Origin of the sequence: Rhodococcus sp. NPDC057529 (assembly GCF_042802055.1) — a bacterium.
GTDB lineage: Bacteria > Actinomycetota > Actinomycetes > Mycobacteriales > Mycobacteriaceae > Rhodococcus_F.
Genome location: NZ_JBHVEY010000007.1, coordinates 1 through 111,811, shown reverse-complemented (window position 1 = coordinate 111,811; position 111,811 = coordinate 1). Strand labels below are relative to the sequence as shown.

Here is a 111,811-nt window from a genome sequence, read left to right as displayed (position 1 = left end):
GCCGACGAGGTAGAGGTCGTCGTCGGCGAGGTGGTAGATCTCGTCCGCGTGGGCGCCGAGGAACCCGGTTCCCGCCATGATCTCCGGTCGCACCAGCACCGGCGGGATCATCATCTGGAACCCGTTGGCCATCGCCTTCTGCGCGGCCAGCTGCAGCATTCCCAGCTGCAGCATGGCGCCGAAGCCGGTGAGGAAGTAGAAGCGGGCGCCCGAGACCTTCGCGCCGCGCTCCATGTCGATCAGCCCCAGCGACTCACCCAGCTCGAGGTGGTCCTTGGGTTCGAAGTCGAACGCGGGAATCTCCCCGACCGTCTCGAGGGTGACGAAGTCGTCCTCCCCGCCCGCGGGGGCGCCGTCCTGGACGACGTTGGAGATCGCCCGATGCGCGGCGTCGAGCGCGGCCTGCGCCTCGTGCTGCTCGGCCTCGGCCTGCTTCACCTTGGCCGCGAGTTCCTTGGATCCCTCGAGCAGCGCCGGACGCTCCTCCGGGGACGCCTGACCGACCTTCTTGCCGAACGCCTTCTGCTCGGCGCGCAGGTTGTCGCCGGCGAGAACGGCGGCGCGACGGGACGCGTCGGCCTCGAGCAACGCGTCGACCAGGGCGGGATCTTCGCCACGGGTGCGCTGCGACTCGCGGACGGCGTCGGGGTTCTCGCGGAGGAACTTCAGGTCAATCACGGCTTCAAACCCTACCGGGCGCCGAGGAGCGGCTCACTCCGGTTTCGGTTCCAGCAGGGTCAGAAGGTCCTCACGGCCGAACATCCGGGCGGCGTCGACGGCGGTCGGGTGGCCCGCCGTGGCGTCGGCACCACCGGCGACGAGGGCTCGCACGACGGCGTCCTCCCCCTTGAACAGCGCCCCTGCCAGCGGAGACTGCCCCTTGTCGTTGAGCCGGTCGACGTCGGCCCCGCGGTCGATCAGGACCTGAACGGCCTCGGCGTGACCGTGGTAGGAGGCCAGCATCACCAGCGTGTCGCCGTTCTGGTTGGCCAGGTTCACCGGGACGCCCGCGTCGAGGTACGTGGCGAGGGACACGGCGTCGCCGGATCGTGCCGTGTCGAACACGCGCCCGGCGAGTTCCTGCAGTTCGGGATCCACCGGCTCGGCGGGGCGCTGGGAGTCGTAGCTCATGGTGGTCGAAGGTACGCCGGGTTCGAGCCGATTGCGGGAGTTGTTCTGCTTCCTCGATCGGAACGGGCATTATGGAAATCGATGTCCTCAGATCAGTCGAACGGCGCCGACCCCCAGCCGCAGAATGGCGGGCAACCGGAGAAGGCTCGCCGCAGCATGTCCGCGACCACGACGCGTCGCGCGCTCGCGGCCGTCGCGGCAGGCGCCGTGGTGGCGGCCATCGCGACGTTCGCGATCGCCGGCGGTTTCAACCGCAGCGAGAACCTGCCCGCGCACTCGACGGGTGCCGGACCGCAGGCAACGGGTTCGGTGGAGGGTGATGCGTTCTCTTCGGCGACGGCCGGCGACTGCCTCGACTGGACGCCGTCGAACGACCCCCAGGAAGACCGCAAGGACGTCGCGAAGGTCGACTGCGCGGACGAGCACCGGTTCGAGGTGGCGGCGCCGCTGGACCTCAGCGTGTATCCGGGGGCCGAGTTCGGTCCGGGTTCGCGGTACCCGGGTGCGCTGCGGTTCGCCGCGCTGCGGGACGAGCACTGCGTGCCCGCCGTCGACACGTACCTCGGCGCGAAGTTCGATCCGTACGGCAAATTCAGTGTGGGTCTGATGTTCCCCAGCGAGTCCGGTTGGGCGTCGGGAGAACGCACCCTGCGGTGCGGCCTCCAATTCTCCAGCACGGCAGGAACGTTGCTGCCGTTCACCGGGAAGGTGGCCGAGCAGGACCAATCCAACATCTGGGATCCGGGCACGTGCATCGGGATCAATCAGAACGTGCCGACCGATCCCGTCGACTGCGCGCAACCCCATGCCTTCGAAGTGATCTCCGTCGTCGACCTGGCCACCCAGTTCCCGTCGTCGATGCCGTCCGTCGAGGATCAGGACAAGTATCTCGAAGGCGTGTGCACGCAGGCCGCCAACGAATACCTCGGTTCCGCCGACGCGCTGCGGAACAAGACGCTCACGCTGTTCTGGGACAACCTGGAACTCGACAGCTGGCTAGCGGGCAGCAGACGGGTGAACTGCTCGGTGGGTAAGGAGACCGACGCAGGCGGCTTCTCGACCATCACCGGTTCGGCGAAGGGCGAGATCCTCATCAACGGCGCCGCGCCCGTGCCTCCGCCGCCGGTCCCGGAGGGCAGGTCGATGCCGACACCTCTCCCCGGCGCGGCCCCGCCCCCCGGGAACTGATGTGGCGGTGAGCATGACGCCCGGCCGATTCGAGGAATTGGTGGGCGACGCACTCGATCTGATCCCACCCCAGCTCGCGGCCGCGATCGACAACGTCGTCGTCCTGGTCGACGACCGCAACGACGAGGACCCGTATCTGCTGGGCCTGTATCACGGGATCGCGCTGACGGAACGAGACAGTCATTACGGCGGATCGCTGCCCGATACCATTACCGTCTATCGCGACGCCCTCCTCGAAATCTGCAGCTCGGAGGAGGAAGTCGTCCACGAGGTAGCCGTCACCGTGATACACGAGGTTGCGCACTACTTCGGGATAGAAGAAGATCGCTTGCACGAGCTCGGCTGGGGATGAACGGTTTTCCCGGGAAAAGTTTCTCGGGATCGGGGGGAACCGAAGAGCGCGGTGCGGCGTCCAAGTGTGTAGGGACAGCTGCACATGCAGTTCGTTTGCCGGGGGGCAACTGCCTTCCGCCTGCCTAGGTCAAGAAGGAGTTCGACGCACATGCCGGATCTGCACGTCGCACCTGAAGCTCTCGTCGCCGCCGCCGTGGAACTCGACGCGCTCGCCGCGCGGCTCGAGGCGGCCGTCGCCCTCAACTCCGCGGCCATCCGTGTGCTCCCCTCCGGGAGCGAGGAGGTCTCCCTACACGCGGCCGGTTACTTCAACACGGTCGCCAGCACGTTCACCCCCGCTGTCGCGCAGGGCATTCTCGAGATGCGCGAGACCGCGAACACGCTCCGCACCCAGGCCGCGCTGTATGTCGCCGAAGACGTCGCGCTCGGCGCGACCCTCGCTGCGGGCATGTGACGGCCGGCGCCTCGAAACCACCAGGAGATCAGACATGACCATGGGACTGACAGGTGTCATCTGGTTGCCCCGGGGGGCAACCGTCAACTCGACCACCCTCGTCGCGGGCGCGGGACCGGTGCCGCTCAGTGTGGCCAGTGCGGCGTGGACGGCGCTGTCCACCAGCTTCGTCGACGCCAACCTCACGCTGGTCCGCGTGATGGCCGAACTCGCGGCCGGCTGGCAGGGTGTGTCCGCGGTCGCGGCACTCGCGAAGATCACCCCGTTCGCGGTGTGGACGGCCGAATGCGCGGAACTCGCCGCGGACACGGCCGCGAAGGCGGGGCTCGAAGCGGGCGCGTACACCACCGCCGCGCTCATCATGCCGAGCATTCCCGAGATCGTCGCCGTGAAGACCGCGAAGGCCACCGCGTACACGACCGGTGGTGCACTCAACGGCACCGCTGCGGCCGCGGAGGCCGCGGACCGTGCGATGGACATCCGCGCGGGGCTCGTGATGGAGGGCTACGAGGCCGCGTCGAACATCCTCGCGTTGAAGCGCGCGTACCGGCAGCCCCCTCGGATCGTCACCAAGGCCGATTCGAAGGAGGTCGGGAGTTTCGACGAGATTCCGTCCGACGGTGAATTCGACCCGACCCGTGCCGCCGCGGCCGCTGTGATGGCCGCGGGCCAGAACCCGGCCGTGACCACGGCCGCGTCACAGGTCGGCAGCATCGCGGGCACCACCGTCTCCACCGCCACGTCGGCGGCGAGCAACATCGGCGGCGCGGCGTTGTCCGCGGTCACCGGCGGTGGCGCCACCCCGATGACGGGCGGCGCGGGGATGCTGTCGGGTGGCTCGTACGGCGGCGGGTCCGCGTCCACCAGTGCCGCGGCGGCCCGCACCTCCGTCGGCGGTATCGGCGCCGGCGCGGCAGGCGGGGCGACGCTGCCCGAGGGCTGGGGCAAGACGGACGGTGGTCAGGGCGCACGGCCCGGCGCACCGGCAGCCGCACCCGGCGGGGTGATCGGAGACGTTCGCGCCGACGTGAACCCGGCCGCGGCGGCGCGTGGCGGCACCGGCAGCGCACCGATGTCGGTCGGTCGCGGGGCCGGTGCGCCCGGTTCACAGGACGACGACGAGCGGGAGACCCCCGACTACCTGAAGAACTTCGAGCACTTCGCGGACGGGCGCACGGTCATTCCCTCGGTCATCGGCGCGAACCCCGACCACCGGGAGTCCGGACGGTGATCGACCTGGGCACCCGACCGGACGTACCGACCCTGCCGGCGGTGACCCTGAGCCTCGACGAAATGGATTACCTCGTCGACATGCTCGCGCTCGACGTGCTGCCGGTGGTGCTCGACGCCGCCCCGCGGTACGACACGTACGACGCCAGGGACGCCGCGTTCCGCGGCGCCGCCGATACCCTCGCCGCCCGGGACCTGCTCCCGGGCGGCGGGGTCCACCCCGAACTCGCCGACCGACTGCGGGTTCTGGCCCGGCCGCTGTGGGAGATCGCCCTGCGCTGGTACGTCGACGGCAGCATCTCGCGACTGTGTGTCTCCCAGGGCGAGGCACTGTCGGTGCTGGCGCTGCGGGCCGGCGACACGTACGTCGTCCAGGACGCGGGTGCCGACATCTTCGCGCCCGTGATCGGTGCCCTGGGGGTGGTGGAGCCGTTGAGCATCGGCGTCGTCAACGCACCCACGGCCCAGCTCGGCGAGGCCTTCGACCAGGGCGGGGACGGCAAGTCGCTCGCGGCCGCGCTCGCCGCGCTCGGTGTGCCCGCGGTCGACGCGACCGTTCTGGGCAACGCGATGGCCGGTTGCAGCATCTACGCCGAGATCGTCGGAATCGTCTACGGCGACGGGCAATACGATCCGGTGGGCGGGCCCGTGACGGTGTTCGACACAGGAGCCGGGCGGATCGTCGGCACGTCCAGTGTGTCCGCGCACGGGGTGGCGTGGTCGTCGCTCAGCCCCGGCACCCCGCAACGCCTCCGGCAGGCACTGGAATCGCTGGCCGACCGGCTCCGCTGACCTACACCGGTTGCCGCTTCCACCAGGCACCGGTCTCGCGGCGTTCCTTCCAGGTGGTGAATTCGTACCGGTACATGCGCGCCCGCACGTGTTTCGGCGGATTATCCGGGAACGGGTTGTACTGCAACAAGTTCAGGGTGTCCGGATCGTTGCGCAGCAACCGCTCGACGAAACCCCGGAACCACGGTTCGGCGTAGCCGGGCGAGATCGCCGTGAACCAGAGCAACCAGTCCAGCCGCAGGTGATACGGCGCGAACTGGCGCGGCCGCCGGTTGACGTCACCCGGTTTCCCCTTGAAGCCGTACTCCTTCCACTCGGAATGCAGACCGAGATGGGCGTCGGACGTGCCCTCCACGATCACCTCGTACCGCACCCGGGTGATGCTGCCGAACGCGCCGTACGTGTTAACGAAGTGCCACTTGTTGAACGACGCATTCATGCGCTGGCCGTGGGAGATCAGGTTGCGAACGGGCCAGTAGCTCAACACGACGACGAGCGCGGTCACCGCGATCACCGGCACGGCGAACGGGACGGGGGCCGAGTCGCTGCCCGCCGGGATGTCGACGGGCAGCACCGCCTCGTACACGCTGTCGGGGATGACGGACAGACCGAGAACGATGGTCGTCCAGTTCAGCCACGAGAAGTTGCCACTCGCCACCAGCCACAGCTGGGTGACGATCATGATCGTCGCAGCGACGGCGGCGACCGGTTGCGGCGCGAACAGCCCGAACGGCACCACCAGCTGTGCGAAGTGGTTGCCGAGCACCTCGACCCGGTGCAGCGGTTTCGGCAGCCGGTGGAAGTACCAGCTGAACGGCCCGGGCATGGGCTGGGTTTCGTGGTGGTAGTACAGGCAGGTGAGGTTCTTCCAGCATCGGTCGCCGCGCATCTTGATCAGCCCGGCCCCGAATTCGAGCCGGAACAGCAACCACCTCAGCATCAGCAGCACCAGGATCGGCGGCCCGACCGACGCGTTGCCCAGGAAGATCGCCAAGAAACCCGCCTCGAGCAGCAGCGACTCCCAGCCGAAGCTGTACCAGAGCTGGGAGACGTTGACGATCGAGAGATACAGCACCCACAGGGCGAACCACACGAGCATGCACACGGCGAGCGGGACGACCTGCGTCACACCGAGCAGCGCGGCGAGGGACAGTCCGGCGCCCGTCCAGCAGATGCCCTCGAAGAATCGGTCCGAGTAGTGCAGGTGGAAGATGCTCGGCGCACGCGTGAACGGGACGGCACGGAGAAAGTCCGGGATGGGCAGCATCCCGGTGCTGCCGACCAGCGGCCTGAACTGGTTTCTCGCGGCCAGGAACGCGACGAGGTAGATCGCGGCGAGCCCCTCGGTGACGAGCAGCCGACCGAGCGAATAGTTTTCGCCAACGAACCAATCCACCGCCGTCACTCCTCGAGGACGGTTTCCTCCATCGTCGCGCAACCCCTGGGTGCACGCAACGACGTCACCCCATCGGGTCGTCGGCGCCGGGGATCACCCGGTGCTCGAACGGCGGCTCCACGATTCCCCAGCGCACGCACTCCCAGCCGCCGCCCGCGAGCGGGGTCAACTCCACCGACTGGGTGTTGGCCAGGTGGTTGTTGGCGGCGAACAGCCCCGGCACCCCGGCGAGTTGTGCTGCCACGAGCCGGATGGCGGCGCCGTGACTGACCAGCACGACGTCGCCCGAGGCCGCCGGGTCGTCGAGGTACTGCTCGCGCAGGGAGTCCACGACCGGGACGTACCGGTCGAGGATGTCGCTGGCGGATTCCCCGCCGGGAACGCGGGCGTCCAGTTCGCCGGTGTGCCACAGGTGGAACGTCTTCATGAATAGCTTGTGCGACTCCTCGTCGCTGCGGTCCTCGAGTTCACCGGCCTGCGCCTCGTGCAGTCCTTCCCGCACCTGGACGGCGATGCCCGACGCCAGTTCCACGAACCGCGCCGTCTGCCGGGCGCGCAGTGCCTGCGAGGACACGAGTGCGGCCGTCGTCGCGCGTGCGGCGAGGTCGTTTCCGAGCCGCTCCGCCTGGGAGAGCCCTTCGGGTGTCAGCCGTGCGCCGGGCAGCCTCGTGTCGAGTCTGCGCTCGACGTTCGCCTCGGTCTGCCCGTGCCGGACCAGGATCAGCTTGCCGCTCACGTTTCCCTCTCTCCCTGACGGATTCGTTCGATCCAGTCCGCCGCGTCTCCGTCGGACGGCGGGGGCGGGCCGCTCGGGTTGGCGGCGGGCCAGGACCCGAGGAATCGCACGTGCGACTTCCGGTGCAGCGCACGGAACGCCTCGGCGACGAGAGGGTCGTCGATGTGCCCGATGCAGTCGACGAAGAAGCGGTACAGGCCGGGGGTGGTACGCACCGGCCGCGATTCGATGCGGATGAGATCGATTCCGCGCGTCGCGAACTCGGAGAGCACACCGACGAGGGAGCCGGGGGTGTTGTGGGGTTCGAGGACGGCGGAGGTGCGGTCGCCGCCGGTGCGGGCGGGCACCCGGGTGGGCGCGGTGACGAGAACGAATCGGGTGCGGGCGCTCTTCTCGTCGGCGACCCCGTCGGCGAGACTGCGCAGCCCGAGCCGTTCGCCGGCGAGGGCGGTGGACACGGCGGCGTCGGCGAGGCCGTTCGCCACGTCCTCGGCGGCGCCGGCGTTGGAGGATGCCGTCTGGAGCTGGGCGCCGGGGCAGTTCTCCTCCAGCCAGATTCGCACCTGACCCGCCGCCACCGGGTACGCCCGCACGGTACGCACCTGGTCGAGCCGTTCGACGCCCGCCCCGCCGAGGATCGTGAACGCCACGTCGAGTTCGGTCTCGGCGACGATCTGCAGGCGATCGCCCAGCGCGAGCGTGTCGAGGGTGGGCACGACGGCCCCTTCGACGGAGCTCTCGATGGGAACGACGGCACCGTCGACGACGCCGTCCCGCACCATGGCCAGGGTGGCGGGCGGGCTCGTCGCGGGCACCCGCTCGACGGGCCCGTCGAAGGCACCCGCGGCCTCTAGCTGGGCGAGCGCCATCTCCGTGAAGGTTCCCGAGGGTCCGAAATACGCGATCTTTGGCACGCCTACGAGATTACGCACCGAGCCTCGACGGTCCGGCGCATTGACGGTGAATGTTTACCGCAGACCCGCGTCCGCAAGTTCACGGGCGACGAGCACGGGGTCGTCGACCTCGATCCCGAGCAGGACCTCGCGGACGGCCTCCGCGGCCTCCGGGATCAGCGAGGTGAGCCTCGTGAGATCCGGGGTCGTGAGCGCTGCCCGCACGTCGTCGCCGCGGAGTGACGCGACCGTCCCCGACAGCAGCGCGAGCACCTCGGCGGTGTCACGGGCCCGTGCGACGTAGCCGACGTCGGCGTGCGCGAGAACGGCGAGGAAGTCGGCGACCTCGCCGATGGAGTGCCCGCTCGCGAGTCCCGGGATGCGGCCGGCGTCCGCGAGTTGCTGCGCCGTTTCGGCCAGTCCGGAGTCGTCGCTGCCGTCCGCGGTGACGAACACCGCGAGCGGGGACGGCAGCCGCAGCGCGACCGCGTCGCCGAGCTGGCCCGCGGGGCAGTCGAGGTGGAAGCGGACCGCCTCGTAGGAGGCCTGCTCGCGGGTGCGGAGTACGGCCGGGTCGACGTCGAGCCGGACGATGACGCGGCCCGCGTCGGTGCCGACGGCGTCGAGCAGCGCGGACGCCGCGACCACGCGCGGTCCGAGGGCGCCACCGGCGGCCGGGCTCGCGTCCGCGGTCCCGCTGAGCAGATCCGCGAGCAACGACTGCGATCCGCGCGAGCGCGGGACGCCGAGGGAGAGAGGTATGGCCACGGTCCCACCGTATGCCCGCCTCGTGGACCGGAATCTTTTCGGGTCTTGCCCTCGCCGGTTCCGTCACATTAGGTTAGGGTTACCTCAGTATCGCGGAACCCTGAAGGAGGCTCCATGCCCGTCACGACCACCGGTCCGTCCACCGCCGAGCGTGTGCGTAGCTCGTGCGCACGGACCCAGGACGCGGTACTCGCCGTCGAAGGCAGCGCACCGACCGTCACGTCGGTCCACCACCTGCGGTCCAGCGGCGACGTCGTCGTCGCGGTGCCCACCGAGTCGGCGGCCGCCACGCTGTCCTGGCTCGCCGGCGGCGGCGGAATCCCGGCCGTGCTCGAACTGACCGACAACTCACCGCTCGCGCTGCGCGAGCCCGTGCGGTCGCTCGTCTGGCTGCGCGGCACCCTCCACGCGCTGTGCGAGGCACACACCCGCGCCCTCGCCGACGAGGTGGCCTCCGAATACCCGCACCCCGGACTTCTCGACGTCGGGCACGACGCGACGCTGCTGCAACTGCGCCTCGAATCGGCGGTGGTCGCCGATTCGAGTGGCGCCGAACCCGTCGCCCTCGACGATCTGCTCGCCGCCCGGCCCGACCCCTTCTGGGAGATGGAGACCGCCTGGCTCCAGCACCTCGACGAAGACCACCGCGACCTCATCGACATGCTGTCGCGCAAACTTCCACCGCACATGCGGCGCGGACGCGTCCGACCCCTGGGCATCGACCGGTACGGGCTGCGCCTGCGCGTCGAGAACGAGCACGGCGACCGCGACATCTGGATGCCGTTCTCCGCTCCGGTCGACGACACCGTCTCCCTGAGCAGGGCGATCCGGCTGCTGGTGGGATGCCCGTTCGTGAACGGACTCCGCGCGCGCGGCTGACCGGCCTTCCGGTTGCCGCACGCTAGCGTGTGCGGCGTGATCTCGCGCGCAACGCTCACCTCCTGGCTGCAGCCGGCCTCACCCGAACCGGCCGCCCCGGTGGCCACCGGCACCGAGCGCCGGGCCCTGTGGATCGAGATCACGATCGTCCTGCTCGTCACGTTCGGGACGAGCGGGCTGTCGGGACTGCTGTCGCTGACCGAATCGCTGCTGACACCGGGCAACCTGGCCGACCAGGCCGTCGCCCTCAACGTCGCCCGCGCCGAGAACCAGATCATCGACGTCGCCCGGCAACTGCTCGGCGTCGTGAAACTTCTCGCGTGGGGCGCCCTGGGGCTGTATCTCCTGTGGCGCAGCGGCGTCGGCCCGCGCGACGTCGGGCTCGGCCGTTTCCGCTGGCGACCCGACGCGACGCAGGGTGTCGGGCTCGCCGCACTCATCGGTCTGCCCGGGCTCGGCTTCTACCTGCTGGCCCGCGCCGTCGGCGCCAACCTCACCGTCGTCCCCAGCACGATCGGGGACCACTGGTGGCGTCTGCCCGCCCTGATCCTGTGGGCGATCGCGAACTCCGGCGCGGAGGAAGTGCTCGTCGTCGCGTATCTGATCACGCGGCTGCGGCAACTCGGGTGGAGCGAGAATTCTTCGCTGCTCGCGTCGGCGCTGCTGCGGGGGACGTACCACCTCTACCAGGGCTTCGGGGGCGGGCTGGGCAACGTCGCGATGGGTCTGGTGTTCGGCCGGTACTGGCAGAAGACCGGACGGTTGTGGCCTCTCGTGATCGCGCACGCCACCATCGATTCGGTTGCGTTCGTCGGCTACGCCGCCCTGCGGGGGCACGTCGGCTGGATTCCGTAATCCGGCCGGACCAGTAAAGTCGTGCGGGTGACCGGCGACGCCCCCTACCCTCCGCTGCCGCCCCGTCCGCCTCGGCGGACGCAGGGCGGGCAGCAGGTGCCGCCACCCCAGAACCGCCGAGTTCCGCCCCCTGACCAGCGAGTTCTTCCGCCGACGCGGCGGGTACCACCGCAGGGTCCGCCGCAACAGGGGCCTCCTGCGCCCCGCCCGCGACACCCCGCACCCCGCCAGGGTCCGCCGCCGCAGGAGGGCACCCAGGTGATCCGCCGCGACGGCCGGGGCGCCCCGCCGCCGCCCCAGCAGGCGTGGTCGCAGGCCCCGGAACCGCAACTGTCCCGCTCGGCCCCACCGCAGGGTCCGCGCGGCTACGCACCCACCCAGACACCCCAGCCGTACCGCGACGCGCAGCCACCCCCGCCGACGCGGGCGCCCGATCGGCGTCCCCCGCGCACGCCACCACCCCCGCCGCCCGCACCGTCGCGCACCCCGGAGCCGCCGCAGCAGCGCAGGCCCCGGCGGCCACGGCACTGGGGGCGCCGCATCGGCATCCTGTTCCTGGTGCTGATCCTGGCGCTCGCGGGCATGACCTACTACCTCGACAGTTCGCTGAACCGGATCGACGCGCTGGCCGACTACCCCGGCCGGATCGGCGACACCCCCGGCACGAACTGGCTGCTCGTCGGTTCGGACAGCCGCACCGGGCTGACCCCCGAGCAGGAACAGCAGCTGTCGACCGGCGGGAACAGCGGTCCCGACCGCACCGACACCATCATCGTGGTGCACGTCCCCAGCGGCAGCGGCCCGGCGACGATGGTGAGCATTCCGCGCGACTCGTACGTGTCGATCCCCGGCTACGGCGAGGACAAGATCAACGCGTCGTTCGCGTTCGGTGGTCCGCAACTGCTGACCCAGACGGTCGAGGAGGCCTCCGGGCTGCACATCGACCACTACGCGGAGATCGGGTTCGGCGGATTCGCCGGCATCGTCGACGCGATCGGCGGCGTCGACATGTGCCTGGACACCGCCATCGACGACCCGCTCGCGGGGATCAACCTCGCGCCCGGCTGCCAGGAACTGGCGGGTGCGGAGGCGCTCGGCTTCGTCCGCAGCCGCGCGACCGCGCTCGCCGACATCGACCGGATGAACCATCAGCGGATGTTCATGTCGGCACTGATGTCGAAGGCGACCAGCCCCGCGACGTGGCTCAACCCGTTCCGCATCTGGCCGCTCGTCACCGACACCGCGGCATCGTTGCGCGTCGACGAGAGCGACCACATCTGGAATCTCGCCGCACTCGCCTGGGCCGTCCGCGGCGACATGGTCACGACCACCGTCCCCGTCGGCGGTTTCGAGGACGTCGACGGCGCCGGGAACGTGTTGCTCTGGGATCACGACCGGGCGTCGCAGTTCTTCGACGCGCTGGCCGACGACCGTCAGGTTCCGGCCGAACTTGTCACCACCGGTCCGTGACGCTCGGCCGTAAACTGGCACCCATGACGCAACCGGCGCCGAAAGCACCCAGCGAGTTCCATGCCCTCCTGCAGCAGCAGATCCGCAACGAGTTCACCGCATCCCAGCAGTACATCGCGGTGGCCGTGTATTTCGACTCGCACGATCTCCCGCAACTGGCGCGCCGGTTCTATTCGCAGGCCGCCGAGGAGCGCGGCCACGCGATGATGATGATCCAGTACCTGATCGACAACAACCTTCAGGTGAAGGTCCCCGGCATCGACGACGTCGTCACCGATTTCGACTCGGTGCGCGCCCCCGTCGCACTCGCGCTGGAGCGCGAACACGTCGTCACCGAACAGATCACCAAGCTCGCCCGCACGGCCCGCGACAGCGGCGACTACCTCGGCGAGCGGTTCATCCAGTGGTTCCTCGAGGAACAGGTCGAGGAGGTCTCGGACATGCACACGCTCCTCAACATCGTCGAGCGTGCCGGCGACAACCTGTTCGACATCGAGGATTTCGTCGCCCGCGAGATGAGCGGCAACACGCCGGTCCGTCCGGGTGCGCCGAAGAGCGCGGGCGGCGGCGTCTGACCCGCCCGGTCAGCAGCGGGTGGGCGCCGGTTCGCCGCGGAATCGCGCGGCCACGTATTCGTAGGCGTCCGGAAAGCCCACCACTGCCGTCGTCATGTGCTCGGATATCTCGTACGGCACGAACGTCAGCCTGGCGCCGGCCGCGCAGTAGCGGTGCGCGGTCTCCGCGATCGAATCGAACGGCGTCAGCCCGTCGAGGGTGCCGTGCCACAGGTAGAGGGGCGCGGTCGGGACGCCCTCGAAGTACCGCAGGCTGTTCTCGCGCAATACCTGGTGCGCACCCGAACTCGCCATGAGGCTGGTGGACGCGGCCAGCTGTCCGGCGCTGCGGAAGGCGCCGTGGAACAGCAGGAACCGGCGGCATTCGTTCGACATCCACTCGCGCAACCACAACCCGGTCTCGTTCAGCTGCGACGAGATCGGCAGCTGCTCCGGGTATTCGCGTTCCAAACCGATCGCGGCGGCGAACGCGAGCCCGAACCCCGGATGCGGATTGAACCCCAGACCCAGGGCCATCTGCTCGAGGTCCGCGGGAATCCCACCCGCCACCACCGCGTCGAGTTTCAGTTCCGGCGCATACGTCGGGGCCAGCGCCGCCGCCCACGCGCTGGCCATGCCGCCCCCGGAATAGCCGGCCAGCGCCACCGGGCTGTGCGTCAACCCCAGTTCGGCGACCCGTTGCACCGCCCGCACGCTGTCGAGGGTGATCATGCCGCCGAGCTTCGCGGCGCCGTAGGCGCCCGTCGGGCCCAGATGATCGGGCACCGACACCGCCCAGCCGCGCTGCAGACCCAGATACAGGCCGGGCGACTCCTGCAGTTCCAGATTGAACAACGAGCGCGACGGGGCGCATTTGGTGCCCAGCGAATTCACGATCGCCTGATACGACACGAGCGGCGGGTTCGCGACACCACGGGGAAGCAGCACGGTGGTGACGGCCAGGATCGGATGTCCCGTCGAATTCGTCGACCGGAACGCGATCTGCCACCCGTCGGAGTTCGCGTACATCCAGGTGTCGATCCGGCGCTTCCGCACGACGTCGCCGGGGCTCAGGTCCCCGAGGTCGGCGGGGGCCGAATAGAAAGGGTCGGGGTCCGGCCAGGGATACAACGGGTCGGCCTGCACGGGAACCGGAATCGTCGCGCCCAGGAAAAGGGCGCCGAGAATCAACGCTATCCACGTACCGGGTCGTCTCAACATGGGCCTGCCCCTCCGGCCGCGGCGTCAGATCGCTGTGAATTTTATACACGGGCCCGGGCCCGCCGACGCGGATTGCCCGGTTCCCATCCGTGATCCGCCGCCGGCTCAGACAAGGAAATTGTCACCAGAATGGTCCCGAAATTAGGTTGACATTAGTTTGGGAACGCTTGCCAAAATAAGGTTGAACTTGGATGACACGTGCTCTGACCAGCATTATTATCCATTTCATGACTTCCACTGACGCGCACAAGACGAAATTCCACGCTCTGCTTCACGACCAGATTCGCAACGAATTCAACGCGTCACACCAGTACATCGCGACTGCCGTCTATTTCGACAACTCGGACCTGCCGCAGCTGGCCAAGCACTTCTACAAGCAGGCCGTCGAAGAGCGCAACCACGCCATGATGATCGTCCAGTACTTCCTCGACCGCGACATCTCCGTCGAACTGTCGGGTGTCGACGCGGCGAAGGGCCAGTTCGAGAATGCCCGCGAGCCGATCGCACTCGCTCTGACCCAGGAGAAGACGGTCACCGAGCAGATCGTGCAACTGGCGAGCACCGCCCGCGAGGAGGGCGACTACCTCGGCGAGCAGTTCATGCAGTGGTTCCTCAAGGAGCAGGTCGAGGAGGTCGCCAGCATGACGACGCTGCTGACCATCGCCGACCGCGCGGGCAGCAACCTGTTCGACCTCGAGGAGTTCGTCGCACGCGAGATGAGCGGCGTCGCAGACACGTCCGGCGCGCCGCATGCAGCGGGCGGTTCCCTCTAGGCGGCTCCGCCGCCCGTGAGTGGTTGACGAGTCTCTGCACTCGTCAACCACTCACGGGCGCGAAGCGCCTACCGCAGCGTCACCTGCCGGCCGCGCAGGCCGTCGCGGGCGCGTCGCTCCTCGGTGGTGAGGGGCGCGTCGACGGCCAGGGCCTCGGCCAGTCGCTGACCGAGTTCGACGGTGGCGGCGGCCCATTCGTTCGCATGCTTCTCACGGTCCAGGTCGAACACCGGGACCAGCAGACCGTGGGTCCGGAACGACCCGGCGTAGCGCGAACCCTCACCGAGGTGCAGGCCACCGGTCGCGTGCACGCGCGCGAGGGCCAGCATCAGATCGTCCTCGTTCTCGGGGCGCACCCAGCGGATGTGCGCCTTCTCGCCCGCGTCGACCCACCACGCGGCGACGACACCCTCGGCCTCGACCCGCGCGGACGGCATGATCGCCGCATTCGCGTGCTGCACGGTGGTCGCGACCTCGGGTGCCGGCTCCACGCCTTCGGGAATCCACCAGTTGAAATCCTGGTGCACGGTGATGTCGAGCGGGGCGTCCGCGTCGATCACGTCGGCCAGCGCCGGGGTGTCGGATCCCGGGTTGGCGGAGGCCAGCGATTCACCGCCGTCGGCGTCGCGGACCCAGGCGACGGACGCGGCCAGGTCGGCGCCGAGGTCGGCGGAATGCGCCTGGACCTGCACACCGACGAACCCGGTGGCACTGTCCCCCTCGTCGCGGACCAGCGCCGCGACGGCTCCGGGCAGCACGGTCGCCAGGGTCACCGGACGCGACGAATCCTTGACCGGAAGCGGGGCGGTCGCCGACGGGACGAACTCGCGCAGCGCCACCAGATCGCATTCGGCGGCGAGGCCTTCGAACGGCCGGGTCACGGCCGCCGCGGCGCTCTCCCGTTCCGCCTGCCGCTGCGCGAGCTTCTCGGCGCGGGCGCTACCAGGCTTCGGACCACTGTTTCTCTTGCTCTTCTTTGCCACGACGCCAAAACCTACACGCCGACGCCGCTCCGGTCAGGAGGCCAGCCACTTCTTGGTGCGCCCGGGGTGGTTGGTGGCCACCCAGCTGACCCCGAGTTCGCGGCACAGTTCGACGTCGCTGCGGTTGTCGACGGTCCAGCAGTACGTGGCCCGTCCCGCGGCGGCGGCCTTGTCGACGATGTCCGGGTGTTCGTGCAGCGTTTTCACCGACGGGCCGACCGCGGTGGCGCCGACGGTGGTGGCGGCTCCTCCGCCGAGGTACCGGGCGGATTCGCCGAGCAGCACGGTCGGGAGCATCGGCGCCGACCGGCGGATCCGCCACACCGCTCCGGCGGAGAACGACATCACGACGGCGCGGGAGTGGTCGGCGGACGGTGGTGCGGCGATGCCGAAGCGTTGCAGTTCGGCGAGAACCTTGCTTTCGACCAGCCCGCCGAAGCGCACGGGGTGCTTGGTTTCGATGAAGAGTTTCACTGGGCGCGCCGTCCAGTCCAGGGTGAGTGCGATCAGCGCGCTCAGCTCGAGAAGTTCGGCGGGCTCCTCCTCGGTGCCGTAGTTGAACTCCGTCAGTTCGTCGAGCGTCATCTCGCTGACGACGCCGGTGCCGGTGGACGTCCGGTCGACGGTGCGGTCGTGGACGCACACGAGGTGGCCGTCCCGGGTGAGCCGCACGTCGCACTCGAGTCCGTCCGCGCCTTCCTCCAGTGCCAGTTCGTAGGCGGCGAGGGTGTGTTCCGGCATGGCCGCGGATGCGCCTCGGTGGGCCACCACCAGGGGCCCGCGCCGGTCGGGGCTCACGACGCGACGGCTTCCCGGTCGGCGTCACTGGACGTCGTCTCAGTTTTCTCGGCCGACTTCGCGGCGGGCTTGTCCGCATCGGTCTGCGGCAGCGGGTCGGTGGCGATCACCCAGCGGGTGACGGGTTCCTTCGCGCCCTTCAGCGTCCGGCCCTCGAGCCGCCGGAGCACCATCAGCGCGAGGAGGGCGGTCGCGGACGCGACCAGCGCCGTGAACGCGGCCAGCAGGACGCCGTCCGCCATGGCCTGCAGACCCGGCCTGGATCGCCAGAACCAGTTGAAGACGACGAGCACGGCGCCGAAGACCCACAGACTCCACCAGGCGCGGACCAGCAGGACCGCGCGGGGGTCGCGGCGGATCACCTCGAGCAGGAACACTCCCGGCATCACCAGGTTCAGGCCCGGCACCGCGCACCCGACGACGACGTCGGTGGGGGTGCGGGGGTCGGATTTCTTCGCCCGGGCGAACGTGCGGCGACGCATGCGCAGCAGCCAGCACACTCCGGCGATTCCCGACAGCAGCGCGAAGAGCATCCCGCCGGCCTGACCGACGAACACGGCGATGTCGGACACGGCGAGCACGGTGGGGTCGATCAGCCGGGTCCGGTTGCGGAGGAGGACGGCGTACCGGCCCAGTTCGGCGAGCACTCCGAATGCGTACAGCCCCGCGGTAATTGTGAGGAAGCGCGCGGCCTTGCCTGCGAGCAGTTCCGGCCAGTCGCGGCGGGTGGAGGGGGCGTCGACGTGATCGTGGAGTCCCCAGCGGGGGATCTCGGTGTAGTGCGGGGTGGGGCTCGGCGGCGACGGCTCGTCGGCGAGACCGCTGCGTTGCAGCGGAGGTCGCGCGATCCAGCGGAATCCCCGACTCGCGGGCGGCTGGTGGTGATCGGTCCGGACGGGGGCGAGCAGCACACCGTGGCAGCGGGGGCACCACTGCGCCGGGGAGCCGAGGACCGGCCACCGGGCCGCGCACCGCGCGCACACCTGAACGACGACGCTCATGCCCTCCGCACCCACTTCACATTGCCGATTCTGTCACGGCCCGCGAATACGGGCAGCCCACGACCGAATCGTCCTTTTTGGGGAGAATGTGTGAGCTGCACCACCGGAAATGCCGAGTTATCCACAGTTTCCACAGGTTCATACACAGTTATGGACAGTGTGAGTAGTGCTTATACACAGGTCAGAGCGCATGTGAATCCGGGATTGTTGACAGCTTCGGGTGAACGGTCCACAGCGGTGGATGAATTTGACATCGCAGCTCGGTGAACATTCGGACTCGGTGACCGACGGCTCGGCCCGGAATTACCCCTCCAGTTCGGATCGCCCGCGAAGCGACCCGAGAACTCCGGACCGGCCGTCGTCTCCCCCACCTGTGCCGGGCGAAAAGGTCCCGACACTTGATCTGACGCAGCCCGGCGGGGTTTGGTTCCACCCAATCTGTAATCTCGGAAACCGATGACGGAAGACGCCGGATCGCGGTGGCACCTCGGGCCCGCCCGTGTTCTCCGGGTGGCCGCCGCCCTGATCGTGGCGCAACTTCTCGTGCGGACGTGGGTGGCCGCGAACAGCGACTTCTACTGGGACGATCTGATCCTCGCCGGGCGCGGCGGCAGCCTCCCCCTCTTGTCGGGCGACCTCCTGCTCTACGACCACGACGGTCACCTCATGCCGGGGGCCTTCCTGGTGGCGGGTATCGCGACGCGGGTCGCGCCGTATCAGTGGATCCTGCCGATGCTGACGATGGTCGCGCTGCAGGCGGTGGCGTCGTACGCGGTGTTCCGGTTGCTTCGCAAGATCCTCGGCCCGCGGCCCGTGCTGCTGGTTCCGCTGGCGCTGTATCTGTTCTCTCCGCTGACCGTGCCGGCGTTCGCGTGGTGGGCGGCGGCGCTCAACGCGCTGCCCCTGCAGATCGCGCTGGCGTGGGTGGCCGCCGACGCCCTCGAACTGTGCCTGACCGGACGGCGGCGGTACGCGGTGTCCGGCACGCTCGTGCTGATCGCGTCGCTGCTGTTCTTCGAGAAGTCCGTCGTCGTCCCGTTCGCCGCGTTCGCGACCGTCGCGCTGCTCGCGCACGTCGGCGAGCGGGAGCGGCCGGTGCGGTCGACGCTGCGGCGGGGCGCGGCCCTGTGGATCCCGTCGGCGGCGGTGCTCGCGGTGTGGGCCGGGTTCTACTTCTCCACCGTCGCGTCGCAGTGGGAGTGGGCGGGGGCGTCGCGCGCGGTGGAGTTGCTCCATCACGGCACGTCGCTCGGTCTGCTGCCCACGTTCGTGGGTGGGCCGTGGACGTGGGAGCGGTGGATTCCGAGTCCCCCGTGGGCGTCCCCGTCGACGTCGCTGGAGGTGATCGGCTGGATCGCCCTCGTCGTGGCGGTCGTCGTGACGGTCCGGCTGAAACGCCGGATCGGCTGGGTGTGGCTGCTCACCGCCGCGTACTTCCTGCTGTCGGTGACGGCGATGGTCGTCACCCGGTGGGGCGCCGACACCACGTACGAACTCGCGCAGACCCTGCGCTACTTCACCGACACCGCGGTGATCCTCGCGATCGCCGTCGCCGTGATCGCCCGGGCACCCCGGCGCCGAGCCGAACCGGTCCGGCTGCGGCCTCTGGTGGTGGCCGGTACCGTCGTCGCGTTCGTCGCGAGCAGCCTGTGGTCGACGTACACGTTCACCCGCAGTTGGGAGGAGAACCCGACCACCGACTACCTCGCGACCGCGCGGGCGTCGCTCGCCGACCGGGACGACGCGCCGATCCTCCAGCAGCCCACGTCCATCTGGGTGCTGTTGCCGGTGGCGTACCCGAACAACCTGGTGAGCCGCGTCTTCGCCCCGCTCCGCGACCGGCCCGCGTTCTCCGACAGCACCCCGGACCTCCGGATGATCGACGACGCCGGGTCCGTGGTCGACGCCCAGGTGACGTGGGTGCGTGCGATCGAGCCGGGACCCGTCCCGGACTGCGGGCACCTGGTGGACCGGCGCAGTTTCGAACCGCTTCCCCTCGACGGGCCGCTGACCGGCTGGGAGTGGACGGCGCAGCTCAACTACCTCGCGACGGCGGACGGCGAGATCGCTGTCGCGATGGAGGACGGCAGCCCGGTGCGGGTGCCGGTGCACCGCGGCCCGAATTCGGTGTTCGTGCGGCTCACCGGTGGCGGTCAGAGCCTGCGGGTGAGCACCCTGACCCCGGACCTGTCCGTGTGCATCGGGGTGGGCCCGGTCGGGGTGGTCGTGCCGAAGTAGTTACCGCCCGTACCGCGACCAGGCGACGCGGGTGTTCGCCGCACCGACGATCGCGGCGGCCACGTCGTCCCAGCTCGCGGCGGGGAGCCCGAGTTTCGCGAACAGGGAGCGGCGCGGCCCGGTCATCTCGATCGTGGCGTCGGGGAACCGCTTCTCCACCACCTCGCGCAGTGTGCCGATCCCGTCGACGATGCCGAGTTCGACGGCTCGGCGCCCCAGCCAGACGTCGCCGTCGAACAGTTCCGCCTCGGCCGCTTTCAGCTTGTCCCCGCGGCGGCCGACCACCCAGTCGCGGAACTCGTCGTGGATGCCTTCCTGGATCTGTTCGAGCCACTGCACGTCCTCGGACTTCTCCGCGAAGAACGGGTCGAGGCGGGCCTTCGCCTCGCCCGCCGAATGCAGCCGTCGTTCGATGCCCAGGCGGTCGATCAGTTCGGAGAACCCGAAGCCCGCGGAGATGACGCCGACGGAGCCGACCACCGACGTGGCGGTCGCGTAGATCTCGTCGGCCGCGCAGGCCAGCCAGTAGCCGCCGGACGCGACGACGTCCTCACAGAACGCGAGCACCGGCAGTTCGTGTTCGGTGGCGAGCTGACGGATACGGGCGGCGATGTATTCGCTCTGCGTGGGAGACCCGCCGGGACTGTTGATCAGCAGTGCCACCGCTTTCGCGCCGTGCGTGGTGAACGCGCGCCGCAACGGTTCCTCCACGGATTCCGCGCTCAGCACGCGGCCGAAACCCGCTCCGCCGGACGCGATCATCCCCTGCAGCCGCACCACCGGGACCACCCCGGCGCCGGAGCCGCCGAACGCGTCGGGCAGCTTGTCGGCCAGCGGTTTCGGCAGGTTCAGTGGGATCTTCGCCATGAAATCAGCGTACCGATCATGGATCGGGCAGAGTGGTTCACATGGAGTTGCGAATCTTTACCGAACCCCAGCAGGGTGCCACCTACGACGAACTTCTGGCGGTGGCGCAGGCCGCCGAACGTTTCGGGTACGGCGCGTTCTTCCGCTCGGACCACTACCTCGCGATGAACACCGAGGGCCTGCCCGGGCCGACGGATGCGTGGATCTCGCTGGCGGGCATCGCCCGAGAGACGTCCACGATCCGCCTCGGCACCCTCGTCACGTCTGCGACGTTCCGGTACCCGGGGCCGCTGGCGATCTCGGTGGCGCAGGTGGATCAGATGAGCGGCGGTCGCGTCGACCTCGGCATCGGCGCAGGCTGGTACGAGGAGGAGCACCGGGCGTACGGCATCCCGTTCCCGCCGCTGAAGGAGCGGTTCGAGCGGCTCGAGGAGTCCCTCGCCGTGATCACCGGACTGTGGCGCACTCCGCTCGGGGAGACGTTCTCCTACGACGGGACACACTTGACGGTCAAGAATTCGCCGGCACTCCCGAAGCCGCGGCAGCCGCAGGGTCCGCCCGTCCTGATCGGCGGCACCGGCAAGAAGAAGACCCCCGCACTGGCCGCGAAGTACGCGAACGAATTCAACGTCCCGTTCCAGTCGATCGACGACACTCGGGACGTGTTCGAACGGGTCCGGCTCGCGTGCAAGACGATCGACCGCGACCCCGCGGAACTGGTGTACTCCAACGCGCTCGTCCTGTGCTGCGGGCGAACGGAGGAGGAGATCGCCAAGCGCGCCCTCAACATCGGACGCGAGGTGAGCGAACTGCGGGAGAACGGACTCGCCGGGTCGCCCGCCGAACTCGTCGACAAGATCGGCCGCTACGCGGAGGCCGGGTCGCAGCGGATCTACCTGCAGACACTCGACCTCGGCGACCTCGACCACCTGGAATTGGTCGCCAGTGAGGTCGTCCCACAACTGAGCTAGGCGGAGGCGGAACCGTCCGTCACATCGTCCGTTCGAGACCGGCAGGTTCGTTCGACGGGCTCAGCACCGTTCCGTTCCCTCTCCGGCGGTGGAATGCTCGAGGTACGTCCGGACCGGCCGTGCGTCGACTCCACGAGGAGATGAACAGGTGCGATGAAGTACGTGATTACGTGGACGGTGCGTGAGGGCGGTTCCGCCGCCGAGAACGAGGAGGCAGCGCGACGGAGCCTCGAAGTGTTCGCGAGATGGACGCCGGCCGAGGGCGCGAACTTCCATCAGTTCCTCGGCCGCCTGGACGGCACCGGGGGATTCGCGTTCGTCGAAGCGGACGACCCGAACGACATCCTGGACGGTCCGACGAAGTTCGGGCCCTTCTTCGAGTTCCACGTCTACCCGGTCGCCGACATCGCCGTCACCACGCAGGCCGCGCAGCACGCGGTCGAGTTCCGGGGTGCGATCAGCTGATCCCGGCTCAGTGCCGGGTGGTCGAATCCTGATCCCGGCTCAGTGCCGGGTAGTCGAATCCAGGAACTGTCGGAGGTCGCGGTCCCACTGCGCGTCGCGGGCGCGGTTCAGGGAGGCGCGGCAGATGAGGAAACCGGACAGCGCGATCATCATCACCGCGAACCAGGTGAACAGTCCGGCGATCACGCCGGCCACGCGGGCGGCGGACGACGACATCGGTTCGGTGGTGAGGTTGCCGTCGGCGTTGACCCAGATGTCCTGTTTGGTTCCCGAGGGGGTGGCGGGGTCGACGGTGATGTCGGCGTGCCGGGTTTCGTCACCCCAGGTCCACTTGGCGGGGGCGGTGTCGACGCCAGACGGTGCGACGTCGGAGGTGACGGACACTCCGGTGGAGTCGGCGAGCGTGGTGGCGGTGACGGTGCGGTAGTCCGCGACCTGCTTCTCCGCCAGCGTCAGCTGACTGTCGATGGTCCGGGCGCCCACGAGGATGGCGAGGGGCAGCATCGCGAAGGCGAGCACCACGACAGCGAGGGTGAGCATGTTCTCGATCCGGTCCGAGCGCCGGAGAAGCGGGTTGTGCCGCTGACGAGCCGACCGCTTGCGCAGCCCTCGTGGTTGAGAGTTGTTCCACATTCCGGATCCGGTCCTCTCGCCGACAATTCCCTACCATCCAGGGTCGTACGCAAGGCAAACAAGATCAAGTCGATCCGGTGTGTTATTGGGCACTGTGCCGTATTACACTCATCCGCTTCCCGCCATCGCGCGATGCTCCTTGGGGCTCATTCCGCGCACGCGTTTGAACGCCGCACTCAGCGCGAATGCACTCCCGTACCCCACCCGCTGCGCCACCGACGCGACCGTGGCATCGGGTTCGCGGAGCAGATCCGCGGCGAGTGACAGCCGCCAGCCTGCGAGGAAGGTCATAGGCGGTTCGCCGACGAGGTCCGTGAACCGGCGTGCGAGGGCCGCCCGCGACAGTCCGGTTTCCGCGGCGAGCGACTCCACCGTCCATTGGTGTGAGGGGTTGTTCTGCAGGATGCGCATCGCCTTGCCGACCACCGGGTCGCCCTGCGCCCGCACCCAGGACGGCGCTTCGGCCGCCGGCGTCGCGAACCAGGCGCGCAGCACGGCGATCAGCAGCAGGTCGAGGAGACGGTCGAGGACCGCTTCCTGGCCGGGCTCGTCGCGCACCACTTCGTCGTGCATGAGCGTGACGAGCCGGGAGTCCCAGTCGGCGCGGCGCTGCACGACGAGTCCGGGGAGCGCGGACAGCAGACGCCGGCTGATCTCGCCGGGGGTCTGATAGGTGCCCGTCAGCATGACGGTGCGGCCGTTCGCACTGTTGCCCCAGGTGCGCACCCCGAGGTGCATCGCCTCGGCGAGCGGTTCGCCGCGGAGGGTCGTGCAACTCTGGTCGGGGTTGATGATCACGTGCGGCGGGGTGTCCGGGTGGTCGGCGACGACGTACCGCTCGGGTCCGCGAATGATCGCGACGTCGCCCTCGGTGAGCTGCACCGGTTCGCCGGTGTGCGGGAGAATCCAGGCTTCGCCGCGGCCCATCGCGACAAGGCTGAGCGGCGCGTGGTCGTCGATCTGCAGCGACCACGGCGGCTCCATGATCGACCGGAGCACGAACGCTCCGGCGGCGCGGGGACCACTGATGAGACCGGCGAGGGGATCCACACGATCAGCGTAGACGCTCGCGTATGGAACAGCGCTTTTCAACCATGGAAAGTCTCGACGCCGCCGTCTTGACTGGAGACATGACAACCACTCCGTACTCGCTCGTCCTCACCGTCACCGGCAAGGTCGGCAGCCGCGTCCTCGCCCGGCTCACTGCCGCAGGCGCGCCCCGCGACTTCGCCGAGTACGTCCGCGCCGCGGCAGCGGCCGAGGTCTGGAGGATGTGATCATGGAGCGCTATCTGACGATCGTCACGGCGGTCGGCGCCGGCGTGGTGGGCGGCGTGATGTTCGCGTTCTCCACGTTCATCATGACCGGGCTCGGTCGCCTGGATCCGGCGCAGGGCATCTCGGCGATGCAGGCGATCAACCGCGAGGCGCCGAACTTCTGGTTCATGACGGCGCTGTTCGGTACCGCACTGACGTCGATCGCGCTCGCGATCGTCAGCGTGGTGCGGCACGACGGTTCGGCCGTGTACGCGGTGATCGCGTGCGCGCTGTATCTCGTGGGGATCGCCGCGACCATCGTCTACCACGTGCCGCACAACAACGCGCTGGACGCGATCGATCCCGCCGCGGCGGGCTCGGCGGACTTCTGGCGCGACTACGTGTCGGGCTGGACCGGGTGGAACCACGTGCGCACAATCAGCGCCATCGCGGCGTCCGCAGTGCTCACGTGGTCCGCGACCCGTGGTCGATAGTCCGGCGCCTACGAGGGCGGCAGGATGTCGGTCTGCGCCGGGACCTCGTCCTGCTTCAACAGGCCGACCGGGCAGCTGACGCCGGTCGCGTGCACGGGGCAGTATCCGCCGGGGTTCTTCGCGAGGTACTGCTGGTGGTAGTCCTCGGCGTAGTAGAACTGCGTGAGCGGCGCGATCTCCGTTGTGATCGCGCCGTACCCGGCGTCGGCGAGCCGCTTCTCGAAGGCCTCACCGGTGGCCTCGGCGATCTCCACCTGCTGTTCGTCGATGGTGTAGATGGCCGAACGGTACTGCGTTCCCTGATCATTGCCCTGCCGCATGCCCTGCGTGGGATCGTGGTTCTCCCAGAACTCCTTGAGGATCTCGGCGTAGGAGATCACCTTCGGATCGAAGACCACGAGCACCACCTCGGTGTGCCCGGTGCGTCCCGAGCAGGTCTCCTCGTACGTGGGGTTCGGCGTGTAACCGCCGGCGTACCCCACCGCGGTGGTGTAGACGCCGTCGAGTTGCCAGAACTCCTTCTCGGCGCCCCAGAAACATCCCATTCCCACCACCGCGGTCTGCAAGCCCTCGGGGAACGGGGGTTTCAGGGGGTGACCGTTGACGAAGTGCGTCGCCGGAACCGGGATCGGCTGACTACGTCCGGGGAGGGCGTCCTCGGCGGTGACCATCACGGACTTAGCGGCTGCTCGACCCAGAAGCTCGTCGTACCAAGACATGATTCGATGCTACGCGCGGTGCCGGAGTGGTCTCACCGGCGAGCGCCGACTGCATGCGCATCCGTTCGGCGCGGGCGGTGACCCAGCCCGTCGCGGGCACCTCCACCCACCGGTAGAGCGCCTCCGACACCAGCGCCGTCACCACCAGAAACGCGATGACGGCCCCGGTCTCGCCGAACGAACCGACCGTGTGCTCGTACACCCGGTAGAGGATCAGGGTGTGGACGAGGTAGATCGCGTAACTGCGGGTCGCGGTCCACCGCACGACGGCCCAGTGCGCCGCGGGTCCGTCGTACCGGCCCACCAGCACGACGCACGCGGTGACGACGGCGAACGTCCAGAGGTAGTGATCGCCCGCCCAGTACACGCGGAAGTCGGTGGCGAGGCGGATCACCTCGACCTGCGCCAGCCCGGCGACGACGATCCACCGGCAGTCCGCGAGCCGCGCCCAGCCGAGGTAGATGATCTGCCCGAGGAACACGGCGGGCAGCGTCGCGGCGATCTTCGACAGCATCGGGACCGTGTAGGGCTGCGGCGCGTACAGGTTGTAGAGCAGGATCAGGGCGCAGATCGAGGCGCCGGCCATCGGCATCGCGATGGGCAGGGTGCGGAGCACGGGTCGCGCGGCGACGCAGGCGAAGTAGAACAGGATCTGCACGGCGAGGGTCCACGTGACCCCGAGCACCGCGACCTCCGGTTTGAGGAAGAAGCCGCCGAGCACGAAACTCAGCGCGGCATCGACGTTCGACACACCGTCCTGGCCGCTGAACATGCCGTTGATACCCAGACGGACCAGCACGATCGCGGCGAGGACGGCCACCCAGAATGCGGGCAGGATGCGGCCGAGCCGATTGAACAGGAAGTGCCCGGGTTCGTGGCGAATCGCCGAACGGGTGATCAGCAATCCTGTCAGCATCATGAAGACGGCGACCCCGAGAAACGACAGATGCTGGTTGAGTCCGCCCCGCTCGACGAAGATCTGATAGACGACGTCGATGAACCACCATCCGGTTCCGAGGTCGTCGATCAGATAGAACGAGATGTGCGAGTAGATCACGGCCAGAACAGCGAAAAAGCGGAGCAGATTCGCGCCCGTGAGCTCCACACGCGGCGCGGCCGCATGCGAATCTGCAACGGGTGTCAGCGAAGGCATCGCGTCAGCTTAAGGTTCCGTTCACCGCTCGGACGAATTCTCACGACATTCAGTGTCGCCGCGCCAGCCTTTTTTCGGGTGCCCGAACTTTCCGTTCCGGGAATCGCTCCGTGACCCCAACTGTTGCGCAGGGTGTACCAATGAGATTGGGTATATACCCGAGAACGATTCGCCAAAGGCGGGTGTCAGGCGCGTGCCCACGTGTCGTCGACACCCGGAACACAGCAGGGCTCACAGCCCGTTGATGAAGGGACCCTCGTGTCTGTTTACACGCTGCCGGAACTCCCGTACGACTATGCAGCTCTCGAGCCGCACATCTCCGGCAAGATCATGGAACTGCACCACGACAAGCATCACGCCGCGTACGTGACCGGTGCCAACACGGCGCTCGACAAGCTGGCCGAGCTCCGCGAGTCGGACACCCTGCCCGCCGTGGTCAACCTGCACGAGAAGAACCTCGCCTTCCACCTGGGCGGCCACACGAACCACACCGTCTTCTGGAACAACCTCTCCCCGGACGGCGGCGACAAGCCGACCGGTGAGCTCGCGGCCGCGATCGACGACCAGTTCGGCGGCTTCGACGCATTCCGCAACCACTTCTCGGCCAACGCCAACGCCATCCAGGGCTCCGGCTGGTCCATTCTGGCCTGGGATTCCATCGGCCAGCGCCTGCTCATCGTCCAGCTGTACGACCAGCAGGGCAACATCCCGATCGGCCTCACGCCGCTGCTGCTCCTCGACATGTGGGAGCACGCCTTCTACCTCGACTACCAGAACGTCAAGGGCGACTACGTCAAGGCATTCTGGAACATCGTGAACTGGGCGGACGTCGCCGCTCGCTTCGAGAAGGCACGCACCCAGACCGCGGGCCTGATCGTCTAGTTCTCGCTTGTCACGGCCACGGGCGCCCGGAAACACCGTCTTCGGTGGTTCCGGGCGCCCGTGCTCGTTTCGGCTGCGAAATCCCGTCCGAGCAGGCCGAGCGTCCAATAGGCTTTTCGAGTGACCGAGTTCAGCACCCCCGCCAGGGACGACACCGTCGTCCACGCCTTCCGCGACGACGCGCTCGGCGACCTCGACGCCACCGCCCTCGCGGCCCGGATCGCCACCGGGGAGGTGTCGGTCCGTGAGGTGACGGAGGCGGCGATCGCGCGCGCCGAGTCGGTCGGACCGGCGCTGAACGCCCTGGCGTTCGCCGACTTCGACCGAGCGCTGGCGGAGGCGGACCGCCCGCACGAGGGCGTGTTCGCGGGAGTGCCCACCGTCGTCAAGGACAACGTCGACGTCGCGGGCCTGCCCACCCAGCACGGCAGCGTCGCGTTCGCGGCGAAACCCGCCCGGGTGGACAGCGACTTCGTCGCGCAGTACCTGTCCACCGGCGTGCTCTCGCTGGGCAAGAGCAGGCTGCCCGAGTTCGGGTTCAGTGCGTCCACCGAGTTCATGGACGCCGAGGCCGTACACAATCCGTGGAATCCCGCGTTCTCGCCGGGTGCGTCCTCGGGTGGTTCGGCGGCGCTCGTCGCGTCGGGGGTGGTGCCCATTGCGCACGCCAACGACGGTGGCGGATCCATCCGCATCCCCGCCGCCGCCTGTGGGCTCGTCGGCCTGAAACCGTCCCGCGGGCGGACGGTCCCCGACGCCATGGACAAGACCCTGCCGATCCGGATCATCGCGCAGGGCGCCGTCACCCGGTCGGTGCGGGACACGGCGCGGTGGATGGCGGCCGCCGAACGCTACTACCGCAATCCCGCGCTGCCGCCCATCCGGTTGGTCGAGGGGCCGAGCAGCACCCGACTGAAGGTCGGGGTGGTGGTCGATTCGGTCACCGCGTCCCGCACCGACGACGAGACCCGCAAATCGGTCCACGCGACCGCCGATCTTCTCGCGGATCTCGGCCACCACGTCGAGGAGTGCGCGATGCCGGTGGGCACCTCGTTCGTCGAGGACTTCTGCATCTACTGGGGGTTCCTGTCGTTCGTCATCTCCAGCAACGGCAAACGGATGCTCGGACCGGACTTCGACCGCGACGCGACGGACAACCTGACGCGCGGACTCGCCGCGATGTACCGCAAGAACATCGCGAAGACGCCGCGGGTGCTGTACCGGCTGCGGCGCACGTACCGCGAGTACGCGCAGATCTTCCAGAAGTACGACGTGATCCTGTCCCCCACCCTGGCCCACACCACTCCGGAACTCGGATACCTCTCGCCGGCACAGGGTTTCGAGGAACTGTTCGACAAGCTGATCGCCTACACGGCGTTCACACCGCTGAACAACGCGTCGGGCGGGCCCGCCATCTCGCTGCCGATGCACGAGACGTCCCGCGGTCTTCCGCTGGCGTCGCACTTCTCGGCCGACCACGGCGACGAGCGGACCCTGCTCGAGTTGGCGTTCGAACTCGAGCAGGCGACTCCGTGGCGTCGGATCCAGGACGCCGGCTGACGATCAGGCCCTGCGGCGCAGGCCCATCCACACGACGGCGCCGGCGAGCAGCACGGTGGTGATGCCGAAGCCGACGGCGAGGTGCTCGGCGGTGAGGATCGGCGAGGGCCCGGACATCGTGCGTGTCACCGCGACCGGTTCGGCGAGCACCGTCGCCAACTGGTTCTGCTGGGCCGCCGTGCGCACCGGCATCGCCGCGACCCCATTGTTGAGGTCCGTGGACAGCTGCCCGGACAGCGTCTTCAGCTTCGCGAACCCGTCGACGATCTGCGAGGTGGCGCCGTCGAGCATCTCCGGCGCCTGATCGGCGATCGGGACGATGCCGTCGTTCAACTGCCGCGCACCGCTGCTCAGCTGATTGCTGGCGTCGGTGAGCTGCCCCATCGCGACGCGGACGAGTTCGCCGAGGTCGGTGTCCGGGCCCACCTGTCCGCCCAGCAGACCCGGCACCGAACCGAGCTGGGAGGACAGCAGGTCGAGATCGGCACCGACCTGCCGGAGCGACGGGACCACGTCCGGTGCAACGGGAGTGCCGTCGAGGACGCGGATCGCGTCGTCGATCCTGGTGCGCATCCGGGTGGCGCTGTCGTTCGCCTCGCCCAGGGTCAGTCCCAGCGCACTGAGCCGGTCCGCGAGGCCGTTGGCCGTTCCCGACGTCTCACCGACCACGCCCGCCACCCGGTCGGCCACCTCCAGCAGTTGCACCGAACCGGCTCGCGCTGTCTCGAGATACGGGAGCAGGGTGTCGGCGCCCTCGGTGAGCTGTTGCGCTGCATCGTCCGCCGCGGCGGTCCCGGCCGCGAGGAACCCGGCCGTCATTCCCGCCTGCTGGAACCGCGTCCGCGACGAGGACATGTCCGCCAGCAGATCGGTGATGCCGTCCGCACCGATCTGGGACGACACCACCCCGGACAGTTCCTCGGATGCCGCGGAGTCGGAGCCCGCGACGTCGACGTCGAGGGTCGCCTGCCGCGGCTTCGCGCCCCACACCGAGGAGACGGCCTCACTGAAGTCCTCGGGCACGGTCACCGTGGCGAACCAGTCGCCGCCCGCCGCCGCGCCCGCGTCGACCACCTGCCAGTCGAACGCCTCGTTCGCCTCGAGCTTCTCGATCAGGGTGTCGCTCGCCCGCACCGGTTTTCCGTCCACGGTCGCGCCGGCGTCGGTGTTGACGATCGCGACGGTCCGGCTGTCGGCCGGGCCGTCGCCGAGGAACACGTATCCGAGCCCGCCCGCGGATGCCAGGACCAGACCGGCCATGGCGGCCGCGGCGACCCGCCGCAGTGTGAGGACCTTGCGCGTCGACTCGGTTCGGGCGTGATTCGCGGAATTCCGTGTGCGCTCAGAGGTCATTCCGGTGAGGGTAGGCGGCTTTCGTAGCGGCAGATTGTGACGATTCTGAGGATTCTCTGAGACGTCGGGGTGCACCGGACGCAGTTAGCACTCCCATGCTCTTGTGTGCCAGGCATTGTCGGGCGCATCCTTCAAGTACCCAACGAGGTGTGCAGAACGAATCATGTTCGAAGCGTGTCATCACACCGAGGAGGCAGAGATGAACAGGGACGGCTACATCGGCATCTCGCCCTTCCAGGCCGCGGGTACCTTGCGGGGATTCGTCATTTCGGGGCGCTGGCCCGACACCACCAAGGAATGGGCGCAGCTTCTGGCGCTCGCCGTGCGGGTGGCGTGCGTTCCGGGGCTGCTCCACACCACCACGGTCTTCGGCGCGCACGAGGATCTGCCCGAGGAACCCGAACCCGAGACGGTCGGTCTCGTGGTGGCGGAGGGCACCGTCCTCGGGGAGTTCGCGCTCGCCCCCGGCCGCTTCGCGGATCATCAGCCGCCGGCGCTGATGATGCTGCACCCGCCGTCGGAGACCACCCCGTCGCTCCCCGAATGCGCGGGCGCCGCCTCGGGTTGCGTCCTGCTGCCGGGCCTGCCCCATCTCGGGCTCGAACACCGGGCGGCGTGGGTGGAGGCGGAGGCGGACGGGACGGTGACGTCCATGGTCAGCCGGGTCGGCATCGACCCGATCAGCGATCCCGACACCGCCGTTTTGGCCATGCTGCTGGCCTCGTGAGGGCACCCGAAGTTTGAGCCCCCGGGAGCCCAAACTTCTTGTCGCTTTTGCCTTTTCGTTCGACCCTCGCTAACGTGGATCACAACGAAGGGGAGTAGCCCCCAATCGCCTGTGTCGACATACTGGCGCGGCAATCTCGCACTGCGAGGTTCCGGGCCCGGCCTGGCGGACCGGTTTCCACACCGGTGGGCGAGACCTTCGGCCGACAGACGCATCGCCGCGTCTGCCAGGCCGGAGGAATCCATTTCATCCTCCGACCCACTACCGGAGGAGGATGTGCCGTGCTGACCGCCGCGCTGCTGAGTTTCGGCGTGATCTTCGTCGCCGAACTGGGAGACAAGTCCCAGCTGATGGCGATGACGTTCGCCCTGCGCTACCGCTGGTGGGTCGTCATCGCCGGCATCACCGTCGCGACCACCGTGGTCCACCTGGTGTCCGTGGCCGTCGGGCACTACCTCGGCGTCGCGCTGCCGACCGCGGCGATCAGCGTCGTCGGCGGTATCGCGTTCCTGATCTTCGGCGCGTGGACGCTGCGCGGCGACAACCTCAGCGAAGACGAGCAACTCAAGGCGGGCCGCGCCACCCGCTCCGCGTTCCTGGCCGTCACGTCCGCGTTCTTCCTCGCCGAACTCGGCGACAAGACCATGCTCGCCACCATCACCCTCGCCACCGACCACGACACGGTCGGCGTGTGGATCGGCTCGACCGTCGGCATGGTGGCGGCCGACGCCCTCGCCATCGTCGTCGGCGCCGTCCTGGGCAAGCATCTGCCCGAGAGCGTCATCCGAGTCGGCGCGGCCGTGCTGTTCTTCGCGTTCGGTGCCTGGCTGCTGCTCGAGGGCCTGTTCCCCGGCAACATCGCCGGTCCGATCGCCGGGGGCGCCGTCGTCGTTCTGGCGCTGGCCGGTGCGGCCGGACGCACCGCGTGGTCGCGGCGCCGTCGCGCTGCCGCGGCAGAGCCGGAACAGATGCAGCACCAGGACTGAACCCGGTCGACAAAGACGCGCCCCGGGGCAATACTCGGAGTCCTTGGAGTACCTCGCAGTTCTCACGGACGAGAGGGCGTGTGTGAACCATCCCGTAGCGAGCGGCAAGCCTGCGATTCTCACCGTCGACGACGACCCCGGGGTGTCGCGCGCCGTCGCCCGCGATCTGCGGCGCCGATACGGTGAGAAATACCGGATCATCCGCGCCGAATCCGGCGAATCCGCGCTCGACGCGATGAAGCAGATGAAGCTGCGCGGCGATCCCGTCGCGGCCATCCTCGCGGACTACCGCATGCCGGCGATGAGCGGGATCGAGTTCCTCGAGAAGGCCATGGACCTGTACCCGGTCGCGCGCCGGGTGCTGCTCACCGCGTACGCCGACACGAACGCGGCCATCGAGGCGATCAACGTCATCGACCTCGACCATTACCTGCTCAAACCGTGGGATCCGCCCGAAGAGAAGCTGTACCCGGTGGTCGACGCCCTGCTCGAGGCGTGGGCGTCGTCCGATCACCACCCCGCCGAGGAGACGAAGGTCGTGGGGCATCGCTGGGCGCCGCGGTCTTCGGAGGTGCGCGAGTTCCTGGCCCGCAACCAGCTGTCGTACCGCTGGTACATGTCGGACGAGCCGGAGGGCGGGCGGTTGCTCAGCGCCGCCGGCGAGGACGGCCGGCGCCTGCCGGTCGTGATCTGCGCCGACGGCGAATGCCTGGTGGAACCGTCGGACACCGAACTGGGCCGGCATCTCGGACTGCGGACCGACCCGTCGGAGAACTTCTACGACCTCGTCGTCGTCGGCGGAGGCCCGGCCGGACTCGGCGCCGCCGTGTACGGCGCCTCGGAGGGGCTGCGCACCGCGCTGATCGAGCGGACGGCCACCGGTGGGCAGGCGGGGCAGAGTTCGCGCATCGAGAACTACCTCGGGTTCCCCGACGGCGTGTCCGGCGCGCAACTCGCCGAACGGGCCCGCAGGCAGGCCACCCGGTTCGGGGCCGAACTGATCACCACCCGCGACGTCGTGGCGCTCGAAGTCAACGGCTCGGCGCGGACGGTCCGGTTCGCGGACGGCGACACCGTCGACGCGCACACGATCATCCTGGCGACCGGCGTCTCGTACCGGCGACATCCCGCGCCCGGCGTCGACGACCTCACCGGCCGCGGCGTCTACTACGGTTCCGCCGTCACCGAGGCGGCCCGCTGCACCGACCAGGACGTGTACATCGTCGGCGGGGCCAACTCCGCCGGACAGGCCGCCGTCTACCTGTCACGGGGCGCCCGGACGGTCACCATCGTCGTGCGGGCGCAGTCGCTCGAGGATTCGATGTCGTACTACCTCGTCCAGCAGATCGAACGGAACCCGCGCATCCGCGTGCGGCCGTGCACCGAGGTGATCGGCGTCGAGGGCGACGCGCACCTCGAGAAGATCCGGCTGCGCAACAACGCGACCGGCGACGAGCAGACCGTCGACGCCGGATTCCTGTTCCTGTTCATCGGCGCCGCCCCGCGGACCGACTGGCTCGACGGCGTCGTCGCGCGGGACGAGAACGGGTTCGTCGTGTCCGGCCCCGACCTCGTCGTCGACGGCAAGCCACCGCGCGGCTGGCCCCTCGACCGCCTCCCGCACCACCTCGAGACGAGTGTTCCGGGCATCTTCGCCGCCGGGGACGTGCGCTCGGAGTCGGCGAAGCGGGTGGCGTCGGCGGTCGGCGAAGGCGCCATGGCCGTGATGCTCGTCCACCGCTACATCGGCCAACCATGACCAGGGGCAGACCATGAGCCGACTTCCGTGCGATCCCCCCGAGCTGAGGACGCTGTTCCTCTTCGAGAAGCTCACCGACCACCAGCTCGAGCAGCTCTGCGAGAAGGGGCACGTCGAGCTGATCGAACCCGGGCCGGTGTTCGCGGAGGGTGAGGTCGCGACGTGCTTCTACGTGCTGATCGAGGGCGAACTCGTGCTGAGCAAGCTGTCGGGCGGCGAGGACATCGAGTTCAACCGGACGTCGCAGCGGGGCGTGTACTCCGGGGCCTGGCAGTCGTACCTCGGCGACCGCGCACCCCAGACGTACACCGCGTCGATGCGCGTCACCGCGCCGTCGAAGTTCTTCGTCCTCGACGCCGACCGGTTCGGGCAGCTGATGCGCGAATGGTTCCCGATGGCCGTGCACCTGTTGGAGGGGCTGTTCTTCGGCAACCAGAACGCGAAGCAGGTGGTCGATCAGCGGGAGCGCCTCCTGGCGCTGGGGTCGCTGTCGGCGGGGCTCACGCACGAGCTGAACAACCCTGCGGCCGCCGCGGTCCGGGCGACGGCGTCGCTACGCGACCGGGTGTCGCACATGCGGCAGAAACTCGGTGTCATCGCGTCCGGGGTGTACGACCGGCAGGCGCTGGCCACGTTGATCCGGTTGCAGGAGGAAACCGCCGAACTGGTGGCGAAGGCGCCGACGCTCACCCCGCTCGAAGCATCCGACCGCGAGGACGAACTCGGCGACTGGTTCGACGACCACGGCGTCTCCGGGGGCTGGGATCTGGCGCCCACGTTCGTGCAGGCGGGTCTCGACGTGCCGTGGCTGGAGCGGATCGTCGCCAGTGTCGACGACGCAGCGATGGTCGAGAGCGCGATCCGCTGGCTCAACTACACCATCGAGACCGAACTGCTGATGAACGAGATCGCCGACTCCACCGCCCGGGTCTCCACGCTCGTGAACGCCGCGAAGCAGTACTCGCAGATGGACCGTGCCCCCTACCAGCGCATCGACCTGCGGGAACTGCTCGACAGCTCGCTGGTGATGCTCGGCCGCAAGATCGGTGACTCGGTCACGGTGGTCAAGGAATACGATCCCACGCTGCCGCAGATCCCCGCGTACGCCGCCGAACTCAATCAGGTGTGGACGAACCTCATCGACAACGCCGTCGCCGCCATGAACGGCCACGGCACCCTCACCGTCCGCACCCGGCGCGACGGCGACATGGCGCTCATCGAGATCGGCGACACCGGACCGGGTGTGCCCGAAGAGATCCGGTCCCGCATCTTCGAACCGTTCTTCACCACGAAACCCGTGGGCGAGGGAACCGGGCTCGGCCTCGACATCTCCTGGCGCATCGTCGTGAAGAAGCACCGCGGCGACCTGCGTGTGGAATCCGAACCGGGCGACACCCGGTTCCAGGTCCGCATTCCGATCGAACCCGAAGTCGCAGCAGCAGAAGGAGTCACCGATGGGTGAGCTGGACGGAATCGACCCGAGCGTGCCGCCGAGCGGCGACGGCTGCCTCGAATGCGACAGCGCCGGCGGGTGGTGGGTGCACCTGCGCCGCTGCGCGCAGTGCGGGCACATCGGGTGCTGCGACTCGTCGCCGGAACAGCACGCCAGCGCGCACGCCGCGGCCACCGGCCACCCTGTCGTCCAGAGCTTCGAACCGGGCGAGTCGTGGTTCTGGAACTACGCCACCGAGACGGCGTTCGAAGGCCCCGAACTGGTTTCGCCGCACCACCGTCCGGTCGACCAGACGGTTCCCGGTCCCGGCTCGCGCGTTCCGCCGGACTGGCAGGCGCACATTCACTGACTCAGAGTTGCGCGAAACGCCGTGCCGTCGCCGCGTCCTGCTCGTCGTACCGGGTCAGCGCCGCTTCGAACGTCGCCTTCAGGTCCAGGGCGTACCGCTCGTGCGCGGCGAACGTCCCGACCGCCGAATTCTCTTCCGCGACGCCAGGGCCGCCGATCGCCGTCGCCCGGAACCGCGCGGCCAGTTCGGCCGCCGACCGCAGATGGGTTTCGCCGAGGCCGAAGTTCTCCGGCGCGAGTTCGCGGTGCGCCCGCTCCCGCAGGTCCCGCATGTCCGCCGCCAGCACCTCGCACGCGGCGATGCACCGCACCAACGCGTCCCGATCCACTTCGAGCCGATCCTCGGTCATCCGTCCCCCTACGGTCGTCGCTCCACCCGCGAGAGAAACTACCCGTTCCCCCGCCGGCAATGCTTCCCTCGCCTCCCCCGTCACACCGGGCGACCGTTATGGTGCAGGTCACCAGGGTCGGCCAACGGAGGTCGCCGGAAACGAAGGATGCGCACTGTGGAAATTCAGGGAACCGCCGCACTGGTCACCGGAGCCGCCTCGGGCCTCGGTGCCGCCACCGCCAAGCGTCTCGCCGACGCCGGAGCCACCGTGTTCGGACTGGACCTGCAGCAGTCCATCGAACGGGCAGGCGACACCGTCCCCGACGGCGTCACCCTGATCGCCACCGACGTCACCAGCGGCGACGAGGTTCAGGCCGCGATCGAGAAGATCGTCGAATCGGGCCTGCCGCTGCGCATCGTCGTCAACTGCGCCGGCGTCGGCTGGGCCGGCCGCATTCTGTCGAAGAAGGGCCCGCACGACCTCGAACTGTTCCGCACCGTCATCACCGTCAACCTGCTCGGCACGTTCAACGTGATGCGCCTCGCCGCCGACGCCATCTCCAAGACCGACACCGTCGACGAGTCCGGGCAGCGCGGCGTCGTCGTCAACACCGCGTCCGTCGCCGCGTTCGAGGGGCAGATCGGCCAGATCGCGTACTCCGCGTCCAAGGGCGGGGTGCACGGCATGACCGTCCCCGCCGCCCGCGACCTCGCCCAGTTCGGCATCCGCGTCAACACGATCGCCCCCGGCATCATCGACACCCCGATGCTCGCCGGCGTCACCGACGAATACCGCAAGGGCCTCGAAGCCGGCGTCCCGTTCCCCTCCCGCCTCGGGCAGCCCGCCGAGTACGCACAACTGGTCCAGATGATCGTCGAACACGACTACCTCAACGGTGAGACCATTCGTATGGACGGCGCTCTGCGCATGGCGCCGCGGTAGGCGGCTCCGCCGCCCGTGCGCGGTTAACGAGTCTCTGGACTCCTTTCCCACGCACGGGCGCGAAGCGCCCTTCCTGGAGGTGAGCATGGGGTTCTACTCGGACCGGATCGTTCCGCGGCTCGTCGACATCAGTTGCGGGCTGAAGTTCACGGAGCCGTCGCGACGACGCGTCTGTTCTGGGCTACACGGACGGGTGGTGGAGATCGGATTCGGATCGGGTCTGAACATCCCGTTCTATCCGGCGGCCGTCGAGTCGGTGAGCGCCGTCGAACCCGCCGACCTCGGCTGGAAGCTGGCCGGCAAGCGCCTGGCGGCGTCGACGACACCGGTCGAGCGGTCCGGCCTCGACGGTCAGTCACTCCCCTTCCCCGACAACAGTTTCGACACCGCACTGTCCACCTGGACGATGTGCACCATCCCCGACGCCGACGCCGCACTGCGGGAGATCCGGCGGGTCCTGAAACCCGGCGGCACACTGCATTTCGTCGAGCACGGTCTCGCCCCGGACGAGAACGTGCAGCGCTGGCAGCGGCGGCTCGAACCGATCCAGAAAACCGTCGCCGGCGGTTGCCACCTCACCCGCGACATCCCCGCCCTGGTGACGAATGCCGGTTTCGACATCCAGGACCTCGACCGCTTCTACGAGACAGCCGCACCGAAAATCGTCGGCGCCTACTCCCTCGGGGTTGCGGCTTCGCCACCCGTGCGCGCCTGAGGAGTCCGGGGACTCGTCGACCACTCACGGGGCGCTAGGCTGCTGTCGATCCGTGAACAGACGAGGGGGGCTTCGTGGGGACGTTGAAAGCTGATCTGGAGCAGCTCGAAAAGCTGGGGGAAACCTTGCACGGGCTGGCCGACGAGGCGGGTGGTCTGAGAACCGGCCCGGCCGCCGGCCCCTACCTGTCGTCCGCAGGAGGCGTGATGGCCTCGGTCATCGAGGCGTCGGGCATCTCCGCGGATCTCGTGGATGCAGCGCTCGTGCCGGCGATCGAGGAACGACTCGGCGAGACCGGCGACGTGATGATCCATGTCGCGCAGGAGTACCGAAACCAGGACGAATCGTCAGCCGACCGGTTCGTCGCCGCGTACGCGAACGCCACCGGCGAGTGGAGCGGTGAAGCATGAGTCTCACTCGCACCCAGATCGAGTCCTGGAATCCCGCGTCTCTGACCGAGATCGGTGACGCATGGATCGCCCTCGGCACCAAGGTCGAAGATCTCTTCACCCGATACGTCGACGGCGTGACCAAGGTCAACGACGCCTACTGGGAGGGCAAGACCGCCGAAGCCGCCCAGAACCGGGCGAATGCCGACAAGAAGACGGCACTTGTCGTGGTGGATCGACTGGAAGCACTCGCCAACCATGCGAAACAGGGTTTCCACGACGTCGACGCACCGCTGCAGCGTGCGCGGATGGCGATCGTGGCCGCCGAGTCTGCGGGTTTCCGCGTAGCCGACGACCTGACGGTCACCGATCCCGGGACCCCCGATCCCGACAACGATCGCGTGAACGACATGATTGGGTGGCAACGCGACATCGCCGACGCCGCGTCGGCGACGGAAACTGCCGACGCAACCGTCAGGGACGCACTCGCTTCCGCTCGCGACGGGCTGCGGGCAACGTTCACCTCCGCCGCGGCGCTGGGCTCCGACCAGGGTGCGTCCGACGGGACGCAACTCGTCTCCGACCCCGCCGGATTGAATCCCGAGCAGATCCAGAGGCTGACCGAGGCCGGGGAACTGACCCCTGAACAACTCGACGCGGTGAACTCCGGCAACGCCGCGACGATCCCTGCGTCGCAGATGGAGTACCTGAATCAGGTCAGCCGGTCACTGGACGGAAAGAGCCCACAGGAGATCCAGCAGATCATGGACAAGCTGCCTCCGGACTCGGCGCGCGCCCTGGCGAACTCGCTTCAGATCGTGTCGAACGACAAGATCACGGCCACCGTCAAGGGCGACTCGCAGGTGCCGACAACCGGTGGCCTGAACCTGCTACCCGACAAGATGGTCGAATCGCTGACCCGGGACGATCTCGTGACCCGCGATTTCAAGATGGTCGGACCCACCGGTGCGTCCAGCGTCGAACTGAACGGAGTCGCCGACAACCAGGCCATCGCCGACATCGTCCAGGCGGGCGATGCGCAGTACAAGAGCGGCAGCAGCCTCGACCAGCACCTCCTGGAGGTCGGCCGCCAGTACCTCGACGCCCAGGTCGCGCACGAACAGAACCCGAACCACAAATTCGAGTACTTCACGGTCGACGGCCGGGGAACGGAGAACACGGCGATCACCGAAGGCATCTTCACCGCCGTCGGCGACGACAAGATCGCCGTCCAGAACGCAGTCACCCAGCCCGATACCGGCCAGAATCTGGTTCGCGACGTCCTCACTCACAACTGGTCAGACAACGGGCAAGCAGCAGCCTCGATGTTCCGGTTCGACGACGCAGAGGCCACTGTCGAGGACCCCGGCAACCCGGCCGACGTCGAAGCCGCGACACGCAGCGGGCAGATCATGTCAGCCGTCGCCGAGAACATGAGCACCGACTGGGACACGCTCCGAGGGATCCCCGGCACCGACGGGCAATCCGTCGGGCAGGTCAACCCGGATCTCCTTCGGACCATGTCCCACAGCATGAGTCCGTACATCAGCGACCTCGCGGGCGCCGGACGACCGGAGAACCCCGGCTTCGACATCGGCACCTGGGCAGACCCCGCCGACAACAACCACTTCGGCGGCTCGTCGAACGTATTCGCCGTGATGAACACCGATCCCGAGGCCGGAACACACTTCACCCAGTACTCGATGCAGGAAATCCTTGCCGCCGAGGGCCGGTACGCACACGACCCCGCGGCACCCCTGGCCGGTGGCGACCTCTCCACCGCAGGCCGAATCCACGGCCTCATGGACAGGGGACTACTCCTCTCGACAGAGGACAGCTACAGCGACAAGGCCGAACAAGCACAGGCCATCTACGACCGCAAAGCCGCGGCCTACGGCGCTCTCACCAGCATCGGCTCCGTAGGACTGGACCGCCTTCCCGGCGGGGAATTCATCAACACCATGATCGACGCGGGTGGCGACCCCCTGCAGGACGCCGTCATCGGCAAGGCGCCGGGGCCGGCACCCTCCGTCGCCCTGGAAGCTCCGGACTTCTACCGCGACTACTACAACATTCTCCAAGCGACGCCGGAGCTTCCGCCGTCAGCTCGCGTCGATTTCCCCTGGGCATTCGACGGCTCCGGAGAGTTTCGGAGTTGGGAGGAGGTCCAATCCGATCCTGCGACCCGTTCACTCCTGAAAGACGGCTATCAGACGATGTTCAGTCGTCTCGGCAATCCAGCAGACGGCAACGGCGAGCGTATGCGCAATGGGTACGACGATGTGGTTCGCAATGACGGTTGATCGCAGGAGTTCCCAGTGGTTCGTGGCGATCGCGGCTACGACAGCCCTCGTCGCGGGCTGCGCACCCAACGTTGGAGATGGGATCGCCGCCGTCGAACAGTCACCCGCCATCCTCTACACGAACGTGTGGTCCGCCGATCCTGGCGTCGATCTGGTACAGCGCGGACCTGAGTTGGTGCGAGGTGCCTACGAGGCAGCCGATTACACGCGGTTCGTCGGTCAGGCCCAGTCCTTTCCGGGATATCCCGCGGCAGTCGGTGGCCCCACTCGACCGGGTAACCCCGACAAGGAAGAGTTCTTCACCTGGCTCGAGCCCGATGAGGACGAGCAAGTTCCCCTGACCAACTTCCTCCACATCACCGCATACAGGGAGACGGGTCCAGGTATCGGGGCAACCGTGTGCAGCTACAACCTGCATGCGGATCCGGGCCCGAATTTCAGTGTGGAAGGGCTCAATGCGGCGTTCCGCATCGAACTCGAGCGAACCGCTGACGACCCGGGGCAGCCGGGCGTTCCGGACACCGACCCCGCCCAGCAGGACGCTCGTGCGCATCGGGTGCCGACGTGGAATGTGTTCGAGGGCTGGAAGATCACCAAGCTCCACTACCTGCGACGGCTGGACGGTGATGTCATTCCTCAGGGCTGTACGGATTGGTGGCAGCAGCAGTTCCCGGCATTCGCCGCGAATGCGTCCGGCAACCTCGTTCCGCCTCCCGGTTTCGAGCCGCCGACGATGCCTGTCGCCGTCCAGTATCCGGAGTGGATCGGGCCCGCGAATTCGGAGTAGGCGACTTCGCCGCCCGTGCGTGTGTAAGGAGTCCCTGGACTCGTCAACCACTCACGGGACCCGACTCGGTGGCGGCATCGCCGGCGTGAGGGGTAGTGTTCGCCCGCGACGCGACTGTGGGGGTCGTGCGGTCACACCGTGCTGCGGCTGGGTGCGGCGCGAGACGTCAAGGGGGGATTCATGTTCGACCGTGAAGGCCTGCGGGTGCGTGAGCAGGAACTGCAGGGTCAAATCGATTCGATGCTGGCCACACTCGACCGGCAAACGCAGGATCTGCATGCCGCTCAGCAACAGGTGGCACAGCTACGCGTCACGGGTGAGTCCGCCGACGGGCTGGTGCAGGTGGTGGTGAACTCCGTCGGCGGGGTGATCGAGGTGCACCTGGCACCGGACGCGTTCCGGCGCTCGAGCCCCGAATCGCTGGGACGCGCGATGACCGACGCCGCCCGCCGCGCCGGCGTGGCCGCGCACGCGGAGTCGATGCGCATCATGGGATCGATCGTGTCCGCGACCGCGACCCTGCCGGATCTGCCGGACCTCGTTCCCGGCGCGCCGAGCCTGCGGGACTTCCTCCCGCCGCTGGTCCCCGAGGGCGGTGGTACCCCGTCGGATCCGGAACCGGCCCGGGACGATCACGGCGACGGGTCGTGGAATCGGCCGCTGCTGCGGGACGGGTGGCAGTGAGCGCGCAGCTGTGGGTGGACCCGGCGCATCTGCGCGGCGTCGCACCCCGATTCGACGCCCTGTCGCAGCGGATGGCCGAGGTCGCCGCCACCTTGACCGCGACCCTCGACGGTGAGGGTGAGTGCTGGGGCGCCGACGAGACCGGGACGGCGTTCGCGAGCGGGTATCTGCCGTCCGCGGACGCGGCCGAACACTCGCTGGGATTCGCCGTCGCCGCGTTGGCGGCGGTCGGGTCGAAGCTCCGGAGTACCGCCGACTCGTTCGACGACACCGACCGCGGCACCGCGTCCAGCCTCGCCGGGCTGTTCTGATGGGCATCGAGGTTCCGGGCGGGGTCCGCTGGTTGGCGGAGAAGGTGGTCGGGGCGGACTGGCCCGATGCGGACGAGACGGCGATGGAACGGCTCGGGCAGGGGTGGAAGGACGCCGGCACCTCGCTCGACGAGATCATCGACGAGGCCGATGCCGCGATCCGGTCGGCGTTGTCCGGTGTCAGTGGTGACGTCGAGACGGCGATGGCGCAGGAGTGGGCGCGGATCGGTGCGGACGGTGCGTTGCGCGAGTTGTCGGAGTTGTTCCACGAACTCGGGGACATGCTGGACTGGTCGGCCGACGACGTCCGGGTCGCGAAGCTGTCGATCATCGCGGCGCTGGTGGTGCTGGCGGCCGAACTCGTCGCGGTGGCCGTGGCCAGCGCGATGACGTTCGGTGCGGCAAGTCCGGCCGCGTTCGCGGCGGAGACCGCCACGCAGGTCACCGTACGGATGATCATGCGGCAGCTGATCACCTCGATCCTCAGACGCGCCGCCGTCGGCGCTCTGAAGGGCGCGGCACAGGGTGCCGGCCTTCAAGCAATTCTGGAGACTGCAGTCCAGGTGTACGAGAACAAGGAAGGACGACGCGACGGATACGACCTCGGTAACATCGCCGAGGCCGGCGCGAAGGGTGTGGTCAGCGGGACCGTCAAAGGTGCGCTCAACGGTGTCGTCGGCATCGAGAAGATGTACGACCCTCGCGGTGTCGTCACGGGATACGTCGGCGCCGAGGCGCAGAATGCGACGGTCGGAGCCAACCGGGCACCCGGATTTGTCGTGGATGAGGCACTTTCGCGAACAGGGCTCGACGATGCGATCGCCGATCTCAGCGGGCAGCCGGATGGGGACACACGATCGTGAGCGAAGCCTGGACACTCGATGCGCGTGGGCCGGTTCCGGTAGGCCCTGAGCGATACCCGTCGCCTCGCCGACTCCGTCGCACGTTGGCATTCGTGATCGATGCCGGCCTCCATCTCAGCGTCGCCGTTCTCGCCGATAGCGTCGGGGGCGCTGTACTTCCACCCGAGGACTCCATGGTGGCGCTTGCTGTCGCCGTTGGCACGTGGATGCTGTTGTCCTTCATGCACCGCACCGTTGTTCAATCGATCTATCACGTCACTCTGGGCAAGTGGCTTCTCGGTTTGTGCGTCATCCGACCAGCGGACGGTCGATGGCCCACCTTCGGCGCTCTGGTGCGGTGCTGGGTCCTGGGATTCGCGGCATTTCTGTTCCAGGACACACCGACCGAGGGTAAGGACGGGTTTCCGCTCGTGGTACGCCGCAGGGACGTTCACCAGTAGCGGCTTCGCCGCCCGTGCGTGCGTAAGGAGTCCCTGGACTCGTCAACCGCTCACAGGCGGCGGCGCCGCACGTCGTCGACGTAGAACAGGATGAGGGCGACGGCGAGGAGGGCGGCGGGGATCCAGGCGGCGGATCCGCCGAAGTAGCGGGTGGCGAATGCACCGATGACGGCGCCGCCGGCGAAGCTGCTCACGATGGCGGCGTACACCCGGGTGTGCTGGCGCGATTCGGGGACCTTCTCGATGAATCCGGCGTACGCCGCTTCGGTGAAGCGCATGAGGTTGCCGGTGGTGGCGACGGCGATGTAGGACAGCGATCCGATGGTGCGGAACAGGCCGAACTGCATGGCCGCGACGAACGCGATGGGCACGGTGACGAGTGCGTTGGGGACGTCCGGGGGGACGAACGCGACCGCGACGAGGACGACGATCTGCGCGACCATCGCGATCCGGATCGGGTGGTCGAAAACGCTGTGGGCGAGTTCGCCCTTGAGCAGGTGCGCGAATGCGACGCCGACGATGAACGCGAGGATCGGCCACAGGTGTGCGCGTGCGGCGTGGAAGTGCCGCTCGGACAGGTCGATGGCCATGAGGATGACGTTGCCGGTCTGGGCGTTCGCGAAGACGCCGCCGCGGCTGATGTAGGTGTAGGCGTCGAGGAAGCCGCCCGCGGCGGTGAGGAGCAGCGCGAACCGCATCGTCGTGGATGTCTTCGGAACCTCCACCTGACCACCCCTACCGTCTCGGGCCCCTGCTGTGCAGCCTAGAGGTCGGAGGCGAGCGGGATCTCGTTCTCGGCCCGATCCGACATCCATTCGCGTAGGACTTTCGTGGCGATGACGTCGTCCTCGTTGTATTGCAGCAGTCGTTCGCGCTGGGTGAGGTCGGGTTCGCCGTCGTAGCCGACGGCTTCGCGGTACCAGCTCATGGATGCTTCGCCGCCGGCGTCGGCGTCGCGCCACCGGAATCCGGCGACGGGGGCGATCTTCTTGAGGCCCTTGCCGCCGGGGCAGATGAACTGGTCGCTGACGGCCTGGTAGATGTCGACCCATTGTGGGCTGTCGATGAATTCGCGGATCTCGGCCTCGGTGGGGATGCCGGGCGTCCCGGCGAACCGGCGGGCGGAGTCCAGCAACCATTTGTCCTCCGCGGACCGTGAATAGCAGTATGCGGCGAAGGTCCTGCCGCTCAGTGCCGCCGCTTCGCGCTCGGCCATCAGCCACGTCCAGAATTCCGCGAACGACCGTGCCTCGTCCTGCGTCGGCACCGGATCCCAGCTGACGAACGGCCGGTACGCGGACACCCCGTCCACGTTGAGCAGCGTCCCCCACAGGTAGGCGCCGTGCTCCTGGTAGCTCTCCATGTCGACGTCGACCTCGACGTCGGCGCGCGTCACCCGGATCTCGGGGAAGCGGCGCACCAGCGGCGCCCCCGCGAGCCAGGCCTTGGCGGTGACGACGGCGTCCTCGAACGCGCCGTGCGGCCAGTCCTCGAGCGGTTCGCGGTCCCACGCCGCGAGGTCGTCGATGGTGTGGCATCCGGCGTCGCGCAGCATGTCGGCCCGCGAACCGGTCGCCACCAGGCTCACGTCGTGGGTCTGCGTGAGTTGTTCCTCGCACCCGGGCCACCACGGGCACGAACGGCATTCGCCGATCCTCGACGGCACGGTCGCCGATTCGCCGCGGGCGACGGCGAGTCGGTCGGCGAAGCGTTCGTCGTAGTCGTCGAGGACGGTGGTGAGGTCGTGCACGTAGATGACGTCGGAGCCGTACCCGATCGCGCCGGCCACGAGGGCGGGACTCGCCAGCCCGTGCCGCTCGAGCATCCGGTACACCTGCGCGACGCGCATCTGGTCGCGGACCTGGCTGCGGGGCTTCCGCGCCACGTCCTCCTGCGGTTTCCACTCGAACATTCCCGACGTCACCGCGCCGCGGCCGGGATCGGTGACCTTGTGGTTGACGACGATCACCGGGATGTACCCACCGTGGTCCTCGTCGCGGAGCAGGATCTCGCAGCGCGCCCTCCGGCCGGCGTCGCGGTCGAGCGGAAGCACGGCTCCCCAGATACGGTCCGCACCCGCCTCGCATGCGGCGAGGGTGTCCTCGGCGCGCCGGCGCAGACTCTGCTCGGTGTCGATCTGCACCCACCGTTCCGGTGCGTGCTCGGTGAGGATCCGGCGGACGTCTTCGCGCTTGGCGGCGGCGGCATCCTGACGTTGGCGGACGCCCGGGTCCTCCGGCGCGGCCGCGAGTTGCTCGGGGAACGCCGCGTCGAGGTGCACCCGGTGACGGCACCGCGTCAGGGCGCTGGCATCGATCACCGTCCCCGACACCTTTCCGGGAGAGGCGCCGGGTTCTGATTGCTGACCGATATGGGAACACACGATGACGAAGATTATGTGCTCCCCTAGGCTGATCCCGAAGCACCGGATGCAGTTGGTAGCGTGGGCTCCGCTGAAACACCAGGAAAAGGGGTCTTTTCGATGGGGTTGTTGAAGAAACGTAAGTCCCGAGCCACCCGCAAGGCGGAAGCCAAGGCACTCCGGCACAAGGCTGGGGTGGAGGCGAAGCTGAGCGCGAAGAACGAACGGAAACGCGACAAGCAGGCCGCGAAGGCCGGGCGCAAGCTCGAGGCTGCCGAACTGAAGTCGCTGAAGAAGGTCGAGAAGGCTCAGATCGCTGCGTTGAAGGCCGAGGAGAAGGCCGCCGCCCAGAAGGGTTTCACGGTCGCCGCCGTCCGCAAGTACCTCGGTGTCGCACGACTGCTGACGCCGGTGCTGCTGCCGATCGCCTACCGCGCCGCCACCGTCGTGCGCGGGCAGATCGACGCCCGCCGTGCCGACCGGATGGGTGTCGACGTCGACCAGCTCGCCAACTTCACCGGGCACGGCGCCAAGCTCAGCGCCCGCATCGCCGGTGCCGAAAGCTCCACCACGGAGATCCTCGCGCAGAAGCCGGACGACGCGGAGACGCAGAAGTTCGCCGCCGCCATCCGCGACCGCCTCGGTGATCTCAACACCGCCGTCCGCGCGGCCGAGCAGATGCCGCAGGCCCGACGCAAGGCCGCCCATCACGCCATCTCGTCCGAACTCGACGGAGTGGAAGCCGATCTCCTCGCCCGCCTCGGCGTGCGCTGAACGACCCGAACACTCGATGTCCCCCGCCCGCCCCGCCGCGACCGCCACCCTTCGGGGGTCGGCGGTCGGTGCGCTCGTCGCCGGTCTCGCGGTCGCGGCGCACGGCATCGGCGGGGGCGGTCTCCCCGAGTCCGCGGCCGTGACCCTGCTGCTCGTCACGTGCGGTGGTGTCGGCGCGGTCACCGCACAGCTACCCGCCCGCTTCCACGGACCGCTCGCGCTCGTGGGGGCCCTCGGCGCCGGCCAGGTGGCCGCGCACTTCGCACTCACGCTCACCTCGCACGTGCATTCGGCGGTCCCCGCCGTGCCGATGCTCGCCGCGCACGCGGCCGCCACCGTGGTCTGTGCGCTGCTGATCGCGAACGTCGAGCGGCTGTACGGTCCCCTCGTTCACGTCTGGCGGGTGGTTCTGCGCGGCGAGCCGCAGCCCGTCTCGGCAGCGAAACCGGCGCACCTCCCCGCGCGTCCCGCGAATCCCGTGGACGCCCTGCTGCGCACGAGCATTTCGCGTCGCGGCCCACCGGTCCCGGTCTGATTCCCACCTCTTCTCCCTTCAGACCTTTCAAAGGACCTTCGATGAATTCCCTCGTTTCCCGTGCCCTTTTCACGACCGGTGCGGCCGGTGGCGCCATGCTCCTCGCGGCCGGTGTGGCCGCCGCCCACGTGACCGTCGTCGCCCCCGGCGCCGAGCAGGGCGGCTACTCCGTCCTGACGTTCCGCGTTCCCACCGAGTCCGAGACGGCGTCCACCACCAAGCTGACCGTCGCGCTCCCCGACCTGAAGTCGGCCCGCACCACGCCGCTGCCGGGGTGGACGTCCGTCGTCGAGAAGGACCCGACGTCGCAGGTCGCGAAGTCCGTGACGTGGACCGCCGACCCCGGCGTCGGTGTCGCGCCCGGACAGTTCCAGCAGTTCGAGCTGTCTGCCGGACCGCTGCCGGAGCAGGAAGACGTGTCGTTCCCGGCCACCCAGACGTACAGCGACGGGGAGGTCGTCAACTGGGATCAGGCGGAAGGCCCCGACGGCGCGGAGCCCGACAAGCCGGCACCCACCCTCACGCTGGCCGCGGCGAGCGGTGAAGACCACAGCCACGACGCCGGAGGTGCCACGACGTCCGAGGAGACCGAGACGACGGCGTCCGGCACCGACGACACCGCCCGCTGGCTCGGCGGCATCGGACTGGTCCTGGGTGCGCTCGGTGCGGCGCTCGGCCTCGGCGCCATGGTCCGGAGCCGTCGATCATGAGACGACGCACCACGTTCACGTCGGTGAAGGTGATCGCGGTCGGGCTGCTGACGATGCTCGCGAGCATGCTCGGCGCCGGCACCGCTCTCGCCCATTCCGTCGTGATCGGGTCCACGCCCGAGAACGGCGCGGAAATCGCGGCCGGTCCGGACCGGGTGAGCGTCACGTTCAACGAGGCGCTGCAGGAATCGTTCGCGTCGCTGACCGTGGTGGGACCCGACGGGAACCTGTGGACCAAGGGCGACCCCGTCGTCGAAGGGCCCACGGTCAGTGCCGAACTCGGCGAGCTGGGACCGGCCGGGGTGTACACCGTCGCGTTCCGCGTCACCTCCGCCGACGGGCATCCGGTGAGCGGCACCCGCACGTTCACCCTCACCCAGGAGGGGTCGGGCACACCCGGCGCCGCGGCCGACAGCTCCGGTGAATCCGGCAGCGGCGGAGTTCCGCTGTGGCCGTTCATCGCTGCCGGGGTGGTCGTGTTCGGCGGCGGGCTGTGGTTCGCGCTCCGCAAGCCGCGCGGCGAGAACTGAGCGCGGTGGGTACGGCGCGGCAGTCGTGGCTGCTGTTCGCCGTACCCACGTCGCTCGTCGGGGTCGCCTGCGGCTGGGCGTTGGCGCAACCCGAAGACCCCTCGCCGTCGAGCGCTGTCCGGGCACTGTGCCTGGTGCTCGGTTCGGCGGTGCTCGGGCTCGCCGCGCTGGGCTGGTGGAGTCGCGCGGACAGCCGTCCCCTGGTGCGGGACCAACGACTGTGGCGGTTGTCGACCGCGATCGCCGGCGCGTGGATGCTCGCCGAGGCCGTACTGCTGTCGATGACGGCGGCGGAGGCCGACGCCCTGACGTTGTCGCAGTTGTCGGTCGGGCGGTTCGGCGCGTACGTGACCGAGATCAGCGCGGGACGCGTCGACCTCGCCGTTCTCGTGTGCACCGTCGCGGCCACCGTGTGGTCGGCGGTCGCGTTCCGCCGCAGCGACGCCCGGCTTCCCGTCCCGGTGCTGGTGCTCGCGGCGCTCGCCCTGGTGGCCCGGCCGATCACCGGCCACATGTCGCAGCAGGTTCTCGGCTCGGTCCTCGACGTCGTCCACGCGCTCGCCGCCGCCGTGTGGTTCGGACTTCTCGCCGCGCTCGCCCTGATGCTCCGGTCGCGGGGGGACTGGTCGTCGTGGCTGCCGCGGTATTCCGTCGTCGCGTGGCGGTGCGTGTGGCTGCTGACCGCGACCGGGATCGTCGACGCGGCCGTCCGGCTGGGCGGGATCACTCCCCTGTTCGACACCGGCTACGGCCGCATCGTGCTCGCCAAGGCGGTGGCGTTGGCGGCGCTTCTCGGGCTCGGCTGGTGGTGGCGGCGAACGTGGGTGGTCCAGGCCGGGGCGCACCGGATCAGCGCGGAAGGGTCCCTGCGGCGCGCGATCGCCGAAGTGGTGGTGATGGCCGTCCCGTTCGGTCTCGCCGCCGCCCTGGCCACCACCGCCTGACCCGTGAGTACTTGTTAACCGCCCGACGTTGATAAGTACTCACGGGTGCAGCAGCAGCTTCCCGCGGCTCCCGCCCTTCTCGCCGGCGCGCTGCGCGTCGGCCGCGTCGGCCAGTGGGAATGTGCGGGCCGGCGGGAGGGTCAGCTTCCCGGCGACGACGAGGGCACCCAGCCTGCGCAGTGTCTCCGCACTCCGGTCGCCGGCGTTGCCGGAGGAGAACGTGATTCCCAGCCCGAACGCGGCACCGTCCGACAGCGTCACGATCCGGTCGGTGCCCCCGCGCAGGTCCATCGCCGCTTCGAGCCCGCCGAAGCCGAGGTCGAGGACGGCGTCGACGCCGTTCGGGGCGAGGTCACGGACCCGGTCGACCAGTCCCTCGCCGTACGTCGTGGGGGTCACTCCCAGCCCCCGCAGCGCGTCGTGGTGTTTCTCGCTGGCGGTGCCGATCACGGTGACGCCGGCGTCCGCCGCCAGTTGCGCGGCAATGGTTCCCACCGCACCCGACGCACCGTTCACCAGCAGCGTCTCCCCCGACTTCAGCCTCAGGAGCCGCAGTCCGCGATCCGCGGCCTCGCCCGCGACGGGGATGGTGGCCGCGTCCGTCCAGCTCAGCGCTTTCGGTTTCGGCACGACGATCGAGGCGAGCGCGTATTCGGCGTAGCCGCCGGTGTCGGACCAGCCGAACACGTCGTCGCCCACCAGCACACCGGTCGCGTCCGGCCCGACCGCGTCGACGACCCCGGCGACCTCGCTGCCGGGGATCTTCGGGAACTGCACCGACATCACCTCGGCCATCGACCCCGACCGCAGCTTCCAGTCGATGGGGTTCACGCCGGCGGCCCGGATGACGAGGCGCACCTGGTTGCCGGTGGGCTCGGGCACCGGCACGTCGTGGATCTCGAGCACCTCGGGACCGCCGTAGGACGAGTAGGAGACTGCCGTCATGGTCTGGTTCGAATTCGTCATGCCCTCAATCTCGTCCTCGGCGGTCCGTCGCGCCAGGAGTTCGGCCGAAGCGTCGATTCCACAACCCTGTCAATTAGTTTAGCGCTAAGATATAGTGACCGGAGCAGCCCACCGAGAAAGCGAGCCTCCATGTCCCTCACCGAAGTCACCGCCCACCACCCCTACAGCCCGGCCGTGGTCGCGGGCGGACTGGCGTTCGTCTCCGGCGCACTGTCCGTCAACGCCGAGGGCACCGCCGTCCCGGGCCGCACCGAGGCGCTCGACGCCGCCGTCGACCGCATGGTCGATCGCCTCGCGACCGTCGGCGGGCAGCTGAAGGACGTCGTCAAGCTCACCTACTATGTCACCGACCTGTCGCTGCGCGAGGAGGCGAACCGCCAGTTCGAGCGCATCTTCGACGAGCCGCGTCCCGCGCGCACGTTCCTCGAGGTGAGCAGCCTCCCCTACGGCGCCATCGCCGAGATCGACGCCGTCGCGGCGGTCGCGGCCCACTGACGGCACCGGCGTCCGGCCGCGCCGCGGGTCCCGGGGGGGGGGGGGGTGTGGGGGGGGGGGGTGGAGCCAAGGGGAGGAGGGGGTGGTGGGGCGGGGGGGTGGTCCCTGGGGGGAAAAGGAGCGTCCCCCCCCCCCCGCGTCGCCGTCACCTATGCTCATTTCGATATCTTGGTACTAAACAGATGAGACCCTCGAGAATCCAGGAGGTGCGCCCGGTGACGCAACGCCCCGTTCCAGACCGCGATGCCGTCGACGACATCGTCGACCAGTGGGCCCACCAGTGGCCGGACCTGGATGTGAGTCCGCTGAAAGTGCTGGGCCGTCTGCACCGTTCGTATCTGCGGTACCAGTCGTCGCTCGCGGCGGTGTTCGAGGAGCACGGCATCAACATGGCGTCGTTCGACGTGATGGCCGCCCTCCGACGTTCGGGTCCGCCGTACCGGATGACGTCCGGACAGCTGGCGGAGTCCGCCCTCGTCACCACCGGGGGTGTGACGCTGCGCGTCGACCGACTCGAGAAGGCGGGCCTCGTACAGCGGGAGCGCGACGCCGAGGACCGCCGCATCGTGCACGCGCAACTCACCGACGAGGGCCTGCGGGTGATCAACAAGGTCGCGGAGGCCCACTTCGCCAACGAGTCCCAGATCCTCAGTGGGATGTCGAAGGACGATCAGGCGTCGCTGGCGGAACTGCTCCGCAAGCTCGAGCACTCGATCGTCGAGAACCAGGACCCCACCGCCTGAGCGGAAGACTCAGCTGGCCGCGCGGGCGGTCAGATCGGCGACCTCACCGAATCCGATGAATCGTTCGGAGGCCGCCGTCATCTCCACGATGAAGCGTCGCTGTTCGTCGGGTGACGCACCGATCAGGCGTGCCGCACCCGTCCACTGCGCCTCGGCCAGTTTCCGGGCGAGTTGGGCGGGTTCGGCGCACGGCGTCGCGATGCCGGCCTGGTTGAGCCGTTCGATGAACCGGATGTACCGGCCGAGGATCCGGTTGTGCGCTGCCTCGAGCTGTTCACCGATCACCGGGTCGACGGCGGCGCGGTCCTCGATCATCGTGAACAGCCGGCCGCTGCTGTAGACGGTCTCGATGAACGCCGCGGTGGCGGCGCGCAGGACGCAGCGCGGGTCCGCGTCCGGCGGGACCGGGATCCGCTGAGCCTCGACGAACGTGTCGAACACCTCGGCGGCGACGGCGCGGAAGGCGTCGTCGCGGGACGCGAACCGGGCGGCGAACTCGGCCTGCGACACCCCGGCGGCAGCTGCGATGACCGCCTCGGTGGTGCGCTCGTATCCCAGTTCGGCGAAGCACCGCCCCGCCGCCTCGACCAACGCAAGCCGACCTCGATCGTCACCGTTCGTAAGCACCGCTCACGCCTCCTCGCACCCGGCCGGCGCCCGACGTGTCGGCCGTCACACATTCTTAGTTGACATTTCATTCACGTCAACCCGCGCGACCCTACGCCCCCTGGAGCGCCTTCGCCTGGGCCTCGGCCTGCGCCCGGTAGAGCCTGCGGAGCCGGATGACGCCGAGGTCGTGCTGGTACAGGTTCTCCGCCTGATCCGCGTCGAATGCCATCGCCTCGAGCATGGTGCGGTCCTGCTCGAGCACCACCCAGTGCCGCTCCTCCAGCTTGGTGCGGTACAGGAACCGCCAGACGTCGCGCTCCCAGCCCTCGACGCGGCGGTAGCGCCAGAAGAACACCGCGGTGGTCTCGGCGTCGATCGGCGTTCCCATGCCGACGATGCCGAACGACCCGCCCGGGCCCGCGGTCGGCGGGTACGGGATCTCGAGGTCCACCCAGTCGATGCCGGTCCGGCAGAATTCGACCCAGTCGAAGTTCACGCCCCGCTGGTCGGTCTTCTCGAAGAAGAATCCGCGATCGGTTTCGCGGATCCGGAACTTCGCGGACGTCTCCCCGCCGAACATCGAATGCGACTCCCGGTGCAGGAACGCCCCGTGCATCGGGTCGAGCAGGTTCTCCAGTGTGAACCGCCACGGCGCCTTCCACTCCGCGTAGCAGAGGAAGTGCGAGATGCCGTCGTCGGTGAGGCGCTCGGGCAGTTCGAGGGGTGCGGGTTCGGCGTCGGGGTCGGTGCCGAACCAGGCGAGCACGGCGCCGGCCACTTCCCGCACGGGCAGGCTGGTGACGAGCCGCTTGCCTTCGAGGTTGCAGCCGGGCATCCCTGGGACGGAGACGACGGTGCCGCCGCCGTCGACCTGCACGCCGTGGTACTGGCAGGCGACGCGGTCGCCGAGGTGCTGCCCCTGCGACAGCGGGGCGCCGCGGTGTGGGCAGCGGTCGGCGAGCATGCGGAGGGTGCCGTCGGACTGACGGAACAGCAGCCAGTCCTCACCGAGGCGGCGGATCTTCTTCATGTCTCCGCGCGCGACGAAATCGGACGGGCACACCGCGTGCCACTGGTCGCGCATCCCGGTCGCGAAGATCTCGTCGCCGGTCAGTGCCGCCTTGTGCAGTCGGTTCACCATGGTCAGGCCCCCATCTTTCGGATCTCGTCCGTGAAAGTGTCGGTGGTCCAGGCGTCGCCGCCGGGACTGTGGATTCCGAGGGCGTTCAGACCCTTCACCAGGCCTTCGAGGTGGTGCACCCCGGTGCCGAAGACCTCTTCGATCGCACCGGCCAGTTTCCGTTCGTACGGGGTGGGCGCCGTGCCGGACTGGCGTGGTTGCAGATACAGGCTCATGGTTCTTCCCTTCTAGAGATCCAGCACGAGCTCGTCGGAGCGGGCGCGGGAAACGCAGATCATGATGGTGGTGCCGGACTCCTGCTCGGAGCTGGAGAGCAGGGAGTCGCGGTGGTCGGGGGTGCCGGCGAGGACGCGGGTTTCGCAGGTTCCGCAGATGCCTTCGCGGCAGGAGTTGGGGACGTCGACGCCGGATTCCTCGAGGGTGTCGAGGATGGTCCGGTCGGGGGCGACGGTGGCGGAGATGCCGGAGCGTTCGCAGATCACGCGGACGGGACGGTCGCCGGCGAGGGTGTCGGCGGGGATCTCCTTGGCCTTGAACCGTTCGAGCCGGATCGCGCCGTCCGGCCAGGAGCCGGCGAACCCCTCGACCGCGCCGAGCAGACCCTCGGGGCCGCAGGCGTAGACGAGGGTTTCCGCGCGGGCGGTGCCGAGGATTCCGTCGAGGTCGAGGATGCCGTCGGTCTCCTCGGTGACGACGTGGACGCGGTCGCCGTACGGGGACAGCTCGTCGAGGAACGCCATCGACGTGCGGGCACGGCCGCCGTAGTGCAGTTCCCAGTCGGCGCCCATGCGTTCGGCCTCGCCGATCATCGCGAGGATCGGCGTGATGCCGATTCCGCCGGCGATGAACACGTAGCGCGGTGACGGCAGGAGTTCGAAGTTGTTGCGGGGCGCGCTCACCGACAGGCTGTCGCCGGGCCGCAGCGTCTCGTGGACGTGCCGGGAGCCGCCTCGGCCGGTCACCTCGTGGAGGATCGCGACGCGGTATCCGGTCTTGTCGTCGGGGTCTCCGCAGAGGGAGTACTGCCGGATGGTCCCGCGGTTCAGGTGCAGGTCCAGGTGGGCGCCCGGCGTCCACCGGTCGACCGTGCCGCCGTCCTGCCGTTCGAGGCGGAGCGAGACGACGCCCGAGGACTCGACCCGCATCTGACGCACCATCATGGGGACGGTGTCTGCGTCTGTTGTCATCGCTCACTCCCAAGCTCGACCCGAAGGCGTAGTTCCTTAGTGCTCAATAATTTAGCACTAAGATGTATTCTGCGCCACAGTCGAGGGGAAATTTCCGGGTCCGCTATTCGGCTTCGCGGTACCGCGCGGCCTCGGCCGCCATCCGCTCCTCGTACGCCTGCGCGAGATCCCGCAGACTCCGCACACAGTCACCGGTGAACACCGGCGCGTGCATCGGCGCCAACAGCAGCGGTTCCAGATCGGCCAGCGCCCGGATCGTCGGCCCGAGCGCCGGTGTCAGGCACGTCGCGCTCCCCATGTCCTCGGCCGCGATGGCCGGGCCGACGATCTCTTCCTCGGTCGTCGTGGGGTGATGGCCGAACGCGGTGAACAGGTCGCCGCAGAACAGCGTCTGCGTCGTCTCCTCGAAGATCAGCCCGGCGTCCCACCCGTGCGGCACGTGCGGGGTGTCGAGGTGACGCACCCGCCTGCTGCCCGTCTCCAGCACATCGCCGTGCTGCAGGGGACGCGGCGCGCGATCGGCCAGGTCGTTGACCTGCACGAAGCAGCCCATCGCCCCGTGTGCGACCTCCGCGTGCGGCGCGGCCGCCAGCCACGAGTTCATCGCGCCGCACTCGTCGGCCTCGACGTGTCCGAACGTGATCCACCGCAGCCGGTCGAGGGGAATCAGCCGGCCCACCGCCTCGGACACCGCCGGGAACAGGGCACGTTGACCGGTGTGGAACAGCAGCGGTTCCTCACCGTCGACGACGAACTGGTTCATGATCAGGTTCGGCTCGTCCAGATACGTGGACAGACGGTAGATGTCGGGAGCGATCTCGGTAATCGTGGTGTCCATCCCTGGCTCCGATCACGTCGCGGTGTCGTGAGATCCAGCCTTCTCGGGACCGCGGCGGCGCGCAAGAGCACGCGGGTACGGCGGCGCTGCCCCGACAGAGACGTCGACGCCACCGGACAACCCGTGGGTGTCCGGCGGCGTCGCGTCGATCATGCGTCCGTTCAGGCCGCGGCCAATTCCAGCGGCACGTGCCAGGCGTCGTATTCGTAGACCCAGTCGCCGTTGCCCGTGACCTTCAGCCATTCGTTGGACCGGGAGCCGCGCTGGATGCGGGAGGTCCGCTGCAGCCGGGTCTCCTGGTAGGTCCGCAGGGCGACCGCGGGGTCGTCGAACAGGCTCAGGCAGCGGGACAGGACCACGGCGTCTTCGATCGCCATGCCTGCGCCCTGCGCCATGAACGGCATCATCGGGTGCGCGGCGTCACCGAGGAGCACCGACCGACCGTCGGTCCACGACACCAGCGGGTCCCGAACGTAGAGAGCCGATTTCAGGACGTCGTCGCACGCGTCGAGCAGCGCCCGCGCGTCCGGGTGGAAGTCGCGGTACAGCTCACGCAGTTCGGCGACGGAACCGGGTGTGGTCCACGATTCCTCGGTCCATTCGTCTTGCGCGCAGGTGGCGAAGACGAAGATGTCCTTGCCCTGGTTGAGGGGGAACGTGACGATCTGCGTGGACGGATCCGGACCCCACCATTTGGTGAAGCAGTCGAGATTGGGGAGTTCGCCGACGCGTTCGGTGGGGACGACGGCGCGGAACGCCACAACTCCCGTGAATGTCGGCTGTTCCCGTCCGAGGAGCGCGGTCCGGACCGCGGAGTGGATGCCGTCGGCGCCGACGATCACGTCCGCGGAAACCGTGCTGCCGTCGGTGAACTCGATGCGCCCGTCCACGACGCCGACGACGCGGCGGCCCATCTCGACGGTCCCCGACGGCAGCCGGTTCTCGAGCGCGGTCATGAGATCGCCGCGGTGCATCGTCAACTGCGGTGCGCCGTACTGCTGTTCCGCGCTGTCGCCCATCGGCAGCCGGGACGTCTCGGCTCCGGTGTCCCACGTGCGGCTGATCCGGAATTGCGGCCGGGCGGCGGAGTCGCGGATCGCCGGTCCGACACCGAGTCCGTCGAGCGCACGGACCGCGTTGGGTGTGAGGTTGATGTCGGCGCCGACGCGGGCGAACTGCCGCGTCTGCTCGTAGACCGTGACGTCGAGGCCGAACTTGCGGAGGGCGATCGCCGTGGCGAGCCCGCCGATTCCGCCGCCGCAGACGGCGACCGTGGTCACTGTGCACCCTTTCCGGGCACCGTGACGGGCGGCGTGAACGGTGCCGGCATGTCGCCGTAGGCGGCGAGGTCGACCTCGACGATCACGGGGGCCTGCCGGGACACGGCGTCGGCGAGCACGCTGTGCGCCTCGGCCGCGCCGCCGATCCGCAGGTAGGGCACGCCGATCGACTGTGCCAGCAACGGGAAGTCGGGGGTGACGAGGTCGACGGCGTACGTGTCTTCGCCGCCGCCCTTCTGCATGTTGCGCAGCACGCCGTAGCCGCCGTCGTTGAACACCAGCAGCACCAGCCACGGCTTCTCCTGCGCCATGGTGAGGATCTCGCCGAAGTGGACGGCCAGGCCGCCGTCGCCGACGAGCGCCAGGGTGGGGCGAGTTTCGTCGGCAAGTGCGGAACCGATGGCCATGCCCAGGCCCTGCCCGATGCCGCCGCCGCGGGGGAAGACGTTGGACCGGGGGTCGAACATCGGCAGCAGCCGGTTGCCCCAGGAACTGGACGCGATGGTGACGTCGCGCGCGATGACGGAATCCTGCGGGAACGCGGCACGGACGGCGTCGCACAGCACGGCGTGGTCGCCGAGTCCGGCGCGCTGCCGGGTACGGACCAGTTCCCGTGTCGCCCGCCCACGTTCGGTCCACGACGCGTCGACCGGTGCCAGTTCGGACAGCGACCGCAGGAACGTCGCGACGTCGGCGGTCACGCCGGCCTGCGCGGGGTAGACGCGTCCGATCGCGGCGGCGTCGATGTCCACCTGCACGTGCACGGCGGGGACGGGCATGGAGTAGTCGCCGGTCTCGTTGGACCGGAAGTGGGTGCCCAGCGACAGCAGCAGGTCGGCGTCGGCGAGCAGTTCCCGCCCGGCCGGGGTGTTGCCGTAGTTGCCGACGCACAGCGGGTGATCCTCCGGGACGGCGCCGCGTCCGGAGTTGCTGGTGAGCAACGGAACTCCCCACTGCTCCACCAGTGCGGTCAGCTCCGCGCCTGCGTGTGCGACACCGCCGCCCGCCCAGATCACCGGGCGCTGCGCGGACCGCAGCAGCGCGAAGGCGACGGCCAACTCGTCGGCGTCCGGGGTGCGCGGGGATTCGACGACCGGTTCGACCACGTCGATGACGTGTTCCGCGTACTGCAGGTCGATGGGCCATTCGATGCTCGACGGCCCGCCGGGCGCGGCGAGTGCGGCGGCGACGCCTTCCCGCAGCACCTTTCCGGCACTGTCCGTGTCGAGGATGGTGGCGGCGTGCTTCGACGTCGCCGTCAGCATCCCCAGCTGATCCTTGGTCTCGTGGATGAACCCGCGGCCCGAGCCCAGGTAGCGACTCTCGACGTTGCCCGTCACGTGCAGCACCGACGTTCCGGCGCTGAGCGATTCGATCAGCGATCCGGCCGCGTTACCGGCACCCGTCCCGGTGCTCGTGAGCGCGCAGCCCAGTCCGCCGGTGGCCCGGGCGTAGCCGTCGGCGGCGCTGACCGCGGTGGCCTCGTGCCGGACCGGCACGAACCGCAGGTGCGTGGCGACCGCCTGCACGAGGGGCTGGTTGTGCACGCTCACGATGCCGAAGACGGTGTCGACACCGGCCTCGCGCAGCACCTGGACGAGCAGGTCGCCCCCGTTTCCTACCGACATGGTGTTCCTCTCAGACATAGCGCGCGACGCCTCCGCAGACGTCGAGGCTGGTGCCCGTCACGTAGGACGAGCGGGGGGACAGCAGGGTCACGATCATGGCGGCCACCTCGTCGGCGCGGCCGAACCGGCCGAGGCCGATGCCCCGGTCCTGGGCGATCTCCGCCTCCCATTCGGCGAAGGTGGCGTCGGTGCCGGATTCTTCGTAGCGGCGGCGCCACTGACCGGTGTCGACCAGGCCGAGCGATACCGAGTTGACGCGGATGCCGTCGGCCGCGAGTTCCAGCGACAGCGACTTGCTGAGGTTCAGCAGCCCGGCCCGGGCGGCGCTGGTGGTGACCAGCCGCGGCTCGGGCTGGCGCGCGAGGACCGCCGAGATGTTGACGATGGACGCGCCGTCGGATTTGCGCAGCGCCGGCAGCGCCGCGTCGACGGTGTTGAGGACGCTGGAGAACTTGAGGTCGAGTTCGTCACGCCAGTCGTCGAGGGTCGCCTCGCCGCGCGGGACCATGCGGGACTTGCCTGCGTTGTTGACCAGACCGTCGAGCCCGCCGAACCGGGCGACCCCGGCGTCGACCAGCGCGGCGACCGCGGCCGGGTCCCGGACGTCGCAGGACGCGGTGAGGACGCGGTCGCTGCCGGGCAGCGGCGCGAGCACGGAGTCGAGCCGGTCGCGGTCGCGCGCGCAGGTGACGACGTTGGCACCCTCCTCGAGCAGCATCGCGACGGTGGCGAGCCCGACTCCCGAGCTTCCGCCGGTCACCAGGTGGGTGCGGTCTTTCAGTTGCAGGTCCACGACGTGGTCCCCTTCTCTAGTGTAGGACGAATCCGCCGTTGACGACGAGTTGCTGGCCGGTGATGTATGAGGCCTCCGGTCCCATCAGGAACGCGACGGCGCCGACGAGATCCGACGGCTGCTGCGGCCGTTCGAGCGCGCGGTTGAGGCGGTAGAGCTCGTGCCGGTGCTCCGGAACCTTCTGCGCCGATTCGCTTTCGGTCAGACCGGGCGAGACGGTGTTGACGGTGATGCCGTGGGGGCCGAGGTCGCGTGACATGGCGCGGGTCAGCGCGGCCACCCCGCCCTTGGATGCGATGTAGTGGGCGAGCCGCGGCGAACCGTACAGGGCGGCGTCGGAGCCGATGGTGACGACTCGTCCGCCTCCGTTCCCGATGATGGAGGGAACGATCGCCCTGCTCACGAGGAACGTGCCGCGCAGATTGACGCCCAGCACCCGGTCCCACTCGTCGATGTCGAGTTCGTGAATCGGTTTGCCGCCCACACCGTCCGCGAGGGCCGCGTTGTTGACGAGGCCGTACAGCGGGCCACCGGAGGTGACGGTGGCCGCCATCGCGTCGACGGACTCCGCGTCGCGGAGATCGACCCGCACGAACTGCGCCTTGACGCCGTCCGCGCGCAGGCTTTCCGCCGCGGCCTCGCCCCAGTCCTCGCGGATGTCGGCGAGCCACAGGGTGGCGCCGTCCTCGCCTAGCCGGCGGGCCAGGGCGAGGCCGAGCCCCCGCCCCGCCCCGGTCACGAGGATGCTGCGTCCGTCGAGACTCACGGTCAGTCCCGGGTCACGCCGTGCATGGCCGACGTCTCGGGGTACGTCGGGATCTGCGGCTTCTGGGCGCCGATGATGACGCAGAACAGGGCGTCCTTGTCGCCGTTGTTCTTCAGGCTGCGGGGAACGCCGGCCGGGACGACGATCATGTCGCGGTATCCGAGGGTGCGCTTCTCCACCTTGCCGTCGCGGTGGACGCCGACCTCCACCTCGCCCTCGAGAACGAAGAAGGCCTCTTCCGCGTCGTGGTGGGTGTGCTCCGGACCCTCGGCGCCGGGGGGAAGCAGCATGTTGGAGAACGTGAATCCGCGCGAGCCGATGGTGCGGTTGTCGTTCTCGTGGTTGCCGGTCGCTCCGGAGCCGACGTAGCGGATCTGCGCGCGCTTGAACTGGTCGCCGGCCTTGGCCTGGAAGCCCAGGGTGTCCCAGTCCTCGTGGCGGGAACCACGGGTGAGGATCAGCGAGTCGGTGAATTCCTTCAGGTCGGCGGTGCCGTATTCGAGTGTCATGTTTATGCTCCTTCTCTAGACGTGGTTGCGCAGGCGTTCGGTGATGTGGATGAAGGACTCGACCCAGGCGTCGAACGCGTCCGGTCGCTCCTGGTTCGCGAGGTGTCCGGCACCGCGGATGGTGACGAACACGGCGCCCGGAATTCCGCCCGCGAGAACCTGACTCGCGGGAACCCCGGTCACCTCGTCCTCGTCCCCGCCGAGGACGAGGGTGGGGACGTCGATCTTCGGGAGATCGGCGGTGTGGTCGGTGGCGGCCATCGACTCGGCGGCGTACCCGTAGCCGGGCAGCCGGATCGACGACGCCATGATCGCCGTCGCCTTCGCCGTCAGTTCGTCGTCGGCGGTCCCGGACAGCAGTCGCGGGGCCCGGTCGGCGGCAAAGGCTTCCGCGCCCTCCTGCTCGAGGGTCGCGGCCCGGGCCCGCATCCGGTCGGCAGCCTCGCCGTCCGCCCCCGAGCCGACGGTGGAACTGCCGAGCAGCAGACTCCGCACCAGGCCGGGGTAACGCAACGCCAGCCGGGTGGCGATCACACCGCCCCACGACATTCCGAGGACGTGCGCCCCCGCGTCGCCGCAGCGGTCGCGGATCACGTCGGCGGCGGCGTCGGCGTAGTCGTCGAGGTCGAACGGACGTCCGGGATCCTCACTGCGACCGTAGCCGGGTGCGTCCCAGGCCAGCAGTCGCAGCGACCCTGCCAGTTCCTCGAACTGCGGCGCGAAACTGTCCGCACTGCCGCCGATTCCGTGCAGCATCAGCAGCGCGGGGCCGGACCCGGATTCGACGACGTGCGTCACGACGCCCGCCCGAGGTCGAACCGCTCGAACGCCCCGGGGTCGGGGACGCCGGCCATGTGGTCGCGGACCTGCTTGGACGGCGGGCCCGCGGTGCCCCACAGGTCGGAGAGTTCCGGAACCCGGCGCCACACCTTGCACAGCCACCGGTCCTCGTCGACCTGCGCGATGCCGGACGTGTACTCGCACACCAGCCCCGCCGGATCGGCGAAGTAGGAGAACGTGTTGTCGCCGGGACCGTGCTTGCCGGGACCCCACAGCGGCACGGTGCCGTGGTGCCGCAACCGGCCGATGCCGCGCATGAAGTGGTCCACGGTGGGCATCTCGTAGGCGACATGGTTCACCGACGTCCACTCGGCCTGGTTGAACGCGATGCTGTGATGGTCGGTGTTGCAGCGCAGGAACGCCATCTGGTGCTCGGACCAGTCGGAGACCCGCATGCCCAGGACGTCGCAGTAGAACTTCACCGCGGCATCGATGTCGACGGTGTTGAGGACGACGTGCGTGACGCCCACGGGGACGGCGTCGTCCCGGCCGAGCTTCGGGACCGCGAGCGCGTCGGCGAGCAGTTCGACGACGCGACCCTCGGGGTCGACCAGGCTCACGCCGTAGCCGCCGCCGAGGTCGTCGACCGGCCCCGGGCCGCTGACGATCGGGACGCCGCGCAGTTCGAGTCTGCGGGCGGCCTCGTCGACCTCAGCCGGCGTGGCGACGGCGAACGTGATGCGGCCGAGGCCGTTCCGTTCGGCCTGGGTGAGTTGCAGCGCGTGGTGGTGCTCACCGGTCCCCCGCAGCCAGGCGCCGTCCGTGCCCTGTTCGACCACGCGCAGTCCCCACACCTCCGAGTAGAAATCGGTGGATTCGAGGCTGGCCTGTGTGCGCAGTTCGACGGAGCGCAGGCACCGCAGCCGGGCTATGGGTTGGTTCATCGCAAGCCTCCAGTTGCTTAGGTCTCAATATCTTAGCGCTAAAGTAATAGGTCGTACAGAGCTGGTGGGAATTTCTTTCCGGACGACCTACTACTTCGGTGGGTCGCTCACTCGGCCCAGGGGTTGGGTTCCTCGTCGAGGCTCCAGTAGATGCTCTTCTGCCGGGAGTAGGCGGCGATTCCGCTGCGCCCCTTTTCCACCCCGAGTCCGCTTTCCTTGACGCCGCCGAACGGCGTGGAGATGCTGAACTGCTTGTAGGTGTTGATCCACACGGTGCCGGCCTGGAGTCGGCGGGCGAGTTTCCAGGCGCGGCGGTAGTCGCCGGTCCAGATTCCGGATGCCAGCCCGAACACCGAATCATTGGCTTGCGCAACGAGGTCCGCTTCGCCGTCGAACGGCAGGACCACCAGGACGGGTCCGAAGATCTCCTCCTGGCAGGTGCGTGAGCTGTTGGGCAGCCCGTCGATGATGGTCGGCAGGTAGTAGGCGCCGTCGCGCAGTCGCTCGTCGTCGGGGATCGCCCCGCCGCACAGCACTCGGCCGCCTTCTTCGCGAGCGAGGTCCACGTAGGCGGCGACGCTGTCGCGGTGCTTGCGGTGGACCATCGGCGCGACCTGGGTGTCGGGGTCGCGGCCGGGCCCGAGCCGGAGCCGGGTCGTCTTGGCCACCAGCTTCTCGACGAACTCTTCGTAGATGCGGCGGTCGACGAACAGGCGGGACCCGGCGATGCAACTCTGCCCGGTGGACGAGAAGATCCCGTACATCACGCCGTTCACGGCGGCGTCGAGGTCGGCGTCGTCGAGGACGATCGTCGGCGACTTTCCGCCGAGTTCCAGAGACACGGGCATCAGCTTGTCGGCTGCCGCGTGGGCGATGGAGCGTCCGGTGTTGGTGCCGCCGGTGAACGTCACCTTCCCGACGCCGGGGTGGGTGACGATGGCGTCGCCGACCACCGAACCCTTGCCCGGCAGCACCGACAGCAGGCCCTTCGGTAATCCCGATTCGTCGATCAGCCGCGCCAGTTCGAGCGACACCAGCGGCGTCCACTCGGCGGGTTTGAGGACGACGGCGTTGCCTGCCGCGAGGGCGGGCGCGATCTTCTGCGCATCGCTGGCCACCGGCGAGTTCCACGGTGCGATGGCGCCGACCACGCCGATGGGTTCGAGAACGCTCATCGTCAGGAAGTTGCCGCGCGGGGTGGTGAGGTCGTCGTCGGCGGTTTCGAGGACGGCGGCGAAGTAGCGGAACGTGCCCGCCGCACTGCCGACGAGTGCCGTGGTCTCGGCGACCGTCTTGCCGGTGTTGTAGCTCTGCAGCAGCGCGAGCCGGGACGTGTTCGCCTCGATGGCGTCGGCGATGCGGTGCAGGTACTTGGCCCGCTGGTGCGGGAGCAGCGCGCGCCAGGCCGGGTCGTCGGCGGCGGTGCGGCCCTTCCGGACCGCCTCGTCGGCGTCGTCGGCGGTGGCCTGGTGGATCACCTGCAGGGTTTCGCCGTTCGACGGGTCCGTGACGGCGAAGGCGGGGCCGCTCGCCTGCCGCCACTGCCCGGCGACGAGGATCCGGTCGGCGACCGGGACGAACGGCAGCGTCTGTGGTGCGGTGTCGAGAACGGTCACTGGGAGATCTCCTCGAGGGTCTTCTCGCGGGTTTCGACGGCGAAGAAGCCGACGACGAGGGCACCGATCAGGGCGACGGCGGAGAACATTCCGAAGACGACGGTGAGGGTGCCGCCGCCGTCGAGGATGGCTCCGACGGCGAGGGGTCCGATGATGATGCCGAGGCGCCGCTGGCTCCGCCGATGGCGCAGCCGATGGCCCGCATCCGGGTGGGGTACAGCTCGGCGGTGTAGACGTAGAGCGCCATGTTGACGGCGAAGACGAACAGGGCCGATCCGGCCGACCAGAACAGGACCTTCGTCGCGGTGTCGGCGCCGGTGGCGGCGAGCAGGAACAGCAGCGACGAGCACAGGACCATCGACGCGGTGATGCAGATGCGGCGGCCCAGGTTGTCGATGAGGAACGCGACGAGGACGCAGCCGATCAGACCGGCGACGCTGGTGACGATGCTGTAGTGCAGCGCGGTGTCGACGCTGACGTCGAAGGCGGAGTGGTAGAGCGACGGCAGCCAGGACGCGATGCCGTAGTTGACGAAGTAGGCGCAGCCCCAGATCGCGGCGAGCATCAGGGTGCGGCGCAGGTAGACGCCCTGGAACGCTTCACGGAACCGTCCGTGACGATCGTCGACGGCGACGGCGGGCAACGGTTGCGGGGCCGGGAGCGTCTTGCCGTATTTCCCGGTGATCTCGTTCTCGATGCGCGTCATGGCGTTGTGGGCGTCTTCGTGGCGGCCGCGGGACGCGAGCCAGCGCGGCGACTCGGGCAGGCGCCAGAGCAGCGGCAGGAGCACGACGGGCAGGGCGCCGAGCGCGAACAGGATCTTGTAGCCGAAGTTCGGGACCACCCACGCCGACACGATCGCCGACATGACGAGTCCGATCGGGAAGATCACCTCGTAGAGCAGCACGAATCGTCCGCGCTTGTGGGCTTTGGTGATCTCGCCGATGTAGCTGGCGGCCACCGGGACCTCGGCGCCGAGACCGATGCCCTGCACGAACCGGAAGACGAGGAAGAGCATCAGGGAGTCGGTGAACGCCATGCCGAGGCTCATCACGGCGTACAGCGCGAGGGAGGCGATGATGACGTTGAGCCTGCCGACGCGGTCGGCGAACCAGCCGCCGGCGAGCGCGCCGACGAGCATGCCGATGCCGCCGATGGCGATCACCCAGGCGATGTCGCCGGGGGTCAGACCCCACTTGGGGGTGAGGACGGGGAGCGAGTACGCGATCATCAGCTGGTCGAAGCCGTCGAAGAACGTGACGGCGCCGACGATGACGCGGGCCTTGATGTGCCACCTGCTCATCGGCAGGCGTTCGAGTCGGGCGCTGATCATCTCAGCTGTGGCAGCCATGGCGGGCGATACCGTCGTCATGAGCATCCTCAGGGTCGGGTCGAGGCATTTACTTAAGCCCTCAAAGGCTTACCGCTAAGATGTAATCTCACGCACATGAGAAACGTCAACCCTTGACTTTGGACGAAACATATTGTTCACACCTGTGAGTACTTGTTAACCGCCCGCGGTTAACAAGTACTCACAGGCGGTGGACTGCATCCATTCTGCACAGATGCGTGCGGTCGTGTGTCACGAGCAGCGTCGCGACCTCGCGTTCTCGCACGACACCGAGGATCAGATCCATGATCGCGGCGCCCCGTTCCCGGTCGAGCGCGCTGGTCGGCTCGTCGACGACCAGCAGCGACGGGTCGTTCATCAGCGCCCGGGCGAGGTTGACCCGCTGCCGCTGCCCGCCCGACAACTGCGCCGGCCGCTTTCCGGCGTGATCTGCGAGGCCGACGGCGTCGAGCAGGTCGCGCGCCTTCGTGCGCCCCGCCCGCCGCGGCGCGAACCACCGCTGTCCGAGATGCGCCATCACCTCCAGTTGCTCGAGGGCCGTCAGCGACGACACGAGGTTGGACTGCTGGAACACGATGCCGATCCGGTCGCGGCGCAGTGTGGACGCCTCGCGGCGGCTGAGAGTGGTGAGTTCGGTGTCGCCCAGCCGGACGGAGCCCGAGTCCGGCCGGATCAGCGTCGACGCCACCGCGAGGAGCGTCGACTTCCCGGCACCGGACGGACCGGTGATCGCGGCGATCTCGCCTCGGCCGAGCGTCAGCGACACCGAGTCGAGGGCGGTGACGCGTCCGGCGCCGTCCGGGTAGGTGCGGGTGACGTCGTCGAGGGTGAGGGCGGGTGTGGTCATCGTGTGCTCCCGAGGGCGGTGAGGGGGTCGGTGGTGAGGAGGAACCGGAGCGCGAACGCGGCGCCGACGAGGCCCAGCCCGGCGAGGGCGACGGCGGGCAGGACAGTGGTGGAGATGTCGAGCACGAACGGCACCGCGTCGCCGATCATCGACCCGGCCACGGCCGCCGTCCCGACACCGGCACCCACGCCGGCGAGCAGGACGACGAGCGCCTGTCCGAGCGCGTCCCGCACGAGCGACCCGGTGGACGCGCCGAGCGCCTTCAGCGTCGCGACGTCGGGGGTGCGCTGGAGTGTCCAGACCGTGAAGAACGCGCCGATGACCAGCGCGGAGATCGCGAACAGCATTACCGTCATCAACGTCAGCGACCCGTTCTCGGAGGTGTAGGAGCCGATGGCGGAGAAGGAGTCGGCCACGGTTCGGGATGTCGTCGCTGCGACGGAGTTCGTGGACTCGTCCCCGCCCGACACCGCGAGCACCGTCGCCGCACCTCCGCGCGGGTTCGCGTGCTGCCAGTCGGCGAGCGTCATCCACACGGCCGGACTGTGGCCGTACCAGTCGTCGCCGCGGACCGCGGCGACGGTGAACGCCTGGCCGGCGATCGTCACCGTGTCGCCGGCGGATACCCCGAGCGAGCGCACGGCGCCGTCCCCGACGATCACCGTTCCCGGCGCGGACGGTGCGCGGTCGCCCACGCCGCCGTCCGCGCCGACGAGCGCCGCGCTCGTCGTCGCACCTCCCGCTGCCGACACCGAGCCTCGTCCCACCCCGATCGGGTGCACCGAGTCGGCGCTCCGCCGCCAGACGGCCACCTGCTCGGACGTCAGCGCGGACTCGTCGAACGAGGGACCGTCCTCGGAGGCGGCGAAGACCACCGACTGGGCGTCGATACGTTCCACGACGGACACGTTCTGGTGGCGCAATCCGGCGGTGAGACCGCTGAGAAACGTGACGAGCAGCGCAATCAGCACCACGACGACGGATATCAGCGCGAAGCGACCTCGCGCGGCACGCAGGTCTCTCGATGCGACGAACACAGATGGTCCTCTCCGGATCACGACCGGCGCCGCAGTCGATGCGGGCCGGGGCGGCGCTCACGGCCTCCGAACTCACCGTGCCCGCGGAACGGCACGGTTCCATCGCACGTGGGATGGAATTCTCGGCGGTCGAAGGTCGGGTGCGGGTTCCGACTTTCGATGGATGCCGGGTGCGCTCACGTCGATAAGCTGGACGGGGTGCACCGCTCCCCTCTCACGCCCGTGTTCGCGGGACTCCAACTCGGACTGCATGCGCTGACCGCGGCGCTCACTGCAGTCGTGATCTTGCGTGCCGTCCTCCTGGACGCGCCGAACGCGCCGGCGATCGTGGTGCTGTCGGTGGCGTTTCTGGCGGTGTACGCGGCGGGGGCGACGCGACGGCTGCGCGGGGGTTGGTGGCTCGCGGCGCTGACGGCGCTGTGGGTGGCGCTGATGGTCCTCGCCCCCGACGCCGCCTATCTCGCGTTCGGACTGTTCTTTCTATACCTGCATCTGCTGCCGCGACGATGGGGTGTCGTGACGGTCGCGGCGGCGACCGTCGTGGCGGTCGCGGGCACCGGACTGCACCGCGGCTGGAGCGTCGCGGGTGTCGTCGGTCCGGTGATCGGGGCGTGCGTCGCGGTGGCGATCGGCCTCGGCTACCGGGCGTTGTACCGGGAGGCCGTCGAACGCGATCGCCTCATCGACGAATTGACCCGGACCCGAGCCGAACTCGCCGAGCAGGAACGTGCCGCCGGTTCCCTGGCCGAGCGTGAGCGGCTCGCACGCGAGATCCACGACACCGTCGCGCAGGATCTGTCGAGCATTCAGATGCTGCTCCACGCCGTGGAACGCGCGGACCCCGGCCACCCCGCCCGGGACCGTATCCGGTTGGCGCGGGAGACGGCCGCGGACAGCCTCGCCGAAACCCGTCAGCTCATCGGCGATCTCACACCCGCCGTCCTCGACGGGCAGTCGCTCGCGGACGCACTCGCACGGATCTGCACGCAGGCGAGGAGCGACACCTTCGACACGATTGCCGTCGTCGTGGGGGATCCGGTGCGGTTGCCGATGCCCGTCGAGGCGGCGTTGGTGCGGATCGCGCAGGGTGCGGTGTCGAACGTGGTCCGGCACGCGCAATCGTCCCGGATGGCGGTCACGCTCACCTACTACGAGGATGCGGTCCGGTTGGACGTCGTCGACGACGGCATCGGCTTCGATGTCGCACTGCTCGACCGTGAACCGTCGACAGCGTTCGGGCTGAATTCGATTCGCCGTCGCGTCGAGCTACTCGACGGGTCGATGTCGGTGGAGTCGGAACCGGGACTGACCGCGGTCGCGGTGTCGTTCCCGCTCGGGGCCGGCGCATGATCCGACTGCTGCTCGCCGACGACCACGCGATCGTGCGCGCGGGCCTGCGCGCCCTGCTCGAACACGAGGACGACATCGAGGTGGTCGGCGAGGCGGCCACCGCCGACGACGCCGTGGCGTTGTGCGCGACGACCCCGGTCGACCTCGTCCTCATGGACCTGCGGTTCGGCGCCGGCACGTCGGGGGTGGACGCCACCCGGAACCTGCGGTCCCTGCCGAACCCGCCGCACGTGCTGGTCGTCACGAACTATGACACGGATGCGGACATCCTCGACGCGATCGCCGCCGGCGCGGCCGGGTATCTCCTGAAGGACACTCCCCCTCCCGAACTCCTCGCCGCCGTGCGGGCCGCGTCGGCCGGAGACAGCGTGCTCTCCCCGGCCGTGGCGTCGAAACTGATGACGCGCGTCCGCCGACCGGCCACCAGCCTCAGCGCGCGGGAGATCCAGGTGCTGACGTTGGTGGCTGCGGGGCGGTCCAATCGGGAGATCGGGAAGGAACTGTTCCTCTCGGAGACGACCGTGAAGTCCCATCTCGTTCACAATTTCGGCAAACTGGGCGTCAAGTCTCGGACCTCCGCAATAGCCCGCGCCCGCGAGCTCGGCACCCTCCCCAGGTGAGCGGCAAAGCGTCCGGACGCACACTTTGCCGCTCACATGTGTTTACGCTGGGAAAATGGACCCACCGGTCGTCCAGTACATCCAGCGGGACGGACACGCGCTGGCGTATCAGGTGGTGGGCGGCGGCGCGCTGGACGTCGTGTGGCTGTTCGAGATCAACATGCATCTCGACCTCATGTGGACCGACCCGCAGATCCACTACCTGATGGAACGCGGCAGCACGTTCGCCCGCACCGCGTATTTCCAGCAGCGGGGGCTGGGACTGTCCGAACCGGTCGACCACCTGCCGACACTCGAGGAGCAGGCCGACGACATCGTCGCGGTGATGGACGAGATCGGGATGCGGGAGGCACTGCTGGTGGGTGTGGCCAGCGCGAGCGGTGCCGTGGCACTCGTGGCGGCGCGGTCGCCGGAGCGGGTCACGGGGGTGGTGCTGATCCAGCCGTTCGCCGAGCGGCTGATCGGCGGCGACCACGACCCGGACGGCTGGACGGCCGCCGAGCGGGACCAGTTCGTCTCCCGATGGCGCGCGGCCACGGAGTCGTGGGGGTCGGGCGCGTCCGTGCCGCTGTGGGATCCCCGCGAGGATTCCCCGTTCAACCGGCGGCTGATGGCGATGCTCGAGCGGAACTCCGCGTCGCCGGCCGTCGCGCGCGCCCACATGGAGTGGATCTTCCGCCTCGACTACTCGGACATTCTGCCGTCGATCCAGTGCCCGGCCCGGATCGTGATCGTCGCGGGCAGTCCCGTTCCCGCAGCTGTCGCGCAGTACGTCGCCGATCACATTCCCCGCGGCACCTTCCACCTGCTGCCTCCCGCCCCGGCCGGCGCATCGCTCGGTGAGGCGTGGGTGCCGATCATCGATCACGTCGAGCAACTCGCGACGGGTGGGCATCCGACACCGGACGCCGGCCGGTTCGTCGCGTCCGTGTTGTTCACCGACGTCGTCGGATCGACGGAGGTGCTCGCCCGGATCGGCGACGCCGCCTACCGGGGACTCCGCGCCACCCATGAACGGCAGGTCCGTGACGCGGTGGAGAACGCGGGCGGACGTCTCCTCAACGTGGCGGGCGACGGCACGTTCAGCATCTTCGACGGCCCCGCCGCGGCGGTCCGGTGCGCGCGGACCGTCGTCGACGACGCGTGTGCGCTCGGCCTCGAGGTGCGGGCCGGCGTGCACACCGGACAGGTCGAGCGGAACGGACCCGACGTCAGCGGGATGACCGTTCACGTCGGCGCGCGCATCGGTTCGGCGGCCGGAGCCGGGGAGGTGCTGGTGTCGCGGACCGTGCGCGACCTCGTGGTGGGGTCGGGGCTGCGTTTCACCGATGTCGGCGAACGCGAACTGAAGGGCGTGCCGGGCCGGTGGCCCTTGTACTCCCTCACCGACGCGGACCACGCGCCACGGACCGTCCCGCGACTCGCACCGAAGCTGAGCATGATCGACCAGGCCATCCTGCGGACCGCGAAGCGGGCACCGCAGGCGCTGCGCGCACTCGTCGGCGTGGCCTATGCGAGGCAGCGCAAGCTGTCCCGCTGATCCGGCGAAGTGTCTCCTTTCGAGGACTACACGCGATGTGCTCGCGGCCATAGCGTTTCACTCACTGTTGCCCCCGTCACACAGGAGTGATCATGAGCAGGCTGAAGTTCGGAACATTTCTCGCGCCGATCCACACCCCGGGACAGAACCCGACGCTGTTGTTGCAGCGCGACCTCGAGTTGGTTCAGTTGCTCGAGAAACTGGGCTACGACGAGGCCTGGTTCGGGGAGCATCACTCCGCGGGTTCGGAGATCTACGCGTCCCCGGAGATCATGATCGCCGCCGCCGGCGAACGGACCAGTCGCATCAAGTTGGGGACGGGGGTGACGTCGGTGTCGTACCACAATCCGCTGTGGGCGGCGGAGCGGATGGTGATGCTCGACCACCTGACCCACGGCCGCGTCATGTTCGGCCTCGGCCCCGGATCCTTGCCGACCGACGCGGCGATGCTCGGTCTGTCGCAGATCGACACGCGCGAACTGCTCGCGGAGAACACCGACATCATCATGCGTCTGCTGCGGGGTGAGACGGTGAGTGCGAAGACGCGGACCCACACGCTCGTCGACGCGTGCATTCAGATGGCGCCGTACTCCTCTCCCCTGTTCGACGTCGTCGTCGCCGCGATCGCCTCCCCGACGGGAGCGCGGCTGGCCGGCCATCACGGTATCGGGCTGCTGTCGATCGCCGCGACGCTGACCGCGGACGGATTCAGTGCTCTGCAACATCATTGGGGAATGCTCGAGGAATTCGCGACGCTCGCGGGCCGGAGCGAGGACGTCGATCGCTCCAAGTGGCGGCTGGTGGGTCCCTTCCACATCGCGGAGACGCGGGAGCAGGCCTACCGCGACGTCGAGCACGGCATCGAACACTGGTTCAAGTACCTGCAGCACGTTGCCGCGTTCCCGCAGATGGCGGTCGAGGGTGAGAACAAGCGCGAGATGATCGACTTCATCAACAATTCGGGCATCGGCGTCATCGGCACGGCCGAGGAGGCCCGCGCACAGGTCCAGCGTCTCGTCGATCAGTCGGGCGGGTTCGGCACTCTGCTTCTGCAGGGCCATGATTGGGCCAACCCGCAGGCCACCGCGCGATCGTACGAGCTGTTCGCCCAGGACGTCATGCCGTTCTTCCAGGGTCAGGCGCAGCCACTGCTCGACGCGGACGAGCGGGCCCGCCGCGTGCGGGAGGGGCAGGCGGACGAGCACAGGAAGGCCGTCGCGCACATGACGAAGAAGTACGAAGCCGAGCTGGGACGGGTGTAGGGCGATGGCCGAGATCAGCATTCAGAAGCAGTTCCCCGTCGGCGCCGACACGATCTGGGCCCGCGTCGGCGATCCGGGATCGGTCGCCGAATGGATTCCGTCGGTGGCGGCCGCCCGGATGGAGCAGGGGATCCGCCACATCGTCTTCGCCGACGGTCAGCCCGCCCGTGAGCGGATCGCCGAGCACAGTGACGGCGAACGCCGGTACACCTACGAGTACATCGACGGCCCATTGCCGTTGACGCACTACCGGTCCACCATCTCCGTGCTCGGCACGTCCGCGGAGTCCTGCACCGTGGAGTGGGCCGCGACGTTCGCCGCCGACTCGGCGGAGGTCGAGTCGGAGCTGGCGACGGCGATCGAGTCGATCTACCGCGCTGCGCTCGAGGAGTTGTCGATCCTCGTCTCGAATCCGTCCGTCCGCGGATAGACCTCGTTCGGAGTCCGCCTTCCGTCCGGCGGACTCCGAACATTCAGCACCGAAGAAGGTACCGATGCGAACCCACACCTCCCCGCACATCACCGCCACCACCCCCGAAGACATCGCGGACGCCTACCGCACCGTCCTCGGAAAATTCTGCACCGGCGTCGTCGCCGTCACCGCACTCGACGACACCGGCAACCCCGTCGGACTGACCGTCGGCTCCTTCAGCTCCGTCTCCCTCGACCCCGCCCTCGTCGCCTTCTTCGTCGGCCGGGGCTCCACCACCTTCCCCAAGGTGGCCGCCTCCGGCCGGTTCTGCGCCAACATCCTCGCCGCCGACCAGCACGAACTCGGCCGCGCCTTCGCCCGCAGCGGCGCCGACAAATTCCGCGGAATCGACTGGACCCCCGCCACCACGGGATCACCCCGCCTCGCCGGTGCGCACGCCTGGATCGACTGCCACATCGACCTCGTCCAAGCCGTCGGCGACCACGACCTCGTCGTCGGCCGCGTCGTCGAACTCGGCGCCACCGACACCCCCGACCCGCTGCTGTTCTACACCTCCACCTTCCACCAGCTCACCCCCGCGAGCCCGGCATGACTGCGGTGGACCCGACCACGTGCGTCGTCCGCTGCGCCGACGCCGTCGTCCCCACCGATCACGGCGCGTTCACCGCGATCGCCTACCGCTCGGCCACCGGGATCGAGCACCTGGCCATGGTGTTCGGCGACCCGACCGTCGGCACCGCCCTGACCCGCGTCCACAGCGAGTGCCTCACCGGCGACGTCCTGGGGTCGCGGCGCTGCGACTGCGGTCCGCAACTGTCCGCCGCGCTGGAGCGCATCGCCGACGCCGGCGCCGGGGTGCTGCTGTACCTGCGGGGGCACGAGGGCCGCGGCATCGGGCTGGCCGCGAAGATCGCCGCCTACCAACTCCAGGACCGGTTGGGCCTCGACACCGTCGACGCCAACCTGCGACTCGGGTTGCCCGTCGACGCCCGCGACTACGCCGACGCCGCGGCCATCCTCCGCGACCTGCGCATCGACCGGATCGATCTGCTCAGCAACAACCCGGCCAAGGCCGCCGGGCTTGCCGCGGCCGGCGTCACCGTCGCGGGCACCACGCCGCTCGAGATCGCGGCGAACGATCACAACGCCCGGTACCTGGCAACGAAGCGGGATCGGCTCGGCCACAACCTCACCCACGCACCTCTCGTCAGCCGCCACTGACACGTCAGGAGAAACCATGGAACGCACCCCGCTGAGTCACGTATTCGAGAAGATGTCGGTGATGCACTCGACCGCGCACTGGGCGGACACATTCGACGACCTCACCGAGGTCCTCGGCCCCGCCGCGTTCAGCGACGGGAGTGCGTGGGCGAAGTTCACGACCCTGTGCCTGTCCGACGAGACGGACGTACCGCCCTGGTGCCTGCTGGGGAAGACGCACGACGTCGCCGCGGCCGCGACGCTCGCGCGCGACGCGGGATGGGATGTGGGTGAACCGACCGTCGGCGATCACGAATGCCGGGTGGTGCTTCGATCACCCCACGGGCTGACCGTCATCGCCTATTCGCCGCTCACACCGTAGGTCGCCGGCCTCGCCGGAGCACGCACGCGGTCAGCGACGCCCGGTTCTTCAGACCCGTGGCCTCGAAGATTCGGCTCACATACTTCTTGACGGTGAACTCGGACAGCGAGAGCACTTCGGCGATCTCGTTGTTGCTGAGGCCGTCGCTCACCAATTCGGCCACCTGCATCTGGCGCGGGGTCAGACTACCCAGCGGATCGACGGGGCCCTCGTCCCCCGACAACTGCATCGACCGGCCCTGGGCGCGGAGTTGCCGGGCGAGACACTGCACTGCCAGTGACTCGCTCGCATCCCAACTTCGTTCACGGTCGAACATGCCGACCAGCGCTTCACCGTCCGCGAACCGGAGGTGCAGCGCCGACGCCGTTCCCATTCCGTGTGGGTGCAGGTAGTCCTCGACGTAGGAGCGTTGCGGCGCGGGCAGCGCATGCAGGTGGTCCAGGGAGATGAACCCGGTATCGGTCAGCGAGCGGCGCGCCTCGGGGAGCGCGAAGATGTCCTTGTCCCGCCAGCGGGCGTGATACTCGTGCAGCAGCGGGGAGGCGGCGCCCGTCAGCAGCGGTGCGGGGTCGGCGAAGATGTCGGCGTATGTCGGTCCGAAGAAGAACGTGACATCGCGGACCCGGAACACCGTCGCGATGGATTCCACGACGGTCCGCTTGTAGTCGGCGGGGTCGTCGACGTCGCAGCACGATTCGAGGACCTCGAGGATGCCGTGCATCTGCGAGCGGGACAGCACGTCTTTCCAGGATCCGGTACCCATGTTCGCCTCCGATCCCCAGGTGAGTGGCAAAGCGTGCCCGACCACACTTTGCCACTCACGTCACCTCAGGCCGCCACAGTGGACCGGCTGGCAGCCGACTGCTGGACGTCCGGCGACGAGTACTTCCGCACGATCGCGACGAGGCACAGCAGCCCGACGGTTCCGGCGCCGGCGAGGAAGGCCCCGACCCGCCACGCGTTGGAGGCGTCGCCGTTGATGAGCAGCACCATGACCATCGGCGAGAAGCCACCGATGATGGCGGAGATCTGATAGCCGAGGGAGGCTCCGGAGAATCGGATCTCGGGCGGGAACAGTTCCGCGAACAGCGTCCCCTGCGTTCCGGTCTGGAACGACATCACGATCACGGCGCCGAAGACGGCCAGCGCGAACGGCCACAGTTCGCCCTGGCTCGAGTGCCCGATCATCAGCCACATCGGAATTCCCCACAGCAGCATCCCGGCGGTGCCGATGCCGAAGATCAGCTTGCGGCCGTAGAGGTCGGAGAGGTATCCGGCGAACGGGACCAGCGGAATCATCAGGACGCAGGCGGCCAGGATGAACCCGAGGACGGTGGAACGTTCGATCCCCAGATACGTGGTGGCGAACTGCACGGACCCGGTGATCATCGTGTAGAAGAAGATGACGCCGATGGCGTTCGCTCCGGCGGCGGTGAGGACGGTGCCGGGGTTCCTGCGCAGCACCTGCAGGATCGGCGACTTCCGTGCCGCCGGCGCCTCGGCCAGCTTTTTCGACAGCTCCTGGAACTCGGGTGTCTCCTCCAGGTAGCGGTGGATGAGGAACGCGACCGGGAGCATCACGAGGCTGATCCAGAACGGGATGCGCCACGCCCAGGCGAGGAACGACTCGGAGTCGAATGCCGCTGTGATGACAAGGAAGACGACGTTTCCGAGGACGACGCCGATGGGCACGCCGAGTTGCGCGAAGCTGCCGTAGAACCCGCGACGTCCCGCGGGCGCGTTCTCGGTGGCGAGGAGGACGGCGCCGCCCCACTGCGCCCCCACCGCGAGGCCCTGGCAGATCCGCAGGGTCACGAGAATCGTGGGCGCGAGCCAGACGAGCTGGGTGTTGGGCACGAGACCGATCAGCGAGGTCGCGACGGCCATCATCACGATGGCGGCGACGAGAACGGGTTTGCGACCCACCTTGTCGCCGAAGTGGCCGGCGAGCACACCGCCGACGGGCCGGGCGATGAACCCGACCGCCACGGTGGCGAATGAATTGAGTGCGGCGACGACCTGGCTGTCGGTCGCGAAGAAAGTGGTGTTGAAGACGAGGGCGGCCGCGGTGGCGTAGATGAAGAAGTCGTACCACTCGAGCGACGTCGAGATGGCGGCGGCGAAGGACGCGCGGGCCGCGCGCGGCTTCGGCGGGACCGCATGCGAGGCGGTGGGCATGGGGGTCTCCTGCTCAGTCTTGGGCAATGGAACCGAACGTGTCTCGGAGGACGCGCTTGAGGATCTTGCCGCTCGGGTTCTTCGGTAGGGAGTCGGCGACGATCACGTATTTGGGCACCTTGTAGCCGGCGAGCCGGGTGCGGCAGTGCTCGACGACGTCTTTCTCGTCGAGTTCGACGCCGGCGGACGGAACCACGACGGCGGCGACCGCTTCGATCCACCGGGGGTGCGGCACCGCGAAGACTGCGGCCTCACCGACGCCGTCGAGTTCGTACAGTGTTTCCTCGACCTCGCGGGTGGCGACGTTCTCGCCGCCGGTCTTGATCATGTCCTTCTTGCGGTCGACCACCCACAGGTACCCGTCCTCGTCGAGGTAGCCGAGGTCACCGGAGTGGAACCAGCCGCCCGCGAACGCTTCCGCGGTCTTCTCGGGTTGCCCGAGATAGCCGACGGTGGCGTGGGGGCTGCGGTGCACGATCTCGCCGACCTCCCCCGCGGGCAGCGGCAGGTTGCGGTCGTCGACGATCCGCGTCTCCACGTTGAGGGCGGGTTTGCCCGCCGAACCGCCGCGCGTCTCTTGATCTTCCGGTCCGAGGGCCGTGGCGAGCGACGCCATCTCGGTCTGCCCGTAAAAGTTCCACAACCGGATGCCCGGAAGGCGGCGGTTCATCTCCCGCAGGATCTCCACCGGCAGCGGCGACGCCCCGTAGTAGCCCTTGCGCAGCGACCGCAGGTCGGTGTGCTCGAACTCCGGCGACTGCAGCAGCGAGATCCACACCGTCGGCGGGCAGAACAGGTTGGTCACCCGCTCGGTCTCGATGGTGCGCAGCAGCACCCGGAGGTCGGGTCCGTCGACGATGATGCTCGTCGCGCCGAGATAGATGTCGGTGCTGAGGAAGTTGTCGAGCTGGGCGCAGTGGTACAGCGGCAGGGCGTGCACTTCCACGTCGTCGCTGCTCATGCCGCCGGTGACGATGCAACTGATGTACTGCCACATCAGCGACCGGCTGGTGAGCATCGCGCCTTTCGGCCGCGATTCGGTACCCGACGTGTACATGATGCGGATCACGTCGTCGTCCGCCACGAACACCTCGGGCGGCGAGGCGAATTCGCCGTCCGTCCAACCGGCCACCGAGACCCACCCGTCCGGAACCCCCGCCCCGGCCAGTGGGATCGCCGCCCGCACCCGGACGCTTCCCGTCGACTCCGCGAGGGCCGTCTCGGCGACGGGCACCAGCGTGTCCTCGACGACGAACGCGTCGGCGGCGCAGTCGTCGAGGATGTACCCGATCTCCCCGCCGGTGAGCATGAAGTTGATCGGGACGAGCACCACCCCGAGCCGGGCGGTCGCGAAGTTCAGCACCGGATACTGCCAGCAGTTGTGCGACAGCAACGCCAGCCGGTCACCCTGCGTCAGCCCCTCTGCGTGCAGCGCCGCCGCGACCCGGTCGATCACGGCGTCGAATTCGGCGAACGTGAGCCGGACGTCGCGGTGCACCACAGCGAGCTTGTCCGGGAAACGCGCCGCGGAACGACGTGGGATGTCGCCGATGCTCTGCTGCCGGGCGCGCGTCCTGTCCTCGGTCACCCGCGGACTTCTTTCAATACCGGGGTGGCGGCGAATTCGGCGCGGGCGAGAGAGCGGCGGTGCACCTGGTCGGGACCGTCGGCGATCTGCAGGAACCGGGCCTGCGCGTACAGGACCGGCAGGATCGTGTCCTGCGACAGGCCGGCACCGCCGAAGATCTGCATCGCGTCGTCGACGATCCGCTTGACGGTCAGCGGGACCATCACCTTGGCGGCGGCGATGTCATGACGGGCCGCCTTGGTGCCCTCGACGTCCATCCGCCAGGCGGCCCGCAGCACCAGCAGCCGGGCGGCGTCGAGGTGGATGCGGGCGTCCGCGACGGTCGCCTGCACGACGCCCTCGTCCGCGAGGGGCTTGCCGAACGCGACGCGGGTGCGGGCGCGTTCGGTCATCAGCGCGATGGCCCGCTCGGCCATCCCGATCAGTCGCATGCAGTGGTGGATGCGCCCCGGACCGAGCCGGGCCTGCGCGACGGCGAAGCCCTTGCCGCGCGGACCGAGGAGGTTCGCCTTGGGGACGCGGACCTTGTCGAATACGACCTCGCCGTGGCCGCCTTCGTGGCGGTCGGTGAAACCGAGCACGGTGGTGGACCGCGCGATGGTCAGGCCGGGCGTGTCCATCGGGACGAGAACGATGCTGTGCCGGTTGCCGATCGGGGCGTCGGGGTCGGTGACGCCCATGACCATGGCCACCCGGCAGTCGTCGCGCAGCGCCGCGGTGGACCACCACTTACGTCCGGTCAGCACCCAGTTGTCGCCGTCGTCGGCGATCTCGAGGCGGACGTTGTTGGCGTCCGAACTCGCGACGTCCGGTTCGGTCATCGAGAAGCACGAGCGGAATTCGCCGTCGAGCAACGGGGCGAGCCACTGCTGCTTCTGCTCGTCGGTGCCGTAGAGGTGCAGCAGTTCCATGTTGCCGGTGTCCGGCGGGTTGCAGTTGACCGCCTCGGGGGCGATCAGCGGGCTCCAGCCGGTGAGTTCGGCGAGCGGCGCGTACTCGAGGTTGGTCAGGCCCGCGCCCTCGCGGGCGGGGAGGAAGAGGTTCCACAGGCCCTCGCGTTTGGCGGCGGCCTTCAGGTCGGCCACGATCGGCGGCGCACCCCAGTGGTCCGGTTTGGACGCGAGCTGTTCCTCGGCGATCGCCTCGGCGGGCAGCACCCGCTCCTGCAGGAACTTCGTCAGCTTCGCTTGCAGTTCCACGACTTTCGGGCTGTACTCGAATTCCACTTCCGTGGCTCCAATCTGTTTCGGTGGTGCCGCGGTCAGCGGCGAAGCTCGGACACGGGCGACGCCGCGGCGAGGTCGAGCGCACGCTGCAACAGAGGACCGACCATGTCGCCGACGTCGTCGAAACCCCCACCGACGGTGTCGCCCTGTGCGTGCCGGGCGTGGATGCCCTCGAGGATGACGGCGATCTTGAAGTCGGCGAACACCGTGTACCAGTCGATGCCGGGAATCTCGATGCCGCGCTGTGTGGCGTAGCGGTCGAGAAGTTCGGCGCGGGTGGGGAATCCGTCGAGTCGGGCGAGACCCTTGGTCACCGGGTTGTCGACCGCTCCGGGCTGGTCCCAGAAGCTCAGCATGATCCCGACGTCGGCGAGGGTGTCGCCGAGGGTGGCCATTTCCCAGTCCAGGACGGCGACGATCTTGCCGGCATCACCGCGGGACGCGAGCACGTTGTCGAGTTTGACGTCGCCGTGGACGATGCCCGGGAAGTGCGAGGCGGGAAGCGCGCGGCGCAGTTTGTCGAGCAGCACGGCCACCTCGGGGCGATCGGCGGCGCGCGAGGCCTCCCATTGCCGGGACCACCGGTCGAGTTGACGTTCCAGGTAGCCGTCGGGGCGTCCGAACGAGCCGAGCCCGACCGCGTCCGGGTCGACGTCGTGGAGCGCGGCGAGGGTATCGGCCAGGTCCAGCCCGAGCCGGCGGCGCTCGCCGGGAGTGAGTGCGGACGCCTGCTCGACCGTCCCGACGGGCATGCCGTCCACCAGTTCCATGAGGTAGAACGACGCGCCGAGCACGTCCGCGTCCTCGCACAGCAGCACCGCTTCGGGCACCGGGACGGCGGTTCCGGCCAGCCCCCGGATCACGGTGAACTCGCGTTTCATGTCGTGGGCGCTCGGCAGGACGTGCCCGTAAGGGGGACGCCGCAGCACCCACGTCCGGTCGGCGTCGGCGACCCGGTAGGTGGGGTTGGAGCGGCCGCCGCTGATGAGCGACACGGCGAGGTCGCCGCTCACGCCGCCGTCGAGCGCGCCGTCGAGGTAGTGGGCGAGGGCGGTGAGGTCGACGCCTGCCGAATCCTCCCGGTCCTCGTGGGTGTCCGCTTCGGCGTGGGACGTCGTCATCCGCTGCGTCCTTTCGAGTCCTTCGATTGTCAGCCAAACGCTCGTTCGGCCAGCTCCCATCATCAGCCGAACGAGCGTCGGAAGTCAATATCTTCATATTCAGCAGCGAACGGGCGCCGAGACCGGAGATCGACACACTTGCCAAGCGATCGTTCAGTTGGCATGATCCACCGGAAGTGATGCACGTCTCATCCGCCTCGAAAGGTCAGGACACCCATGACGGACCAGTTGACCGGGACTGCCGCCACCACCGAATGGCGGGCCGAAGACCGCGTCCGAGCGCGCCGCGCCGCGATCGCGGGCGGAGTGGGCACCCTCATCGAGTACTACGACTTCAGCCTGTACGGCTACCTCGCGATCGTGATGGCCCCACTGTTCTTCCCCAGCAGCGACCCGGCCACCGCGCTGCTGTCCGCGCTCGCCGTGTTCGGCACCGCCTACCTCATGCGTCCGCTCGGCGGCATCGTGTTCGGGCACATCGGCGACCGGTTCGGGCGGAAGAAGGCCCTCCTCGCGACGCTCGTCTGTATGGGCCTCGGCAGCATGGCGATGGGATTCCTGCCCACCCACGCGCAGGCCGGGATCTGGGCCACGGTGCTGCTCGTTCTCGTCCGGATGGTCCAGGGGTTCTCGGCCGGCGGCGAGGTCGGCGGCTCGGCCACGTTCATCTCCGAATCGGCGCCCCGTCACCTCAAGGCCACCTACGGCGCGTTCACCCCGCTCGGCTCCACGATGGGGTTCGCGATGGCCGCCGCGGTCGCGGGCACGGTGTCGGCGTTCACCACCGACGTGCAACTCGAGAGCTGGGGATGGCGGGTGCCGTTCCTGCTCGCGCTGCCGCTGACGCTGCTCTGCCTGTGGGCCCGTACCCGGGTCGAGGAAACCCACGGCGAGGACGCCGATTCCGGCCCGGCCCAGGCGCCCGTCGTCGCCGTCTTCCGGCGTCAGCCGCTCGCCCTCCTGCAGTCGGTCGGAATCAGTCTGGCGTGCAACGGAACCGCGTACATCGGCCTCACCTACATGAGCATCCATCTGATGAAGAGCCTCGGCTACGAACGCACCCCGGTCTACTGGATCGCGACCGCCGTCATCGGAGTCGTCGCACTCGCGATGCCGCTCGGCGGCATCCTCGCCGACCGCATCGGACGGTTGCGGTTCACCGTGATCAGCTTCGCCGGATTCGCGATCGTCACCTACCCCGCCATGGCCGTCATGCACCACAGCCTGTGGATCGCCGCGATCGCCTATCTGCTGATCATGGTCAACACCATCGGAGCCCAGGTCGGCTCGTACACGCTCATGCCGCTGCTGTTCGACAAGGACGTCCGCTTCACCGGTGTCGCGATGGGCTGGAACCTCGGTGTCGTCATCGCCGGTGGCACCGCCCCGTTCGTCGCCGTCTGGCTCGTGGAGCAGACCGGAAACATCCTCTCCCCCGCCGTCTTCGTGATCGTGGCGGCGGTCATCGGGCTGATCTCGATGGCCGGCGTGGCACGCCGGTCCAAGGTCGCGCAGGAGCAACTCGGCTGACGCCGAGGCGGATTCACCACCCGAGATCCACCACGAATTGGAGTAACCATGTATCCCGGCGCTCATGCTGCCACCACACCCGACAAGCCGGCCGTGATCATGGCCGGCACCGGGCAGACGGTCACCTTCGCCGAACTCGAGTCCCGCTCAGTCCGCATCGCCCGCCACCTGCACGCCCTCGGCCTGCGCCGCGGGGATCACGTCGCGGTACTGGCCACGAACACCGCCGCCATCTTCGACATCTATTGGGCCGCCATGCGTTCCGGGCTCTACCTCACCATGGTGAACTGGCATCTCACGCCGCCCGAGATCGCGTACGTCGTCGACGATTGCGGCGCCAGAGCGCTGATCGTGGACGCCGCGCTCGACGCGGTCGCCTGCGAGCTTCCCGGCCTCACCCCCGGTGTCGAGCACCGACTGGCGTTCGGGGGAACGATTCCCGGCTACGACTCGCTCGACGCGGCCGCGGCCGCGGAGTCCGACGTTCCGCTGCCCGACCAGCCGCGCGGTGCGGACATGCTGTACTCCTCCGGCACCACCGGCCGCCCGAAGGGCATCAAACCGGAGTTGCCGGCACGGCAGATCCAGGACCCGGGCGACACCATGACCGGGATGAACGCGACGGTGTGGGGAGTCACGCCGGACACGGTGTACCTGTCACCCGCCCCGCTGTACCACGCCGCACCGCTGCGCACCTGCGCGTCGGTGCAGGCCCTCGGCGGCACCGTCGTCGTGATGGACCGCTTCGACGCCGAGAAGGCGCTCGCGTACATCGAGCAGTACCGCGTCACCTACAGCCAGTGGGTGCCCACGATGTTCGTCCGCATGCTGAAGCTGCCCGCGGAGACCCGGGAGAAGTACGACGTCTCCAGCCTGCGCGTCGCCGTGCACGCCGCCGCCCCGTGCCCGGTGGACGTGAAACGGCAGATGATCGACTGGTGGGGTCCGATCCTGTCGGAGTATTACTCGTCCACCGAACTCAACGGCATGACCCTGGTGAACTCGGAGGAATGGCTCCGCAGGCCCGGAACCGTCGGCCGCGCCGCGCTCGGCGTCGCCCACATCTGCGGAGACGACGGCGCCGACCTCGCACCGTGTGAGGTGGGCACCCTCTACTTCGAGCGGGACACCGTGCCGTTCGAATATCACAACGCCCCCGAGAAGACGCGCGACGCCCAGCACCCGCAGCACCCGACGTGGACCACCACCGGCGACGTCGGCTACCTCGACGAGGACGGGTATCTGTTCCTCACCGACCGGAAGTCGTTCATGATCATCTCCGGCGGCGTCAACATCTATCCGCAGGAGATCGAGAACACCCTCACCGAGCACGCGGCCGTCCTCGACGTCGCGGTGATCGGGATCCCGGACGAAGAGATGGGCGAATCGGTGCTGGCCGTCGTCCAGACCGTTCCGGGGGTGACCGGGGACGACGCGCTGGCCGGGGAACTCCTCGACCACGTGCGGGGACGGCTCGCCCGGTTCAAGGTCCCGCGGAACCTCGTCTTCAGCGACGACCTCCCCCGCACCCCCACGGGGAAGCTCGTCAAGGGCACGCTACGAGATCGCTACGCCGCCGGGGTCCCCGCCTGAACCGTCAGCCGGCGACCGGTTCGCTCCGGCGCCGGCGGTCGAGGAGGACGGCGATCGTGAGGACGATCAGTCCCGCGACACCGAGCAGGGCGCCGACGGCGGCCGGGGCGGTGTAGCCGTATCCGGCGGCGATCACGACGCCACCGATCCACGCACCACCCGCATTGGCGAGGTTGAACGCGCCGTGGATCAGCGTCGACGCGAGCGTCTTCGCGTCACCGGCCGCGTCCATCAGCCGCGATTGGACGGCCGGGAAGATCGACGTCACCGCCATGCCGATGAAGAACAGCACGATCAGCGCCGTCACCGGGTTGTGTGCGGCGACGACGAACAGGGCGAGGACGCAGATCAGCGCGATCATGCATCCGAACAGACCCGGCACCACCGCGTTGTCGGCGACGCGCCCACCCACGACGTTGCCGAGGATCATCCCCGATCCGAACAGCATCAACGCCACCGGCACCATCGAGTGCGTCAACCCGGACACGTCGGTGAGCGTCGAACTGATGTACGTGTACACCGCGAAGGAGCCACCGAACCCGACCGTCGCGAAGATCAGCGTCATCCACACCTGTCCCCGGCGCAGCGCCCCGAGTTCGGCCACCGGGTTGCTCACGTGCACCCCGGCCAGCGGCGGGACGAGACGCGCCAGTGCCACCAGCGTCACGATTCCGATGAGCACCACGAACGCGAACGCCGACCGCCAGCCGAGGAGCTGGCCGAAGAACGCCGTCGCGGGCACCCCGATCACGTTGGCGACGGACAGCCCCATCATCACGGTCGCGACCGCCTTGGCTCGTTTGCCCGGTTCCGCGAGGTGCGCGGCGACGAGCGCCGCGACGCCGAAGTACGCGCCGTGCGGCAGCCCGGCGAGGAATCGGGCGGCGATGAGTGTTTCGTATCCGGGGGCGAGCGTGGTCGCGAGATTGCCGATCACGAACGTGCCCATCAGCGCGATGAGCAGCGTGCGCCGCTCCACGCGGGCGGCCAGTGCCGCGATGACGGGCGCCCCGACGACGACACCGAGCGCGTACGCGGACACGAAGTGCCCAGCCACCGGCTCCGACACCCCGGTCGCGGAAGCCATCGCCGGGAGCAGACCCATGGACGCGAATTCCGTTGTGCCGATACCGAACCCGCCGAGGGCGAGCGCGAGCATCGCGCCCCGACGACTCGGTGACGGAATCCGCGGACGCAGAGACGGACGAGCGGTGACCGCAGGTTCGGTGAGGTGAACTGCAGGCGGCGTCATGGCAGCAAGACTCCCGTCGGGCTGATCGTAGGATCGGCGAGCACGTCCAATGGACTCGCCTGAGGATGGACCGGGCCGAGATCGTGGCAAACCGGCTCGTACCAGTATGGGCGAGGCCGCAAGCGAATTAACAATCGGCGCGGGCGTGATTCCACTCACCGGGCCCGCAGATGAGACGTGGGCCCGGCGCACCGGACCGGAGCGACCTACGTCACGTGATGTGCTGCAGGATCACCGTGTGCACGTGATGGGCCTTGTCCATGCCGCGGAAATCGGCCTCGTACGTGGTGTCGGCGACGTCGACGGCGATGCTGCTCGAGGAGAAGAACTGGCCGGCCCACGACTTGTTGCTGAGGAACGACACGGACCGGATGTTCTTGTACGGGATGGACGTGATCGCGGTGCGCTTGCCGACGAAGCTCTTGTCCTGGATCACGACGCGCAGGTTCGTGATCGCGAGGAAGCCGGTGCCCGCGCCGATGCAGTCGTACACGGCGATGATCGTCTCGCCGGGCAGAATCCCCTGCTGGACCTGCTTCAGCTGTTCCGACTTGTCGAAGATCGGATCGGTCACGGCTCCTCCTTCGACGTCGGTGCAGACTCGTCCATGGTCTCAGAAAGTTCGTCGAAGGTGACGTGGATTCCCTGACGGGGGACCGCGCGTTGCGCCTTCGCCTGGTCGGTGAACGTCCGCTTGTCGCCGTCCACGAGTTCCGCCTTGTCGGTGAACGGCACGAGCAGCGCCCGCGGATGCAGCCTGTCGACGCGGACGACGTTGATCTCCACGCACACCACGACGGCCGCGGCGGCGAGGAAGAGGAACGCCAGCAGTCCCAGCACGACGGCGAACACCCCGTTCGTCACGGACGCGGTGCTCACCACCTTGCTCACGTAGTACGCACCGAACGACTGCAGCACCTGCCACAGCACGGCCGCCGCGACGGCGCCGGGGGCCACGTCGGCGACGGACAGCGGGCGGGCGGTGGCGAGCCGGAACGCGAGGACGAAGATCACCGAGTTGATCGCGATCGCGGCGAGCGTCAGCAGCACGGCGAACGAACCGGACAGGTGCGTCGCGGCACCGATCCCGGCGACCGCGGCCGTCCCCAGGATCGCGAGCCCGATGGTGCCGAGCAGCAGCAGACCGCGCAGCCGTCCGCGGATCGGGTCGGGACGCATGTTGCGGGGCACCGACCACGCCGTGTTCATGGCGTTCTGGCAGGCCAGCGCCACGCCGAGGCCGCCGTAGAGGGCTCCGACCAGGCCGATCACCAGGCCGGTCACGCCGCCGCCGATCCGGTGCGGGTCGGCCAGGTCGGCTCCGATGACGGGGAACTGGCTGAGGGCCGAGTCGATGATGTCCTGCTGCAGTTCGGGATGCCCGGACAGCACGAACCCGAGCACCGTGGACAGCAGCAGCAGGAGGGGAAACAGCGAGATGAACCCGTAGTAGGCGATCAACGCCGCGAGGTACACGCCCTGGTCGTCGAGGAACTTGTAGGTGACGGCGATCGGGAAGCCCATCGCCGGATACCGCTGCTGGAGGGCGTCGAGTCTTCGGGCGAATTTCATGCGATCAGACGGCCGGTTTCACCATCGCGAGGGCGAGGTCCGCGTAGCGCTCGGCGAGTTCTTCGGGTTTCAGGGGTCCGTCGGCGTGCCACCACGTGCACACCGACTGGCCCATGTTGATGATGCCGCGAACCGCGTCCCGCGGGTATTCGGTCGCGAAGTCGCCCTCTTCGACACCCCGCTCGATGACGTCGCGGAACAGGTGCTCCTGTTCGTCGCGGAGGGCCACGACGAGGCGGCGGCCCGGGTCGTCGAGGCTGCGGATCTCGGTGGCACCGACCATCGCGTCCCGCTGCCGGGTGGTGTGGAACATGACCCACGCCCGCATCAGCGCCTGCAACTGGTCGGCGGGGGCGCCGCCCGAACGCAGCAGCGCGCCGCGGGTCATCGCGATGGCGTCGTGCAGTGCGCGCACCATGATGTCCTGCAGGATCTCCTGCTTCGACGCGAAGTGGTGGTAGATCGACGCGACGGTGATGTCGGCGCCGCGCGCGATGTCGCGCATGGACGTGCCGTGATAGCCGCGTTCGTTCATGTTGGCGACCGCGGAATCGAGGATCACCTGCCGCCCGGTTCCCGTGCTCGCAGCGGCCACCTTTGCAGCGCACATCCCTGGTACTCCGTCCCCGCTCCGATCGTCACACGACCTCATTAGAGTAGTGGGTCCCGTCACAGATTCTGCTCTAGCGATCGTTCGGTAGCGATGTCATGCTGGTGCGATGGATCACATCGGACTCGCCGTCGCCGACGGCATCGCGACGATCACCCTGAACCGGCCCGACCAGCTCAACGCATTCACCACCACAATGGAGAACGAGCTGATCGCCGCATATGACCTGCTCGACGCGGACGACACGGTCCGGGCGATCGTGCTCACCGGAGCCGGACGAGCGTTCTGCGCGGGCGCCGACCTGTCCGCCGGTGCCGCCACGTTCGACCACTGGCAGGACGAGGACGAGGGTGCCGACGCCCGCCGCGACGGCGGCGGCCGGGTGGTGCTCCGGATGTTCGAATCCCGCAAGCCGATCATCGCCGCGATCAACGGTCCCGCCGTGGGCGTCGGCATCACGATGACCCTCGCCGCCGACTTCCGTCTCGCCGCCGACGACGCCCGCATCGGATTCGTGTTCAACCGCCGCGGCATCGTGCCCGAATCCTGCTCGACGTGGTTCCTCCCGCGCCTCGTCCCGCTGCAGACGGCCCTCGACTGGGTGTACTCCGGCCGGGTGTTCCCCGCGACGGAAGCCCACGACGCCGGCCTCGTGTACAAGCTGTATCCGCGCGAGTCCCTGCTCGGCGAGGCCTACGCGCTGGCCCGGAGCCTCACCGAGCACTCCGCCCCGGTGTCGGTGGCGCTGTCCCGCCAGATGATGTGGCGGGCGCTCGGCGCCGAGCATCCGATGATCGCGCACCGTGTCGAAACCCGCGGCATCAACATCCGCGGCATCGGGCCGGACGCCCGGGAGGGCATTTCCGCGTTCCTCGAGAAGCGGCCCGCCGTGTTCCCCGACAGCGTCCGTGACGACCTTCCGGACGTGTTCGGCGACGACCTTCCGACGCCGGCGTTCCGCGGATGACCGCCGCACAGCCGGCCCGGCCCGGCGTCGTCGACCGCTGGCATCACGTCGTCGAACACCGCGACCTCGCCGCTCTCGACGCCCTGATCGCCGACGACGCCGTGTTCTCCTCCCCCGCGGTGTTCACGCCGCAGGAGGGGAAGCCGAAGGTCCTGGCCTACCTCGGCGCCGCCCTGACCGTCTTCGACGGCACCGGCTTCCGGTACGTCGAGGAGTGGTACGGCGACCGTTCCGCGGTCCTGGAATTCGCCACCGAACTCGACGGCATCCATGTCAACGGCATCGACCTGATCCACTGGAACGACCGCGAGCAGATCACGTCGTTCAAGGTGATGGTTCGGCCCGTCAAGGGCCTGCAGGCGCTCATCCCGCTGATGGCCGCCCAGCTGTCCCAGTCGTAAAACCCTGCACCACTGCATCACTCATCACTGCACGAAGGAGAAATTCATGAGCCTGCCCCCCATTCTGCAAGACCGGCTCCGCCTGCCCGTGGTGGCCTCGCCGATGTTCATCGTCTCCGGTCCCGACCTGGTGATCGCCCAATCCACCTCCGGCGTCGTCGGGTCCTTCCCCTCCCTCAACGCCCGCCCGCAGCCCGTGCTGCGCGAATGGCTCACCCGCATCACCGAGGAACTCGCCAAACACGACGCCAACAACCCCGAAACACCCTCCGCGCCGTACGCGGTCAACCTCATCGTCCACAAGAGCAACGACCGCCTCGACGAAGACCTCGCCACCATCGTCGAATTCGAGGTCCCGATCGTCATCACCTCCCTCGGCGCCCGCTCCGACGTCAACGACGCCATCCACAGCTACGGCGGCATCGTCCTCCACGACGTCATCAACAACAAGTTCGCCAAGAAGGCCGTGGAGAAGGGCGCCGACGGCCTCATCGCCGTCGCCGCCGGCGCCGGCGGACACGCGGGAACGCTGTCGCCGTTCGCCCTGATCCAGGAGATCCGCGAATGGTTCGACGGACCGCTCCTGCTGTCGGGCTCCATCGCCCACGGCCGCTCGGTCCTCGCCGCGCAGGCCGCCGGCGCCGACCTCGCCTACGTCGGCTCCGCGTTCATCGCCACCGAAGAGGCCAACGCCGATCAGGGTTACAAGCAGATGATCGTCGACTCCACCGCCTCCGACATCGTCTACTCCAACCTGTTCACCGGCGTGCACGGCAACTATCTGCGCGGCAGCATCGAGGCCGCCGGACTCGACCCGAACAACCTCGCCGTTTCCGACCCGTCCGCCATGAACTTCGGCGTCGGTGAGGAGGCCGACACCGCCGCGAAGTCCGAAGCCAAGCCCTGGCGCGATATCTGGGGCGCCGGGCAGGGCATCGGCGCCGTCGACGCCGTCGTCCCGGCAGCGCAGATCGTCGAACGCCTCGGCCGTGAGTACGCCGACGCGAGGGCCCGCCTGGGATAGGCGCTTCGCGCCCGTGCGCGGTTAAGGAGTCCAGAGACTCGTCAACCACGCACGGGCGCTTCGCGCCTATCCCGCCGCGATGTCGCGACCGATGATTTCCTTCATGATCTCGGTGGTTCCGCCGTAGATCGTCTGGATCCGACTGTCGACGTACGCGCGGCCGATGGGGTACTCCATCATGTAGCCGTAGCCGCCGTGCAACTGGACGCAGCGGTCGACGACACGCTTCTGCAGTTCACTGGCCCACCACTTGCCCTTCGCCGCGTCGACGGCGGTGAGTTCACCTGCGTTCAGGGCGAGGACGCACCGGTCGATGTGCGATTCGGTCACCTCGATCTCGGTGAGCATCTCCGCCAGCGCGAACCGGGTGTTCTGCAGATCCCCGATCGGCTTGCCGAACGCCTTGCGCTCGAACACGTAGTCGCGGGTCCACCGATAGGCGGCCTTCGCTGCGGTGATCGCGTTGACGGCGATCGAGATACGTTCGAGGGGCAGATTTTCCATGAGGTGGACGAAGCCGCGACCTTCGGTCCCGAGCAGGTTCGCCGCGGGAACCCGCACGTCCTCGAACACGAGTTCGGCGGTGTCCTGTCCGGCCAGGCCGACCTTGTGCAGTTTGCGGCCCCGGCTGAAGCCGGGCATGCCCCGCTCCACGACCAGGAGCGAGAAACCCTTGGAGCCGGCGTTCGGGTCGGTTCGGGCGACGACGATGACGACGTCGGAGTGAATACCGTTGGTGATGAACGTCTTCTGACCGTTGATCACCCAGTCGTCGCCGTCCCGCACCGCGGTGGTCTTGATGCCCTGCAGGTCGCTTCCGGTGCCCGGCTCGGTCATCGCGATCGCACCGATCAGTTCGCCCGCGGCCATGCCTGGCAGCCACCGCTGCTTCTGCTCGTGCGTGCCGAGATTCGCGATGTACGGAATGGCGATGTCGTCCTGGAGCGCCAGCCCCGAACCGAACGACGTCGTCGCGGTGCGAGCGATCTCCTCCGCGACGACGTACCGGAATCGGAAGTCGGTGACACCGGAGCCGCCGAACTCCTCCGGCACGGCGAGACCGACGATCCCCGACTTTCCGGCGGCCAGCCACGCCGAGCGGTCGATCAGCCGGTCGGCTTCCCACTGTTCGTAGTTCGGTTCGATCTCGCGGGCGAGGAACTCGCGCACCGTCTCCCGGTACGCTTCGTGATCCTTCTCGAAGATGGTGCGCTGCATGACTTCTCTCCTACGATCTGGCGCTGACGGGGGCCGACAGGCCGGCGAGGCGTTCCGCGATCAGCGCCTCCGCCTCGGCGACGATGCGTTCGACGAGTTCACCGGCGGTCGGGATGTCGTGGATGATGCCCTGGACGGTGCCTGCGGTCCAGATGCCCGCCTCGGGGTCGCCGTTCTCGAACACGGTGCGCCCGCGGGCGCCGGCGACGAGCTCCCGAACGTCCTCGAATTTGCCTCCGCGGTCGAGGATCTCGACGACCTCCCGGCTCACGGTGTTGCTCGCGACGCGGGCGGTGTTGCGCAGCGGACGGAAGATCAACTCGGTGTCGGTCTCCTTGGCGGCGACGATCGCTTCCTTGATGTTCTGGTGGATCGGCGATTCGGCGGTGCACATGAAGCGGGTGCCCATGTTGATGCCGTCGGCGCCGAGCGCGAGGGCGGCGACCAGCCCACGCCCGTCGGCGAATCCGCCCGACGCGACCATCGGGATGGTGATCTGTTCGGCGGCGGCGGCGATGAGCACGAGCCCGGGGATGTCGTCCTCGCCGGGGTGGCCGGCGCATTCGAAGCCGTCGATGCTGATGCCGTCGACACCGCTGTCCTGGGCCTTGATCGCGTGCCGCACGCTGGTGCACTTGTGCAGTACCTTCACGCCCGCGGCGTGGAAGTCGGGCAGGTGCGGCGCGGGGTTGGAGCCGGCCGTCTCGACGATCTTGATGCCGGACTCGATGATGACCTGCCGGTACTCCTCGTACGGCGGCGGCGTGATCGCCGGCAGGATCGTCAGGTTCACGCCGAAGGGCTGGTCGGTGAGTTCGCGGGTGCGGGCGATCTCCTTGGCGAGGTGCTCCGGGGTCGGCTGGGTCAGCGCGGTGAGCAGACCCAGCGCGCCGGCGTTGGCGACGGCAGCGACGAGTTCGGCGCGACCGACCCACTGCATGCCGCCCTGCACGATCGGGTGGCGGACGCCGAAGGTCTTGGTGAATGCGGTGGAGAGCATGGCACGGCTCCTCTGGGGAAACGGTTCAGTGGGCGGGGAGATACCCGACGGTGTGGAGAGCGATGTCGACGTAGCGGCCGGCGACCTGCTCGGGAGTCAGTGCTCCGCCGAGCTGATACCACCGCGGAATCGACTGGAACATCCCGAGGAGAGCGCGCACGGTCTCGGGGACGTCGCCGCTGTGGAACACGCCGCGGGCGACGCCGTCGGCGACGAGGTCGACCATCATCAGTTCGAGCCGCTTGCGGGTCGCGGCGTAGCGACTGCGGCTGTCGGCGGAGACGTGCCGCAACTCGGTGTCGAGGGAGACGTGCCGCACCCGGTACGTCATGTACAGGACGATGGCCTCGACGACGTTGGCGAATTGCGCCAGCACGTCGTCGCCGGCCTCGCGGGCGGCTGCCTCGGCGCGTTCGTTCAGTTCGCGCATCTGCAGTTCGAACAGGGCCACGAGAACGGCTTCCTTGCTCTCGTGGTGGTAGTACAGGGCGGGAACGGTCACCCCGACACGACGGGCGATCTGCCGCACCGTCGTGCCGTGGTAACCGTTCTCGTTGAACAGATCCAGTGCCTGCTCGAGGATGGGCGTCATCGTCAGGGCCTCGAAGGTCCGCCAGTCGGCGTACGCCGTCTCGGCGGTGGCGGGCCCGTCCTCGCGCAGAGTCACAGGTCGCCGATCAGCGCGGTGCCATGCGGATGGCGCCGTCGAGACGGATGGTCTCACCGTTGAGCATCGGGTTCGACACGATGTGCGCGGCGAGGGCGCCGTACTCCGACGGGTCGCCGAGACGCGAGGGGTGCGGCACCTGGCCACCGAGCGACTGCTGCGCCGCCTCCGGCAGGGACCCGAGCAGCGGCGTCTTGAACAGGCCGGGAGCGATCGTGTTGACGCGGATCAGCAGCGAGGCGAGGTCGCGGGCGATCGGCAGGGTCATGCCGACGACGCCGCCCTTGGACGCGGAGTACGCGGCCTGACCGATCTGGCCCTCATACGCGGCGACGGAGGCGGTGTTGATGATGACACCGCGCTCGCCGTCGATCGGCTCGTTCTTCGAGATACGCTCGGCAGCAAGGCGGATCACGTTGAACGTGCCGATCAGGTTGACGGTGACGACCTTGGTGAAGTCGGCCAGCGGGAACGCACCGTTCTTGCCCACCGTCTTGACGGCGTTGCCGATGCCGGCGCAGTTCACGGCGACCCGCAGCGGTCCGAGCGACTCCGCGACGTCGAGTGCAGCGGACACGTCGGCCTCGCTGGTGACGTCGCCGGCGGCGAAACGCACGCGGTCGCCGAGTTCCTTGGCAACGGTCTCACCGTCGGAGGAGGGCAGGTCGATGATGACGACGCTGGCGCCGTCGGCGAGCAGTGCCTTGGTGGTGGCGAGGCCGAGGCCGGAGGCACCGCCGGTGACGAGTGCGACGCTGTCGTTGACGATCATGTCTTACCTTTCGGAAGCAGGGTTTGCGGGAGTGTGGGTCAGATGCGTTCGATGATGGTGGCGTTGGCCATGCCCGCGCCCTCGCACATGGTCTGCAGGCCGTAGCGTCCGCCGGTCGCCTCGAGGTTGTTGACGAGGGTGCTCAGCAGGCGGGTGCCCGACGACCCGAGCGCGTGCCCGAGCGAGATGGCGCCGCCCCACGGGTTGAGCTTGGCCGGGTCGGCCCCGAACTCGTGCGCCCACGCCAGCGGCACCGGCGCGAACGCCTCGTTGACCTCGTAGGCGTCGATGTCGTCGATGCTCAGCCCCGACTTGGCGAGGATCTTCTTCGTCGCCGGGATCGGCGCGGTGAGCATGAACACCGGGTCGTCACCGGCGACGGCGAACGAGTGGAACCGGGCGCGTGGGGTCAGCCCCAGCTTCGACGCCATCTCCTCGCTCATGATCAGCGCGGCGGACGCACCGTCGGTCAGCGGCGACGAGTTGCCCGGCGTGATGTGCCACTGCGCCTCGGGGAACCGGGCCGCGTACTTCTCCGAGTAGAACGACGACTTCAGCCCGGACAGGCCCTCGGCGGTGGTCGTGGCACGCACCGTCTCGTCGACGGTGTGCGTGACCGTCTCACCGGCGGCGTTGGTCACGTCGATCGGGATGATCTCCTTGGCGAACAACCCCTTCGACGCGGCGTCGGCGGCCCGCTGATGCGACTGCGCCGAGAAACTGTCGAGGGTGTCGCGGTCGAACTTCCACTTGGCGGCGATCAGTTCCGCGGAAATACCCTGGTTGACAAGGCCTTCCGGGTAGCGGGCGGCGATGCCCGGGCCGGACGCGTCCTGCCCGATGGTGGTCGTGCCCATCGGAACACGGGACATCGACTCGACACCCGCGGCGATCACGATGTCGTAGGCGCCCGCGATGACGCCCTGCGCCGCGAAGTGCGCCGCCTGCTGGCTCGAGCCGCACTGGCGGTCGACGGTGGTCGCCGGAACCGAATCCGGGAACCCGGCCGACAGCACCGCGGTCCGGGTGATGTTGAGGGCCTGCTCGCCGGTCTGGCCGACACAGCCGCCGATGACGTCGTCGACCAGCACGGGGTCGATGCCGTTCCGGTCGACGATGGTGCGCAGCACGTGCGCGAGCAGTTCCACCGGGTGCGTACCCGACAGCGCACCGCCGGGTTTGCCCTTGCCGGAGGCGAGGCGGACGACGTCCACGATGACAGCGTTGGTCATGATGTTCCCTTTCGAAGTGTGTGTGCGGCTGCGCCACCCGTGAGTACTTGTTAACCGCCCGCGGTTAAGAAGTACTCACGGGTCAGCGGCCCTGCCAGACCGGTTGCCGCTTCTCGGCGAATGCCGTCGGCCCTTCCTTGGCGTCGGCGCTGGAGAAGACGGTCTTCAAAGCGGCGTCGTTCGCCGCCCATGCACCGTCTTCCCAGTCGGGTTCGGTGGCGGTGCGGTGGATCATGGCCTTCGATTCGCGCACCGACAGCGGTGCGTTGGCGGCGATCTGCTCGGCGAGCTCGAGCGCGACGTCGAGGGCGGTGCCCGCCGGCGCGACCCGGTTGACGAGGCCCAGTTCTTTGCCCTGCGCCGCGGTGATCGGTTCGCCGGTCAGCGCGATCTCCAGCGCGAACTTCTTGGGGATCTGCTGCTGCAGGCGGATCACCCCGCCCGCGGCGGCGAACAGTCCGCGCTTGACCTCGGGAAGCCCGAGTTTCGCTTCCTCGTCGACGACCGCGAGGTCACTGGCCAGCACCAGTTCGGTGCCGCCGCCGAGGGCGAAGCCGTTGACCGCGGCGATGGTCGGCTTGCTGATCCAGTGTTGCGCGTATCCGGCGAAGCCCCATTCGGGGTGCCCCTCCGCAGCGATGTTCCCACCCGTGGAGAGGGCCTTGAGGTCGGCGCCGGCGCAGAACGCGCGACCGGACCCGGTCACCACGACCACCCGTACGTCGGGGTCGTTCTCGGCCTGCTCGAGCAGAGTGCCCACGGCGGTCGACAGCGCGCCGTTCACCGCATTAAGCGCTTTGGGGCGGTTCAGCGTGATGATGCCGATGCCTCCGCGCCGCTCCCACAGTGCGGCTGCCTCCACCGTCTCGGTCTGTTCTGGCACGTCTCATCCTCCGACTCGGCCTGATTACTGATCGCTCGTTAAAGTTAGTACCACGCTGCCGAGCGCACGGTCAATGGCCGACTTTATCTAGCGCCCGTTCAGTAGCGTCTGGTATGGATAGTCAGGGACCGACGGAGGAGATCACCACGTGTATGCCCAGCAACTGACCAGCGCTTCCGGCCCCGCCGGAGTACAGCTCGCCGAGATCGACGAACCCGACGGAACCGGACGTGTCGTCGTCGATCTGCACGCCGCGGGCGTGTCCTTTCCCGACCTGCTGCAGACCACCGGCAGCTATCAGATCGTCCGCGAGATGCCCTTCGTGCTGGGACTCGAGGGCGCGGGCGTCGTCCGCAGCGCCCCCGCGGACAGCGGCATCCGGGCAGGACAGCGGGTGGCCGTCCTCGCGACGGACGGTGCGTGGCAGCAGACCGTCGCGGTGGAACCCGGCTCGGTGTTCCCGCTCCCCGACTCGGTGTCGCTCGAGGCGGGCGCCGGATTCCTGCTGAACTACCTCACCGTGCACTTCGCCCTCGACGAGCGTGCCCGCTACCGCGCAGGCGAGAACGTGCTGGTGCACGGCGCCGCCGGCGGCGTCGGGGTGGCCGCGCTTCAGGTCGCGGCCGCGCTGGGACTCGAGACGATCGCCGTGGTCAGCACGGAGGAGAAGGCCGGGATCGCGAAGGCCAACCGCGCCGATCACGTCGTCCTCGTGGACGGGTGGAAGGACCGGGTCCGCGACCTCACCGACGGCCGCGGCGTCGACATCATCCTCGACCCGGTGGGCGGCGACCGTTTCACCGACAGTCTGCGCAGCCTCGCACCCAACGGGCGGCTCGTGGTCCTCGGTTTCACCGGCGGCGAGATCCCCACCGTCAAGGTCAATCGGCTTCTGCTGCGTAACATCTCGGTTCTCGGCGCGGGGTGGGGCGAGTACGTGCGCACCCATCCCGGTTACACGGGCCGGCAGTGGGCGGCCCTGAGCCCGCTCCTCGAATCCGGTGCGCTCCGGATCACCGAACCCACCGTCTACTCGTTCGAACACGCCGGCGACGCACTCCGGACACTCGAAACCCGTTCCGCCACCGGCAAGATCGCACTCTCCGTCCGCCCTTCCTGACTAAGGATCCTCATGAGCTCCGACATTCCCGGCGTGCACACGACCGTCGACAACGGCGTCCTCCGCGTCACCCTCGACCGCCCGTCCCGCATGAACGCCGTCACCACCGAGACCCTCGACGCCGTCGCCGACGCCTTCGACAAGCACGCGGGTGATGCGGAGGTGCGGGTCGCGATCCTCACCGGCGCCGGTCGCGCCTTCTGCACGGGTGCCGATCTGGGCGGCCTCGACCTCTCCGGACCGCCGTCGTCCGCGACGATCGACGCCGCGAACCGCGCGGCGGCCGCGATTCGCGCGTTCCCGCGGCCCGTGATCGGTGCGGTCAACGGTCCCGCGGCGGGTGTCGGGGTCTCGCTCGCCCTCGCCTGCGACCTCACGATCGCCACCGAGTCGAGCTATCTCCTGCTCGCGTTCACGAAGGTCGGCCTGATGCCGGACGGCGGCGCCACCGCTCTGGTCGCCGCGTCGATCGGCCGTGCCCGCGCACTGAAGATGGCCCTCCTCGCCGAACGACTGCCCGCGCGTGAGGCTCTCGCTGCCGGGTTGATCGCCGACGTGCACCCCGACGACGAGTTCGCCGCGACCGTCGACGCCCTCGCGCGACGTCTCGCCGACGGACCGTCGGAGGCCTTCCACTTCACCAAGGACGCCGTCAACGACGCGACGCTCGTCGAACTCGACAACGCGTTCGCCCGCGAGCGTTCGGGCCAGATCGACCTTCTCGCCGCCGCCGATTTCCACGAGGGTGTCGCGGCGTTCCGGGAAAAGCGTCCCGCCGTGTTCGGCCGGGCCTGAGGAACGTCACCATGACAGCGGACGTCCCCGTGACAGCGTCGCACGCGCAGCCGTCCGCCTCGCGGCGGGCGCACTGGGCCAATCATGTTGCCCGGCATGCTTTCGCGAAACCCGATGCGGTGGCTCTCCGGTTCCGCGGCTCCTCGACCACGTGGCGTGAACTCGACGACCGCAGCGCGCGGACCGCGGCGGTACTCGCCGCCCGCGGTGTCGCTCGCGGCGACCGCGTCGTGCTGCTGCTCACCAACCGCCCCGAGTTCCTCGAGGTGATGCTCGCCGCGACGCGCCTGGGCGCGATCGCCGTCCCCGTCAATTTCCGGCTGAGTCCCGGCGAGGTGACGTTCATCGTCGCCGACAGCGACGCCGCCGTCGTGGTCGTCGAGGATTCACTCGTCGATCTCACTGCCGAGGTCGACGACGCCGTGCCGGTGCTCGTGGTCGGCGACGCCGCCGACGACGTCCCACTCGAGAAGCAGTTGCGCGCCGCCGATCCCGACGTCCCGATCGCGGACGTGCCGGAGGACTCGCCTGCCGCCATCATGTACACGTCCGGCACCACCGGGCGCCCGAAGGGCGCGGTGCTGTCGCATCTGAATCTGCAGGCGCAGGCGCTGACCCTCATCCGGGGGTGGCGACTGTTCGATACCGAGTCCGAGGTCAACCTGGTCTCGTCGCCGCTGTTCCATATCGCCGCCCTCGGCAGCGTCGGGCCGTTCCTGCTGATCGGCGCGACCGTCGTGATTCATCCGACCGGTGCGTTCGACGCGGCCGAGGTGCTCGACTCGCTCGAACGCGAACGGGTGACCAGTGTGTTCATGGTGCCCACCCAGTGGCAGGCCATCCTCGACGACGCCGGTCCCGACGGCCGGAATCTGGCCCTGCGGGTGCTGGGATGGGGCGCCGCGCCTGCCACCCCGACACTCCTCGACCGTCTGAACGCCGCGTTCCCCGACGCCGCGATCGTCGCCTTCTTCGGGCAGACCGAGATGTCGCCGGTGACGTGCATGCTCGACGGCAAGGACGCCGTGCGCAAGATCGGGTCGGTCGGGAAGCCGATCGACACGGTCGCGATGCGCGTGGTCGACGAGGCGATGAACGACGTGCCGCAGGGTGAGATCGGTGAGATCGTCTACCGCGGACCGGGACTCATGGAGGGATACTGGCGCAACCCGGAGGCCACCGCGGACGCGTTCGACGGCGGCTGGTTCCACTCCGGCGATCTCGTCCGGGTGGATTCCGACGGATTCGTGTATGTGGTGGACCGCAAGAAGGACATGATCATCTCGGGCGGGGAGAACATCTACTGCGCCGAGGTCGAGAATGCCCTCGCCGCGCACCCGGACATCGTCGACGTCGCGGTGATCGGGCGGGCCGACGAGCGGTGGGGCGAGGTTCCCGTCGCGGTCGTGGTCCCGCGCGCCGGGGCCGCCCCGGGGGTCGACGCCCTCGCGGACTGGCTCGACGGCCGGGTCGCCCGGTACAAGCGGCCCAAGTTCGTCGAGATCCTCCCCCAACTTCCTCGTAATGCCAGCGGCAAGGTCGTCAAAGGCGTTCTGCGCGAACAGTTCGGTGCACTGAACAGCTAACCCGCCGGCGGCAGGGTACTCGACACCGGCACCCGCCCCCGAGTGCCGGCGGACGATTCCGACACTCGGGGCGGACAGGCGTGTTCCTACGCGGTCGGTGAGGGAAGCAGGTCGCGCACGTAGAGACCGGGTGCGTCGCCCAGGACGGTGTGCTCGTCGCTGCCCAGGCGTGTGCTCGCCGCGGTTCGCTCGCCGGCGCGCTCCGAGACCCAGTCGGCCCACGGTTCCCACCAACTCCCGACCTTCTTCGTCGCCGCGTCGAGCCACTCCTGCGGATCGGGTCCCGGCTCGCCGCCTTCCCAGTAGTGCGACTTCGGGTTGCCGGGCGGGTTGACGAGGCTGGCGATGTGCCCGGAGAAGCTGAGCACGAACTTGCTGTCACCCGACAGCAACTGGGTGGTGCGGTAGCAGTTCTTCCAGTCCGTGAGGTGGTCGGCAATCGCGCCGGACACGAAGGTGGGCACGGTGATCCTGCCGAGGTCGACGGGCGTTCCCAGCACGGTCATCGCTCCCGGCGTCGCGAGGGTGTTGTCCTCGAAGATGTCGAGGAACTGGACGTGCAATGCCCCGGGTAGGTTGGTGCCGTCGGCGTTCCAGGCGAGGATGTCGAAGGCCGGTGGCGTCCGCCCCATGAGGTAGTTGTTGACCAGGTAGTTGAAGACCAGATCGTTCGGGCGCATCCAGGTGAAGGCGCTGCCCATGTCGCGGGCCGAGATGATGCCGTTGCGCCGGGACCGGCCCTTGACCATCTTCAGCAGACCCGGTCCCGAGAACGCCGCGAGCCCCGCCGGGTCCGCGAAGTCGAGCATCGTCACGGCATACGACATGCTGTGCACACGGGTGTCCCCGATCGCGGCGAGGTGATTGAGCAGGGCCGTGGTGATGAGACCCCCGGCGCAGAACCCGATCACGTTGATGTCGTCGCTGCCGGTGATCTCCCGGACCTCGTCGATCGCGTCAGACACGCGTTGCGCATACGTGTCGAGGTCCCAATCACCCTGTTCCGCTGTCGGATTACGCCACGCCAGCATGAACGTCTGCAGTCCGCGAGAGACTGCGTGCTCGACGAAACTGCGGCCGGGACGCAGATCGAGGAAGTAGAAGCGGCCGATCGGCGGCGGCACCACGAGCACCGGTCGCTCGTACACGGTCTCGGTGGTCGGCGTGTACTGCAGAACCTCGGCGACCTCGTCGCGAGCGACGACGGCGCCCGGCGTCAGGGCGAGATCGACACCGACGGTGAACGCGTCGGGATCGACCATCTGCGGCATGCCGCCGTTGCGGCGCAGGTCGGACACGTAGTTGCGGGCGCCGCGCACCAGGCTCATGCCGCCGGTGTCGAAGGCCTCCTTCACGGCGGCCGGGTTGGTGAGCAAGTAGTTCGTCGGTGCGAGCGCACTGGTGAGGATGGTCGACGCGAACGCCGCTTCCTGCGCGTGGCGGTGGTCGACCCGTCGGCCCCACTCCTCGACGACGCCGTCGATCGCGTCGACGGACGCGAGATAGGTTTGCTGCACGCGGCGGTAGAACGGATTGCTCGTCCACGCCTGGTCGGTGAACCGCCGATCGCCCTCGGCCGACGCCACATCCGAGCGGCCCACCGCGATCTTCGTCAGTTCGCGCCCGAGGCGGAGGGACTCGCGCAGGACCACCCGGCCCTGCCCGACGGCGCCCGTCAATGCGCTCATCGCGTCCCGCGCGCCGAACCCGTCGGCGCGACCCTCCGCGCCGGGGGTGGCATCGGGTGTCACGAGTGCCATCTTCGTCTCCGCAGTCTTGGTCAACGATTCTCCTCTGTCAGCACCTGGACCAGACACCCCCGTCGCGGGGATTCGCCCTTGTGTTGATCGGAGCATAAACATCAAGAATGGTTACTCGCGCGTAATAAATATTTCGAGCAAGATCATTTTCGACAGCGCGGGCGCCCGTGTCGAAAATCGAAACACGAGATACATTTCTGATCGACATTCACTCAGCGGTAACTTTTTTCGCGCCACGGGCCACTTGCCTGAAACACCGTGGAGCCCGAAAAGGGGTGCGGGATCAATGCGCGTGAAGCACTTCCCCGACCGGGACAGTGTGCGTTATTGTGCGATCTCCAAGGGCGACGACGGAAGAATTTCGCCCATCATCGACGGGGAACCATGAACGCATCCAATTCGACGACAGGTGTCACCACCCACACACCGGCACGCAGTGTCACGATGGCGGAACTGCCGACGTTGGTCGGTACCCGACTGGGCTCGTCCGGGAAGTTCGTGGTCACGCAGGAACGCATCGACACGTTCGCCGAGGCCACCGACGATCGCCAGTGGATTCACGTCGACCGCGATCGTGCCCGGACCGGACCGTTCGGCACCACGATCGCGCACGGATACCTCACGCTCTCGCTCGCGGTTCCCCTGCTGTGGGAGATCTTCGAGGTTTCCGACTGCGACCAGGTCGTCAACTACGGGCTGAACAAGGTGCGGTTTCCGGCACCCGTTCCGGTCGATTCGACGCTCAGCGCCGTCGCCGACCTCGTGGCGGTCGAACCGTGCACCGGCGGATATCAGGCCACCATCGCGCTCACCTTCGACGTGACGGGCGGCAGCCGTCCGGTCTGCGTCGCGGAGATCCTGCTCCGATTCCTCACCGGTTAACCTGATGGAGTGGTCGACGAGGAAGCACGCTATCGCACCCTGGGGGAACTGATCCGGCGACAGCGGGAGCTGGCCGAGCTCCCGATGCGACAGTTCGCCGCGATGGTCGGCATCTCCAATCCCTATCTCTCCCAGATCGAGCGCAATCTCCGGGAGCCGAGCGAACGCGTCCTCGACGCGATCGCCGAGCATCTGCAAATGTCGACCGACATGCTGCTCGGGCAGCTCCGGAACGAACCTCGAGCCGTGTCCGGGGTCGTCACCGCGATCGACGGAGACCCCGACCTGACGAACGCACAGCGCAAGGCCCTCACGGAAATGTACGAGGCGTTCCGTGAGGTCACCCGCAGCAAGCGCAAACGGGGAAGGCCGGCTACAGTCGACGACTCGAACGTCGACGACTGACCGGCCCCCGCATGCGGCTTACTTCAGCAGTTCACGGGCCGCCGAGGTCGCCGCGTCGCTCACCTTCCGCACCAGCGTGGCCTGAGCACCGGTGACGGTGCCGATCCACTCGACGCTGGTGGCGTCGCCGAGGGTGGTATGGAAGTCGAGGCTGCTGTCGAGGGCCTTCTCGTATACGTCGAGTGACAGGTTGCCCGCCTTCTTCGCGGCATCGACGAACTGCGAGCCAACGGACGAGGTCTCCGTCTTCGCGTTGGCGGACTTGGGATTCGGGGTGGGGGTGGTCATAGCGGTCTCCTTCACGGCCGTTTCGTTAGCAAAATAGCACAGTGATTGCTAACGGACCAGGGTCGGTGACGGACCGCCCGTCGGCTAGCCCACCGGCGGCAGGAGGTGGCGGACGAGGAACTCGGTCTCGTCCGCGACCACCCGCTCGAACAGTGCGCCGAAGTACGGGTCGAAGTGCCCGCCCGGGTACACGTGCACCTCGGCGTCGGGGGTCCTGGCCGCGGCCTTCTGCGCACTGCGGGTGAACGTGACGACGTCGTTGTCTGCGATGGCGAAGAAGACGGGGCAGGCGATCTTCGCGACGGTCCTCGTCGGCCGGTACAGCGCCGCCTGCAACGCCACCCGGCCCGGGGTCTCGTTGCGCCACGTCGAACCGGGCGGATCCATCGCGCGGTACCCCGCCTCCGCGTCGGGTGACGTCATGGCCGCGAACGAGCCCGGCGGTCCGACGACGGGGAACATGTGCGGCGGCCGGTGTCGCAGTTGGGCGTACCGGTCGCGCAGGTAGGCGACCGCCATGCGGCCGAGCCCGGCCGGTCCGAGTCGCGGGAGGTTGGTCAGTCCGTCGACGTACGGAACCTGCGACACGACCGCGGCCACGCGACGGTCCCGCGCTGCCGTGGTCAGGACGAGTCCGCCGGACAGGGACGTCCCCCAGAGCGCGACCCGGCCGGGGTCGATGTCCGGGCGGGTGCACGCGTACGCGACGGCGCTGCCCCAGTCGTCGAGCTGGCTGTCGATGTCGAGCAGTTGCCGGGGTTCGCCCTCGCTGGCACCGAAGTGGCGGTAGTCGAACACCAGTGCCGCGATTCCCGCGGCCGCGAACCGCGACGCGAAGGCGTCGAGTCGCTGCTCGCGCACCCCGCTCCAGCCGTGCGCGAGCACCACACACGGTGCCGGCGTGGGTGTTTCGGTCCGGCGGCGGTACAGCCAGGCGGCGCAGCGCTGCCCCCGCGAGGTGAACGAGACGTCCTCGCGGCGGACGTCAGGGCACGACCGACCAGCTTCGACGGGTGTCGGCCGAGGATTCATGGGAGGCGCCTCCGAGAGGTGTGGACACCGTCCAGTCTCGGGCCCTTCGGAGACCTGCGACAGGCACCCTAGGGTGACGAATCCGCACCCCAGGGTGGAAGATCAGCTCTCGAGGGCGACTTTCATGCGCTCGAGGGTCTGCCGCATCCCGTCCTGCATCAGCCGGTCGCGGTTGCTGCCCAGCACCTTCGATTTCTGCACCAGTCGCACCCACCATACGGGCGTCGCGTAGATCTCCCGGGTCTCGGTGACGAGTGTGCCGGAGCCGGAGGGTTCGAGGTGGTACGTCCAGCGGGCCTTCGGTTCGTCCGCCTCGAACGAGAACCTCTGGTCTGGAACGACATCCACGACGGTGCAGTGCGTCTTCCAGCGCACCGGCCCGTGCCGGTTGGCGCCGACGAACCGCGACCCCACCGTCGCCGGGGCGCCCGACGTCCAGCGCGCCCCGGTGTTCTCGGGACTGAACCGGCCCATGCCCTCGACGTCGGTCACCACATCCCACACGCGGGTGGGCGGAACGTCGATCAGGATTTTCGCGCTGTCCACGGCTAGCGGCCCGGAATCCACTGCAGCGCCTTCACGAAGGGCGGCATGATCTTGGCCCACACCTTCGGCGACAGTCCCCGCGGGCCACCGAGGTTGAGGACGCGGGTGGTGGCGATGGTCTGCGGCTCGGTGTACTTGAGGAGCCCGTCCTCGCCGTGGCGGCGCCCGACGCCGGACACCCCCATCCCGCCCATCGGTGCTCCGGTGCTGCCCCACGCCGGCGCGTAGCCCTCGTCGACGTTGACGGTTCCGGCGTGGATCCGTGCGGCGATGGCCTCGCCCTCCGCCTTGGTTCCCGCCCACACGCTCGCGTTCAGGCCGTACTCGGTGTCGTTGGCGCGTTCGATCGCCTCGTCGACGTCGGCGACGGGGTAGATCGAGACCAGCGGACCGAACGTCTCGTCGCGGTAGCACTCGGCGTCTTCCGGGACACCGGTCAGGACCGTCGGCTCGTAGAACAGGGGTCCGAGGTCGGGGCGCGCCTTGCCGCCCGCCACCACGGTGGCGCCCTTGACGACGGCGTCGTCGACGTGGCTGGACACGGCCTTCACCTGGTCCTCGGACACGAGGCTGCCCATTTCGATGCCGAAGTCGTAGCCGGCGCCGAGCTTCATGTTGCGGACGCGTTCGCCGAACATCCGGGTGAATTCGGGTGCGATGGATTCCTCGACGTAGATCCGCTCGATCGAGATACACAGCTGTCCGGAGTTGGAGTAGCAGGCGCGGACGGCGGCGTCGGTGACCTCACGGAGGTTCGCGCCTGCGGTGACGATCATCGGGTTCTTGCCGCCGAGTTCGGCGGAGAAGCCGATGAGGCGGCGACCGGCCTGCTCGGCGAGGAGCTGACCCGTCGCCGAGGACCCGGTGAACATCAGGTATTCGGTGTTCTCGACGAGGGCGGTGCCGACCACCGAGCCCGGTCCGGGGACGACGGCGAACAGGTCGCGGGGCAGCCCGGCCTGGTACAGCAGGTCGACGCAGGCCAGGGCGCAGTACGGGGTCTGGCTGTCGGGCTTGAGGACGACGGCGTTGCCGGCGAGGAGCGCGGCGACGGCGTCCGACACCGCGAGGGTCATCGGGTAGTTCCACGGCGAGATGACGCCGACGACGCCCTTCGGCTGGTAGCGCACCACCGTCTTGGTGAGGCCGGGCAGCATGCCGGAGATGCGGCGGGGACGCAGCAGCTTGGGGGCGACGCGTGCGTAGTGGCGGGCGGTCATCGAGATGTCGAGGACCTCCTCCTGCGCGGCGGCACGGGACTTGCCGGTCTCGGCCTGCGCCATGTCCATCAGGGCGTCGCGGTTTTCGAGCACCAGGTCGCGGTAGCGGTGGAAGATCGCGGCGCGTTCGGTGACCGGGCGGGCCGCCCATTGCTTCTGCGCCACCCGGGCCCGCGCGATCGCGTCCTCGGCGTCCCGGGCCGTGCCGACGGGGACGGTGGCCAGTTCCTTGCCCGTGAACGCCTCGACGACGGACCGCGTCGGGCGATCCGCGGCGTCCGGGATGGCGATGAGGTCGGCGAGCCGCGCGAACGTGGCGGCGGTCGGAACAGGCATTTCGTACCCCTACTGGTTAGTAGTTTTCGCGGTTACACATAACTTACCTGTTCGGTGGGCCGTGTCACAGGGGTGGACGGATCAGTGCCGCTCCTCGAGCCCGACCGCCTCCCGCAGCTTTTCCTCCGCCTTCTTCAGTTCGGGATCGTCCTGGGCGGAGGAATCGAGCAGGGCGGCGAGGGCCTCGGCGATGACGTTGAGTTTCTCCTGCAGCGCCTCCGACGATCGTCTGCTCGCGTTCTCCAGCAGCACCACCAGCAGCAGCGTGAATACGGCGCCGACGGTGTGGATGGCGATCTGCCACTCGTGGAGGTCCTTCCACAGCGGAATGCTGACCACCCACAGGACCACGACCCCGGCGCAGATCCCGAAGAACGGCGCCTGGCTGACCCGGAGTTCGATCTGCTCGACGAACTTGTCGAACGTCGACCGTTGATCCGTGCGCTGCTCGCGTGCAGCCTTCGCACTGCGTTCCATCTTCGGAGTCTAGGCTCAGACACCACTCCCGATATGCCCGATTCGGCCGATATGCGCATTTCAGCACATCACGACGTTGAGCGCGAGACCGCCCGTGGACGTCTCCTTGTACTTGTCGGACATGTCGAGGCCGGTCTGCCGCATTGTTTCGATGACCGTGTCGAGGGAGACGACGTGGCTGCCGTCGCTGCCAAGCGCCATCCGGGCCGCGCTCAGCGCGGTCACCGCCGCGATCCCGTTCCGCTCGATGCAAGGGATCTGCACGAGACCTCCGACCGGGTCGCAGGTGAGGCCGAGGTGGTGTTCCATCGCGATCTCGGCGGCGTACTCGACCTGCGCCGGCGTTCCGCCGAGCACCGCGCACAACGCCCCGGCCGCCATCGCGCACGCCGATCCGACCTCACCCTGGCAGCCGGCCTCCGCGCCCGAGATGGACGCGTTGGCCTTCACCAGCGATCCGATCGCCGTGGCGGTGAGCAGGAACGTCCGCATGTCCGCGGCGTCGTCGGCGAGGAACTGCTCGTAGTATCGCCCGACGGCGGGGACGATCCCCGCGGCCCCGTTCGTCGGCGCCGTGACGACGCGGCCACCGGCGGCGTTCTCCTCGTTGACGGCCATCGCGTACGTCTGCAGCCAGTCGATCGCATCGTGGGACGCGCCGGTGGACACCAGTCGCCGGTACAGACCCGGTGCCCGGCGCACCACGTCCAGTCCACCGGGCAGCCTGCCCTCGGTGGCGACGCCGGACTCGATGCACGACACCATCGCCGACCAGATGCGGTCGACCGCTTCCGGCACCCGGTCGGCTCCGATCAGTTCTGCCTCGTTCGCGTCCGCGACCTCGGCGATGCTGTTCCCGGTCTCGGCGCAGATCTCGAGCAGCTCACCGGCGGTCGTGAACGGGAACGGCACGGCGGGCCGGTCGTCGACTGCGGGCGGTCGCGCATTCTCCGGAACGACGAACCCGCCGCCGACCGAGTAGTACACCCGGTCGGCGACGACGGATCCGGCGCCGTCGACGGCTCGCAGCCGCAATGCGTTGGTGTGCACCGGCATCCGGGTGAGCGGCGCGAACACCACGTCCCGTTCGCGCACGAACACCGGACGCGTCCCGCCGAGGGCCACGGGGGCGCCGTCGCCGAGCCTTCGCCACGCGCCCCGGACGTCGTCGGGATCGCACGTCTCCGGCCGAGCCCCGGCGAAGTCCGCCGCCGCCCGCATCGGGCCGACGGTGTGGGAGCTGCTGGGTCCGATGCCGAGGGAGAAGAGTTCGGTCAGGGAGACGTACGCGCTCATGCCCAGTTCGCGGTCCGGGTGAATCCCACCGGGCGTTCCGCCTGCAGCCGGAGCAGCTCGCCGCGAACCCCGGCGTCCAGTGCGGCGTCGAGGACCGTCCATGCCAGCGCCGTGGCACCGTCGATGATCGCCGTGTCGGCGGCGGGAGTCGCCGCGGCGTCGGCGAAGTCGGCGTTGTGCGGGATCGCGGTGCTCCCGAGGACGGCGATCCCGGGGTGGATCGACGGCACGACCTGCGACACGTTGCCCATGTCGCTGGACCCGCCGCCGAGCTCCGCGGACGTCAGTTCGCGGCCGGTGGCCTGCACGTTCCGGTCCCAGAGGTCCGCCAGCACCGGGTTGTTCAGCATCGGCGCGTACGGCGGTTCCGTCGCCTCGTACGCCCACTCGCATCCGGTCGCGATCGCACCCGCCTCGAAGCAGGCGAGCACCCGCTCCTTCACCTCGCGCCACTCGTCGATCTCCGGTGCCCGCACCTCCACCTGCACGACCGTCCGGGCCGGAATGATGTTGGTGACGTCGCCGCCGTGCGAGACGAACGCGTTGACGCGGGTCTTCGCCCGGAACTGCTGGCGGACCAGCCCGATGGCGTTCAGCGCGATCGTCGCGGCGGCTCCGGCGTTGATCCCGTGCTCCGGTGCGCCGGCGGCGTGTGCGGCGCGGCCGGTGAACGTGACCTCGAACCGGTCGACCGCCTGCATCCACAGTGAGGCACAGGGCATGTCCGTGCCCGACGTGCCGTGGACCATCAGCGACAGCGCCGCGTCCTCCCACGCGCCGGCTTCGAGCATGGGAATCTTGCCGCCGCCGTGCTCCTCGGCGGGCGTGCCCAGCAGCTTGATCCGGAGTCCGGCCTCATCGGCGACAGCCGCGAGCGCGAGTGCGGTGCCGACCCCGGCGGCCGCGATCATGTTGTGCCCGCACGCGTGCCCGACCTCGGGCAGTGCGTCGTACTCGGCGCAGATCGCGACGGTGAGGTCGCCGCTTCCGTAGGTCGCCTCGACGGCCGTGTCGAGTCCGTAGACGCCGACGGTGGTGTCGAAGCCGGCGTTCCGGAGCGCGTCGCCGACGAGCGCGGCCGCCTGGTGCTCCTCGAACGCGATCTCGGGCGTCTCGTGAATGCGATGGCTGAGCTCGAGCAGGGTCTGCTCGTTGTTCCGGATAATCTGCGCCGCAGCGTCCTTCAGCGCTCCTGTGCGCGCGTCGGTGGTGTCGCCGGCAGAGGTGGCGAGAGTCATGGGCGGGTGCCTTCCTGGTAGGAGTGAACGACGGTCACTGCGCGACAGCGACGTCGCGCAGAGGCGGCGCGACGATCCCGTCGGGAAGCGGCGAGTCGTAGGGAGTTTCCGTCGTGCGGGTGCTGAATTCCTTGCGCGCCGACGCCAGCAGTTCGGCGTCCGTCAGCAGGTCCACGGCGGTCGAGGCCATGATCTTGGCGGCGTGGATCATCCCCTTGTGCGCGGCGGGCAGCTTGCCCTGGGCGACCATCTGCCACGAGTGGGCGGCCGTGCCGACACCGACGCACGCGGTGGCGCACTGCACGAGCGGCGTCACCCAGCTGACGTCGCCGAGGTCGCTGGAGCCGGTCATCGTGGGCCGCGGCGAGCGCGCGTCGAACGTGACGATCCCGGTGTGCAGGGCGCTTCCGTCGCCGTCGAATTCACCGCCGAGCGTGCTCGCCGTGCGTCCCGACGCCGTCTTGGTCACGAACGCCTCCGCGGACGCGAGATCGGTGTCGTCGAAGGGCACCGGCCCGAGCTCGCGGAGCCGCTCCTGCATCGAATCCTCGAGGACGACGTTGGGCAGGATGTCCGAGCAGCCGCCGTCGATCTCGATCTCGACCGTCGTCTCCGTCATCAGGGCGGCGCCTTCGGCGATCTTCGTCACGCGGGCGAACAGCTCGCGCATGCCGGCCACGTCGGGCGAGCGCACCAGGTAGTAGGCCTCGGCGGACGCCTGCACGACGTTCGGCGAGCGGCCTCCGGTGTCGAGGATCGCGTAGTGGATCCGGCAGTCCGAGGGCATGTGCTCACGGAGGAAGTTCGTGCCCACGTTCATCAGTTCGAGTGCGTCGAGTGCGCTGCGGCCACGTTCGGGGGACACTCCGGCGTGCGCGGCGATGCCGGTGAACCGGACGTACGCCTGGACGTAGGCGAGGGTCCGGATCCGTTGCACTGTGGTGGTGTCGCCGGGATGCCAGGACACGGCGGCATCGACGTCGTCGAAGGCACCGTCCTTGACCATGAACGTCTTTCCGGCGGCGGCTTCCTCCGCGGGACAGCCGTAGTAGCGGACGGTTCCGGGCAGGCCGTTCGCGTCGAGGTAGCGTTTGACGGCAGTCGCGGCGAGGAGTGAACCGCCGCCGAGCAGGTGGTGGCCGCAGCCCTGCCCGTTGCCGGACTCGTTGCCGGGTTCCGGCTCCGGCACAGCACTTCCCGACTTCTGACTCAGACCGGCGAGGGCGTCGTACTCACCGACGATCGCGATCACCGGTTGTCCGCTTCCCGCTTCCGCGCTGAATGCGGTCGGGATTCCCGCTACCGACCGGGTGACGGTGAAGCCCTCCGCCTCGGCAGCAGCGATCTGCGCATCGACGGACGCGTGCTCCTCCCAACGTAATTCGGGGTTGTCCCAGATGGCGTCGCTCAACGCGGCGTACTGCGGGCCGAGCTCGTCGATGGTGCGGAGGAGTTGTGGATCGACAGACACTTCGATGTCCTTTCGTTCGGTGTCACGGGTTGTCAGGCGTGTACTTGCTCGCCGTCGGCGAGCGTGGGCTTGTCGTTCTCGGTGGTCGTCGCGGGAGACCGGAGTTTGCGCGCCAGGACGGCCGTGACGACGCACAGTGCCGCGCAGACTGCCCAGACCACGTGATAGGCGCTCGCGGAGGGGATCTGCTTGCCGCCGGCGGTGAGTGCCGGGGTGACCATCGACGACATCACGAGCGCGAAGACCGCGCCGGACACGCTGCCCGCCGCGGTGCGGGACGTGTTGTAGAGGCCGGACGCGATGCCGACCGAATCCGGCGGCGCCTGCTGCACGATGACGGTGGGCAGCACCCCGACCACCACTCCGCCGCCGAGACCCGCGACGACGAGCCACAGGGCGAACAGTGGGGCGCTCCCCGGGACGACGATCATCAGTCCGTAGGCCGCCGCCGAGAGCAGCGCACCCAGTGCGAGGGATCCGGGGACGGTGAGGGCGGATCGGGCGAGCCGGTCGCTGACGGACGCGCCGACGAACATCGCGAGCGCGAACAGCGCCAGGATCAGGCCGGTCACCGACGCGGTGACACCCATCCCGTAGCCGTTCGTCTCCGGCACGGCACGCAGGAAGAGGGCGCAGGGGGTCTGGACACCGAACAACTGCGCGCCGAACAGCAACGCCATCAGCATCGGTACCCGCATCCCCCGTCCGATGACGTCGAGGTCCACGAGGGGGTGCTGGACGCGTCGTTCCACGAACACCCACACGACGAGAACCGCGGCCCCGACGCCGATGGCCGACCACGTCAGCGCGCTCGTCCAACCCCACGTGCTCGCGTTGGACACACCGCCGAGCACGCCGAGCAGTCCGACCGTGAGCAGGACCGCACCGGCCCAGTCGACTGTTCCGTCCTTCCGTACCGTCGTCTCCGGGACGAGGAAGTAGACGACGGGCAGGCAGATCGTCATGAGCACGGCGGGGACGAGCAGGACCAGCCCGACATTGTCGACGACGGAGTCGAGGAGGAATCCCGAGAGCAGGCCGCCGACGGCGGCACCCAGCGTCAGTGACCCGACGAGCCGGCCGATGCTCCGGCCGGCCGTGGCCGCGTTGCGGTCCCGCACGATCGCGAATTCGAGCGGCAGGAACGCCGCGAGCGGTGCCTGCAGCGCCCGGCCGACGAGCAGCAGCTCGTAGGACGGCGCGAACGCGACGAGATACGAACCGAACGCGACGGAACTGGTGGCGAGAACGAGAAGGCGTTTGTGCCCGAAGAGGTCCCCCAGTTTGGCGATCAGCGGCACACAGGCGGCCGTTCCCAGCAGGTACATGGCGCTCACCCAGTTCAATGCGGCGGACGACGCGTCGAAGCGTTCGCCGATGGCGGGCAGCAGCGGGGAGAACCACCCCTGCAGCAACCCGCTCGCGAACTCCATGACCACGAGGAACCCGACCGCTGCGGTGGCAGCGTCGCCTCCCCGGATGTGGGGCGAAGAACTCATGTCGACTCCAAGAGGACGAGTGGAAAGTGACTCATCGAAGAGTGCCGCCGCGTGAATTCCGTCGTGTAAATTTGCAGCATTCTCGGCATCGAAGGGCAAACTATGCAGGATTACGAGCCAGATGACGTCGACTTCGCACTCATCCATGCACTGCAAATCGAGCCGCGGGCATCGTGGAAGGCGCTCGCGCCCTCACTGGCCGTCGACCCCGCCACGTTGTCGAGGCGATACCAACGGCTCCTCAACGCCGGCCTGATCTGGATCACCGGATACGACCCCGGGACGCCCGGGCGCGGCGCACTGATCGAAATCGAATGCGCACCCGGACAATCCGTCTCCACCGCGGAGGCCATCTCCGAAGATCCGATGGTCGCGAGCATCGATTTCACGGCGGGCGGACGCGACCTGCTGCTCACCCTGATGGCAGAGGATTCGGTGGACACGTCACGATTCCTGCTCCACCGCCTGGGGGAGTATCCGGCGATCCGGCGAGCCCGGACGCACCTCATCACGGAGGTGCTCTTCGAGGCCGGGAACTGGCGGCTCCGGACGCTGACGGCGGAGCAGGTCGCCATGGTTCCCGCGGCCCGTCCGCCGCGTCCCCGCGCAGCGCGGACGGTCGCACCCGGCCTCAAGCGCCTGATCCGTCACGAACTGGGAATCGACGGCCGCGCACCGACCACGGCGATCGCGGAACGCGCAGGCGTCAGCAACCAGCGCATCACCGACGCGATCGCGACGATGCGGCGGGACGGCTCCCTCCGACTGCGCACCGACATCGCCCGGAGCTACTCGGAATGGCCGATCTACGCCTGGTACTTCATGCAGGTTCCCGCGCCCCTCGTCGAGCGACTGAGGACCTCGCTGGGCAAGATCGAGGAAGTGCGGTTGGCGGTGCTCGTGGCCAGCGAATACAACCTGATCATGGCCGTCTGGTTGCGCACCCTCAACGACGTTCACCGGTTCGAACTGCTCCTGGAGAAGCTGCTGCCCGGGTCGAGGGTGGCGGACCGCTCGGTGGTCATGCAGATCGGCAAACACCTCGGGCACATCCTGGACGACCGCGGCCGCGCGACGGGTCCGGTGGTGTCGATGATTTCGCCCGCCCCGACGTGAGCACGGGCCACGATTCTCAGAGGAATCACAACTCGTACCCCTAACGTGTCCCCGGCATACCCACCGACACTGGAGGACTCGTCATGAACGTTTCACGAGCACGTCTGCACCTCGGCATCGCAGCGGCCGGCACCCTCGCCGCCGCCGCGCTGGTACCGGGGATCGCCTCCGCGGATCCGGCCGACACCGACTCCGCCCGCCTCGTGAACAGCACCTGCAGCTTCGCCCAGATCGATGCGGCGATGCACGACGTCACCCCGCAGCTCGCCGCGCGCCTGGATCAGGCACCCGAGCGCAAGGCTCAACTGGCGGACTTCTTCTCGAAGTCCCCTGCCGATCGTCAGGCCGTCCTCGATTCGCACCCGCAGCTGAAGAGCCGGCTGGAGACCGTTCCAACCGAGGGACCGGCTGTCGAGTGGCGCGCGAAGGCACTGACGATCGCCGAGACCTGCGGCAACTACTGAGGGACGCCAGTCACGGTCGACAGAGATCGTGCCGCAACGGTTTTCGCTTTGCCGTCGGCCAAAAGTGTTGTGAAATGCCGAAAGCCCCCCAACAAGTGTTGGGGGGCTTTCGGTAACGGATGTTCGGCGGTGTCCTACTCTCCCACACCCTGTCGGGTGCAGTACCAT

General features: G+C 68.8%; 118 protein-coding genes and 1 pseudogene (1 of these 119 cut by a window edge). 58 read left to right on the top strand and 61 right to left on the bottom strand.

Annotated elements, in window-relative coordinates:
• Positions 1-678, bottom strand: partial view of a serine--tRNA ligase gene (gene serS, locus ACFU5V_RS15510; protein ID WP_072938633.1) — the 5' portion only. It extends 579 nt beyond the left edge of the window; only the first 678 of its 1,257 coding nucleotides appear in the window; it begins with the start codon at positions 676-678; the stop codon falls past the left edge of the window.
• 33 nt (positions 679-711) lie between these two features.
• Complete coding sequence (locus ACFU5V_RS15505; protein WP_378700365.1) at positions 712-1,131, bottom strand: ankyrin repeat domain-containing protein; 420 nt, start codon at positions 1,129-1,131, stop codon at positions 712-714.
• A gap of 81 nt (positions 1,132-1,212) precedes the next feature.
• On the opposite strand from ACFU5V_RS15505, the gene ACFU5V_RS15500 reads away from it, so the two are divergent.
• The 5 genes from ACFU5V_RS15500 (at position 1,213) to ACFU5V_RS15480 (ending at position 5,149) form a co-directional block, all read left to right on the top strand.
• The gene (locus ACFU5V_RS15500; protein ID WP_378700363.1) at positions 1,213-2,319 is read left to right on the top strand and encodes a septum formation family protein; all 1,107 of its coding nucleotides are present in this window, start codon (positions 1,213-1,215) and stop codon (positions 2,317-2,319) included.
• 1 nt (position 2,320) lies between these two features.
• Positions 2,321-2,671: a metallopeptidase family protein gene (locus tag ACFU5V_RS15495; protein WP_012691102.1), complete on the top strand. Its 351-nt coding sequence runs from the start codon at positions 2,321-2,323 to the stop codon at positions 2,669-2,671.
• A gap of 150 nt (positions 2,672-2,821) precedes the next feature.
• Positions 2,822-3,127 (top strand): PE family protein, encoded by a 306-nt coding sequence (locus ACFU5V_RS15490; protein WP_276136712.1) that lies wholly within the window; start codon positions 2,822-2,824, stop codon positions 3,125-3,127.
• Between the two features lie 34 nt (positions 3,128-3,161).
• The gene (locus ACFU5V_RS15485) at positions 3,162-4,358 is read left to right on the top strand and encodes a PPE family protein (RefSeq protein ID WP_378700361.1); all 1,197 of its coding nucleotides are present in this window, start codon (positions 3,162-3,164) and stop codon (positions 4,356-4,358) included.
• Positions 4,355-5,149 carry an ESX secretion-associated protein EspG gene (locus ACFU5V_RS15480; RefSeq protein ID WP_378700359.1) on the top strand — a complete coding sequence of 265 codons (795 nt, stop codon included), beginning with the start codon at positions 4,355-4,357 and terminating at the stop codon, positions 5,147-5,149. The genes ACFU5V_RS15485 and ACFU5V_RS15480 overlap by 4 nt, the downstream gene beginning before the upstream one ends.
• A 1-nt stretch (position 5,150) precedes the next feature.
• Here the strand turns inward: ACFU5V_RS15480 and ACFU5V_RS15475 are convergent, their stop codons facing one another.
• Genes ACFU5V_RS15475 through ACFU5V_RS15460 form a run of 4 tightly spaced genes read right to left on the bottom strand, consistent with a single transcriptional unit; the run spans position 5,151 to position 8,942 of the window.
• Positions 5,151-6,554: a lipase maturation factor family protein gene (locus ACFU5V_RS15475; protein ID WP_378700357.1), complete on the bottom strand. Its 1,404-nt coding sequence runs from the start codon at positions 6,552-6,554 to the stop codon at positions 5,151-5,153.
• A gap of 55 nt (positions 6,555-6,609) precedes the next feature.
• Complete coding sequence (locus ACFU5V_RS15470) at positions 6,610-7,281, bottom strand: histidine phosphatase family protein (protein WP_378700355.1); 672 nt, start codon at positions 7,279-7,281, stop codon at positions 6,610-6,612.
• Complete coding sequence (gene pheA / locus ACFU5V_RS15465) at positions 7,278-8,195, bottom strand: prephenate dehydratase (RefSeq protein ID WP_378441194.1); 918 nt, start codon at positions 8,193-8,195, stop codon at positions 7,278-7,280. Before pheA ends, ACFU5V_RS15470 begins: the two co-directional genes overlap by 4 nt.
• A 54-nt stretch (positions 8,196-8,249) precedes the next feature.
• Positions 8,250-8,942 (bottom strand): hypothetical protein, encoded by a 693-nt coding sequence (locus ACFU5V_RS15460; protein ID WP_378700349.1) that lies wholly within the window; start codon positions 8,940-8,942, stop codon positions 8,250-8,252.
• 114 nt (positions 8,943-9,056) lie between these two features.
• On the opposite strand from ACFU5V_RS15460, the gene ACFU5V_RS15455 reads away from it, so the two are divergent.
• From ACFU5V_RS15455 to ACFU5V_RS15440, 4 genes are all read left to right on the top strand, one after another.
• Complete coding sequence (locus tag ACFU5V_RS15455; protein WP_378700347.1) at positions 9,057-9,821, top strand: DUF2470 domain-containing protein; 765 nt, start codon at positions 9,057-9,059, stop codon at positions 9,819-9,821.
• Between the two features lie 36 nt (positions 9,822-9,857).
• Positions 9,858-10,676 (top strand): CPBP family intramembrane glutamic endopeptidase, encoded by an 819-nt coding sequence (locus tag ACFU5V_RS15450; RefSeq protein WP_378700345.1) that lies wholly within the window; start codon positions 9,858-9,860, stop codon positions 10,674-10,676.
• A 258-nt stretch (positions 10,677-10,934) separates the two neighbouring features.
• Complete coding sequence (locus ACFU5V_RS15445; RefSeq protein WP_378700343.1) at positions 10,935-12,146, top strand: LCP family protein; 1,212 nt, start codon at positions 10,935-10,937, stop codon at positions 12,144-12,146.
• Between the two features lie 23 nt (positions 12,147-12,169).
• On the top strand, positions 12,170-12,721 hold the full coding sequence (locus ACFU5V_RS15440; RefSeq protein WP_378441774.1) for a ferritin: 552 nt from the start codon (positions 12,170-12,172) through the stop codon (positions 12,719-12,721).
• Positions 12,722-12,730: 9 nt separating this feature from the next.
• Here ACFU5V_RS15440 and ACFU5V_RS15435 read toward each other — a convergent pair whose 3' ends face one another.
• A complete protein-coding gene (locus ACFU5V_RS15435) occupies positions 12,731-13,921 on the bottom strand; it encodes a lipase family protein (RefSeq protein WP_378700341.1) in 1,191 nt (396 codons plus the stop codon).
• Between the two features lie 227 nt (positions 13,922-14,148).
• On the opposite strand from ACFU5V_RS15435, the gene ACFU5V_RS15430 reads away from it, so the two are divergent.
• Positions 14,149-14,694: a ferritin gene (locus ACFU5V_RS15430; protein ID WP_378441771.1), complete on the top strand. Its 546-nt coding sequence runs from the start codon at positions 14,149-14,151 to the stop codon at positions 14,692-14,694.
• Positions 14,695-14,762: 68 nt separating this feature from the next.
• On the opposite strand, the gene ACFU5V_RS15425 is transcribed toward ACFU5V_RS15430, so the two are convergent.
• Genes ACFU5V_RS15425 through ACFU5V_RS15415 form a run of 3 tightly spaced genes read right to left on the bottom strand, consistent with a single transcriptional unit; the run spans position 14,763 to position 17,476 of the window.
• Entirely contained in the window at positions 14,763-15,677 is a 915-nt protein-coding gene (locus ACFU5V_RS15425) for a DUF5926 family protein (RefSeq protein ID WP_378700339.1), read from the bottom strand.
• A gap of 33 nt (positions 15,678-15,710) precedes the next feature.
• The gene (locus tag ACFU5V_RS15420; RefSeq protein WP_206007591.1) at positions 15,711-16,475 is read right to left on the bottom strand and encodes a glycerophosphodiester phosphodiesterase; all 765 of its coding nucleotides are present in this window, start codon (positions 16,473-16,475) and stop codon (positions 15,711-15,713) included.
• Positions 16,472-17,476: a DUF4328 domain-containing protein gene (locus tag ACFU5V_RS15415; protein ID WP_378700337.1), complete on the bottom strand. Its 1,005-nt coding sequence runs from the start codon at positions 17,474-17,476 to the stop codon at positions 16,472-16,474. Before ACFU5V_RS15415 ends, ACFU5V_RS15420 begins: the two co-directional genes overlap by 4 nt.
• 456 nt (positions 17,477-17,932) lie before the next feature.
• Here ACFU5V_RS15415 and ACFU5V_RS15410 point away from each other — a divergent pair, with 456 nt between their 5' ends.
• Positions 17,933-19,714, top strand: a complete 1,782-nt coding sequence (locus ACFU5V_RS15410; RefSeq protein WP_378700335.1) for a hypothetical protein — start codon at positions 17,933-17,935, stop codon at positions 19,712-19,714.
• On the opposite strand, the gene ACFU5V_RS15405 is transcribed toward ACFU5V_RS15410, so the two are convergent.
• Positions 19,715-20,581 (bottom strand): S49 family peptidase, encoded by an 867-nt coding sequence (locus ACFU5V_RS15405; RefSeq protein WP_124392095.1) that lies wholly within the window; start codon positions 20,579-20,581, stop codon positions 19,715-19,717.
• Between the two features lie 41 nt (positions 20,582-20,622).
• Between ACFU5V_RS15405 and ACFU5V_RS15400 the strand changes: the two genes are divergently transcribed.
• The gene (locus ACFU5V_RS15400; protein WP_378700333.1) at positions 20,623-21,552 is read left to right on the top strand and encodes an LLM class F420-dependent oxidoreductase; all 930 of its coding nucleotides are present in this window, start codon (positions 20,623-20,625) and stop codon (positions 21,550-21,552) included.
• A gap of 153 nt (positions 21,553-21,705) precedes the next feature.
• Positions 21,706-22,017 (top strand): DUF3303 domain-containing protein, encoded by a 312-nt coding sequence (locus tag ACFU5V_RS15395; protein ID WP_072938686.1) that lies wholly within the window; start codon positions 21,706-21,708, stop codon positions 22,015-22,017.
• A 39-nt stretch (positions 22,018-22,056) separates the two neighbouring features.
• On the opposite strand, the gene ACFU5V_RS15390 is transcribed toward ACFU5V_RS15395, so the two are convergent.
• Both ACFU5V_RS15390 and ACFU5V_RS15385 read right to left on the bottom strand, forming a co-directional pair.
• A complete protein-coding gene (locus tag ACFU5V_RS15390) occupies positions 22,057-22,650 on the bottom strand; it encodes a hypothetical protein (RefSeq protein WP_378700331.1) in 594 nt (197 codons plus the stop codon).
• Positions 22,651-22,758: 108 nt separating this feature from the next.
• Positions 22,759-23,700: an AraC family transcriptional regulator gene (locus ACFU5V_RS15385; RefSeq protein ID WP_378700329.1), complete on the bottom strand. Its 942-nt coding sequence runs from the start codon at positions 23,698-23,700 to the stop codon at positions 22,759-22,761.
• An 80-nt stretch (positions 23,701-23,780) separates the two neighbouring features.
• On the opposite strand from ACFU5V_RS15385, the gene ACFU5V_RS15380 reads away from it, so the two are divergent.
• Together ACFU5V_RS15380 and ACFU5V_RS15375 are read left to right on the top strand one after the other, a co-directional pair.
• On the top strand, positions 23,781-23,927 hold the full coding sequence (locus ACFU5V_RS15380) for a hypothetical protein (protein ID WP_378700327.1): 147 nt from the start codon (positions 23,781-23,783) through the stop codon (positions 23,925-23,927).
• Positions 23,928-23,929: 2 nt separating this feature from the next.
• Positions 23,930-24,400, top strand: coding sequence for a DUF1772 domain-containing protein (locus ACFU5V_RS15375; protein WP_378439257.1), 471 nt, complete (start codon positions 23,930-23,932; stop codon positions 24,398-24,400).
• A gap of 8 nt (positions 24,401-24,408) precedes the next feature.
• Here ACFU5V_RS15375 and msrA read toward each other — a convergent pair whose 3' ends face one another.
• Together msrA and ACFU5V_RS15365 are read right to left on the bottom strand one after the other, a co-directional pair.
• Positions 24,409-25,119 (bottom strand): peptide-methionine (S)-S-oxide reductase MsrA, encoded by a 711-nt coding sequence (msrA, locus tag ACFU5V_RS15370; protein ID WP_378439255.1) that lies wholly within the window; start codon positions 25,117-25,119, stop codon positions 24,409-24,411.
• Entirely contained in the window at positions 25,079-26,272 is a 1,194-nt protein-coding gene (locus ACFU5V_RS15365) for an acyltransferase family protein (RefSeq protein ID WP_378700325.1), read from the bottom strand. The genes msrA and ACFU5V_RS15365 overlap by 41 nt, the downstream gene beginning before the upstream one ends.
• Positions 26,273-26,530: 258 nt before the next feature.
• Between ACFU5V_RS15365 and ACFU5V_RS15360 the strand changes: the two genes are divergently transcribed.
• Together ACFU5V_RS15360 and ACFU5V_RS15355 are read left to right on the top strand one after the other, a co-directional pair.
• Positions 26,531-27,154, top strand: a complete 624-nt coding sequence (locus tag ACFU5V_RS15360) for a superoxide dismutase (protein WP_012691075.1) — start codon at positions 26,531-26,533, stop codon at positions 27,152-27,154.
• A gap of 120 nt (positions 27,155-27,274) precedes the next feature.
• Complete coding sequence (locus ACFU5V_RS15355; RefSeq protein WP_378700323.1) at positions 27,275-28,714, top strand: amidase; 1,440 nt, start codon at positions 27,275-27,277, stop codon at positions 28,712-28,714.
• A gap of 3 nt (positions 28,715-28,717) precedes the next feature.
• Here the strand turns inward: ACFU5V_RS15355 and ACFU5V_RS15350 are convergent, their stop codons facing one another.
• Positions 28,718-30,067, bottom strand: coding sequence for a hypothetical protein (locus ACFU5V_RS15350; RefSeq protein ID WP_378440419.1), 1,350 nt, complete (start codon positions 30,065-30,067; stop codon positions 28,718-28,720).
• A gap of 199 nt (positions 30,068-30,266) precedes the next feature.
• Between ACFU5V_RS15350 and ACFU5V_RS15345 the strand changes: the two genes are divergently transcribed.
• From ACFU5V_RS15345 to ACFU5V_RS15325, 5 genes are all read left to right on the top strand, one after another.
• Positions 30,267-30,794, top strand: coding sequence for a hypothetical protein (locus tag ACFU5V_RS15345; protein WP_005248897.1), 528 nt, complete (start codon positions 30,267-30,269; stop codon positions 30,792-30,794).
• A 281-nt stretch (positions 30,795-31,075) separates the two neighbouring features.
• Positions 31,076-31,780 carry a TMEM165/GDT1 family protein gene (locus ACFU5V_RS15340; RefSeq protein ID WP_378700321.1) on the top strand — a complete coding sequence of 235 codons (705 nt, stop codon included), beginning with the start codon at positions 31,076-31,078 and terminating at the stop codon, positions 31,778-31,780.
• 82 nt (positions 31,781-31,862) lie between these two features.
• Positions 31,863-33,539: an FAD-dependent oxidoreductase gene (locus ACFU5V_RS15335; protein WP_378700318.1), complete on the top strand. Its 1,677-nt coding sequence runs from the start codon at positions 31,863-31,865 to the stop codon at positions 33,537-33,539.
• Positions 33,540-33,552: 13 nt separating this feature from the next.
• Entirely contained in the window at positions 33,553-35,001 is a 1,449-nt protein-coding gene (locus ACFU5V_RS15330) for an ATP-binding protein (RefSeq protein WP_378440414.1), read from the top strand.
• Positions 34,994-35,341, top strand: coding sequence for a UBP-type zinc finger domain-containing protein (locus tag ACFU5V_RS15325; protein ID WP_378700316.1), 348 nt, complete (start codon positions 34,994-34,996; stop codon positions 35,339-35,341). Before ACFU5V_RS15330 ends, ACFU5V_RS15325 begins: the two co-directional genes overlap by 8 nt.
• Position 35,342: 1 nt before the next feature.
• Here ACFU5V_RS15325 and ACFU5V_RS15320 read toward each other — a convergent pair whose 3' ends face one another.
• Positions 35,343-35,690, bottom strand: coding sequence for a hypothetical protein (locus ACFU5V_RS15320; RefSeq protein ID WP_378700314.1), 348 nt, complete (start codon positions 35,688-35,690; stop codon positions 35,343-35,345).
• Positions 35,691-35,846: 156 nt separating this feature from the next.
• Between ACFU5V_RS15320 and ACFU5V_RS15315 the strand changes: the two genes are divergently transcribed.
• From ACFU5V_RS15315 to ACFU5V_RS15275, 9 genes are all read left to right on the top strand, one after another.
• Complete coding sequence (locus ACFU5V_RS15315; RefSeq protein ID WP_124392077.1) at positions 35,847-36,614, top strand: SDR family NAD(P)-dependent oxidoreductase; 768 nt, start codon at positions 35,847-35,849, stop codon at positions 36,612-36,614.
• 85 nt (positions 36,615-36,699) lie between these two features.
• Entirely contained in the window at positions 36,700-37,329 is a 630-nt protein-coding gene (locus ACFU5V_RS15310; protein ID WP_378700312.1) for a class I SAM-dependent methyltransferase, read from the top strand.
• Between the two features lie 74 nt (positions 37,330-37,403).
• A complete protein-coding gene (locus tag ACFU5V_RS15305; protein WP_378438026.1) occupies positions 37,404-37,739 on the top strand; it encodes a hypothetical protein in 336 nt (111 codons plus the stop codon).
• Positions 37,736-40,021, top strand: a complete 2,286-nt coding sequence (locus ACFU5V_RS15300; protein WP_378700310.1) for a hypothetical protein — start codon at positions 37,736-37,738, stop codon at positions 40,019-40,021. Before ACFU5V_RS15305 ends, ACFU5V_RS15300 begins: the two co-directional genes overlap by 4 nt.
• Positions 40,011-40,808 carry a hypothetical protein gene (locus ACFU5V_RS15295; RefSeq protein ID WP_378700308.1) on the top strand — a complete coding sequence of 266 codons (798 nt, stop codon included), beginning with the start codon at positions 40,011-40,013 and terminating at the stop codon, positions 40,806-40,808. The genes ACFU5V_RS15300 and ACFU5V_RS15295 overlap by 11 nt, the downstream gene beginning before the upstream one ends.
• Positions 40,809-40,988: 180 nt before the next feature.
• On the top strand, positions 40,989-41,492 hold the full coding sequence (locus ACFU5V_RS15290; protein ID WP_378700306.1) for a YbaB/EbfC family nucleoid-associated protein: 504 nt from the start codon (positions 40,989-40,991) through the stop codon (positions 41,490-41,492).
• Complete coding sequence (locus tag ACFU5V_RS15285; RefSeq protein ID WP_276136680.1) at positions 41,489-41,803, top strand: WXG100 family type VII secretion target; 315 nt, start codon at positions 41,489-41,491, stop codon at positions 41,801-41,803. Before ACFU5V_RS15290 ends, ACFU5V_RS15285 begins: the two co-directional genes overlap by 4 nt.
• Positions 41,803-42,666, top strand: coding sequence for a hypothetical protein (locus tag ACFU5V_RS15280; protein ID WP_378700303.1), 864 nt, complete (start codon positions 41,803-41,805; stop codon positions 42,664-42,666). Before ACFU5V_RS15285 ends, ACFU5V_RS15280 begins: the two co-directional genes overlap by 1 nt.
• Positions 42,663-43,106: an RDD family protein gene (locus ACFU5V_RS15275; protein WP_378700301.1), complete on the top strand. Its 444-nt coding sequence runs from the start codon at positions 42,663-42,665 to the stop codon at positions 43,104-43,106. The genes ACFU5V_RS15280 and ACFU5V_RS15275 overlap by 4 nt, the downstream gene beginning before the upstream one ends.
• 50 nt (positions 43,107-43,156) lie before the next feature.
• On the opposite strand, the gene ACFU5V_RS15270 is transcribed toward ACFU5V_RS15275, so the two are convergent.
• Both ACFU5V_RS15270 and ACFU5V_RS15265 read right to left on the bottom strand, forming a co-directional pair.
• Positions 43,157-43,831 (bottom strand): YoaK family protein, encoded by a 675-nt coding sequence (locus ACFU5V_RS15270; protein ID WP_378700299.1) that lies wholly within the window; start codon positions 43,829-43,831, stop codon positions 43,157-43,159.
• A 38-nt stretch (positions 43,832-43,869) separates the two neighbouring features.
• Positions 43,870-45,426 (bottom strand): TM0106 family RecB-like putative nuclease, encoded by a 1,557-nt coding sequence (locus ACFU5V_RS15265; protein WP_378700297.1) that lies wholly within the window; start codon positions 45,424-45,426, stop codon positions 43,870-43,872.
• Positions 45,427-45,588: 162 nt separating this feature from the next.
• Here ACFU5V_RS15265 and ACFU5V_RS15260 point away from each other — a divergent pair, with 162 nt between their 5' ends.
• The 5 genes from ACFU5V_RS15260 to ACFU5V_RS15240 are packed head-to-tail and all read left to right on the top strand — an operon-like array spanning position 45,589 to position 48,961.
• Entirely contained in the window at positions 45,589-46,242 is a 654-nt protein-coding gene (locus ACFU5V_RS15260) for a DUF6474 family protein (protein WP_378438043.1), read from the top strand.
• Positions 46,243-46,258: 16 nt separating this feature from the next.
• Positions 46,259-46,777: a hypothetical protein gene (locus ACFU5V_RS15255; RefSeq protein ID WP_378700296.1), complete on the top strand. Its 519-nt coding sequence runs from the start codon at positions 46,259-46,261 to the stop codon at positions 46,775-46,777.
• Between the two features lie 41 nt (positions 46,778-46,818).
• Positions 46,819-47,487, top strand: coding sequence for a YcnI family protein (locus ACFU5V_RS15250; protein ID WP_378438047.1), 669 nt, complete (start codon positions 46,819-46,821; stop codon positions 47,485-47,487).
• Positions 47,484-48,017, top strand: coding sequence for a copper resistance protein CopC (locus ACFU5V_RS15245; protein ID WP_378700294.1), 534 nt, complete (start codon positions 47,484-47,486; stop codon positions 48,015-48,017). Before ACFU5V_RS15250 ends, ACFU5V_RS15245 begins: the two co-directional genes overlap by 4 nt.
• A gap of 5 nt (positions 48,018-48,022) precedes the next feature.
• Entirely contained in the window at positions 48,023-48,961 is a 939-nt protein-coding gene (locus ACFU5V_RS15240; RefSeq protein WP_378700292.1) for a CopD family protein, read from the top strand.
• A 39-nt stretch (positions 48,962-49,000) separates the two neighbouring features.
• Here the strand turns inward: ACFU5V_RS15240 and ACFU5V_RS15235 are convergent, their stop codons facing one another.
• Positions 49,001-49,927 (bottom strand): NADP-dependent oxidoreductase, encoded by a 927-nt coding sequence (locus tag ACFU5V_RS15235; protein ID WP_378700289.1) that lies wholly within the window; start codon positions 49,925-49,927, stop codon positions 49,001-49,003.
• Positions 49,928-50,056: 129 nt separating this feature from the next.
• Here ACFU5V_RS15235 and ACFU5V_RS15230 point away from each other — a divergent pair, with 129 nt between their 5' ends.
• Positions 50,057-50,422 (top strand): RidA family protein, encoded by a 366-nt coding sequence (locus ACFU5V_RS15230; protein ID WP_378700287.1) that lies wholly within the window; start codon positions 50,057-50,059, stop codon positions 50,420-50,422.
• A gap of 182 nt (positions 50,423-50,604) precedes the next feature.
• Complete coding sequence (locus tag ACFU5V_RS15225) at positions 50,605-51,165, top strand: MarR family winged helix-turn-helix transcriptional regulator (RefSeq protein WP_378700286.1); 561 nt, start codon at positions 50,605-50,607, stop codon at positions 51,163-51,165.
• 9 nt (positions 51,166-51,174) lie between these two features.
• On the opposite strand, the gene ACFU5V_RS15220 is transcribed toward ACFU5V_RS15225, so the two are convergent.
• The 16 genes and pseudogenes from ACFU5V_RS15220 to ACFU5V_RS15145 all read right to left on the bottom strand — a co-directional run bounded on the left by ACFU5V_RS15220 (position 51,175) and on the right by ACFU5V_RS15145 (position 66,491).
• Positions 51,175-51,792, bottom strand: a complete 618-nt coding sequence (locus ACFU5V_RS15220; RefSeq protein ID WP_378441800.1) for a TetR/AcrR family transcriptional regulator — start codon at positions 51,790-51,792, stop codon at positions 51,175-51,177.
• Between the two features lie 91 nt (positions 51,793-51,883).
• Positions 51,884-52,915: a Rieske 2Fe-2S domain-containing protein gene (locus ACFU5V_RS15215; protein ID WP_378441802.1), complete on the bottom strand. Its 1,032-nt coding sequence runs from the start codon at positions 52,913-52,915 to the stop codon at positions 51,884-51,886.
• Positions 52,916-52,917: 2 nt separating this feature from the next.
• On the bottom strand, positions 52,918-53,130 hold the full coding sequence (locus tag ACFU5V_RS15210; RefSeq protein ID WP_378441804.1) for a recombinase-like helix-turn-helix domain-containing protein: 213 nt from the start codon (positions 53,128-53,130) through the stop codon (positions 52,918-52,920).
• Positions 53,131-53,142: 12 nt separating this feature from the next.
• The gene (locus tag ACFU5V_RS15205) at positions 53,143-54,102 is read right to left on the bottom strand and encodes a PDR/VanB family oxidoreductase (RefSeq protein WP_378700281.1); all 960 of its coding nucleotides are present in this window, start codon (positions 54,100-54,102) and stop codon (positions 53,143-53,145) included.
• A 103-nt stretch (positions 54,103-54,205) separates the two neighbouring features.
• Positions 54,206-54,940, bottom strand: coding sequence for an MBL fold metallo-hydrolase (locus ACFU5V_RS15200; RefSeq protein WP_378700279.1), 735 nt, complete (start codon positions 54,938-54,940; stop codon positions 54,206-54,208).
• 161 nt (positions 54,941-55,101) lie between these two features.
• Positions 55,102-56,220, bottom strand: a complete 1,119-nt coding sequence (locus ACFU5V_RS15195) for an FAD-dependent monooxygenase (protein ID WP_378700277.1) — start codon at positions 56,218-56,220, stop codon at positions 55,102-55,104.
• Positions 56,217-57,866 carry a thiamine pyrophosphate-binding protein gene (locus ACFU5V_RS15190; protein ID WP_378700275.1) on the bottom strand — a complete coding sequence of 550 codons (1,650 nt, stop codon included), beginning with the start codon at positions 57,864-57,866 and terminating at the stop codon, positions 56,217-56,219. The genes ACFU5V_RS15195 and ACFU5V_RS15190 overlap by 4 nt, the downstream gene beginning before the upstream one ends.
• Complete coding sequence (locus ACFU5V_RS15185) at positions 57,859-58,641, bottom strand: SDR family oxidoreductase (RefSeq protein ID WP_378700273.1); 783 nt, start codon at positions 58,639-58,641, stop codon at positions 57,859-57,861. Before ACFU5V_RS15185 ends, ACFU5V_RS15190 begins: the two co-directional genes overlap by 8 nt.
• 16 nt (positions 58,642-58,657) lie before the next feature.
• Entirely contained in the window at positions 58,658-59,407 is a 750-nt protein-coding gene (locus tag ACFU5V_RS15180) for a 3-oxoacyl-ACP reductase family protein (protein WP_072949169.1), read from the bottom strand.
• A gap of 2 nt (positions 59,408-59,409) precedes the next feature.
• Positions 59,410-59,916 carry a cupin domain-containing protein gene (locus ACFU5V_RS15175; RefSeq protein WP_378700271.1) on the bottom strand — a complete coding sequence of 169 codons (507 nt, stop codon included), beginning with the start codon at positions 59,914-59,916 and terminating at the stop codon, positions 59,410-59,412.
• A gap of 15 nt (positions 59,917-59,931) precedes the next feature.
• On the bottom strand, positions 59,932-60,714 hold the full coding sequence (locus ACFU5V_RS15170; RefSeq protein WP_378700269.1) for an alpha/beta fold hydrolase: 783 nt from the start codon (positions 60,712-60,714) through the stop codon (positions 59,932-59,934).
• On the bottom strand, positions 60,711-61,640 hold the full coding sequence (locus ACFU5V_RS15165; RefSeq protein ID WP_378700267.1) for a VOC family protein: 930 nt from the start codon (positions 61,638-61,640) through the stop codon (positions 60,711-60,713). Before ACFU5V_RS15165 ends, ACFU5V_RS15170 begins: the two co-directional genes overlap by 4 nt.
• 107 nt (positions 61,641-61,747) lie before the next feature.
• On the bottom strand, positions 61,748-63,256 hold the full coding sequence (locus ACFU5V_RS15160; protein WP_378700264.1) for an aldehyde dehydrogenase: 1,509 nt from the start codon (positions 63,254-63,256) through the stop codon (positions 61,748-61,750).
• A pseudogene (locus ACFU5V_RS15155) lies at positions 63,253-64,634 on the bottom strand (MFS transporter). Before ACFU5V_RS15155 ends, ACFU5V_RS15160 begins: the two are co-directional and overlap by 4 nt.
• Before the next feature lie 154 nt (positions 64,635-64,788).
• The gene (locus tag ACFU5V_RS15150; RefSeq protein WP_378700262.1) at positions 64,789-65,454 is read right to left on the bottom strand and encodes an ABC transporter ATP-binding protein; all 666 of its coding nucleotides are present in this window, start codon (positions 65,452-65,454) and stop codon (positions 64,789-64,791) included.
• On the bottom strand, positions 65,451-66,491 hold the full coding sequence (locus ACFU5V_RS15145; protein WP_378700259.1) for an ABC transporter permease: 1,041 nt from the start codon (positions 66,489-66,491) through the stop codon (positions 65,451-65,453). Before ACFU5V_RS15145 ends, ACFU5V_RS15150 begins: the two co-directional genes overlap by 4 nt.
• A gap of 159 nt (positions 66,492-66,650) precedes the next feature.
• Here ACFU5V_RS15145 and ACFU5V_RS15140 point away from each other — a divergent pair, with 159 nt between their 5' ends.
• The 8 genes from ACFU5V_RS15140 to ACFU5V_RS15105 all read left to right on the top strand — a co-directional run bounded on the left by ACFU5V_RS15140 (position 66,651) and on the right by ACFU5V_RS15105 (position 73,278).
• Positions 66,651-67,841: a sensor histidine kinase gene (locus ACFU5V_RS15140; protein WP_378430522.1), complete on the top strand. Its 1,191-nt coding sequence runs from the start codon at positions 66,651-66,653 to the stop codon at positions 67,839-67,841.
• Positions 67,838-68,461 (top strand): response regulator, encoded by a 624-nt coding sequence (locus ACFU5V_RS15135; RefSeq protein ID WP_378700255.1) that lies wholly within the window; start codon positions 67,838-67,840, stop codon positions 68,459-68,461. The genes ACFU5V_RS15140 and ACFU5V_RS15135 overlap by 4 nt, the downstream gene beginning before the upstream one ends.
• Positions 68,462-68,516: 55 nt before the next feature.
• A complete protein-coding gene (locus ACFU5V_RS15130) occupies positions 68,517-70,001 on the top strand; it encodes an adenylate/guanylate cyclase domain-containing protein (protein WP_378430520.1) in 1,485 nt (494 codons plus the stop codon).
• Positions 70,002-70,093: 92 nt separating this feature from the next.
• Positions 70,094-71,263: an LLM class flavin-dependent oxidoreductase gene (locus tag ACFU5V_RS15125; RefSeq protein ID WP_378700253.1), complete on the top strand. Its 1,170-nt coding sequence runs from the start codon at positions 70,094-70,096 to the stop codon at positions 71,261-71,263.
• A 4-nt stretch (positions 71,264-71,267) separates the two neighbouring features.
• Positions 71,268-71,693 carry an SRPBCC family protein gene (locus tag ACFU5V_RS15120; RefSeq protein WP_378700251.1) on the top strand — a complete coding sequence of 142 codons (426 nt, stop codon included), beginning with the start codon at positions 71,268-71,270 and terminating at the stop codon, positions 71,691-71,693.
• A 64-nt stretch (positions 71,694-71,757) separates the two neighbouring features.
• A complete protein-coding gene (locus ACFU5V_RS15115; RefSeq protein ID WP_378700248.1) occupies positions 71,758-72,288 on the top strand; it encodes a flavin reductase family protein in 531 nt (176 codons plus the stop codon).
• Complete coding sequence (locus tag ACFU5V_RS15110; RefSeq protein WP_378700246.1) at positions 72,285-72,917, top strand: GTP cyclohydrolase II; 633 nt, start codon at positions 72,285-72,287, stop codon at positions 72,915-72,917. Before ACFU5V_RS15115 ends, ACFU5V_RS15110 begins: the two co-directional genes overlap by 4 nt.
• A 16-nt stretch (positions 72,918-72,933) precedes the next feature.
• On the top strand, positions 72,934-73,278 hold the full coding sequence (locus tag ACFU5V_RS15105; protein WP_378700244.1) for a hypothetical protein: 345 nt from the start codon (positions 72,934-72,936) through the stop codon (positions 73,276-73,278).
• On the opposite strand, the gene ACFU5V_RS15100 is transcribed toward ACFU5V_RS15105, so the two are convergent.
• From ACFU5V_RS15100 to ACFU5V_RS15080, 5 genes are all read right to left on the bottom strand, one after another.
• Positions 73,268-74,041 (bottom strand): LuxR C-terminal-related transcriptional regulator, encoded by a 774-nt coding sequence (locus tag ACFU5V_RS15100; protein WP_378700242.1) that lies wholly within the window; start codon positions 74,039-74,041, stop codon positions 73,268-73,270. The two genes, ACFU5V_RS15105 and ACFU5V_RS15100, sit on opposite strands and share 11 nt — an antisense overlap.
• A gap of 65 nt (positions 74,042-74,106) precedes the next feature.
• On the bottom strand, positions 74,107-75,456 hold the full coding sequence (locus tag ACFU5V_RS15095; protein ID WP_378700240.1) for an MFS transporter: 1,350 nt from the start codon (positions 75,454-75,456) through the stop codon (positions 74,107-74,109).
• Between the two features lie 13 nt (positions 75,457-75,469).
• Positions 75,470-77,044, bottom strand: coding sequence for an acyl-CoA synthetase (locus ACFU5V_RS15090; RefSeq protein ID WP_378700238.1), 1,575 nt, complete (start codon positions 77,042-77,044; stop codon positions 75,470-75,472).
• Complete coding sequence (locus ACFU5V_RS15085) at positions 77,041-78,270, bottom strand: acyl-CoA dehydrogenase family protein (protein ID WP_378430514.1); 1,230 nt, start codon at positions 78,268-78,270, stop codon at positions 77,041-77,043. Before ACFU5V_RS15085 ends, ACFU5V_RS15090 begins: the two co-directional genes overlap by 4 nt.
• Positions 78,271-78,305: 35 nt before the next feature.
• A complete protein-coding gene (locus ACFU5V_RS15080) occupies positions 78,306-79,391 on the bottom strand; it encodes a phosphotransferase family protein (RefSeq protein WP_378700236.1) in 1,086 nt (361 codons plus the stop codon).
• Positions 79,392-79,607: 216 nt separating this feature from the next.
• On the opposite strand from ACFU5V_RS15080, the gene ACFU5V_RS15075 reads away from it, so the two are divergent.
• Complete coding sequence (locus ACFU5V_RS15075; protein ID WP_378700235.1) at positions 79,608-80,921, top strand: MFS transporter; 1,314 nt, start codon at positions 79,608-79,610, stop codon at positions 80,919-80,921.
• Positions 80,922-80,969: 48 nt separating this feature from the next.
• Complete coding sequence (locus tag ACFU5V_RS15070; protein WP_378700233.1) at positions 80,970-82,514, top strand: acyl-CoA synthetase; 1,545 nt, start codon at positions 80,970-80,972, stop codon at positions 82,512-82,514.
• 4 nt (positions 82,515-82,518) lie between these two features.
• Here the strand turns inward: ACFU5V_RS15070 and ACFU5V_RS15065 are convergent, their stop codons facing one another.
• From ACFU5V_RS15065 to ACFU5V_RS15050, 4 genes are all read right to left on the bottom strand, one after another.
• Positions 82,519-83,766, bottom strand: coding sequence for an MFS transporter (locus ACFU5V_RS15065; RefSeq protein WP_378700231.1), 1,248 nt, complete (start codon positions 83,764-83,766; stop codon positions 82,519-82,521).
• A gap of 211 nt (positions 83,767-83,977) precedes the next feature.
• On the bottom strand, positions 83,978-84,340 hold the full coding sequence (locus ACFU5V_RS15060) for a PH domain-containing protein (protein ID WP_072949217.1): 363 nt from the start codon (positions 84,338-84,340) through the stop codon (positions 83,978-83,980).
• Positions 84,337-85,338 (bottom strand): YihY/virulence factor BrkB family protein, encoded by a 1,002-nt coding sequence (locus tag ACFU5V_RS15055; RefSeq protein WP_378700229.1) that lies wholly within the window; start codon positions 85,336-85,338, stop codon positions 84,337-84,339. Before ACFU5V_RS15055 ends, ACFU5V_RS15060 begins: the two co-directional genes overlap by 4 nt.
• A gap of 4 nt (positions 85,339-85,342) precedes the next feature.
• Positions 85,343-85,948: a TetR/AcrR family transcriptional regulator gene (locus ACFU5V_RS15050; protein WP_378430507.1), complete on the bottom strand. Its 606-nt coding sequence runs from the start codon at positions 85,946-85,948 to the stop codon at positions 85,343-85,345.
• A gap of 109 nt (positions 85,949-86,057) precedes the next feature.
• Between ACFU5V_RS15050 and ACFU5V_RS15045 the strand changes: the two genes are divergently transcribed.
• Genes ACFU5V_RS15045 through ACFU5V_RS15035 form a run of 3 tightly spaced genes read left to right on the top strand, consistent with a single transcriptional unit; the run spans position 86,058 to position 88,340 of the window.
• A complete protein-coding gene (locus ACFU5V_RS15045; protein WP_378700227.1) occupies positions 86,058-86,915 on the top strand; it encodes a crotonase/enoyl-CoA hydratase family protein in 858 nt (285 codons plus the stop codon).
• Positions 86,912-87,316: a nuclear transport factor 2 family protein gene (locus ACFU5V_RS15040; protein WP_378700225.1), complete on the top strand. Its 405-nt coding sequence runs from the start codon at positions 86,912-86,914 to the stop codon at positions 87,314-87,316. Before ACFU5V_RS15045 ends, ACFU5V_RS15040 begins: the two co-directional genes overlap by 4 nt.
• A gap of 46 nt (positions 87,317-87,362) precedes the next feature.
• The gene (locus ACFU5V_RS15035; RefSeq protein ID WP_378700223.1) at positions 87,363-88,340 is read left to right on the top strand and encodes an NAD(P)H-dependent flavin oxidoreductase; all 978 of its coding nucleotides are present in this window, start codon (positions 87,363-87,365) and stop codon (positions 88,338-88,340) included.
• A gap of 66 nt (positions 88,341-88,406) precedes the next feature.
• Here ACFU5V_RS15035 and ACFU5V_RS15030 read toward each other — a convergent pair whose 3' ends face one another.
• The 6 genes from ACFU5V_RS15030 to ACFU5V_RS15005 all read right to left on the bottom strand — a co-directional run bounded on the left by ACFU5V_RS15030 (position 88,407) and on the right by ACFU5V_RS15005 (position 94,112).
• Complete coding sequence (locus ACFU5V_RS15030) at positions 88,407-89,558, bottom strand: acyl-CoA dehydrogenase family protein (protein ID WP_378700221.1); 1,152 nt, start codon at positions 89,556-89,558, stop codon at positions 88,407-88,409.
• 10 nt (positions 89,559-89,568) lie between these two features.
• Positions 89,569-90,558, bottom strand: coding sequence for an NAD(P)H-dependent flavin oxidoreductase (locus tag ACFU5V_RS15025; RefSeq protein WP_378700219.1), 990 nt, complete (start codon positions 90,556-90,558; stop codon positions 89,569-89,571).
• Between the two features lie 25 nt (positions 90,559-90,583).
• Positions 90,584-91,225 (bottom strand): TetR/AcrR family transcriptional regulator, encoded by a 642-nt coding sequence (locus ACFU5V_RS15020; RefSeq protein WP_378700217.1) that lies wholly within the window; start codon positions 91,223-91,225, stop codon positions 90,584-90,586.
• Between the two features lie 10 nt (positions 91,226-91,235).
• A complete protein-coding gene (locus ACFU5V_RS15015; RefSeq protein ID WP_378700215.1) occupies positions 91,236-91,997 on the bottom strand; it encodes a 3-hydroxyacyl-CoA dehydrogenase in 762 nt (253 codons plus the stop codon).
• A gap of 38 nt (positions 91,998-92,035) precedes the next feature.
• Complete coding sequence (locus tag ACFU5V_RS15010) at positions 92,036-93,229, bottom strand: thiolase family protein (protein WP_378700213.1); 1,194 nt, start codon at positions 93,227-93,229, stop codon at positions 92,036-92,038.
• Between the two features lie 82 nt (positions 93,230-93,311).
• The gene (locus ACFU5V_RS15005) at positions 93,312-94,112 is read right to left on the bottom strand and encodes a crotonase/enoyl-CoA hydratase family protein (RefSeq protein WP_378700212.1); all 801 of its coding nucleotides are present in this window, start codon (positions 94,110-94,112) and stop codon (positions 93,312-93,314) included.
• Between the two features lie 148 nt (positions 94,113-94,260).
• Here ACFU5V_RS15005 and ACFU5V_RS15000 point away from each other — a divergent pair, with 148 nt between their 5' ends.
• The 3 genes from ACFU5V_RS15000 to ACFU5V_RS14990 are packed head-to-tail and all read left to right on the top strand — an operon-like array spanning position 94,261 to position 97,613.
• Positions 94,261-95,232 carry an NADPH:quinone oxidoreductase family protein gene (locus ACFU5V_RS15000; RefSeq protein WP_378700210.1) on the top strand — a complete coding sequence of 324 codons (972 nt, stop codon included), beginning with the start codon at positions 94,261-94,263 and terminating at the stop codon, positions 95,230-95,232.
• Between the two features lie 12 nt (positions 95,233-95,244).
• Entirely contained in the window at positions 95,245-96,027 is a 783-nt protein-coding gene (locus tag ACFU5V_RS14995; protein WP_378700208.1) for an enoyl-CoA hydratase, read from the top strand.
• Positions 96,028-96,038: 11 nt separating this feature from the next.
• Entirely contained in the window at positions 96,039-97,613 is a 1,575-nt protein-coding gene (locus ACFU5V_RS14990; RefSeq protein ID WP_378700206.1) for a long-chain-fatty-acid--CoA ligase, read from the top strand.
• A gap of 86 nt (positions 97,614-97,699) precedes the next feature.
• Here ACFU5V_RS14990 and ACFU5V_RS14985 read toward each other — a convergent pair whose 3' ends face one another.
• Entirely contained in the window at positions 97,700-99,397 is a 1,698-nt protein-coding gene (locus ACFU5V_RS14985) for a PHA/PHB synthase family protein (protein WP_378700204.1), read from the bottom strand.
• Positions 99,398-99,757: 360 nt separating this feature from the next.
• Here ACFU5V_RS14985 and ACFU5V_RS14980 point away from each other — a divergent pair, with 360 nt between their 5' ends.
• Both ACFU5V_RS14980 and ACFU5V_RS14975 read left to right on the top strand, forming a co-directional pair.
• A complete protein-coding gene (locus ACFU5V_RS14980; RefSeq protein WP_378435884.1) occupies positions 99,758-100,255 on the top strand; it encodes a MaoC family dehydratase in 498 nt (165 codons plus the stop codon).
• Between the two features lie 9 nt (positions 100,256-100,264).
• A complete protein-coding gene (locus tag ACFU5V_RS14975) occupies positions 100,265-100,660 on the top strand; it encodes a helix-turn-helix domain-containing protein (protein ID WP_378700202.1) in 396 nt (131 codons plus the stop codon).
• A gap of 18 nt (positions 100,661-100,678) precedes the next feature.
• Here the strand turns inward: ACFU5V_RS14975 and ACFU5V_RS14970 are convergent, their stop codons facing one another.
• From ACFU5V_RS14970 to ACFU5V_RS14930, 9 genes are all read right to left on the bottom strand, one after another.
• A complete protein-coding gene (locus ACFU5V_RS14970; RefSeq protein WP_378700200.1) occupies positions 100,679-100,948 on the bottom strand; it encodes a hypothetical protein in 270 nt (89 codons plus the stop codon).
• An 84-nt stretch (positions 100,949-101,032) separates the two neighbouring features.
• Positions 101,033-101,980, bottom strand: a complete 948-nt coding sequence (locus tag ACFU5V_RS14965; protein WP_378700198.1) for an alpha/beta hydrolase — start codon at positions 101,978-101,980, stop codon at positions 101,033-101,035.
• A 102-nt stretch (positions 101,981-102,082) separates the two neighbouring features.
• Positions 102,083-102,526 carry an SRPBCC family protein gene (locus tag ACFU5V_RS14960; RefSeq protein ID WP_378700711.1) on the bottom strand — a complete coding sequence of 148 codons (444 nt, stop codon included), beginning with the start codon at positions 102,524-102,526 and terminating at the stop codon, positions 102,083-102,085.
• Between the two features lie 2 nt (positions 102,527-102,528).
• The gene (locus ACFU5V_RS14955; RefSeq protein WP_378700196.1) at positions 102,529-104,082 is read right to left on the bottom strand and encodes a succinic semialdehyde dehydrogenase; all 1,554 of its coding nucleotides are present in this window, start codon (positions 104,080-104,082) and stop codon (positions 102,529-102,531) included.
• Positions 104,083-104,163: 81 nt separating this feature from the next.
• Complete coding sequence (locus ACFU5V_RS14950) at positions 104,164-104,559, bottom strand: low affinity iron permease family protein (RefSeq protein WP_378700194.1); 396 nt, start codon at positions 104,557-104,559, stop codon at positions 104,164-104,166.
• Between the two features lie 60 nt (positions 104,560-104,619).
• The gene (locus ACFU5V_RS14945; RefSeq protein ID WP_378700192.1) at positions 104,620-105,855 is read right to left on the bottom strand and encodes an L-serine ammonia-lyase; all 1,236 of its coding nucleotides are present in this window, start codon (positions 105,853-105,855) and stop codon (positions 104,620-104,622) included.
• Entirely contained in the window at positions 105,852-107,093 is a 1,242-nt protein-coding gene (locus ACFU5V_RS14940; RefSeq protein WP_378700191.1) for an amidohydrolase, read from the bottom strand. Before ACFU5V_RS14940 ends, ACFU5V_RS14945 begins: the two co-directional genes overlap by 4 nt.
• A gap of 34 nt (positions 107,094-107,127) precedes the next feature.
• Positions 107,128-108,564, bottom strand: a complete 1,437-nt coding sequence (locus ACFU5V_RS14935; RefSeq protein WP_378700189.1) for an amidohydrolase — start codon at positions 108,562-108,564, stop codon at positions 107,128-107,130.
• Positions 108,565-108,596: 32 nt separating this feature from the next.
• Positions 108,597-110,063 carry an MFS transporter gene (locus tag ACFU5V_RS14930; protein WP_378700187.1) on the bottom strand — a complete coding sequence of 489 codons (1,467 nt, stop codon included), beginning with the start codon at positions 110,061-110,063 and terminating at the stop codon, positions 108,597-108,599.
• A gap of 102 nt (positions 110,064-110,165) precedes the next feature.
• Here ACFU5V_RS14930 and ACFU5V_RS14925 point away from each other — a divergent pair, with 102 nt between their 5' ends.
• On the top strand, positions 110,166-111,179 hold the full coding sequence (locus tag ACFU5V_RS14925) for an Lrp/AsnC family transcriptional regulator (RefSeq protein WP_378700185.1): 1,014 nt from the start codon (positions 110,166-110,168) through the stop codon (positions 111,177-111,179).
• An 83-nt stretch (positions 111,180-111,262) separates the two neighbouring features.
• Positions 111,263-111,643, top strand: a complete 381-nt coding sequence (locus tag ACFU5V_RS14920; RefSeq protein ID WP_072949256.1) for a hemophore-related protein — start codon at positions 111,263-111,265, stop codon at positions 111,641-111,643.
• Positions 111,644-111,811 lie beyond the last annotated feature (168 nt).

Coding starts and splice junctions, on each gene's coding strand:
- ACFU5V_RS15505 (WP_378700365.1), bottom strand. CDS start 1,131: ATGAGCTACGACTCCCAGCGCCCCGCCGAGCCGGTGGATCCCGAACTG.
- ACFU5V_RS15500 (WP_378700363.1), top strand. CDS start 1,213: ATGTCCTCAGATCAGTCGAACGGCGCCGACCCCCAGCCGCAGAATGGC.
- ACFU5V_RS15490 (WP_276136712.1), top strand. CDS start 2,822: ATGCCGGATCTGCACGTCGCACCTGAAGCTCTCGTCGCCGCCGCCGTG.
- ACFU5V_RS15485 (WP_378700361.1), top strand. CDS start 3,162: ATGACCATGGGACTGACAGGTGTCATCTGGTTGCCCCGGGGGGCAACC.
- ACFU5V_RS15455 (WP_378700347.1), top strand. CDS start 9,057: ATGCCCGTCACGACCACCGGTCCGTCCACCGCCGAGCGTGTGCGTAGC.
- ACFU5V_RS15440 (WP_378441774.1), top strand. CDS start 12,170: ATGACGCAACCGGCGCCGAAAGCACCCAGCGAGTTCCATGCCCTCCTG.
- ACFU5V_RS15435 (WP_378700341.1), bottom strand. CDS start 13,921: ATGTTGAGACGACCCGGTACGTGGATAGCGTTGATTCTCGGCGCCCTT.
- ACFU5V_RS15430 (WP_378441771.1), top strand. CDS start 14,149: ATGACTTCCACTGACGCGCACAAGACGAAATTCCACGCTCTGCTTCAC.
- ACFU5V_RS15415 (WP_378700337.1), bottom strand. CDS start 17,476: ATGAGCGTCGTCGTTCAGGTGTGCGCGCGGTGCGCGGCCCGGTGGCCG.
- ACFU5V_RS15410 (WP_378700335.1), top strand. CDS start 17,933: ATGACGGAAGACGCCGGATCGCGGTGGCACCTCGGGCCCGCCCGTGTT.
- ACFU5V_RS15405 (WP_124392095.1), bottom strand. CDS start 20,581: ATGGCGAAGATCCCACTGAACCTGCCGAAACCGCTGGCCGACAAGCTG.
- ACFU5V_RS15400 (WP_378700333.1), top strand. CDS start 20,623: ATGGAGTTGCGAATCTTTACCGAACCCCAGCAGGGTGCCACCTACGAC.
- ACFU5V_RS15395 (WP_072938686.1), top strand. CDS start 21,706: ATGAAGTACGTGATTACGTGGACGGTGCGTGAGGGCGGTTCCGCCGCC.
- ACFU5V_RS15390 (WP_378700331.1), bottom strand. CDS start 22,650: ATGTGGAACAACTCTCAACCACGAGGGCTGCGCAAGCGGTCGGCTCGT.
- ACFU5V_RS15380 (WP_378700327.1), top strand. CDS start 23,781: ATGACAACCACTCCGTACTCGCTCGTCCTCACCGTCACCGGCAAGGTC.
- ACFU5V_RS15375 (WP_378439257.1), top strand. CDS start 23,930: ATGGAGCGCTATCTGACGATCGTCACGGCGGTCGGCGCCGGCGTGGTG.
- msrA (WP_378439255.1), bottom strand. CDS start 25,119: ATGTCTTGGTACGACGAGCTTCTGGGTCGAGCAGCCGCTAAGTCCGTG.
- ACFU5V_RS15365 (WP_378700325.1), bottom strand. CDS start 26,272: ATGCCTTCGCTGACACCCGTTGCAGATTCGCATGCGGCCGCGCCGCGT.
- ACFU5V_RS15350 (WP_378440419.1), bottom strand. CDS start 30,067: ATGACCTCTGAGCGCACACGGAATTCCGCGAATCACGCCCGAACCGAG.
- ACFU5V_RS15345 (WP_005248897.1), top strand. CDS start 30,267: ATGAACAGGGACGGCTACATCGGCATCTCGCCCTTCCAGGCCGCGGGT.
- ACFU5V_RS15330 (WP_378440414.1), top strand. CDS start 33,553: ATGAGCCGACTTCCGTGCGATCCCCCCGAGCTGAGGACGCTGTTCCTC.
- ACFU5V_RS15325 (WP_378700316.1), top strand. CDS start 34,994: ATGGGTGAGCTGGACGGAATCGACCCGAGCGTGCCGCCGAGCGGCGAC.
- ACFU5V_RS15320 (WP_378700314.1), bottom strand. CDS start 35,690: ATGACCGAGGATCGGCTCGAAGTGGATCGGGACGCGTTGGTGCGGTGC.
- ACFU5V_RS15310 (WP_378700312.1), top strand. CDS start 36,700: ATGGGGTTCTACTCGGACCGGATCGTTCCGCGGCTCGTCGACATCAGT.
- ACFU5V_RS15300 (WP_378700310.1), top strand. CDS start 37,736: ATGAGTCTCACTCGCACCCAGATCGAGTCCTGGAATCCCGCGTCTCTG.
- ACFU5V_RS15295 (WP_378700308.1), top strand. CDS start 40,011: ATGACGGTTGATCGCAGGAGTTCCCAGTGGTTCGTGGCGATCGCGGCT.
- ACFU5V_RS15290 (WP_378700306.1), top strand. CDS start 40,989: ATGTTCGACCGTGAAGGCCTGCGGGTGCGTGAGCAGGAACTGCAGGGT.
- ACFU5V_RS15280 (WP_378700303.1), top strand. CDS start 41,803: ATGGGCATCGAGGTTCCGGGCGGGGTCCGCTGGTTGGCGGAGAAGGTG.
- ACFU5V_RS15260 (WP_378438043.1), top strand. CDS start 45,589: ATGGGGTTGTTGAAGAAACGTAAGTCCCGAGCCACCCGCAAGGCGGAA.
- ACFU5V_RS15255 (WP_378700296.1), top strand. CDS start 46,259: ATGTCCCCCGCCCGCCCCGCCGCGACCGCCACCCTTCGGGGGTCGGCG.
- ACFU5V_RS15250 (WP_378438047.1), top strand. CDS start 46,819: ATGAATTCCCTCGTTTCCCGTGCCCTTTTCACGACCGGTGCGGCCGGT.
- ACFU5V_RS15245 (WP_378700294.1), top strand. CDS start 47,484: ATGAGACGACGCACCACGTTCACGTCGGTGAAGGTGATCGCGGTCGGG.
- ACFU5V_RS15235 (WP_378700289.1), bottom strand. CDS start 49,927: ATGACGAATTCGAACCAGACCATGACGGCAGTCTCCTACTCGTCCTAC.
- ACFU5V_RS15230 (WP_378700287.1), top strand. CDS start 50,057: ATGTCCCTCACCGAAGTCACCGCCCACCACCCCTACAGCCCGGCCGTG.
- ACFU5V_RS15225 (WP_378700286.1), top strand. CDS start 50,605: ATGAGACCCTCGAGAATCCAGGAGGTGCGCCCGGTGACGCAACGCCCC.
- ACFU5V_RS15215 (WP_378441802.1), bottom strand. CDS start 52,915: ATGGTGAACCGACTGCACAAGGCGGCACTGACCGGCGACGAGATCTTC.
- ACFU5V_RS15210 (WP_378441804.1), bottom strand. CDS start 53,130: ATGAGCCTGTATCTGCAACCACGCCAGTCCGGCACGGCGCCCACCCCG.
- ACFU5V_RS15205 (WP_378700281.1), bottom strand. CDS start 54,102: ATGACAACAGACGCAGACACCGTCCCCATGATGGTGCGTCAGATGCGG.
- ACFU5V_RS15200 (WP_378700279.1), bottom strand. CDS start 54,940: ATGGACACCACGATTACCGAGATCGCTCCCGACATCTACCGTCTGTCC.
- ACFU5V_RS15190 (WP_378700275.1), bottom strand. CDS start 57,866: ATGTCTGAGAGGAACACCATGTCGGTAGGAAACGGGGGCGACCTGCTC.
- ACFU5V_RS15175 (WP_378700271.1), bottom strand. CDS start 59,916: ATGACACTCGAATACGGCACCGCCGACCTGAAGGAATTCACCGACTCG.
- ACFU5V_RS15165 (WP_378700267.1), bottom strand. CDS start 61,640: ATGAACCAACCCATAGCCCGGCTGCGGTGCCTGCGCTCCGTCGAACTG.
- ACFU5V_RS15150 (WP_378700262.1), bottom strand. CDS start 65,454: ATGACCACACCCGCCCTCACCCTCGACGACGTCACCCGCACCTACCCG.
- ACFU5V_RS15140 (WP_378430522.1), top strand. CDS start 66,651: ATGGATGCCGGGTGCGCTCACGTCGATAAGCTGGACGGGGTGCACCGC.
- ACFU5V_RS15135 (WP_378700255.1), top strand. CDS start 67,838: ATGATCCGACTGCTGCTCGCCGACGACCACGCGATCGTGCGCGCGGGC.
- ACFU5V_RS15130 (WP_378430520.1), top strand. CDS start 68,517: ATGGACCCACCGGTCGTCCAGTACATCCAGCGGGACGGACACGCGCTG.
- ACFU5V_RS15125 (WP_378700253.1), top strand. CDS start 70,094: ATGAGCAGGCTGAAGTTCGGAACATTTCTCGCGCCGATCCACACCCCG.
- ACFU5V_RS15120 (WP_378700251.1), top strand. CDS start 71,268: ATGGCCGAGATCAGCATTCAGAAGCAGTTCCCCGTCGGCGCCGACACG.
- ACFU5V_RS15115 (WP_378700248.1), top strand. CDS start 71,758: ATGCGAACCCACACCTCCCCGCACATCACCGCCACCACCCCCGAAGAC.
- ACFU5V_RS15110 (WP_378700246.1), top strand. CDS start 72,285: ATGACTGCGGTGGACCCGACCACGTGCGTCGTCCGCTGCGCCGACGCC.
- ACFU5V_RS15105 (WP_378700244.1), top strand. CDS start 72,934: ATGGAACGCACCCCGCTGAGTCACGTATTCGAGAAGATGTCGGTGATG.
- ACFU5V_RS15100 (WP_378700242.1), bottom strand. CDS start 74,041: ATGGGTACCGGATCCTGGAAAGACGTGCTGTCCCGCTCGCAGATGCAC.
- ACFU5V_RS15095 (WP_378700240.1), bottom strand. CDS start 75,456: ATGCCCACCGCCTCGCATGCGGTCCCGCCGAAGCCGCGCGCGGCCCGC.
- ACFU5V_RS15080 (WP_378700236.1), bottom strand. CDS start 79,391: ATGACGACGTCCCACGCCGAAGCGGACACCCACGAGGACCGGGAGGAT.
- ACFU5V_RS15075 (WP_378700235.1), top strand. CDS start 79,608: ATGACGGACCAGTTGACCGGGACTGCCGCCACCACCGAATGGCGGGCC.
- ACFU5V_RS15070 (WP_378700233.1), top strand. CDS start 80,970: ATGTATCCCGGCGCTCATGCTGCCACCACACCCGACAAGCCGGCCGTG.
- ACFU5V_RS15065 (WP_378700231.1), bottom strand. CDS start 83,766: ATGACGCCGCCTGCAGTTCACCTCACCGAACCTGCGGTCACCGCTCGT.
- ACFU5V_RS15055 (WP_378700229.1), bottom strand. CDS start 85,338: ATGAAATTCGCCCGAAGACTCGACGCCCTCCAGCAGCGGTATCCGGCG.
- ACFU5V_RS15050 (WP_378430507.1), bottom strand. CDS start 85,948: ATGTGCGCTGCAAAGGTGGCCGCTGCGAGCACGGGAACCGGGCGGCAG.
- ACFU5V_RS15045 (WP_378700227.1), top strand. CDS start 86,058: ATGGATCACATCGGACTCGCCGTCGCCGACGGCATCGCGACGATCACC.
- ACFU5V_RS15040 (WP_378700225.1), top strand. CDS start 86,912: ATGACCGCCGCACAGCCGGCCCGGCCCGGCGTCGTCGACCGCTGGCAT.
- ACFU5V_RS15035 (WP_378700223.1), top strand. CDS start 87,363: ATGAGCCTGCCCCCCATTCTGCAAGACCGGCTCCGCCTGCCCGTGGTG.
- ACFU5V_RS15030 (WP_378700221.1), bottom strand. CDS start 89,558: ATGCAGCGCACCATCTTCGAGAAGGATCACGAAGCGTACCGGGAGACG.
- ACFU5V_RS15025 (WP_378700219.1), bottom strand. CDS start 90,558: ATGCTCTCCACCGCATTCACCAAGACCTTCGGCGTCCGCCACCCGATC.
- ACFU5V_RS15015 (WP_378700215.1), bottom strand. CDS start 91,997: ATGATCGTCAACGACAGCGTCGCACTCGTCACCGGCGGTGCCTCCGGC.
- ACFU5V_RS15010 (WP_378700213.1), bottom strand. CDS start 93,229: ATGACCAACGCTGTCATCGTGGACGTCGTCCGCCTCGCCTCCGGCAAG.
- ACFU5V_RS14995 (WP_378700208.1), top strand. CDS start 95,245: ATGAGCTCCGACATTCCCGGCGTGCACACGACCGTCGACAACGGCGTC.
- ACFU5V_RS14990 (WP_378700206.1), top strand. CDS start 96,039: ATGACAGCGGACGTCCCCGTGACAGCGTCGCACGCGCAGCCGTCCGCC.
- ACFU5V_RS14980 (WP_378435884.1), top strand. CDS start 99,758: ATGAACGCATCCAATTCGACGACAGGTGTCACCACCCACACACCGGCA.
- ACFU5V_RS14970 (WP_378700200.1), bottom strand. CDS start 100,948: ATGACCACCCCCACCCCGAATCCCAAGTCCGCCAACGCGAAGACGGAG.
- ACFU5V_RS14965 (WP_378700198.1), bottom strand. CDS start 101,980: ATGAATCCTCGGCCGACACCCGTCGAAGCTGGTCGGTCGTGCCCTGAC.
- ACFU5V_RS14955 (WP_378700196.1), bottom strand. CDS start 104,082: ATGCCTGTTCCGACCGCCGCCACGTTCGCGCGGCTCGCCGACCTCATC.
- ACFU5V_RS14950 (WP_378700194.1), bottom strand. CDS start 104,559: ATGGAACGCAGTGCGAAGGCTGCACGCGAGCAGCGCACGGATCAACGG.
- ACFU5V_RS14945 (WP_378700192.1), bottom strand. CDS start 105,855: ATGAGCGCGTACGTCTCCCTGACCGAACTCTTCTCCCTCGGCATCGGA.
- ACFU5V_RS14940 (WP_378700191.1), bottom strand. CDS start 107,093: ATGACTCTCGCCACCTCTGCCGGCGACACCACCGACGCGCGCACAGGA.
- ACFU5V_RS14930 (WP_378700187.1), bottom strand. CDS start 110,063: ATGAGTTCTTCGCCCCACATCCGGGGAGGCGACGCTGCCACCGCAGCG.
- ACFU5V_RS14925 (WP_378700185.1), top strand. CDS start 110,166: ATGCAGGATTACGAGCCAGATGACGTCGACTTCGCACTCATCCATGCA.
- ACFU5V_RS14920 (WP_072949256.1), top strand. CDS start 111,263: ATGAACGTTTCACGAGCACGTCTGCACCTCGGCATCGCAGCGGCCGGC.